Below are 115,343 nucleotides of genomic sequence, written 5' to 3'. Positions count from 1 at the left end.
TTCGCGACGCGAATTATCAATGCTTTTTAGCGGGCAAAAGTCAGGATTATGACGAAGTGCACATAATTGGTAGTGATTTGTAACATTTGCAGAGAGGCGAGCAATGGCGGGGAATTATCAGGTATTTCAGTGGCTAGACGTGGATTATCTTTCCTTTTTTATCACCTTTTTGTTTTTCGTAATGACACAAACTTTTTTTAAAAAAATAAGTAGCACCTCATTGACCTGATATTTTTATCACACCTTTTTAGGCCCTGTCTTAATACCCTGATCGTTAAATAAAAAAACGCCGCATGGTGCGGCGTTTGTCTCTCATTGACCAGACCAGCAATATTATTCGCCGATCTTCGTCCAGGTATCACGCAGACCTACGGTACGGTTGAATACCGGTTTTTCTGCCGTGCTGTAACGGCTGTCCAGGCAGAAGTAACCTTCACGTTCGAACTGGAACGCTTTGCCCGCTTCAGCGGCTTTCAGAGAAGGCTCCGCATAACCCTGCTTGATCACCAGAGATTCCGGGTTGATGGTCGCCAGGAAATCTTCCGCAGCACCTGGGTTAGGCACGCTAAACAGACGATCGTACAGACGGATTTCTACCGGCAGCGCGTGGGAAGCGCTCACCCAGTGAATCACGCCTTTCACCTTGCGGCCATCCGCCGGATCTTTGCTCAGCGTTTCAGCGTCATATGAACAGAAGATGGTGGTGATATTCCCTTCTGCATCTTTCTCTACGCGCTCGGCTTTGATGACGTAGGCGTTACGCAGACGCACTTCTTTACCCAGCACCAGACGCTTGTACTGCTTGTTGGCTTCTTCGCGGAAGTCAGCGCGGTCAATCCAGATGTCACCGCTGAACGGCACGTCACGGCTACCCATTTCCGGTTTGTTCGGATGGTTAGGCATGGAGACCAGCTCGCTTTCACCCTGCGGATAGTTTTCGATAACCAGTTTCACCGGGTCGATAACCGCCATCGCGCGCGGAGCGTTTTCGTTGAGATCTTCGCGAATGCAGGATTCCAGGGAGGCCATCTCGATGGTGTTATCCTGCTTAGTCACGCCGATACGTTTGCAGAACTCACGAATAGAGGCGGCAGTGTAACCACGACGACGCAGACCCGAGATGGTTGGCATACGCGGATCGTCCCAGCCCTCAACGTGCTTGTCGGTCACCAGCAGGTTCAGCTTACGCTTGGACATCACGGTGTATTCCAGATTCAGACGAGAGAACTCGTACTGGCGCGGATGCACAGGAATGGTGATGTTATCCAGAACCCAGTCGTACAGACGACGGTTGTCCTGAAACTCCAGCGTACACAAAGAGTGCGTAATGCCTTCCAGCGCATCGCTGATGCAGTGGGTAAAGTCGTACATCGGGTAGATGCACCACTTGTTGCCGGTCTGGTGGTGTTCCGCAAACTTAATGCGGTACAGCACCGGATCGCGCATCACGATGAACGGAGACGCCATGTCGATTTTGGCACGCAGGCACGCTTTGCCTTCTTCGAAGCCGCCAGCACGCATTTTTTCAAACAGCGCCAGGTTCTCTTCCACGCTGCGATCGCGGAACGGGCTGTTTTTGCCCGGCGCGGTCAGCGTACCGCGATATTCACGGATTTCATCAGCAGACAGTTCGTCAACATACGCCAGACCCTTGTTGATCAGTTCAACCGCGTAGGCGTACAGCTGATCAAAATAGTCAGAGGAGTAGCAGATATCGCCAGACCAGTTGAAGCCCAGCCATTGCACGTCATTCTTGATGGACTCAACGTATTCGATGTCTTCTTTTACTGGGTTGGTGTCATCGAAACGCAGGTTGCACTGTCCCTGGTAGTCTTGCGCAATGCCAAAGTTCAGGCAGATGGACTTCGCATGCCCGATATGCAGGTAGCCGTTCGGCTCCGGCGGGAAGCGGGTATGAACTGTGGTGTGCTTACCACTGGCCAGATCTTCATCGATGATCTGACGAATAAAGTTACTCGGGCGGGCTTCTGCCTCACTCATCGTGGATTCCTCAAAGCGTAAACAACGTATAACGGCATATGATCTTATAAGCCGGACGTAGTGACAACCCTTAAAACGTCTCTGAAGAAAATAATGGGGGCTTTTGCTGCAAAAAAAAGCGGCGGAGGATATCCCCCGCCGCTTAAGGCATGACTCTACTCAGGAGCGATTACTTGCCTTTAATCTCATACAGCGGCGTTTGCCCCGCAACAACCTGACCTTTCGCCTGAATGACCAGGCCACTGAAGTCGTCGATGTTGCTGCAAACGACCGGACTTATCATGGAGCGCGCGTTGGCGTTCAGGAAGTCCAGATCCATTTCCAGAATCGGCTGGCCTGCCACTACTTCTGCACCCTCTTCCACCAGGCGAGTAAAGCCCTGGCCGTTCAGCGCGACGGTATCGATACCCATGTGGACAACGATCTCCGCGCCATTTTCTGTTTCGAGGCAGAACGCGTGGTTGGTGTTGAAGATTTTCACGATGGTACCGGCGGCCGGAGACACAACGGTTTTGTCCGTTGGTTTCACCGCCACACCGTCACCAACCGCTTTGCTGGCGAAGGCTTCATCAGGCACCTGCTCAATCGCAACGACTTCACCGGTTACCGGTGAAACCAGCGCGGCTACCGTTTTCGCGTTCGGTACCGCCTGCGGTTTTGCAGCCGCTGGCGCGGCGGCAGGTGCGGCAGAAGCTTCTGCTGCGGCTACCGGACCGGTGGTTTTCATGGCATTAGCAATTTTCTCTGCCACGAAGCCAACGATAATCTGCACGCTGGTTTTGTTCAGGCGAATAACACCGGAAGCACCAAGACGTTTAGCCAGCGCTTCGTTCACCAGGGAAGAGTCTTTGACGTTCAGACGCAGACGAGTGATACAGGCGTCGATACCGGTCAGGTTGTCAGAACCCCCGACAGCGGCGATGTACTGACGCGCCAGGCCTGAAACGTCCTGATCCTGAGCACCGCTCACGTTCACATCCTGACCATCCGCTTCGCTACCGGCCACGGCCAGTTCACGACCCGGGGTCATCAGGTTGAATTTGGTGATAGTGAAACGGAACACCATGTAGTAGATCGCGAAGAACACCAGACCTTGCGGGATCAGCATCCACCAGTGGGTCGCCAGCGGGTTACGGGACGACAGCACCATATCCACCAGACCGGCGCTGAAGCCGAAACCGGCAATCCAGTGCATGCTGGCAGCGATGAACACGGAGATACCGGTCAGCACGGCGTGGATCACATACAGAACCGGCGCCACGAACATGAAGGAGAACTCCAGCGGCTCGGTGATACCGGTGAAGAAGGCCGCGAACGCCCCCGCCATCATGATACCCAGCACTTTCGCTTTGTTCTCTGGACGCGCGCAGTGGTAGATAGCCAGCGCAGCACCCGGCAGACCAAACATCATGATCGGGAAGAAGCCCGCCTGGTAACGACCGGTGATACCGACAACCGCTTTACCTGCTTCGATGGACTGTGCGCCACCCAGGAAGTTAGGGATATCGTTAATACCGGCAACGTCGAACCAGAATACGGAGTTCAGCGCGTGGTGCAGACCGACCGGGATCAGCAGACGGTTGAAGAACGCGTACACGCCCGCACCGACAGAACCCAGTTTCTGGATGTGCTCACCGAAGTTCACCAGGCCGTCGAAGATCATCGGCCAGACGTACATCATGATGAACGCGACAACGATCATCACAAACGAGGTCAGGATAGGAACCAGGCGGCGACCGCTAAAGAAGGAGAGCGCTTTCGGCAGCTCTACGCTGCTGAAGCGGTTATACAGTTCGGCGGAGATGATACCCACAAGGATACCGACAAACTGGTTGCTGATCTTACCGAACGCCGCCGGAACCTGGTCCGCCGGAATTTTTTGGATCATGGCCACCGCTGCAGGCGAGCAGAGGGTGGTTAACACGAGGAAACCGACAAAACCGGTCAGCGCAGCGGCACCGTCTTTGTCTTTGGACATACCGTAAGCCACACCAATCGCGAACAACACGGACATGTTGTCGATAATGGCGGAACCTGACTTGATAAAGAACGCCGCCAGCGCGCTGGTATTACCCCAGCCGTTGGGGTCGATCCAGTAGCCGACACCCATCAGGATGGCTGCGGCAGGCAGCGTGGCGACCGGCACCATAAGCGCGCGGCCAACCTTTTGTAAATAACCTAGAATACTCACTTTCTTCCCCCTATGAGACCCCGTTTAAGGCATGTTCTCAGCTCTGTTTTTTATTGTGTCACGAACTATAGATACAGTTGATGCTTCACTGGCATTGTGAGTGTGTGAAAAATTAATTCGTATCGCAAATTAAACGCGTACTTTTTGTGATTTTTGTCACCAAATATCGTTATTTACCCTCCCTTATACTGGCTAACAGCGAAAACTTATTTTATCATTCAAAAAATCAAGACGGATTGATCCGGCCTGAAAGTTTCCAGGTTACGCTTAAGTATCAGGTCCCGATAGCCATCCGCCCACTCTTCTACTTAAACTCTTGAGGTGAACAATGAGACTGATTCCCCTGGCAACTGCTGAACAAGTCGGTAAATGGGCCGCTCGCCATATCGTTAACCGTATTAACGCCTTTAAACCGACCGCAGATCGTCCTTTCGTTCTTGGACTTCCGACAGGCGGCACGCCGCTGACCGCCTATAAGGCGCTGGTTGAGATGCATAAAGCAGGCCAGGTTAGCTTCAAACATGTTGTAACCTTCAATATGGATGAATACGTTGGCTTACCGAAAGACCACCCGGAAAGCTACCATAGCTTTATGCATCGCAATTTCTTTGATCACGTTGATATTCCATCTGAAAATATTAACCTGCTGAATGGAAACGCGCCTGATATTGACGCAGAATGCCGTCAGTATGAAGAAAAAATCCGTTCTTACGGTAAGATCCACCTGTTCATGGGTGGCGTAGGCAATGATGGTCATATTGCGTTTAACGAACCGGCGTCATCTCTGGCTTCCCGCACCCGTATTAAAACGCTGACCCATGACACGCGCGTGGCAAACTCCCGCTTCTTTGACGGCGATGTTAACCAGGTTCCAAAATACGCCCTGACCGTAGGCGTAGGCACCCTGCTGGATGCCGAAGAAGTGATGATTCTGGTGCTGGGCGGCGTGAAAGCGCAAGCGCTCCAGGCTGCCGTTGAAGGCAACGTAAACCATATGTGGACCATCAGCTGCCTGCAGCTGCATCCGAAATCAGTCATCGTCTGTGACGAACCGTCCACGATGGAGCTGAAGGTTAAAACGCTGAAATACTTCAACGAGTTAGAAGCTGAGAATATCAAAGGTCTGTAATTGAATAACCGCCTCTTCATCAAGAGGCGGCCGCTTTTTTTTAACCGGGGGTCGTTATGTACGCTTTAACCCACGGTCGGATTTATACCGGCCATGAAATTCTGGATGACCATGCGATTGTTATCGCTGATGGCCTGATTGAACGTGTTTGCCCGCTGGCAGAACTGCCGCCGGAGATTGAACAGCGCTCACTCAATGGAGCAGTAATCTCCCCCGGTTTCATCGACGTACAGCTCAACGGCTGCGGCGGTGTGCAATTCAATGACACCGCGGATGCGGTGACGGTCGAAACGCTGGAGATCATGCAGAAAGCCAACGAGAAATCGGGCTGCACCAGCTATTTGCCAACGCTCATCACCAGCAGTGATGACCTCATGAAGCAGGGTATCCGCGTGATGCGCGAATACCTGGCCAAACACCCTAACCAGGCGCTGGGTCTGCACCTTGAAGGGCCATGGCTGAATATGGTCAAGAAAGGAACGCATAACCCGAATTACGTGCGTAAACCTGATGCGGAACTGGTTGACTACATGTGTGCGAACGCCGATGTGATCGTCAAAGTGACGCTGGCGCCTGAAATGACGGGTACGGATGTCATCAGCAAACTGGCTGGTGCCGGGATTATCGTTTCAGCAGGTCACTCAAACGCGACGCTGAAAGAAGCAAAAGCCGGTTTCCGCGCGGGGATTACCTTCGCAACGCACCTATACAACGCCATGCCGTATATCACAGGCCGTGAACCGGGTCTGGTCGGGGCGATTCTGGATGAGCCAGACGTCTACTGCGGCATTATTGCTGACGGCATGCATGTCGATTACACCAACATCCGCAACGCTAAGCGGCTGAAAGGTGACAAGCTTTGTCTGGTGACGGATGCCACCGCACCGGCAGGTGCAAATATTGAGCAGTTCATTTTTGCCGGTAAAACAATATACTACCGCAATGGACTGTGTGTGGATGAAAACGGTACGCTGAGCGGTTCCTCTTTGACCATGATTGAAGGGGTGCGTAACCTGGTTGAACATTGCGGGATTGCGCTTGATGAAGTCCTGCGTATGGCAACCCTTTATCCGGCTCGCGCAATGGGCGTGGATAAACTGCTTGGCGGAATTGCACCAGGTATGGTTGCAAACCTGACGGCATTCACACACGATTATAAAATTATTAAGACCATCGTTAATGGTAACGAGGTCGTCACTGAGTAAGTAAAAGTATGACACCTGGCGGACAAGCTCAAATCGGTAATGTCGATCTCGTTAAACAACTTAACAGTGCGGCGGTATACCGCCTGATTGACCAGCACGGACCAATCTCGCGAATTCAGATAGCCGAACAAAGCCAGCTTGCTCCCGCCAGCGTGACAAAAATTACCCGCCAGCTCATTGAGCGCGGTCTGATCAAAGAAGTCGATCAGCAGGCCTCCACCGGGGGCCGCCGCGCCATCTCCATTATCACCGAAACCCGCAATTTTCAGGCCATTGGCGTCCGTCTGGGCCGTCATGACACCACGCTTACGCTTTACGATCTGAGCAGTAAAGCCATTGCGGAAGAGCACTACCCTCTTCCGGAGCGTACCCAGGAGACGCTGGAGCATGCGCTGCTGAATACCATCGCGCAGTTTATTGAAAGCTGTCAGCGCAAGATCCGCGAACTCATCGCCATCTCCGTGATTCTGCCCGGCCTGGTCGACCCCGAAAGCGGAGTTATCCGCTATATGCCGCACATTCAGGTTGAAAACTGGGGGCTGGTCGACGCGCTGGAAAAGCGTTTTAAAGTGACCTGCTTTGTGGGCCACGACATTCGCTCGCTGGCGCTGGCAGAGCACTACTTTGGTGCGAGCCAGGACTGCGAAGACTCTATTCTGGTGCGCGTTCACCGCGGAACGGGCGCCGGTATTATCTCTAACGGCCGTATTTTTATTGGCCGCAACGGTAACGTCGGCGAGATTGGCCACATTCAGGTTGAGCCCCTCGGGGAGCGCTGCCACTGCGGCAACTTCGGCTGTCTTGAAACGATTGCCGCCAACACTGCCATTGAGCAGCGCGTTCGCCATCTCCTTGAACAGGGTTACCAAAGCCGCGTCACGCTGGACGATTGCAAAATTGGCACCATCTGCAAAGCCGCCAATAAGGGTGACGCGCTGGCCTGCGAAGTGATCGAGCAGGTAGGCCGTCATCTGGGGAAAACCATCGCCATCGCCATTAACCTGTTTAACCCACAAAAAGTGGTGATCGCCGGTGAAATTGTGGAGGCGGAAAAGGTGCTGCTCCCCGCCATTGAAGGCTGTATTAACACCCAGGCGCTGAAAGCATTCCGCCAGAACCTCCCGGTGGTTCGTTCAAAGCTTGACCATCGCTCGGCGATCGGCGCGTTCGCGCTGGTCAAACGCGCCATGCTCAACGGAATTCTGCTGCAGCATTTGCTGGAAAGTTGATCGGACCTTATAGTAACGCCTTCTTTTTTTGATGTCGGACTGTCCATGACCATTAAGAATGTAATTTGTGATATCGACGGCGTGCTGATGCACGACAACGTTGCCGTGCCGGGTGCTGCGGAGTTTCTACACCGCATCATCGACAAAGGAATGCCTCTGGTTCTGCTCACGAACTACCCTTCCCAAACCGGTCAGGATCTGGCTAACCGCTTTGCCACGGCGGGCGTCGACGTTCCGGACAGCGTGTTTTATACCTCGGCAATGGCCACGGCGGACTTTCTTAAGCGTCAGGAAGGGAAAAAAGCCTACGTGGTGGGTGAAGGTGCACTGATACACGAGCTGTACAAAGCTGGCTTTACCATCACTGACGTGAACCCGGACTTTGTGATTGTCGGCGAAACGCGCTCCTTTAACTGGGAGATGATGCATAAGGCAGCATACTTTGTCGCCAGCGGCGCGCGCTTTATCGCTACCAACCCGGATACGCACGGCCGTGGTTTTTATCCGGCCTGCGGCGCGCTGTGCGCCGGTATCGAAAAAATCTCAGGTCGTCAGCCGTTTGTGGTCGGTAAACCGAGCCCGTGGATCATTCGTGCCGCGCTCAACAAGATGCAGGCCCACTCTGAAGAAACCGTTATTGTCGGCGACAACCTGCGCACCGATATTCTGGCCGGATTTCAGGCGGGTCTGGAGACGATTCTGGTCCTCTCCGGCGTCTCTCAACTTGATGACATTGATTCGATGCCGTTCCGGCCAAGCTGGATTTACCCCTCCGTCGATGAAATCGACATCATCTGATACCGCACCACGCCACAGGGCGTGGTTTTTCATTTATAGCCTACACAAACAGAACACCATCTAACAAAAAACACGTTTTATTGCACAATCATCAATAAAAGAATCCATGACGTACTCTTTTTTCACTATTCCGCAATCACTATTGCACTATTTCCGTTTTCACCCGTAAAACGCTTGCGCGCCCTGCTCCTTTGCGGCATTTTCATAAGCAAGCAACATTACAAAGCAACAGGGTTAACGGAGAAGGTTATGTGTTCAATTTTTGGCGTACTGGATATTAAAACTGACGCGGGCGAACTGCGTAAAAAGGCACTCGAACTGTCCCGCCTGATGCGCCACCGCGGTCCGGACTGGTCAGGCGTTTACGCCAGTGACAAAGCGATTCTGGCTCACGAACGTCTGTCTATTGTTGACGTCAACGCCGGTGCACAGCCGCTGTATAACGAGAAAAAAACGCACGCGCTGGCTGTCAACGGTGAAATCTACAACCACCAGGTGCTGCGCGCCGAATACGGCGACCGCTACGCGTTCCAGACCGGTTCTGACTGTGAAGTGATCCTGGCGCTGTATCAGGAGAAAGGGCCCGAGTTCCTGGACGACCTGCAGGGCATGTTTGCCTTCGCCCTGTACGACAGCGAAAAAGACGCTTACCTCATTGGCCGTGACCATATCGGCATTATCCCGCTGTACATGGGCCACGATGAGCACGGCAACTTCTACGTCGCCTCTGAAATGAAAGCCCTGGTGCCGGTCTGCCGCACCATTAAAGAGTTCCCGGCGGGCAGCTATCTGTGGAGCAAAGACGGCGAAATCCGCTCCTATTACCAGCGCGACTGGTTCGACTATGATGCGGTGAAAGACAACGTCACGGACAAAGCCGAGCTGCGTCAGGCCCTGGAAGATTCCGTGAAAAGCCACCTGATGTCCGACGTGCCGTACGGCGTGCTGCTCTCCGGCGGTCTGGACTCCTCCGTGATCTCCGCGATCACCAAGAAATTCGCGGCCCGTCGCGTGGAAGATCAGGAGCGCTCAGAAGCCTGGTGGCCACAGCTGCACTCTTTTGCCGTTGGCCTGGAAGGGGCACCCGACCTGAAAGCCGCGCAGGAAGTGGCGAACCACCTCGGCACCGTGCACCATGAGATTCACTTCACCGTGCAGGAAGGTCTGGATGCGATCCGCGATGTGATCTATCACATTGAAACCTATGACGTGACCACCATCCGCGCCTCAACGCCGATGTACCTGATGTCGCGTAAGATCAAAGCGATGGGCATCAAGATGGTGCTCTCCGGTGAAGGGTCTGACGAAGTGTTTGGCGGCTACCTGTACTTCCACAAGGCGCCAAACGCCAAAGAGCTGCACGAAGAGACCGTGCGCAAGCTGCAGGCGCTGCACATGTTCGACTGTGCGCGTGCCAACAAAGCGATGTCGGCCTGGGGCGTGGAAGCGCGCGTGCCGTTCCTCGATAAGAAATTCCTCGACGTGGCGATGCGCATCAACCCGCAGGACAAGATGTGCGGCAACGGCAAAATGGAAAAACATATCCTGCGTGAATGTTTTGAATCCTACCTGCCGGCGAGCGTGGCATGGCGTCAGAAAGAGCAGTTCTCTGATGGCGTAGGCTATAGCTGGATCGACACCCTGAAAGAGGTCGCGGCGAAACAGGTTTCTGACCAACAGCTGGAAACCGCGAGCTTCCGCTTCCCGTACAACACGCCGGGCTCGAAAGAGGCCTATCTGTATCGTGAAATTTTTGAAGAGCTGTTCCCGGTACCGAGCGCCGCGGAGTGCGTACCGGGTGGCCCGTCCGTCGCCTGCTCTTCTGCCAAAGCGATTGAATGGGATGAATCTTTCAAATCCATGAACGATCCGTCAGGACGCGCGGTAGGCGTTCATCAGTCAGCCTACAAATAATCACTCAGATCGCAATCGGGCCCCTCAGGGGCCTGATTTTTTTGCCTCACATTTCACCGCCTAAATCTGATTAATAACCAATAATTGCCGAATATTCGGTCACGCTGTTCGCAACCTAACCAAACAGTCACATTCCGGCTATTTTCGTTGAAAAAGGTGTTGACGCTGCAAGGGTCTATACGCATAATGCGCCCCGCAACGCCGATAAGGTAACGCGAAAAAAGATGGCTACGTAGCTCAGTTGGTTAGAGCACATCACTCATAATGATGGGGTCACAGGTTCGAATCCCGTCGTAGCCACCATCTTTTTTGCGGGAGTGGCGAAATTGGTAGACGCACCAGATTTAGGTTCTGGCGCCGCAAGGTGTGCGAGTTCAAGTCTCGCCTCCCGCACCATTCCCGGGTAAGCGTTGCACGGATGGGGTATCGCCAAGCGGTAAGGCACCGGTTTTTGATACCGGCATTCCCTGGTTCGAATCCAGGTACCCCAGCCATATTTCTTCGATTTTGCGGTTCTCCGCGGTATTGGGGTATCGCCAAGCGGTAAGGCACCGGTTTTTGATACCGGCATTCCTTGGTTCGAATCCAGGTACCCCAGCCATCGAAGATTGCAGTACTGGCTACGTAGCTCAGTTGGTTAGAGCACATCACTCATAATGATGGGGTCACAGGTTCGAATCCCGTCGTAGCCACCAAATTAAGATTATCGATTTTTCGGTAATCAAGACAAATTGTTGGGGTATCGCCAAGCGGTAAGGCACCGGATTCTGATTCCGGCATTCCGAGGTTCGAATCCTCGTACCCCAGCCAATTTAAAAAGTCGCTAAGCAGTTTGTTTAACGCAATTGGGGTGTCGCCAAGCGGTAAGGCTCTGGTTTCTGATACCAGCATTCCGGGGTTCGAATCCCTGCACCCCAGCCACTTAAGTAACAAAAAAGCCCGCTCTGCGGGCTTTTTTGTTTTTGTTGTTAGTATTGTGCAGCCTGATGCCCTCACCCTGCCCCTCTCCCACGGGGAGAGGGAATGAAAACTAAAGTCCTAAGGCGTATTTCAGCGCCTGACGCTTCAAACCACCTGCACGCTCCGCTGCCATCAATCCAATATTACGCAGAATGCGCACCGGGGCTAAGTCATTGCTGAACCCGGCATAGAACAGATCCATCCCCGACTGCATAATAAAGTTATCCGCCATGCGTCGCGTCTGGTAACGCTTCAGAATCTGATGGCTGGCCCAGTTTTCCGCGTGCCCGCGGGCGCTGCTCAGCACATCCAGTAACGCATCGACATCACGGTACCCCAGGTTCACGCCCTGCCCGGCCAGCGGATGAATGGTGTGCGCTGCATCGCCCACCAGCGCCAGCCCTTCACGGGCATACTGCAAAGCATGGCGCCGCGTGAGGGGAAACGCCCCGGCAGCCACCGGCGTAACGTTGCCCAGACGGCTCGGAAAATGCAGGCGAATTTCCCGCTGCAATTGTTCCATTGAAAGCCCCTGCAGCTGGCGAATGCGTGCCGGTTTGTCGTACCAGACCAGGGATGCCCAGTTATCAAACAGCGGTAAAAACGCATGCGGGCCATTCGGGGTAAAGTGCTGCCACGTGCTTTCTCCCGGCGCATTCTCGCACTCGGCGGTAATCAGCATGCAGGACTGCTCATACTGCCAGGCATGAACGCCAATTCCCGCCATCTGTCTGACCTGCGAGTTAGCGCCGTCCGCTCCGACGACGAGCTTCACGGCCAGTTCATCGCCGCTGTCGAGCGTCAGCAAATACCCGCTCTCGTGAGGATGCAGAGCCTTAATCGACGCCGGAACGCGCAGCGTCACCTTCGGGTGCGCCTCCAGCGCCTGCCAGAGCGCCTGCTGGAGCACGTTGTTTTCCACCATATAACCCAGGCGCGGCAGCTTCAGCTCAGCGGCATCAAACGCGACGTGGGCATTTTCCCACTCCCAGGTTTCAAGACGGCTGTAAGGATGGGCGCGCATCGCCAGCACCGCCTCCCAGACGCCCAGCCCGCGCAGCAGATCGACGGACGCCGCGCTGATCGCGGAAATGCGCACGTCCGGTTTGCTGGCGGGATCGAAGGCGGGCGGAGCAGCCTGTTCGATTACCGTTACCTCAAATCCCTGCTGCGCCAGCCCCAGCGCCAGCGCGCCGCCGACCATACCGCCGCCGACAACGGCAACTTCGGTGTGTAGGAGTGTCATGGTCAATTTTCCTTATTGGAGAATCCCTTAAGTTTACCGGATTTTTGCGGTCCTGAGACACATAACCTTCATACTGGTCACAACCCCACCAAAGCATTACAATACGCGGCTTGCAATCCTGAGCTGAGCAAGTCGATGACTAAAAAACTCCATATAAAAACCTGGGGCTGTCAGATGAACGAATACGATTCATCCAAGATGGCCGATCTGCTGGATTCAACCCACGGATACCAGCTGACAGAAAATGTGAAAGAAGCGGACGTGCTGCTGCTGAACACCTGTTCGATTCGTGAAAAAGCGCAGGAAAAAGTCTTTCACGTGTTAGGCCGCTGGAAGCTTCTCAAGCGAAAAAATCCGGACCTGATCATCGGCGTGGGTGGCTGCGTCGCGTCGCAGGAAGGTAAGCTGATCCGCCAGAGAGCCCCGTATGTGGATATTGTCTTTGGTCCTCAGACCCTGCACCGCCTGCCGGAGATGATCAATCAGGTTCGCGGCAGCCGCAGCCCGGTCGTTGACGTCAGCTTCCCGGAAATCGAAAAGTTTGACCGTCTGCCGGAGCCGCGCGCCGATGGCCCGACCGCCTTCGTCTCCATCATGGAAGGCTGCAACAAATACTGCACTTACTGCGTGGTGCCTTACACCCGCGGTGAAGAAGTCAGCCGTCCGGCAGACGATATTCTGTTTGAAATTGCGCAGCTTGCCGCACAGGGCGTTCGCGAAGTGAATCTGCTGGGCCAGAACGTAAACGCCTGGCGCGGGGAAAACTACGACGGCACCACCGGCAGCTTTGCCGAGCTGCTGCGTCTGGTGGCCGCGATTGACGGTATAGACCGCATTCGCTTTACCACCAGCCACCCGATGGAGTTTACCGACGACATCATTGACGTGTATCGCGATACGCCAGAGCTGGTGAGCTTCCTGCACCTGCCGATTCAGTGTGGCTCTGACCGCGTGCTGAACCTGATGGGCCGCCCGCATACGGTGCTGGAGTACAAGTCCACCATTCGCAAGCTGCGTGAAGCGCGTCCGGATATCCAGATCAGCTCCGACTTTATCGTCGGCTTCCCTGGCGAAACCGCTGATGACTTCGAGCGCACCATGAAGCTCATCGGTGAAGTGAATTTTGACGTCAGCTACAGCTTCATCTTCTCTGCGCGTCCTGGAACACCTGCGGCCGATATGGTTGACGATGTGCCGGAAGAAGAGAAAAAGCAGCGTCTGTATATTCTGCAGGAGCGTATTAACCAGCAGGCCAACGCGTGGAGCCGCCGTATGCTCGGCACCGTTCAGCGCATTCTGGTGGAAGGCACCTCCCGCAAGAGCATTATGGAACTCTCCGGTCGTACCGAAAACAACCGCGTGGTGAACTTTGAGGGCACCCCGGATATGATCGGTAAATTCGTGGACGTCGAGATTGTTGAAGTGCTGACCAACTCGCTGCGCGCGAAGCTGGTACGCACCGAGGACGAAATGGGCCTGCGTATTGCCGAGTCACCGGAATCCGTGATCTCTCGTACCCGTAAAGAAAACGATTCTGGCGTGGGGATTTACCAGCCTTAATCCTCCTGGCCTGCCTTTCCGGCAGGCCTTGTATTTCCTCTCATCGTCCCCAATATCTTCCGCAACGCTTGCGCCTTTATTCTGCGGCGTGAATAATTTCGGTAATGACCGTTTTATTACGCCCTATCGCAATGGGTCAGTTAAACAATTAAAGAGGAACAGTTTGAATATAGATACGCGTGAAATTAGCCTTGAGCCAGCAGACAACGCTCGCCTGCTGAGCCTGTGCGGGCCGTTTGATGACAACATCAAACAACTGGAGCGACGTCTGGGTATCGAAATCAATCGTCGCGATAATCATTTCAAACTTACCGGACGCCCTATCTGCGTCAACGCCGCTGCGGACATTCTGCGTAGCCTGTATGTTGATACCGCCCCAATGCGCGGCGAAACGCAGGATATAGAGCCGGAACAGATCCACCTCGCCATTAAAGAGGCGCGCGTGCTTGAGCAAAGCGCGGAAAGCGTGCCGGACTACGGTAAGGCAATCAATATCAAGACCAAACGTGGCGTCATTAAGCCGCGTACGCCAAACCAGGCGCAGTACATCGCCAATATCCTCGACCACGACATCACCTTCGGCGTGGGTCCGGCGGGTACGGGTAAAACCTATCTGGCCGTTGCCGCTGCGGTAGATGCGCTGGAACGCCAGGAGATACGTCGCATCCTGCTGACCCGCCCTGCCGTCGAAGCGGGCGAAAAGCTGGGCTTCCTGCCAGGCGATCTGAGTCAAAAGGTCGACCCGTATCTGCGTCCTTTATACGATGCGCTATTCGAGATGCTCGGCTTTGAGAAGGTTGAGAAGCTCATTGAGCGTAACGTTATCGAAGTTGCCCCGCTCGCCTACATGCGCGGTCGCACGCTGAACGATGCGTTCATCATTCTCGATGAGAGCCAGAACACCACCATCGAACAGATGAAGATGTTCCTGACGCGTATCGGCTTTAACTCGAAAGCGGTCATTACCGGAGACGTCACCCAGATCGACCTGCCGCGCAGCACCAAATCAGGACTGCGCCACGCGATTGAGGTGCTGGCCGAGGTCGACGAAATCAGCTTTAACTTCTTCCACAGTGAAGACGTGGTACGCCACCCGGTGGTCGCGCGTATCGTTAACGCCTATGAAGCCTGGGAAGAGGCGGATCAGAAGCGTAAGGCCGAACTGGCCGCAGAACGTAAGCGCGAAGCGCAGGAGCAAGAACAGAAATGAGTCAGGTGATCCTCGATTTACAGCTGGCCTGTGAAGACAATTCCGGCATGCCAGATGAGGCACAGTTTCAGAAATGGCTGGATGCGGTAATCCCCCAGTTTCAGGAAGAATCAGAAGTGACGATTCGCCTGGTGGATGAAGCAGAAAGCCATGAGCTTAACCTGACCTATCGCGGGAAAGATAAGCCGACCAACGTGCTCTCTTTCCCGTTCGAAGCGCCGCCGGGCATTGAGATGCCGCTATTGGGCGATCTGATCATCTGCCGTCAGGTGGTTGAACAGGAAGCGAAAGAGCAGCAAAAGCCGCTTGAGGCCCACTGGGCGCATATGGTGGTACACGGCAGCCTGCATCTGCTCGGCTACGATCACATTGAAGATGACGAAGCGGAAGAGATGGAGTCCCTCGAGACAGAGATAATGCTTGCTCTGGGCTATGAGGATCCGTACATTGCCGAGAAAGAATAGTCCGTCACCTGACGGACTCACATGCCGCCACGAAAGGATATCGCGTGGCGGTAAACGTTGAACCAACAAGAGAACCCTTAACAAACGCCATGAGCGACGACAATTCACACAGTAGCGACACGACAACCAGTAAAAAGGGATTTTTCTCCCTCATTCTGAACCAGCTTTTCCACGGCGAACCTAAAAACCGTGATGAACTGCTGGAGCTGATTCGTGATTCCGGGCAGAACGACCTTATCGACGAAGATACGCGCGAAATGCTCGAAGGGGTCATGGACATCGCCGACCAGCGCGTTCGCGATATCATGATCCCCCGCTCGCAGATGATCACCTTGAAACGTAACCAGACTCTGGACGAGTGCCTCGATGTGATCATCGAATCCGCCCACTCGCGTTTCCCGGTCATCAGCGAAGACAAAGATCACATCGAAGGGATTTTGATGGCGAAAGATCTGCTGCCGTTTATGCGCAGCGATGCCGAAGCCTTCAGCATGGAAAAAGTGTTACGCCAGGCCGTGGTTGTGCCGGAAAGTAAACGTGTGGATCGGATGCTGAAAGAATTTCGCTCTCAGCGTTACCACATGGCGATTGTTATTGATGAGTTTGGTGGCGTTTCCGGTCTGGTCACGATCGAGGATATTCTTGAGCTGATCGTGGGCGAAATCGAAGACGAGTACGACGAAGAAGAAGATATCGACTTCCGTCAGCTTAGCCGCCACACCTGGACCGTGCGCGCGCTGGCCTCCATCGAGGACTTCAACGACGCCTTCGGTACCCACTTCAGCGATGAAGAGGTCGATACCATTGGCGGGCTGGTGATGCAGGCCTTTGGCCACCTCCCGGCGCGCGGTGAGACCGTTGACATCGACGGTTACCAGTTCAAAGTGGCAATGGCCGACAGCCGACGTATTATACAGGTTCACGTCAGAACGCCGGACGACTCACCGGTGCCAAAACTGGAAGATTAATGTAAATGGCATTTGCCCCACTGCTTGAACGCCAGCGCGTCCGTTTGCTGCTGGCGCTGTTACTCGGAGCCAGCGGTACGCTGGCTTTTTCTCCTTACGATATCTGGCCTGCGGCCATTCTCTCCCTGATGGGGCTTCAGGGCCTGACCCTGAATCGTCGTCCGGTACAGGCTGCGGCCATCGGTTACTTCTGGGGACTGGGGCTGTTTGGCTCAGGCATCAACTGGGTTTATGTCAGCATCGCCCAGTTTGGCGGTATGCCTGGCCCGGTAAACGTCTTCCTGGTGGTATTGCTCGCCGCATATCTCTCGCTCTATACCGGTCTGTTCGCCGGCATCCTTTCTCGCCTGTGGCCCAAAACCACCTGGCTGCGCGTCGCCATTGCCGCGCCGGTGGTCTGGCAGATAACCGAGTTCCTGCGCGGCTGGGTGCTGACGGGCTTCCCGTGGCTACAGTTCGGCTACAGCCAGATTGACGGCCCGCTGAAGGGGCTGGCGCCGGTCATGGGCGTTGAGGCCATTAACTTCCTGCTGATGGTGGTGAGCGGCCTGCTGGTATTAGCGCTGGTCACACGCTGCTGGAAGCCGCTGGCTGTGGCGCTGGTGCTGTTTGCCCTGCCCTTCCCGCTGTGCTATATCCAGTGGTTCACGCCCGAGCCAGAGCGCACCCTGCAGGTTTCCATGGTGCAGGGGAACATCCCGCAGTCCATGAAGTGGGACGAGAAAGAGCTGCTGAATACGCTGAAGATCTACGCCAACGCCACCGAAGAGGTGATGGGAAAATCACAGCTGATTATCTGGCCGGAGTCTGCCATTCCCGATCTGGAGCTCAACCAGCAGCCGTTCCTCAACATGATGAACGACCTGCTGCTGGCGCGCGGCAGCACCCTGATCACCGGGATTGTCGATGCGCGTCTGAATCAGCAGAACAGCTACGACACCTACAACAGCATCATTACGCTCGGGAAAGGTAGCGAGTACAGCTACCACTCCACAGACCGGTACAACAAAAATCACCTGGTGCCATTTGGTGAATTTGTCCCGCTGGAGTCGATTCTGCGCCCGCTGGCCCCGTTCTTTGACCTGCCGATGTCCTCTTTCAGCCGCGGCCCGTACGTACAGCCTCAGCTGCACGCGCACGGCCTGGCCCTGACGGCGGCCATCTGCTACGAAATCATTCTCGGCGAGCAGGTACGCGATAACTTCCGCCCGGATACCGACTATCTGCTGACCATCTCCAATGATGCCTGGTTTGGTAAGTCAATCGGGCCGTGGCAGCACTTCCAGATGGCACGTATGCGCTCTCTGGAGCTGGCGCGTCCGCTACTGCGCAGCACCAACAACGGCATCACCGCTGTGATTGGTCCGCAGGGCGAGATTCAGGCGATGATCCCGCAGTTTACACGCGAGGTGCTGACCACTAAAGTCACGCCAACCACGGGGCTGACGCCATATGCGCGCACCGGCAACTGGCCGCTGTGGGTACTGACCGCGCTGTTCGGCTTTGGCGCGGTGCTGATGAGCCTGCGTCAGCGTCGTAAATAACCTTTCCTTCTGTTGCCGGGTGGCGTAGCCGCCACCCGACAATTTTCTCCAGACTCCCATTCTGGCACGCCTATTGCTTTGTTTATTCAGGTAAACGCAGTTTGGCTTAACGTGCAACTTTGTCGCACCAGCGTAGATCATCGGCAGCACCGAAACGGTGCAACGGGAGATATTTGCCTCTGAATGGTGCGGCGCGCTTCGCAAAAATAAACAATAACGCAGCAAAATCTTTACATTAAGCCAGACTAAATGTTAACAAGCTTGCATAACACTGCACTCGCACTGCGCGAGATATAACAACATCACAATGGGTATCAATGCGTCGCTGGCGCTGATAAAAAAGGAGTTGGGTATGCAATTACGTAAACTGGCCACAGCAATGCTGGTTATGGGAATGTCTGCAGGCGTGGTTCACGCTGAAGATGCTCCGGCAGCAGGCAGCACTCTCGACAAGATTGCCAAAAACGGCGTTATCGTGGTCGGCCACCGTGAATCTTCTGTCCCGTTCTCTTACTACGACAACACGCAAAAAGTCGTGGGCTATTCACAGGATTACTCCAACGCCATCGTTGAAGCTGTGAAGAAAAAGCTGAACAAACCTGACCTGCAGGTGAAGCTGATCCCAATCACTTCACAGAACCGTATTCCACTGCTGCAAAACGGCACCTTTGACTTCGAGTGTGGCTCCACCACCAACAACCTCGAGCGTCAGAAACAGGCAGCATTCTCTGACACTATCTTTGTCGTGGGCACCCGTCTGCTGACGAAGAAAGGCGGCGAGATCAAAGACTTCGCTGACCTGAAAGGTAAAGCGGTTGTTGTGACCTCCGGCACCACGTCAGAAGTGCTGCTGCACAAGCTGAACGACGAGAAGAAAATGGATATGCGCATCATCAGCGCGAAAGACCATGGCGACTCCTTCCGTACCCTGGAAAGCGGTCGTGCCGTCGCGTTTATGATGGATGATGCTCTGCTGGCGGGCGAGCGTGCGAAAGCGAAAAAACCAGACAACTGGGATATCGTCGGTACCGCGCAGTCCAAAGAAGCCTACGGCTGTATGCTGCGTAAAGACGATCCGCAGTTCAAAAAGCTGATCGATGACACCATCGCTCAGGTGCAGACCTCCGGCGAAGCGGAGAAATGGTTCGACAAGTGGTTCAAGAACCCGATTCCACCAAAAAACCTGAACATGAATTTTGAACTGTCTGACGACATGAAAGCGCTGTTCAAATCACCAAATGACAAGGCTCTTAACTAATTAGAACTACAGGGGCGGGATCTCCTGCCCTCTCGATTGTCGGGAAGCATGGACAGACTATACGTTGAGTGGTCGTTCCCCACTGAGCGCGAAAAATGAGCTTCTCACCAATCTTCGAGGGTAGCGCTGCTACCCTTTTTTTTCTGGAGTTTATTATGTCAATAGACTGGAACTGGGGCATATTCCTGCAACAAGCCCCGTTCGGCAACACCACCTATCTTGGCTGGCTGTGGAGCGGCTTTCAGGTCACCGTGGCACTATCGATAACGGCGTGGATTATCGCGTTTCTTGTCGGTTCTTTGTTCGGTATTCTGCGCACCGTCCCTAACCGTTTTCTTTCAACGCTTGGCACCCTGTATGTGGAACTGTTCCGTAACGTTCCGCTGATCGTGCAATTCTTTACCTGGTATCTGGTCATCCCGGAACTGCTGCCGGAAAATATTGGCATGTGGTTCAAGTCAGAGCTGGATCCGAACGTGCAGTTCTTTGTCTCCTCCATGATGTGTCTGGGGCTGTTTACCGCTGCGCGCGTTTGCGAGCAGGTGCGTGCCGCCATTCAGTCATTGCCGCGTGGACAAAAAAACGCGGGCCTGGCAATGGGCCTGACGCTGCCCCAAACCTACCGCTACGTGCTGCTGCCTAACGCCTACCGCGTTATCGTTCCGCCGATGACCTCCGAGATGATGAACCTGGTGAAAAACTCGGCCATCGCCTCGACTATCGGCCTGGTCGACATGGCTGCGCAGGCGGGCAAGCTGCTGGATTACTCCGCTCACGCGTGGGAATCCTTCACCGCGATTACGCTCGCGTATGTTCTGATTAACGCTTTCATCATGCTGGTGATGAACCTGGTTGAACGCAAAATCCGCCTACCGGGTAATCTGGGGGGCAAATAATGTACGAATTTGACTGGAGTTCTATCGTTCCATCCATGCCTTACCTGCTTGATGGACTGGTGATTACCTTAAAAATCACCGTTATCGCCATCATCATTGGTATCGTCTGGGGTACCCTGCTGGCCGTCATGCGCCTGTCGAGCTTTAAGCCGCTCGCCTGGTTTGCGACCGCCTACGTTAACGTGTTCCGTTCCATCCCGCTGGTGATGGTGCTGCTGTGGTTTTACCTGATTGTGCCCGGTTTCCTGCAGAACGTGCTGGGGCTTTCGCCGAAAACCGATATCCGTCTGATCTCCGCCATGGTGGCGTTCTCAATGTTCGAGGCCGCTTACTACTCGGAGATTATCCGAGCTGGCATTCAGAGTATCTCCCGCGGGCAATCCAGCGCCGCGCTGGCACTGGGGATGACGCACTGGCAGTCCATGCAGCTCATTATTCTGCCGCAGGCGTTTCGCGCCATGGTTCCGCTCCTGCTGACCCAGGGCATCGTGCTGTTCCAGGATACCTCGCTGGTCTACGTTCTGAGTCTGGCAGACTTCTTCCGTACCGCGTCAACCATCGGTGAACGTGATGGTACGCAGGTCGAAATGGTGCTCTTCGCGGGTGCGGTCTATTTTGTGATTAGTTTAAGCGCGTCGCTGTTGGTCAGCTGGCTGAAGAAAAGGACGGTATAATGATTTCCCTGAAAAATGTTTCTAAATGGTATGGGCACTTTCAGGTGCTGACCGACTGCTCCACCGAAGTCAAAAAAGGCGACGTGGTGGTGGTGTGCGGGCCGTCCGGCTCCGGTAAATCGACGCTGATCAAAACCGTCAACGGACTGGAGCCGGTGCAGCAGGGTGAGATCGTCGTCAACGGCACCAAGGTCAACGACAAGAAAACCAACCTCGCTCAGCTTCGCTCTCACGTTGGCATGGTGTTCCAGCATTTTGAGCTGTTCCCTCACCTCTCCATTATTGAGAACCTGACGCTGGCGCAGGTAAAAGTGCTTAAGCGTGATAAAAAAGCGTCGCGCGAGAAAGGTCTGAAGCTGCTGGAACGCGTTGGGCTTTCGGCGCATGCCGATAAGTTCCCGGCACAGCTTTCTGGCGGCCAACAGCAGCGTGTGGCGATCGCCCGCGCGCTGTGTATGGATCCGGTGGCAATGCTGTTTGATGAGCCAACGTCGGCGCTCGATCCAGAGATGATCAACGAAGTGCTGGACGTAATGGTCGAGCTGGCTCACGAAGGGATGACCATGATGGTGGTGACCCACGAAATGGGCTTCGCCCGTAAAGTGGCCAACCGCGTGATCTTTATGGACGAAGGGAAAATTGTCGAAGACTCACCGAAAGAAGAGTTCTTCGCTAACCCGAAATCCGAGCGTGCGAAAGATTTCCTTGCGAAAATCCTGCACTAACCTTCCCGGTGCGCAATCTGCGGATTGCGCACTGCTTCACGCTTTCACTCAGTCCCTCTCGTCGGCGTCACATTGCAGCGTTAACCTTGTCACAAAATAACGCTACGTATGGAGAACGCTATGGCACAGCCTATTATTCTCGATTGCGATCCGGGTCATGACGACGCGATCGCGCTCGTCCTCGCTCTTGCCTCCCCTGAACTCGAGGTAAAAGCCGTCACCTCGTCCGCCGGAAACCAGACGCCAGACAAAACCCTGCGCAACGTGCTGCGCATGCTCACGCTGCTCAAACGCACCGATATTCCTGTCGCCGGCGGGGCCGTGAAGCCGCTGATGCGCGAGCTGATTATTGCCGACAACGTTCATGGTGAAAGCGGGCTGGATGGTCCGGCACTGCCGGAGCCGGGCTTCACGCCGCAAAACTGTACCGCCGTGGAGCTGATGGCGAAGGTGCTGCGTGAGAGTGCAGAACCGGTAACGCTGGTGGCAACCGGACCGCAAACCAACGTTGCGCTGCTGCTGAACAGCCATCCTGAGCTGCATAATAAAATTGCCCGTATTGTGATTATGGGCGGGGCAATGGGGCTGGGGAACTGGACGCCTGCGGCGGAGTTCAACATCTTTGTCGACCCGGAAGCGGCGGAAATCGTCTTCCAGTCTGGCTTACCGATTGTGATGGCAGGGCTGGACGTGACCCATCGCGCACAGATTATGGCAGACGACATTGAGCGCTTCCGTGCCGTGGGTAATCCGGTCGCGACAACCGTGGCTGAGCTGCTCGACTTCTTTATGGAGTATCACAAAGCCGAGAAGTGGGGCTTCCACGGCGCGCCGCTGCACGATCCGTGCACCATTGCCTGGCTGTTAAAACCGGAGATGTTTACTACTGTTCACAGATGGGTTGGCGTCGAAACGCAGGGGAAATACACCCAGGGCATGACGGTGGTGGACTACTACTCGCTGACGGGAAATAAGCCGAATACTACGGTGATGGTGGATATTGACCGGGAGGCGTTTGTGGATTTGCTGGCGGAGAGGCTGGCTTACTATAGTGCGTAGTGCGGCCTGATGCCCTCACCCCGGCCCTCTCCCACAGGGAGAGGGCGCAAACCTGCGCTTTACTTAGGGCTCAAACGGCCGACGCTGGAACTGATCGTGGCCGCATTTCGGACACAGCGGCAGCACGTCCGGCGTATAGACCGCAATATGATGGTGGCAATTCTCGCACACCAGATTTCCCAAGCCGACCACCTCTCCACTGTGATAAACACCGTGATGGTTCAAATCCTGAAAGACCTCGCGCCACTCCAGCTGCGTTTTATCCGTGATGTCGGCCAGCTCTTGCCACAGGCTCTCTTTAATCACCCGCATAAAAACGCTGTCCGTGACCTCCTCCTGACTCTCCTGGTAGCTGCGCGCGAACTCTTCCAGATCGCGACGCACGGCGCGCGTCACCTCTTCCACTTCGGTTCGCGTTAACTCACCCGTTTTCGTCACGCGGGCACGCGCCTGCTCCACCAGCGCATCGATATCTCGCTCGCCGTTACGCAGCCGTTCCGTCAGTGTCGCCACCAGTTCGCGGTAAAATTGAGCAACCTTGTTCATCATTTTGCCTCCCGGGTAAGTAACTATTTCTAATAATAGACCTTATTTCATCGCCGCTTTGTCAGGTGAAGCACAGACCCGGTAAATTCCTGCAAAGCGCATTTGTGCGAAAGGCTGTTTTGACGCGGGCGTTTGGGCTATGCTATGCGGATCTGAATTACCACATCCATTGGCTACATTTGTAGCTGTATTGAAAACAGGACCACTGGCTGCCATGCAAGAGCAATACCGCCCGGAAGAGATAGAATCAAAAGTCCAGCAACACTGGGACGAGAAGCGCACCTTTGAAGTAACCGAAGACGAGAGCAAAGAGAAGTATTACTGCCTGTCGATGCTTCCCTATCCTTCTGGTCGACTACACATGGGCCATGTGCGTAACTACACCATCGGCGATGTGATTGCACGCTACCAGCGCATGCTGGGTAAAAACGTTCTGCAGCCTATCGGCTGGGATGCGTTCGGTCTGCCTGCGGAAGGCGCGGCGGTCAAAAACAACACCGCTCCGGCGCCGTGGACGTACGACAACATCGCGTACATGAAAAACCAGCTCAAAATGCTGGGCTTTGGCTATGACTGGAGCCGCGAGCTGGCAACCTGTACCCCGGAATACTATCGTTGGGAGCAGAAGTTCTTCACCGAGCTGTACAAAAAAGGCCTGGTGTATAAGAAGACCTCTGCCGTTAACTGGTGTCCAAATGACCAGACCGTTCTCGCGAACGAACAGGTTATCGACGGCTGCTGCTGGCGCTGTGACACCAAAGTTGAGCGTAAAGAGATCCCACAGTGGTTTATCAAAATCACCGCTTACGCTGATGAGCTGCTGAACGATCTGGATAACCTGGATCACTGGCCAGATACCGTTAAGACCATGCAGCGCAACTGGATCGGCCGTTCTGAAGGCGTGGAGATTACCTTCAACGTTGAGAACTACGACCAGACTCTGACTGTCTACACCACCCGTCCGGACACCTTCATGGGCGCGACCTACCTGGCCGTAGCCGCAGGTCATCCGCTGGCGCAGAAAGCGGCGGAAAACAATCCGGAGCTGGCGTCATTCATCGATGAGTGCCGCAACACCAAAGTGGCCGAAGCCGACATGGCGACGATGGAGAAAAAAGGGGTTGATACCGGCTTTAAAGCCATTCACCCACTGACAGGCGAAGCAATCCCTGTCTGGGCCGCCAACTTCGTTCTGATGGAGTACGGCACTGGCGCCGTGATGGCTGTTCCGGGTCACGACCAGCGCGACTACGAATTTGCCACCAAATATGGCCTGACCATCAAGCCTGTCATCCTGGCGGCTGACGGTTCAGAACCAGACCTGTCTGAACACGCCCTGACTGAAAAAGGCACCCTGTTCAACTCCGGTGAATTTAGCGGTCTGAGCTTCGAAGAGGGCTTCAACGCCATCGCCGATAAGCTGGCCTCTCTGGGCGTGGGCGAACGTAAAGTTAACTTCCGTCTGCGCGACTGGGGCGTGTCCCGTCAGCGTTACTGGGGTGCGCCAATCCCGATGGTGACGCTGGAAGATGGCACCGTGATGCCAACGCCAGAAGATCAGCTCCCGGTGATCCTGCCGGAAGACGTGGTCATGGACGGTATCACCAGCCCGATTAAAGCCGATCCTGAGTGGGCAAAAACCACCGTTAACGGACAGCCTGCGCTGCGTGAAACCGACACCTTTGACACCTTTATGGAGTCATCCTGGTACTATGCGCGCTACACCTGCCCGCAGTATCAGGACGGTATGCTCGATTCCGATGCGGCAAACTACTGGCTGCCGGTTGATATCTATATCGGCGGCATCGAACACGCCATCATGCACCTGCTCTACTTCCGCTTCTTCCACAAACTGATGCGCGATGCAGGCATGGTGAACTCTGACGAACCAGCAAAACAGCTGCTGTGTCAGGGCATGGTGCTGGCAGATGCGTTCTATTATGTTGGTGCCAACGGCGAGCGTAACTGGGTTTCACCGGTTGATGCGATCGTCGAGCGTGACGAGAAGGGCCGTATTGTTAAGGCGAAAGACGCCGAAGGTCATGAACTGGTCTACACCGGCATGAGCAAGATGTCCAAGTCGAAAAACAACGGTATCGATCCACAGGTGATGGTTGAGCGTTACGGTGCGGATACCGTGCGTCTGTTCATGATGTTTGCCTCTCCGGCGGACATGACCCTGGAATGGCAGGAGTCCGGCGTGGAAGGGGCGAACCGCTTCCTGAAACGCGTCTGGAAACTGGTTTACGAACACACTGCACTGGGCGATGCCCCGGCGCTGAACGCCGCCGCACTGACTGAAGATCAGCAGGCGCTGCGTCGCGATGTTCATAAAACGATTGCGAAAGTGACCGATGATATTGGTCGTCGTCAGACCTTCAATACCGCAATTGCGGCTATTATGGAACTGATGAACAAGCTGGCGAAGGCTCCGCAGGACGGCGAGCAGGATCGTGCCTTAATGCGTGAAGCGCTGCTTGCTGTTGTTCGCATGCTGAACCCGTTCACTCCGCACGTCAGCTTCACCCTGTGGCAGGAGCTGAAAGGCGAAGGCGATATCGACAACGCGCCGTGGCCGCAGGCTGACGAATCAGCGATGGTAGAAAACACGACGCTGGTTGTGGTCCAGGTAAACGGCAAAGTCCGCGGTAAAATTACCGTGGCGGTCGATGCAACCGAAGAACAGGTTCGCGAGCGCGCGGGCCAGGAACCTCTGGTCGCAAAATATCTTGAGGGCGTTACTGTACGTAAAGTGATCTACGTACCGGGTAAACTGCTCAATCTGGTCGTTGGCTAAGCGCGGGAGGAAACGTGCGACAACTGGCAACAATACTCTTATCACTGGCGGTGCTTGTCACCGCCGGCTGTGGCTGGCACCTGCGCAATACCACGGCGGTGCCTGCTGAGATGAAAACGATGATTTTCGACTCATCCGATCCGAATGGTCCACTCAGCCGGGCAATTCGTAATCAGCTGCGTCTGAACGGCGTTGAGCTTGTTGAGAAACAAACGCTGCGCCAGGACATTCCATCTCTGCGTGTTCTGGGGATGACTCTCGGCAAAGATACGGCATCTATCTTCCAGGATGGTCGTACCGCAGAATACCAGATGGTTATGACGGTCAACGCAGCGGTCCTGATCCCGGGTAAAGACATCTATCCGATCAGCACGAAAGTGTACCGTTCGTTCTTCGATAACCCGCAGACGGCGCTGGCAAAAGATGCCGAACAGCAGATTATCATCAACGAAATGTACGACAAGGCGGCGGAACAGCTGATCCGTAAACTGCCAGGTATTGCAGCGTCTACCAGACAAGGCTCTGACATTGTTGAAAAACCCGTTGCCGGCACGCTTCCTGCTGCTAACTCTCTGGGCAAATGATGATCAGGCTGTATCCTGAACAACTCCGCGCGCAGCTCAAAGAAGGGCTGCGCGCGGCGTATCTGCTTCTTGGAAACGATCCCTTATTACTTCAGGAAAGCCTGGATGCCGTGCGGCATGAGGCCGCCTCTCAGGGCTTCGATGAGCACCACACCGTCCAGCTGGATAACAACACCGACTGGAATGCCCTCTTCTCACTCTGTCAGGCGATGAGCCTTTTTGCGTCGCGCCAGACTATTCAGATCCTGCTGCCGGAAAACGGCCCTAACGCGGCCATCAATGAACAGCTGGCCACGCTGGTCAGCCTGCTTCACAGCGATCTGCTGCTGATTGTGCGCGGCAACAAGCTCACCAAAGCGCAGGAAAATGCGGCGTGGTTCACCCAACTCGCTGCCCACGCGGTGCAGGTGACCTGTCAGACGCCTGAACAGGCGCATCTGCCCAAATGGGTGGCAGCGAGAGCGAAGCAGAACAACCTTCAGCTGGATGATGCGGCGAACCAACTGCTCTGCTACTGCTATGAAGGTAACCTGCTGGCCCTGGCGCAGGCGCTGGACAGACTCTCCCTGCTCTGGCCGGATGGCAAGCTGACCTTGCCGCGCGTCGAGCAGGCCGTTAACGACGCGGCGCACTTCACGCCGTTCCACTGGGTGGACGCGCTGCTGTCGGCGAAAAGCAAACGCGCCCTGCATATTCTGCAACAGCTGCGTCTCGAAGGGAGCGAACCGGTTATTTTGCTGCGTACGCTGCAGCGCGAATTGCTGCTGCTGATTACGCTCAAGCGTCAGTCTGCCCATACGCCGCTGCGTTCGCTGTTTGATAAACACCGCGTGTGGCAAAATCGCCGGGCTTTGACCACCGAGGCCGTCAACCGCCTGAGTCATGAACAGCTTCGTCAGGCTGTGCAGCTTCTGATGCGCGCTGAGCTCACGTTAAAACAAGATTACGGCCAGTCGCTCTGGGCGGAGCTGGAAAGCCTTTCCCTGCTGCTCTGCCACAAGGCGCTGGCAGACGTTTTTATTGATGGATAGCATGCATTCTTTACAGGCCTTATATGGCGGCACCTTCGACCCGGTACATTACGGGCATCTGAAGCCGGTTGAAATTCTGGCGAATCTGATCGGACTTCAGCGCGTCACCATCATGCCCAACAATGTCCCGCCCCATCGTCCACAGCCCGAGGCGACTAGCGAGCAGCGAAAAGAGATGCTTGCCCTTGCCATCGCAGATAAACCGCTCTTCCGACTTGACGAGCGTGAGCTGCGTCGCGACACGCCCTCCTGGACGTCTCAGACGCTTCAGGAGTGGCGCGCCGAACAAGGACCAGACCAGCCGCTTGCCTTTATCATCGGCCAGGATTCTCTGCTGAATTTCCCTACGTGGCATCAGTATGAAACCATCCTGGAGAACAGCCACCTGCTCGTCTGCCGCCGCCCCGGCTATCCGCTGACCATGCGCGAAGCGCAGTACCAGCAGTGGCTGGAAGACCATCTCACCGATAATGTTGAAGATCTTCACAATCAGCCTGCCGGGAAGATCTATCTTGCGGAAACGCCGTGGTTCGATATCTCTGCGACCCTCATTCGTGAGCGTTTACAGCAGGGTTTAGCCTGTGACGATCTGCTCCCCGCACCGGTGTTAGCCTATATCCATGCGCACGGTTTGTATCAGAAAAGCGCAGATGAATAGCCGGAGGGCATAAAAAGGGGCTTATTGTTTATCCTGCCTTGACAGGGTAAGCCATACTGTTATTCTCCGCTGCCAGACTTTCCCGCCGATAATTGCTTTACAGAAATTGTTTTACAAAAATGGCGATGCAATCTCAGGCGGAGGGTGGGATGATACTGGCCTTCTGAAGCCCGACCGAAGACATTTGTCCCGACGCAGGCGTGAGTTCAGGTATACTGTCTGGCTACGAATTCAAAGTTTTACAATCTCATTCACCCCAGGGGGAAAACTTGCAGGGTAAAGCACTCCAGGATTTTGTTATTGACAAAATTGATGACCTGAAAGGTCAGGACATCATCGCTATCGACGTTAAGGGTAAATCCAGTATTACCGACTGCATGATCATCTGCACCGGTACATCGACGCGTCATGTTGTTTCAATTGCCGATCACGTGGTTCAGGAATCGCGTGCAGCAGGGCTGTTGCCGCTGGGCGTTGAAGGTGAAGCGACGGCTGACTGGGTAGTAGTCGACCTCGGCGATGTGATTGTCCACGTCATGCAGGACGAGAGCCGTCGCCTGTATGAGCTGGAAAAACTCTGGGGTTAATGCGTGAAGTTGCAGCTGGTCGCCGTCGGCACCAAAATGCCGGACTGGGTACAAACCGGTTTTACTGAATATCTGCGTCGTTTTCCAAAAGACATGCCGTTCGAGCTGGTGGAAATTCCCGCCGGTAAGCGCGGCAAGAACGCTGATATCAAACGTATTCTCGATAAAGAGGGCGAACTGATGCTGGCTGCCGCAGGCAAGAACCGCATCGTCACCCTCGATATTCCAGGTAAACCCTGGGATACGCCGCAGCTGGCGCAAGAACTGGAGCGCTGGAAGCAGGATGGCCGTGACGTCAGTCTGTTGATTGGCGGGCCAGAAGGGTTATCCCCTGCCTGCAAAGCGGCGGCTGAACAAAGTTGGTCCCTCTCCGCGCTGACGCTTCCCCACCCGCTCGTTCGGGTACTGGTGGCTGAAAGCCTGTATCGCGCGTGGAGCATTACTACCAACCACCCCTATCACCGCGAGTAATGACTGACCAGGGTAGATTAAGCAGCGGATGAAACTACAGAATTCTTTTCGCGACTATACGGCTGAGTCCGCGCTGTTTGTGCGCCGGGCGCTGGTCGCCTTTACCGGGATTTTGCTGCTTACCGGCGTGCTGATCGCCAACCTTTATAATCTGCAAATTGTCCGCTTTACCGACTACCAGACGCGTTCAAACGAAAACCGTATTAAGCTGGTGCCTATCGCACCCAGCCGCGGCATTATTTACGATCGTAACGGCACACCGCTGGCGTTGAACCGCACCATCTATCAAATCGAGATGATGCCGGAAAAAGTCGATAATGTTCAGGATACGCTGGAAGCGCTGAAAAGCGTTGTCGACCTTAACGATGACGATATCGCGGCCTTCAAAAAAGAGCGCGCCCGCTCTCACCGCTTCACCTCGATTCCGGTTAAAACCAATCTTACGGAAGTCCAGGTGGCCCGCTTTGCGGTGAATCAGTACCGTTTCCCCGGCGTGGAAGTGAAGGGATATAAGCGTCGCTACTATCCCTACGGCTCCGCGCTGACGCATGTAATTGGCTACGTTTCCAAGATTAACGACAAAGACGTCGACCGCCTTGATAAAGACGGCAAGCTGGCCAACTACGCCGCAACGCACGATATCGGTAAGCTGGGGATCGAACGTTACTACGAAGACGTTCTGCACGGGCAAACCGGCTATGAAGAGGTTGAGGTTAACAACCGTGGCCGCGTGATCCGCCAGCTGAAAGAAGTGCCGCCTCAGGCGGGGCATGACGTCTATCTGACGCTCGACCTCAAGCTTCAGCAGTATATTGAAACCCTGCTAGCGGGCAGTCGTGCAGCCGTTGTGGTCACCGATCCTCGTACCGGCGGCATCCTGGCGATGGTCTCCATGCCTAGCTATGACCCGAACCTCTTCGTTGACGGCATATCCAGTAAAGACTATTCCGGTCTGCTGAACGATCCGAACACGCCGCTGGTGAACCGTGCAACGCAAGGGGTTTACCCGCCGGCATCAACGGTTAAACCGTACGTCGCGGTTTCTGCGCTGAGTGCCGGCGTCATCAACCGTAATACCAGCCTGTTTGACCCAGGCTGGTGGCAGCTACCTGGCTCAGATAAGCGCTATCGTGACTGGAAAAAATGGGGCCACGGTCATCTGAACGTCACCAAATCGCTGGAGGAGTCTGCGGATACCTTCTTCTATCAGGTGGCGTATGACATGGGGATCGACCGCCTGTCAGAATGGATGAGCAAATTCGGCTACGGACACTATACCGGAGTTGACCTTGCAGAAGAACGCTCCGGCAACATGCCTACGCGCGAATGGAAGCTGAAGCGCTTTAAAAAACCGTGGTATCAGGGCGACACCATTCCGGTGGGTATCGGTCAGGGCTACTGGACGGCAACGCCGCTTCAGATGAACAAAGCCATGATGATCCTCATCAATGACGGCGTGGTGAAAGTGCCGCATCTGCTGCAGAGTACGGTTGAAGACGGCAAAAAAGTGCCGTGGAACCAGCCGCATGAAGCCCCGGTGGGTGACATACATTCAGGCTTCTGGGAAATTGCGAAAGACGGTATGTACGGCGTGGCAAACCGCCCGAACGGTACCGCACACAAGTATTTCGCCGGGACGCCGTACAAAGTGGCGGCGAAGTCCGGTACTGCGCAGGTGTTTGGTCTTAAGGCCAATGAAACCTATAACGCGCACCGCATTGCTGAACGTCTGCGTGACCATAAGCTGATGACGGCGTTTGCCCCTTATGATAACCCGCAGGTCGCGGTGGCGATGATTCTGGAGAACGGCGGTGCCGGGCCAGCAGTAGGGACCATCATGCGCCAGATTCTTGACCACATTATGCTGGGTGATAACAACACCGAACTGCCGGCTGAAAACCCGGCCGCCGCTGCGGCGGAGGACCAATAATCATGACGGATAATCCAAATAAAAAATCGCTGTGGGATAAAATCCACATCGACCCAGCCATGCTGCTGATCCTGCTGGCTCTACTGGTGTACAGCGCCCTGGTTATCTGGAGCGCCAGCGGCCAGGACATCGGCATGATGGAGCGCAAAATCGGCCAGATCGCCATGGGTCTGATCATCATGGTAGTGATGGCGCAAATCCCGCCGCGCGTCTACGAAGGCTGGGCACCCTATCTTTACATCTTTTGTATTATTTTGCTGGTTGCGGTAGATGCGTTTGGCGCCATTTCAAAAGGGGCGCAGCGCTGGCTGGATCTGGGCGTTGTCCGCTTCCAGCCCTCGGAAATTGCCAAAATCGCCGTTCCATTGATGGTGGCACGCTTTATCAACCGCGACGTCTGTCCGCCGTCGCTGAAAAATACCGCCATCGCGCTGGTGCTGATTTTCCTGCCGACGCTGCTGGTTGCGGCACAGCCTGACCTGGGGACCTCAATCCTTATTGCCCTCTCCGGCCTGTTTGTCCTTTTCCTGTCAGGACTGAGCTGGCGCCTGATTGGTATCGCGGTGGTGCTGATTGCGGCTTTCATTCCTATCCTGTGGTTCTTCCTGATGCATGATTACCAGCGCCAGCGCGTCATGATGCTGCTCGATCCGGAAACCGATCCGCTGGGCGCGGGCTATCATATTATTCAGTCCAAGATTGCGATTGGCTCCGGCGGCCTGCGCGGTAAAGGCTGGCTGCACGGCACGCAGTCGCAGCTGGAGTTTTTACCGGAACGCCACACCGACTTTATCTTTGCGGTACTGGCGGAAGAGCTGGGGCTGGTTGGCATCTTAATATTGCTGGCGCTGTACGTCCTGCTGATCATGCGGGGATTGTGGATTGCAGCGCGCGCGCAAACCACCTTTGGTCGCGTCATGGCCGGCGGGTTGATGCTGATTTTATTCGTTTATGTCTTCGTAAATATTGGTATGGTGAGTGGTATTCTGCCGGTGGTAGGCGTACCGCTGCCGCTGGTGAGTTACGGAGGCTCGGCACTGATCGTGTTGATGGCCGGGTTTGGTATCGTGATGTCGATCCATACCCACAGAAAAATGTTGTCAAAAAGCGTATAAAAATAAGGGGATCGGAATGCGTAAGCAGTGGCTGGGGATCTGCATCGCGGCAAGTTTACTTGCGGCCTGCACAAGTGATGATGGTCAGCAACAGGCAACCGTCGCGCCGCCGCAGCCTGCGGTATGTAATGGCCCGATCGTTGAAATCAGCGGTGCCGATCCCGTTTATGAACCGCTGAATGCCAGTGCCAATCAGGATTACGAGCGCGATGGCAAAAGCTATAAAATTGTTCAGGATCCTTCCCGTTTCAGTCAGGCGGGCTTTGCCGCCATTTATGATGCCGAGCCAGGAAGTAACCTGACGGCTTCCGGGGAAGCGTTCGACCCAATGCAGCTGACGGCGGCACACCCGACGCTGCCGATCCCGAGCTACGCCCGTATCACCAACCTGGCGAATGGCCGTATGATCGTCGTGCGGATCAACGACCGTGGACCTTACGGGAATGACCGGGTGATTTCCCTGTCGCGCGCGTCTGCCGATCGCCTGAACACCTCGAACAACACCAAAGTCCGTATTGATCCGATTATCGTCGCACAGGATGGTTCGCTCTCCGGGCCGGGTACCGCGTGTACGACGGTGGCAAAACAGACCTATGCCCTTCCTGACCGCCCAAATCTTGACGGCGGAATGGGAAGCGTCTCGTCTCCGGCAGAGCCAGCTCAGCCGGGGGGAGAAATTCGCCCGATCAGCAATGACACGCTGCAAAGCGAGGATTCTACCGGCGCGCCGGTAAAGAGTAGCGGCTTTCTTGGCGCACCGACGACCTTAGCCTCGGGCGTGCTGGAAGGCAGTGAGCCGACTCCGGCCCCTGCTCCCGTTGCTGCGCCAGCGACCCAGCCGGCTCCCGTAACGGCGCCAGCGGCCACGCAAAGTGCGGCGGTGGCGGCTCCAGCAGCGGCCAGCGGCAACTATGTGGTTCAGGTAGGCGCAGTGAGCGATCAGGCCCGGGCCAAGCAGTACCAACAGCGTCTGAGCCAGCAGTTTGGCGTACCGGGACGCGTTGAGCAGAACGGCGCGGTCTGGCGCATTCAGATGGGGCCGTTTGCCAGCAAATCGCAGGCCGCATCCCTGCAGCAGCGTCTGCAGAATGAAGCTCAACTTCAGTCATTTATCGCTGTTGCGAAATAATTAACCGGCGGTATCCGAATTGTCAGTTAGTGTAAAACACATTCACAAACTCATGCTTAAAGTCGGATGCCTGCCTGAATAGCATTTGCTATAGTAAGGCACTTTTTTTAATTCCATCACGGATGTCGTAGTTCTGACCATGAAGACCACTTTTTCTGCTCGTTTTGTGCAGCGCATGGCGCTGACCACGGCCCTTTGCGCTGCTGCGCTCTCTGCAGCTCACGCCGATGACCTGAATATCAAGACCATGATCCCTGGCGTTCCGCAAATCGACGCGGAATCCTACATCCTGATCGATTACAACTCTGGCAAAGTACTGGCAGAACAGAATGCCGATGCCCGCCGTGACCCGGCCAGCCTGACCAAAATGATGACCAGCTACGTTATCGGCCAGGCGATGAAGGCAGGTAAATTCAAAGAATCGGATCTGGTCACCATCGGTAACGATGCGTGGGCAACCGGGAACCCTGTTTTCAAAGGTTCCTCTCTGATGTTCCTGAAGCCGGGTATGCAGGTTCCTGTTTCCCAGCTGATTCGCGGTATCAACCTGCAGTCTGGTAACGATGCCTGCGTGGCGATGGCCGATTTCGCCGCCGGTAGCCAGGATGCCTTTGTGGGCCTGATGAACAGCTACGTTACCGCGCTGGGTCTGAAAAACAGCCATTTCCAGACCGTACACGGCCTGGACGCAGACGGTCAGTACAGCTCCGCACGTGATATGGCCCTGATTGGTCAGGCGCTGATCCGCGATGTACCTAACGAATACTCTATCTATAAAGAGAAAGAGTTCACCTTCAACGGTATTCGTCAGACCAACCGTAACGGCCTGCTGTGGGATAACAGCCTGAACGTTGACGGCATCAAAACTGGCCACACCGACAAAGCGGGCTACAACCTGGTGGCCTCTGCCACTGAAGGTCAGATGCGTCTGATCTCTGCCGTGATGGGCGGCCGCACCTTTAAAGGTCGTGAAACAGAAAGCAAGAAACTGCTGACCTGGGGCTTCCGCTTCTTCGAAACCGTGAATCCACTGAAAGCAGGCAAAGAGTTTGCGTCTGAACCCGTCTGGTTCGGCGACAACGACCGTGCTTCACTCGGCGTTGATAAAGACCTCTACCTGACCATTCCACGCGGTCGCATGAAGGATCTGAAAGCCAGCTACGTGCTGAACAGCACCGAGCTGCATGCCCCGCTGCAGAAAAACCAGGTTGTGGGCACGATCAACTTCCAGCTGGATGGAAAAACGATCGATCAGCGTCCGCTGGTTGTCCTGCAAGAAATTCCTGAAGGCAATTTCTTCGGCAAAATCATTGATTACATTAAATTGATGTTCCACCACTGGTTTGGTTAAAAATTGAACACTTGAAAGTGTGATTTTGATCCCCATATACTAAGTATCCTGATAACTCCCATCTGACGTGGGAGTTATTATTTTTTGACGTTACGCCGGAGCTGACATGAAAACCAAACTTAACGAACTGCTTGAATTCCCTACCTCATTTACCTACAAAGTAATGGGTCTGGCGAAACCTGAGCTGGTTGATCAGGTGGTTGAAGTGGTACAGCGCCATGCGCCGGGTGACTACTCTCCGTCAGTAAAACCAAGCAGCAAGGGCAACTACCACTCTGTCTCTATTACCATCACTGCGACACACATTGAGCAGGTTGAAACGCTGTACGAAGAGCTCGGCAATATCGAAATTGTTCGTATGGTGCTGTAGTCCCTTTGCGGTTACCCGGTTTGCCGGGTAACCCCTCTCCCCGCTGTGATATACTCCCCCACACCTTTTGTCCCTCGTCTTCGGAGACGCAGTTTTGTATCAGGATAAAATTCTGGTCCGTCACCTCGGCCTGCAACCTTATGAGCCTGTCTCCCAGGCCATGCATGACTTCACCGATTCACGCGATGACAGCACCCCGGATGAGATCTGGCTGGTCGAACACCTGCCGGTATTTACGCAGGGCCAGGCGGGTAAAGCAGAGCATTTGTTAATGACGGGAGATATCCCGGTTATTCAGAGCGATCGCGGCGGTCAGGTCACTTATCATGGGCCCGGACAGCAGGTGATGTACGTCCTGCTCAATCTGAAACGCAGAAAGCTTGGCGTACGTGAACTGGTTACCTTACTGGAACAAACTGTCGTCAACACTCTGGCGGAATATGGTATTGACGCGCATCCACGCGCCGATGCGCCAGGCGTTTACGTTGGGGAAATGAAGATCTGCTCCCTGGGGCTGCGTATTCGTAAAGGCTGCTCATTCCATGGCCTGGCCTTGAATATTAATATGGACCTCGCGCCTTTCCAACGCATTAACCCCTGCGGCTATGCCGGCATGGAAATGACGCAGGTACGCCAGTGGGTTGAAACCGCTACGCCAGAAACTATTCGTCCCGTGCTTTTAAAGCAGATGTTAGCGCTACTTAACAATCCCCCATACGAATATATCCCTGCTTAATACATCATACAACATGGCTCGATAATTTGGCGGGCCACTGTTTATTTACCGTTTTTGCGCTTTACAATAATCCACAGATTCTATATTTTCGAAGCGCCCGAATATTACCGCTACATATTATTTAGCCTCCAGCAAGCACGGCAAACACGGCATAAGTAACGTGAGCAAAAATCACTCAACTGTTTGTTTTTGATAAACAAGTGAAACAAAACCAACACTTTACGAATCTCTACAAGCATAATAAATAAATTCAACTATCATTCATATTGTGAATGTATACGGAGTGAAAGCGTGGAGTATAATAATTTACCAGCCAAACGACTGAATGAACCCGGTGGCGAAGACAAGCCACAAATTTTTCGGACTTTACGTAATATTGATCTCAATTTACTGACTATTTTTGAGGCGGTATATGTCCATAAGGGTATCGTTAACGCTGCGAAAATTCTTAATCTCACGCCATCAGCAATAAGCCAGTCAATCCAAAAGCTTCGCGCTATATTTCCTGACCCATTATTTATCCGCAAGGGCCAGGGGGTAACGCCAACGGCTTACGCCACGCATCTCCATGAGTACATCAGTCAGGGGCTGGAGTCGATTCTGGGCGCGCTGGATTTAACCGGAAGCTATGATAAGCAGCGAACCATCACCATCGGCTGTTCCCCTTCTGTAGGGGTGCTGGTGATGCCGGCGATCTTCCAGGCCGTGAAAGAACATGCTCCGCAGCTCCTGCTTCGTAACGTGCCTCTCAATGAACCAGACATTCAGCTTGCCCAGTTCCAGACGGACCTGATTATTGAAAGCGGCAGCTTCAGTGCCAGAGCGCTGGGGCAAAATGTGCTTTATGCGGATAACCTGGTACTGGTTTGCCGCCAGCAGCATCCTGCTCTTAGCGAGCCGTTAACCATCGAAAACCTGCGCAACTACGATCACTCATCTTTCATGACCGAAGGGCAATCTAATCACGCACTTCGTCAGCGTATTGATGAAATTTTCCCGGAACGTCAGATCAGCTTCAGCAGTTACAATATGTTTACCACCGCATCCCTGATCGGCAGCAGCGACATGCTGTGCGTTATGCCATCACGCCTGTACAGTCTGCTACAAAAATGCTGGCCGCTGGAAAGCATCCCGCTCAGTCAGCTTAATGCGGAATCTATCGAGATTTCACTGCATTATAACAAGCTGAGTTTGCGCGACCCGGTCCTGGAAAACGTCATCCGCATTATCCGTCAGGCCTTCTGACAGGTTTAGCCAGCACAAGTCCCTGCAACCCGCAGGGCAAAAGGCACAAAACAACAACTATTTTACAAATTGGCGATCTGGCAGGCTGCTTTAACGACCGTTTCAATGATATACTGCCTGTCGTTCGTTCAAAAATAGTTGATAAATACAACATTCCCTTGAATTGAAACGCTTTCCTTCGATATTCGCAACTGGAACACGCACGCTATGAGTAAACCCATTGTGATGGAACGCGGTGTTAAATACCGCGATGCCGATAAAATGGCCCTTATCCCGGTTAAAAACGTGGCTACAGAGCGCGAGGCGCTGTTAAGAAAACCGGAATGGATGAAAATCAAACTTCCGGCCGACTCTTCGCGTATCCAGGGGATCAAAGCGGCGATGCGCAAGAATGGCCTTCACTCCGTCTGTGAAGAAGCCTCTTGCCCGAACCTTGCTGAATGTTTCAATCATGGTACCGCGACGTTTATGATTCTGGGTGCTATCTGTACCCGCCGCTGCCCGTTCTGCGATGTTGCTCATGGCCGTCCAGTCGCGCCTGATGCTAACGAACCCCAGAAACTGGCGCAGACCATCGCCGACATGGCGCTGCGTTATGTGGTTATCACGTCCGTTGACCGTGACGACCTGCGTGACGGTGGTGCTCAGCACTTCGCCGACTGCATTACGGCCATTCGAGAGAAAAGCCCTAACATCAAAATCGAGACGCTGGTGCCTGACTTCCGCGGCCGTATGGACCGTGCGCTGGATATCCTGACCGCAACGCCGCCAGATGTGTTTAACCACAACCTGGAGAACGTGCCGCGTCTTTACCGTCAGGTCCGTCCGGGCGCTGACTACAACTGGTCCCTGAAGCTGCTGGAGCGTTTCAAAGAAGCGCATCCGCATATTCCGACCAAGTCTGGTCTGATGGTGGGTCTGGGTGAAACCAATGATGAAATCATCGAGGTGATGCGCGATCTTCGCCGCCACGGTGTGACCATGTTGACCCTCGGACAGTATCTGCAGCCAAGCCGTCACCACCTGCCGGTACAGCGCTACGTGAGCCCGGACGAATTCGATGAAATGAAAGCCGAAGCGATGGCGATGGGCTTCACCCATGCTGCCTGCGGCCCATTCGTTCGCTCCTCATACCATGCCGATATGCAGGCTAAAGGCGAAGAAGTTAAATAATGCTGTAATATTCATTTACAGTAATACAAAAAAACCGGCCTCATGAGCCGGTTTTTTTTCGCAAGCCCTCAGGCGTTGCTGTCACTCTTTGTGAGAAAGCTTGTCTGCCGGGACGGCATCCTCGGCGCTTTTCTTCGCCGCTGCATCATCATCGCTCATCGCTTTCTTGAAGCCTTTGATAGACGCGCCCAGATCACCACCCAGCGTGCGTAACTTCTTGGTACCAAACAGCAGGACGACCAGTGCGGCAACCACCAGCAGTTTGGTAATACTAATCTCACCCATAGATACCTTCTTTACTTAAAACAGGCTGCATTCAGCGCCAAAACCTGACTGTATTAACGGTCATTTAGCGCGTGCACACAATAGCAATCTGTAACAAGGTGAATCAAGCATTGTTGAAAAAAACATCACAATAATTGCGGTGGCGCAAACCGACGATTGCGAAGAACGGGTAATTGCTGACGCGCAAGCGCAATTCTCTCTAAGTTTATCTCCGCCACCAACAAATACGGGGCTTCAGCGGCGGCGGCGATCGTCACCCCCAGCGGATCAACCACCCTGCTTTGCCCGATGTTTTTCGTGCCACATTCTCCTGCGGCAACGACATAGCAGGTTGTATCCAGCGCGCGCGCCGCAAGCAGCGTTGCCCAGTGGTGCTCTTTTAACGGCCCTCTGACCCACGCGGCAGGGAGTACCAGCACGTTCGCCCCCTGCAGCGCCAGATGCAGCGCCAGCTCGGGAAAACGCAGGTCATAGCACGTCATCAGCCCGATCTTAAATCCGTCAATCTCCAGCAGCGGAGGGAGCTCGTCTCCGGGGTCAACGCGACGCGACTCCTGGATGCTGAACGCATCATAGAGATGAAGCTTGGCGTAACGTGCGACGATGGCCCCGTCACGAATCGTCACGAGCGTATTCACCGCGCGACCCGGCTTGGAGGGAACATGGATCGTTAAGATCGTCGTCATCGTATTGCCCGCGCTTTGGGCGAGTAATTGCTGTAAGAATTCGCCATCCAGCGGCTGCGCGGACTTCACGGATAAATCCGGGTCATTATCGTCCCTGGCCAGCAGCGCCTCGGGGAGAACCAACAGCGACGCGCCTTTCTGCCGGGCCTGCATCATCAGTTCGACGCATGTTCTCGCATTCTGATGCCAGTCAGGCGTGACGGCAAACTGCCCTACCGCTACATACATATTTGTCCCCTCATCATAAACGGCGTTAAACTCGCTACTCTTACACATCAAATAGCAGGTATTTAGCGTGTTACAACTACTTTTAGCCGTTTTTATTGGTGGGGGAACGGGTAGCGTTGCGCGATGGTTTCTGAGTATGCGGTTTAACCCCCTGCATCAGGCGATTCCCATGGGGACGCTGGCCGCTAACCTGATTGGTGCCTTTATCATCGGCATGGGGCTGGCCTGGTTTAACCGAATGACGCACATTGACCCAATGTGGAAGGTATTGATTACCACCGGATTCTGCGGCGGTTTGACCACCTTCTCAACCTTTTCTGCGGAAACGGTTTTTCTCTTTCAGGAAGGCCGCATTGGCTGGGCGCTGATGAATATGGCGATCAATATGTTCGGCTCGTTTGCGATGACGGGGATCGCATTTTGGCTATTTTCTTCCGCAAGCGCGCATTAACAGCCGAACCGTTAATGTTGGCTTAATTATTCTCTGTCACTCTAAATGCAATACTGAACGAGGGTGACAGAATGAAACAGAGTCTGATGAGCGCAGGAATGGTGTTGGTGAGCGTGCTGATCGTAGCCAGCTTCCTGAAAATGTATCTGCTTGGCTGATTCAAAACGAAAAAAACCCGCTCAGTGAGCGGGTTTTGAAATTCTTGCTGACGCGTCTGAATTACAGAGCGATTACGTTAGCAGCAGAAGGGCCTTTGGCACCGTTAGTGATTTCGAACTCTACACGCTGACCTTCAGCCAGAGTTTTGAAACCATTAGACTGGATTGCAGAGAAGTGTACGAACACGTCTTTGCTGCCATCTTCAGGAGTAATGAAACCGAATCCTTTGGACTCATTAAACCACTTAACGTTACCTTTAATCTTAGACATCAAAATTACCTTTACATTAAAAAACGACACAAATGCTGTGTCGGTTATCAGTACATCAATTGTGGGACCTTTTGTCCAGCGGATCTTTGATAAAAAGTGACTAAAGTCGCGTTAATTTTCACTGACAGATTTTTATCGCTTATGAATCAACAACTGCGCGTTTTATCACCAGCATGTAACGTTTTGTCAGTTAAAACTGAAAACGCATCCAGGCGAAGTAAACGTTACCGTTGTTGTACGTACCCGGGATGTAGGTCATCTGGAACGTTGCGGGACCATAGCCAATAGAGGCCAAAGGCAGTAGGACCGGGATCGGAATATAGTTCCAGTTGTCACGTGCAGTGACCCCGGCGGTATAGCCCAAACCGACGTGGAAGTTCTCGTCCGCTAGCGGACGCCAGGTTTTCTCCCAACCATATCCCCCAATCGGCTCCCATTTATTAAACGAGTCTTTGAAGGCCATCAGATAGATGCCATGCCAGTTTCCCTTTTCATCCCAGCGCGACTGGCCAAAACCCGCGCCCCACGGACGCTCGTTGTATTTATCGGTTTTCTCTTTGTCATAAGCAAAACGCGCATGCCACGTTATTGCCGGGACATAGAGATCATAATGTTCAGGTGCCGTCCATGTCTGGGAAACATTATCCGTAAAGGTTGAGAACCAGCCTTTATCCGTCGCGTTGCCTTCTGCCTGTGCAACAGAAGAAAACGTTAACTGCCCAAAAATAAACAACAAAATAGAGAAAAATGTATTACGTACGATCACAATGCAATTACCATTCTTAGTATTCGAGGCAAAGTTTACCATAAAATAGTTGAATCAAGGCTTAACGACATCGGCGTTATTCCTAATTATTCGGGCTCTTTCCGGGAATATTCTTAAAGAAAGCAAGGGATACGTGCAAATAAACCCACAAGGGGTGTGACTTCTCACATTACTCTTTGTTAATCAGCAATATGCAAAACCACACAAAAGATTAACAATTTGTTATCATTAATGGGACATGTTGCGCTATTTCTGACGGTCAAGGGCCACATGACATAAATGTACGGGCCATGGCAAAACACGGTTGTTCGGTTCTCTAGTCGTCTGTTTATTGATTTTAATCAGCAAGAACAGGCCAATTATTCGGCACATTTTCATCCTTCTTTTTTTATTGATTTTTTGTGCTCCATAGCAGCAGAGATACAGGGGAAATCATGCTTACGTTATTCGAACTCCTTATTGGAGTCGTCGTCATTGTCGGCGTCGCACGCTACATCATTAAAGGCTACTCGGCCACGGGCGTATTATTTGTCGGCGGTCTAACGCTGCTGATTATCAGCGCAATAATGGGGCACCAGGTGTTACCTGCCAGCGCGACCAGCACCGGTTACACTGCTACAGATATTGTTGAATATATTAAAATATTGCTCATGAGCCGCGGCGGCGATCTGGGTATGATGATCATGATGCTGTGCGGTTTTGCAGCCTACATGACCCACATCGGCGCCAACGACATGGTCGTTAAGCTTGCCTCTAAACCCCTGCAATACATTAACTCGCCGTATCTGCTAATGGTCGCCGCCTATTTCCTCGCCTGCCTCATGTCGCTGGCCGTTTCGTCAGCTACCGGACTTGGCGTACTGCTCATGGCGACGCTGTTCCCGGTCATGGTGAACGTCGGTATCAGCCGTGGCGCGGCCGCGGCAATTTGCGCGTCTCCGGCAGCGATTATTCTCTCCCCGACCTCCGGCGACGTTGTGCTTGCGGCAAAGGCGGCGGAGATGTCACTCATCGACTTCGCCTTTAAAACCACGTTACCGATCTCGATCGTTGCCATCGTGGGCATGGGGATCGCACATTTCTTCTGGCAGCGCTATCTCGATAAGAAAGAAAACATCAACCATGAAATGATGGACGTGAGTGAAATCACCACGACCGCTCCCGCGTTCTATGCCATTCTGCCGTTCACCCCGATCGTCGGAGTGCTGATTTTTGACGGCAAATGGGGTCCACAGCTGCACATCATCACCATTCTGGTCATCTGTATGCTGCTGGCCGCCGTGTTGGAGTTTGTGCGCGGTTTTAACACTCAAAAAGTCTTCTCGGGTCTGGAAGTGGCGTATCGCGGTATGGCGGATGCCTTCGCTGGCGTGGTGATCCTGCTGGTTGCAGCGGGCGTTTTTGCCCAGGGTCTGAGCACGATCGGCTTTATCCAGAGCCTGATTTCTATCGCCACCTCGTTCGGCTCGGCCAGTATTATCCTGATGCTGGTTCTGGTGGTGCTCACCATGCTGGCGGCGATGACCACCGGTTCCGGTAATGCGCCTTTCTACGCTTTCGTTGAGATGATCCCGAAACTGGCTCACTCTTCCGGTATTAACCCAGCCTACCTCTCCATTCCCATGCTGCAGGCGTCAAACCTCGGCCGGACCATTTCGCCGGTGTCAGGTGTGGTCGTCGCCGTTGCCGGGATGGCGAAAATCTCGCCATTCGAAGTCGTCAAACGCACTTCAGTGCCCGTTATAGTTGGTCTGATTATCGTGATTATCGCCACGGAAGTGCTGGTACCCGGCGCGGCCTAAGCTAAATTATGGATATCCAAAAAGCGCCTGCGGGCGCTTTTTGTGCTTTAATAACTTCCAGAAATAAATCGTGCTCATTCGATCAGGAAATCATATGTTCAGGAAGGATATCGTCATCCCGTCTGGCGCAATGGCGCTTTCTCTCTGTCTCTTCTCCGCGCAAGCGGAACCGCTGAAGGCAACACAGTATGGCGATTTCGATCGCTATGTGCTGGCTCTGTCCTGGCAAACCGGGTTTTGCCAGAGCATGGTCGAGCGCAACCGCAATGAACCTGACGAATGTCGCCTGCAAAAAGAGCGCGATAATAAAGCCGATTTTCTGACCGTCCACGGTCTATGGCCTGGCCTGCCAAAATCTATTGCCGCACGCGGCGTGGATGAACGTCGATGGATGCGTTTTGGCTGCGCCACGCGCCCGATTCCGAACATGCCGGAAGTGAAGGCCAGCCGCAAATGCGATGCCGCCGAAACCGGACTCTCGCTTTCTGCTGCCGCTAAGCTCAACGATGTCATGCCGGGTGCGGGCGGTAATTCCTGCCTGGAACGTTATGAATATGCCAAACATGGCGTCTGCTTTGGTTTCGATCCGGATGCCTATTTCGGCACGATGGTGCGGATGAATCAGGAAGTTAAAAACAGCGCGGTCGGTAAATTCCTCGCCGAGAATTATGGGAAAACCATCAATCGCAGCGACTTTGACAGTGCCGTTGCCAAAAGCTGGGGCAAGGAGAACATCAAAGCGATCAAGCTGACCTGCAACGGCAATCCGGCGTATCTGACCGAGATGCAGATTTCGCTTAAGGCGGACACCATTAACAACCCGCTTTCTCCGGCGTCATTTGCACCGCAGCCACATCCGGGTAACTGCGGAAAACAGTTCGTGATTGATAAAGCCGGTTACTGATCCGCGCCCGGGCGCACCATGTCAAACCGGTTTTCGTCACTGATGCCATAGTACGCCGTCGGCCCACCCGCACGCAGGATGGGCTGCGCTTTAGCCGTCTGGTATATCCCCTCTTCCAGCAGCGTTTCGGCAATATGGATACCGACCACCTCCCCCAGCACCAGCCACGTATCGACCGGTGTGCCGTCGGCACCGGTAAGCTGAATGCACTGCGACAGGCGGCACTCAAAGTTAACCGGGCTTTCCGCGACGCGGGGCGCGTTAACCAGCTGGCTCGCCGCCGGCGTGAGTCCGGCAAAGCTAAATTCATCCCGATCGTGAGGAAGCATGGCAGAGGTTTGGTTCATCGCCTGCGCGAGATCGCGCGTCGCCAGGTTCCAGACAAACTCTTTTGTTTCGTTAATATTACGCACGCTGTCCTTCCAGCCGTTGCTGGAAAAGCCGATGATCGGCGGGCGATAGTTAAAGCAGTTAAAGAAGCTGTACGGTGCGAGATTCAGCTGACCGGCCTTATCGCATGACGAGATCCAGCCGATCGGACGTGGACCAATAATGGCGTTCAGCGGATCGTGCGGCAGGCCGTGACCCTGAGACGGTTGGTAGAAGTACATAATTCTCTCTCGTTGGTGGGCTGACGCGAATTGCACTTCGCGCAACGCCCGGGTTCAGGACTCTCAGCGTAACGTATTCCGTCCGGAATGAAGACTGAATAAATTTCAGCGAAAATTCATATGGACCATGAATGTGACCTTCATCACTTCAAACTTGCGCCTTCAGCCAGTATCATCGGGAGAGTTAAACCCTCGCTGCCAGACGGCGAGGGTTTTCTTTTGGATTGGTTTCTGCGTTACACGCAGCATTAACGACATGGAGTAAAAATGTCCAGACCTACAATTATCATCAATGAGCTCGACGCAGAACGTATCGACAGGCTGCTGGAAAAAGCAGAGTTTGCCTCACTTCCCGTGGCCGACGCCCTGAATGAGGAGCTCGACCGGGCGCAGATGTGCACGCCTGAGACGATGCCGCATGACGTGGTCACCATGAACAGCCAGGTAAAATTCCGCAACCTGACCACCGGTGAAGAGCTGACCCGCACGCTGGTTTACCCGGCTCAGATGACCGACAGCAGCGCACAGCTTTCTGTTCTTGCGCCTGTGGGGGCCGCACTGCTGGGCCTGCGCACGGGCGATACCATCCACTGGGAATTGCCGGGCGGCGCCTCTGCCCATCTTGAAGTGCTGGCGTTGCTCTACCAGCCAGAAGCCGCGGGCGATTACCTGCGTTAACCACTTCTGACCAAGCGCCCACCCGCTTTGCACAGAGGATGCAGCCGCATCCTCTTTCCGTAAATTCACCCCATTTTCTTATATCGCGCAAAAAGCCCTTAATCCACGCTTAATCTGTTTTGGTGCCGTGGGGACGGTCATGAGTGAGATACTGGCTATCACACTTATTTTTCTGATTATTGCGGCGATTATCGTCTTGGCCGTGCTTTACCTTGAACGCCACAGCTAGGCGAGTATTCATGCAACCCCACCGGGGAAAGCATTCACCAGGCCCTTAACTTTCTGCTCTGCGGCCTCGGGCGTTTCTGCGCCAGGAACCAGAATCACCTTCCGGCACTCCTCCTCCCGTTTTTCGAACACCTTATAGGCGCGTTCCGCATCAGCAAGGGGAAGATAATGGGTCACGATCTCTTCCGGCGTAAGCAGCCCCTTTTCGATCAGCGGCAGCAGCTCGCCCAGCCAGGCATGGACGTGGGTCTGGCCCATCTTAAACGTCAGCCCCTTATCGAAGGCATCGCCAAACAGGAAGCCATGAATAAACCCGGCGTACACGCCGGGTACGCTGACCACCCCACCGCGTCGAACGGCAGCAATGCACTGCCGCAGCGCTTTGCCGCTGCTACCTTCAATTTTAAGATTGCTGAGGATCGTTTCGGTGGTGCTGCCTTTCGCTTCGAACCCTACCGCATCAATCACGGCGTCAACGCCGCGCTGGCCTGCGGTCTGTTCGATGATTTTTTCCGCTGCGTCGTTATCATCATCAAAGTTGATGGGAATTGCGCCGTAACGCGCCTCGGCAAATCGCAAACGGTACGGGTGGTGATCGATAACAAAGATCTGTTCAGCCCCTAACAGCCGCGCGCAGGCAATAGTCAGTAGCCCCACCGGCCCGGCGCCGAAAACCGCAACGCTTGAGCCTTTTTCAATCTGCGCATTTTTTGCCGCCTGCCAGGCCGTGGGCAAAATATCGGACAGGAACAGCGCCTTATCATCGGAAAGGAGTTGCGGGACCTTAAACGGCCCGACGTTGCCTTTTGGCACGCGGACATATTCCGCCTGTCCCCCCGGCACGCCGCCGTAGAGATGGCTGTAGCCAAACAGCGCGGCCGGCGCGGGAATTTGCTTTTTGTTCAGCGCGGCGCCCTGCCCGACATTGGTATTCTCACAGGCCGCGTATTGCTGCAGACGGCAGAAGAAACAGTCTCCGCAGGCAATGACAAAGGGGATCACCACGCGATCGCCTTTTTGCAAATTCTTTACCTCTGCGCCGCACTCGACGATTTCCCCCATAAACTCATGGCCAAAAATGTCGCCGTGCTGCACCTTCGGGATCTTTCCGCGATAGAGATGCAAATCGGAGCCGCAGATAGCCGTGGCCGTGACGCGCAAAATGATATCGTCGGGCTGCTCGATAATGGGATCGGGGACATTCTCGACGCGAACATGGTGCGGACCGTGATACGTAAGTGCTTTCATGCGACCTCCGAAAGGTTCCAGGTAAGTGTATAAGGGTAGCTACCGCTCAAGGTCTGCCCCGGAATATGGGCCTTTTGAGATTTATCCTGGCGAGATAAGAAAACTGACGGGGCGCTTACAGAAACCATTTATTTTTTATGGTTGAATGAGTTCAGCGTTTATAAACAAGGAGAAACGGGTATGTATCAGAGAATCATTATGCCGGTTGATGTTTTTGAGATGGAGCTGAGCGACAAGGCCGTTCGCCATGCGGAGTTCCTGGCGCAGCAGGACGGTGTTATCCATCTTTTACACGTACTGCCGGGCTCCGCCAGCCTGAGCCTGCACCGCTTTGCCGCCGACGTGCGTCGCTTCGAGGAGCATTTGCAGCATGAAGCGGAAACTCGCCTGCAAACCATGGTCAGCCACTTCAGCATCGACCCTTCGCGCATCAAAACGCACGTCAGATTCGGCAGCGTACGCGATGCGGTAAACGAACTGGCGAACGAGCTGAAAGCAGACGTGGTGGTCATCGGTTCGCGCAACCCTTCCATTACCACGCATCTGCTGGGATCTAACGCCTCCAGCGTGATCCGCCACACCCATATACCGGTGATGGTCGTAAGATAAAAAAAGAGGCCACCTTTCGGTGGCCTCTCGCTATTGCAGGTGTAGCCTTACTTTCTTCTGTTATGCGGTTTTGGTGCGAATCAGGTAGTCAAAGGAACTCAGAGACGCCTTCGCCCCTTCGCCCGTGGCGATAATGATCTGTTTGTACGGCACGGTGGTGCAGTCGCCCGCCGCAAACACGCCTTTCACGCTGGTTTCACATTTCGCATCGATGATGATTTCGCCCATGCGGTTGCGCTCAATCGCGCCTTCCAGCCAGGTGGTATTTGGCAGCAGACCAATCTGCACGAAGATCCCTGACAGCTGAACGCTGTGCACGTCGCCGCTCACGCGGTCGCGATATTCCAGGCCGGTCACTTTGCTGCCGTCGCCCTTCACTTCCGTGGTCTGCGCGTTCAGTACGATGTCGACGTTTTTCAGGCTGCGAACTTTATCCTGCAGTACCTGGTCGGCCTTCATCTCTGGAGCGAACTCCAGAAGGGTAACGTGCTCAACAATCCCCGCCAGGTCGATAGCCGCTTCCACGCCCGAGTTACCGCCGCCGATCACCGCCACGCGTTTACCTTTAAACAGCGGGCCATCACAGTGCGGACAGTAGGTCACGCCTTTGGTACGGTACTGATCTTCGCCCGGAACGTTCATGTTGCGCCATTTCGCGCCGGTGGCAATGATAATGCTGCGCGCTTTCAGCACCGCGCCGGACGCGGTTTCAATCTGGTGTAAACCACCCTCGGCCGCGGCCGGAACCAGCTTGCTGGCGCTCTGGCTGTCGATCACGTCTACGTCATAGTCGCTGACGTGCGCCTTCAGCGCCCCTGCCAGCTTCTGACCTTCGGTCTTCGGCACGGAAATGTAGTTTTCGATGTCCACGGTATCGAGCACCTGGCCGCCAAAGCGTTCACCCATCAGGCCGGTACGAATACCTTTACGCGCGGAGTACACCGCTGCCGCCGCGCCCGCAGGACCGGAACCGACGATCAGCACGTCGTAAGCATCGCGTTTGTTCAGCTCTTCCGCCGCACGTTTTTCAGCACCGGTATCCACTTTGGCTACGATTTCGGTCAGCGTCATACGGCCCTGGCCGAACTCTTTGCCGTTCATGTAGACCGCCGGAACGCCCATCACGTTGCGTTCGGTGATTTCATTCTGGAAGGTACCGCCGTCAATCGCCGTGTGCTTGATGCGCGGGTTCAGGACCGACATCAGGTTCAGCGCCTGCACCACGTCCGGGCAGTTGTGGCAGGAGAGCGAGTAATAGGTTTCAAATTCGAAATCACCGTCGATATCGCGGATCTGCTCCAGCAGCGCCTGCGCTTCTTTTGACGGATGACCACCGGTCCACAGCAGCGCCAGCACCAGTGAGGTAAATTCGTGACCCAGCGGCGAGCCGGCAAAGCGCGGTCCCTGGTCGGAGCCTGGGTTGATAATCAGGAAAGAGGGCTTACGGACCGGCAGCGCGTTGTCTTCTTTGAAGGTCACTTTCGGCGACAGCTCGGCGATTTCCGCCAGCAGTTCCTTGATCTCTGCCGATTTGGCGCTGTCGTCCAGCGTGGCAATCAGCTCAACGGGTTTGGTCAGTTTCTCAAGGTAGGCCTTGAGCTGGGTTTTCATGTTAGTGTCGAGCATTGTTCTTCCCTCTCTTAAGACGTCATCATGCAAGCTGCCTTATACGGGCGGCCTGAATGCAACTTGCATCATGGTGCTGGAATGAAATGGGCGCGGGTGCGCCCATTGATTGCCGGGTGGCACTTCGTTTACCCGGCCTACGATACTGTAGGCCTGTGCAAGCGCAGCGCCGCCAGGCTTTACAGACTTAGATCTTGCCAACCAGGTCCAGGGATGGAGCCAGCGTCGCTTCGCCTTCTTTCCATTTCGCCGGGCATACTTCGCCAGGGTGAGAAGCCACGTACTGAGCAGCTTTCACTTTACGCAGCAGGTCAGAAGCATCACGGCCGATACCTTCAGCGGTAACTTCGATAGCCTGGATAATGCCCTGCGGGTCAACAACGAAGGTGGCGCGGTCAGCCAGGCCTTCATCTTCACGCATGTTGTCGAAGTTACGGGTCAGGGCGCCAGTCGGGTCGCCGATCATCGCGTATTTGATTTTCGCGATGGTTTCAGAGCTGCTGTGCCATGCTTTGTGGGTGAAGTGGGTATCGGTAGAGACAGAGTAAACGTCTACGCCCAGCTTCTGCAGTTCGTCGTAATGGTCTGCCACGTCACCCAGTTCAGTCGGGCAAACGAAGGTAAAGTCAGCCGGATAGAAGAAGAAGACGCTCCAGCGGCCTTCGGTATCTTTCTCGGTAACTTCGATGAACTCACCGTTTTTGAACGCCTGGTTTTTGAAAGGTTTAATTTTGGTGTTAATCAAAGACATCTGTACTTCCTCCGTGTTTTCGTTGAGATGTAAGGTAACCAACTTTATTCATCGGGGCTAATGCGTATGCTTTATCAAATCAATCAGCCAAACCTTACAACGTCGACAAGACAACAAGGTGAACCTTTTACAGGAAAGCCTAAAAGTAAAAAGGCCGCCTCAACGGGCGGCCCTGATACCTGAATTCCCCGCAGGTACATTCAGTGCCAGCCGAAACTGGCGTTGCGTTGCGCTCTACAACCCTTTATATCAAGGCGGTAACAGCCTTTTGATTACACCACCCGCGCAGGGATTGAGCAATCCATAAAAGAGGCATTCCTGCCTATGGCTGTGATAGGTTGCGTCGAACATCATTCCGGAGCGTTATAGATTTATTTTTATTATAAAACTATCGCGATATATAAATGGCAATTGTCATTTAAAATGATCACTCCCTTTTCTACAATAAAGTTATCTCAATCGCCTTCGAAGCACTATTTCAATAATCTGCCACCGTGATATATTAAGATGTTTTTAATTTAAAACTAAGAGAATTAACCGAAAGAATTATAAATAGTTAGCCTCAAACTATTGTTACCAGTTATATGATAACCACAGCAAACGCAGCACCCTCAGGACGAAACATGGCAAACCTCTATGACCTTAAAAAATTCGATCTTAATCTGTTAGTCATTTTCGAGTGCATTTACCAGCACCTTAGTATCAGTAAAGCCGCCGAGACGCTGTATATCACACCCTCTGCCGTGAGCCAGTCACTGCAGCGTCTGAGAGGGCAACTCAACGATCCTCTGTTTATCCGTTCCGGTAAAGGGATCACGCCCACGACCGTCGGCGTCAATCTGCATCATCATCTGGAACAGAACCTGAACCAGCTGGAGCAGACTATCAATATCATGCACAGCAGCGGGTTGAAGAAGAACTTTGTCATTTATTGCCCGCATTTTATGAGTATGAAAGCAACGCTTGACCCTATAAAATTGCTGATGGAAAACCATAACTATTCAATTGAATTACATGATGTTTTTCTTTCGTCTGATTCAGCAGAAGATCTCTTAGCCTACAGAAGAGCCGACCTGATATTTTCATTTTCTTCTTCTAACAATCATTCTGTCGCCTGTAGCCTCTACCATAAACTTCCTTTCGTCCTCGTTTGTCGTGAGGGCCATCCCCGTCTCAGTGAAAATCCCACGCGTGAAGAGATCCTGAATGAAAACTTCACCGCCTACCTGAACGATGAGAACAGCTTCAAAGACTATCAGGAAAAGGCCGAAAGCCTGTTAACCAAAAGAAATATCGTCTATCGTAGCGACTCTTTTATATCCCTTCTGTCGGCGATCGGTTCGTCCGATCTCATAGGATTAGTACCTGCGCCGGCCTTCGAACAATATGGCCCAGCCCTCAACCTGCGAAAAGTGGAAACTGACATTCAATTCCCAAGCATTGATATTTACATGATGTACAACCGTTCCGCGCTCAATAGCTCGGCATTCGCGAGTTTTATTGAAGAGATATCATTACCGTAGCATATCTAATTAAAATTAACTGATATAATCCTCTCATTAGCATTGACGCTACAGTCAGGTATTTATCCCTCAGGATGAGAATAAGCATGTCACTTTATAAATACTCTTTAAATCAGGATGTTCTTACCGCTGCTCGGGAGCGAATAAAATGGACGCTCGAAAACTTTCCCAAAACCTGTGTTTCTTTTTCAGGAGGTAAAGACTCCACCATTATGCTGCATCTGGTTGCCCAACAGGCGCGACTGATGAAAATCAAAATAGATGTGCTCTTTATCGACTGGGAAGCGCAGTTTTCCCATACCATTACCCATGTGGAACATATGCGCGAGTTGTACAGCGATGTCATCGATCATTTCTGGTGGGTCGCGCTTCCCCTGACAACGCAAAATTCACTGTCACAATTCCAGCCGAAATGGCAATGCTGGGAACCCGGCACCCGATGGGTCCGCCAGCCTCCTGACGATGCGATTACCGATCCCGCTTTTTTTTCCTTCTACCAGCCAGGCATGACGTTTGAAACCTTTGTCCGCAGTTTCTCCGACTGGTTCTCCTGCAATCGCCCGGCGGCGATACTGATTGGCATCCGCGCCGATGAGTCTTACAACCGTTTTCTGGCTATCGCGTCGGCGCGTAAACAGCGGTTTGCCGACGATAAACCCTGGACAACCGTCGCACCGGGAGGACATGCCTGGTATATCTACCCTCTCTACGACTGGAAAACCGCCGATATATGGACCTGGTTCGCCAAATCAGGGTGTTGCTATAACCCACTCTATGACCTGATGTTTCAGGCTGGCGTGCCGCTACGCTACATGCGGATTTGTGAACCCTTTGGTCCTGAACAGCGTCAGGGATTATGGCTCTACCACGTTGTTGAGCCCGATCGCTGGGCGGCCATGTGTGAGCGCGTGAGCGGTGCGCGCAGCGGGGGGATGTACGCCGGACACGATAACCATTTTTATGGTCACCGAAAAATTCTGAAACCCGAACACCTGTGCTGGCGCGAATATGCCATGTTGCTCCTCGACAGCATGCCGCAACATACGGCTGAGCATTACCGCAATAAAATCGCCATTTATCTGCACTGGTATTAGAAGAGAGGCATAAAGGATATTCCCGATACGCAGGACGGTGATATCGGAGCCAAAGACATTCCCTCATGGCGCCGTATTTGCAAGGTTCTCCTGAATAACGACTACTGGTGCAGGGCGCTATCGTTCAGCCCAAACAAACCCAAACATTATCAGCGCTACAGCGAAAGAGTGAAGGCGAAACGCAAGGAGTGGGGCATATTATGCAACAAAGACTAATCACCGAGATGGAAACGTACCTTCAGTCACTTTCCGAAGAGGAGCGCATTAACGCCATAAATGCCTTTCGTGAAGCGATCCATAAACACAGTCCATTTCGTGAGCAACCTATAGACTGCGTCCTCTGGATAAGACAGGACGCTATTACCGCTAACGACTACAACCCCAATAACGTTGCGCCACCAGAAAAACGGCTGCTAAGTCAGTCACTGGAGCTCGATGGATTCACCCAACCTATCGTTGTGACTGAAAGCGAACCGCACCACTACGAAATTGTGGATGGTTTTCATCGCCATGAAATTGGTAAAAATCGGGCGGCGCTGAAGCGTCAGCTCAAGGGCTATCTCCCCATCACCTGCCTGCGTCGGGATCGGCAGGATAAACATAACCGTATGGCCGCCACGATTCGTCACAACCGGGCGCGGGGTCGACACCAGATTAACGCCATGTCGGAGATCGTTCGCGAGCTGGTGCAGCTTGGCTGGAATGACGAGAGAATAAGCAGGGAACTGGGTATGGACGGCGATGAAGTCTTGCGCCTCAAGCAAATCAACGGTCTGCTGGAGCTGTTTGCAGACCGTCGTTACTCAGAAGCCTGGACGGTGAAATAATCAGAGCGTGTTCAGACGCTCTGCCGCCGCCAGCAGCGTCGATTCCTGCTTCGCAAAGCAAAGACGGATCAGCTTATGCGGGAAGGGATCGGCGCAAAATACCGACAGCGGAATAGCGGCCACGCCCACCTCTTTCGTCAGCCACTGGCAGAAGCTCACGTCGTCCAGATCCGATATCGCGCTGTAGTCGGCGAGCAGAAAATAGGTCCCTTCTGAGGGCAAAATCTCCAGACGGCTTTTGCTTAGCGCCGCCACAAACAGATCCCGACGTTCACGGTAGAAACGCGGCAGCGCGCGATAATGCCCGGGTTCAGCGCGCAGCATATCCGCCAGCGCCAGCTGAGCCGGCGTGTTCACGGCAAAGGTCAGGTACTGGTGCACCTTGCGCAGCTCGGCGCTAATGGCGGCCGGTGCGACGCAGTAGCCCACTTTCCAGCCGGTCATATGGTAAGTCTTACCGAATGACGAGACAGCGATTGCGCGCTCGCGAAGCTGCGGATGGGCCAGCACGCTGGCGTGTCCCTCTTCTGCAAAGCAGATGTGCTCGTAAACTTCATCGCTGAGCACGTAAATTTCACGTTCTGCAATCGCCTGCCACAGCGCGGCGAAATCGGCTTTCTGCCACACCGTTGCCGACGGGTTGTGCGGGGTATTCAGGATCACCAGGCGGGTTTTGTCGCTCAGCAGCGCGGCAAACGCCTGCCAGTCAGGGCGAAAGTGCGGCGGCTGAAGCGCCACGCGTTTCACTACGCCGCCGGAGAGTTCAACCGCAGGCGCATAGCTGTCGTAGCTCGGGTCAAAGCAGATAACTTCATCGCCCGCACGCACCAGCGCGGTGATGGCCGCATACAGCGCTTCGGTCGCCCCTGCCGTCACCGTAATGTCGGTGTTCGCATCGGGCTTATGGTCGTACAGCTCCGCCGTTTTATCCGCAATGGCTTCCCGCAGCGCCTGCACGCCCGTCATCGGCGCATACTGATTCGCCCCCTGCGCCACGTGGTACGCCAGACGCTCCTGCAAATAGGTAGGGCAATCGAAATCCGGGAAGCCCTGAGAAAGGTTAATGGCGTTGTGCTGCTGCGCCAGAGCGCTCATCTGCGTAAAGATGGTAGTACCGAGATTGGGAAGTTTACTCTGCGGAATCAATGCGTTATTGCTCATCGTGTCGTGCCTGCTTGTAATACTTATGTTGCTGCCACTATAACACGATGTTAGTCTTTGGCAATCAAGACGCTTAGACGTCTAAACCATATAAATATTCCTAGCCGCGAGGGTAAAAGGAAATGACAGAAAACCTGCAACTCACACATCTTGTCGACGCCTGCCGCTGGATTGGCGCCAAAGGCTGGGCGCCAGCCACCGGCGGCAACATGTCGGTGCGTCAGGACGAACACCTCTGCTGGCTCAGCGAATCCGGCAAAGACAAAGGCAGCCTGACAACGGCGGACTTTCTGCAGGTTGAAATTGCCACCAACCGCGCGCCGTCTGGCCGCAGGCCGTCGGCGGAAACCGGTCTTCACACGCTGATTTATCGCCTGTTCCCGGAAGCCAACGCCGTCCTGCACGTTCATACCGTCAACGCCACGGTACTGTCGCGTCTGGTCAAAGAAGCCGAGCTCAACATCAGCGGTTTTGAGATGCAAAAATCCCTCACCGGGCAGACCACGCATCTGGATACGGTGGCTATCCCGGTCTTTGATAACGACCAGGATATCGACGCCCTCGCCTCCCGAATCGCCCATTACGCGCAGGAGCGCCCGCTTAATTATGGTTTTCTTCTGCGCGGTCATGGCTTAACCTGCTGGGGACGCGACGTGGCCGAGGCCCGCCGTCATCTGGAAGGACTAGAATTCCTATTTGAATGCGAAATGCGTTTACGACAACTGGAGAGAGTATGATTCGCGCGATTGTGACGGATATTGAAGGGACCACCAGCGATATTCGTTTTGTCCATGATGTTTTGTTCCCCTACGCGCGTGAGCGGCTGGCGGCCTTCGTGACCGCCCAGCAGTACGCCGATCCGGTCAAATCCATTCTGGACAACCTGCGTGATGAAATCGGTAATCCACACGCCAGCGTCGGCGAACTCATCGACGCGCTGTTTGCCTTTATGGATGAAGACCGCAAATCCACGGCGCTAAAAGCCCTGCAGGGGATCATCTGGCATGACGGCTACGTGAACGGCGACTTCACGGGCCACCTCTACCCGGACGTACTGCCTGCGCTGGAAAAGTGGAAAGCGCAAGGGATTGATCTCTATGTTTATTCCTCTGGCTCCGTCGCCGCGCAGAAACTGTTATTTGGCTACAGCGACGAAGGTGATATTACTCATCTGTTCAGCGGCTATTTTGATACCCACATCGGCGCCAAGCGCGAGGTGCAGTCCTATCAGAACATTGCGACACAAACGGGCATCGCCCCGTCGCAGATCCTGTTCCTGTCCGATATTCATCAGGAGCTGGACGCGGCTGAACAGGCAGGTTTTCGCACCCTGCAGCTGATTCGCGGTGATGATGACGGCGCAAGCCATCACCATCAGGTCCACCAGTTTGACGAGATTAATCCGGAGCAGATCCCTTCATGAGCGCATTGACCATTTATTCCGATAAAGACGCCAGTCAACACCAGTGGTACAGCACCGACGCCACCGAGATAGCCCAGCAGCTCAACGCCAAAGGCGTGCGGTTTGAACGCTGGGCTGCGGATCGCGATTTAGGACACGATCCCGCGCCCGAAGCCGTGATCGCGGCGTATCAGCATGCGATCGACAAGCTGGTGGCGGAGAAAGGCTATCAGAGCTGGGATGTGATTAGCCTCCGCGCCGACAACCCGCAGAAAGAGGCGCTGCGCGCGAAGTTCCTGAACGAACATACCCACGGCGAAGACGAAGTGCGCTTTTTCGTGGAAGGCGCGGGGCTGTTCTGCCTGCACATTGATGATGAGGTGTATCAGGTGCTGTGCGAGAAAAACGACCTGATTTCCGTTCCCGCGGGCACGCCGCACTGGTTTGATATGGGCTCAGAGCCGAATTTTACCGCCATTCGTATTTTCGACAATCCGGAAGGCTGGGTGGCGCAGTTTACGGGCGATGCGATCGCGGATGCGTATCCACGCCTCGCATAGGTAAAAGCAAAACGGCAGCTATAGCTGCCGTTTTTAGCGTTTGCTCCCTCTCCCTGTGGGAGAGGGTCGGAGTGAGGACATCAGGCCGCTCGGGCTTCAACGCTCCAGTCCTTTCACATACCCCACCAGCTGATCCAGCACAATCCCCCACCCTTCGTGGAAGCCCATCTGTTCATGCTGTTCGCGGATTTCTTTCGTCGGATGACGCGCAATCGCCGTGTAGCGGGTCTTGCCCTCACCCACATCCTCCAGCAGCAGGATCGCCGTCATAAACGGCTTCCCGGCCGGTTTCCAGCCTTCGGTATAGCCGTCGGTAAAGACCAGCTTTTGACCGGGATCGATTTCCAGAAAGACGCCCCGGTTATCCATCCGCTGACCGTCAACATCAAACACGGTGTTGAACCGCCCGCCCACGCGGAGATCGAGATCGCATTCGGTCACCTTATGGGGAGCAGGAATGAAGAAGTTTTTGATGTGTTCCGGCGTGGTCCAGCAGAGCCACAGCAGGTCGCGCGGTGCATCCACCACGCGCTCCAGTTTTAAGTCAGTTTCAGGATCGAGCGTCACGATATTGTCCTCTTAAGGGAACCCCTTAAAGGATAGCCGGACTCAGGCGAATTTCCCGTTTGCCACCGCTTCCGGCGTGACCACGCCCGTATCCAGCACCCAGCCGCTGATCAGCGAGGCAGGGGTCACGTCAAACGCCGGGTTGTAAACCTGCGCGTTTTCCGGCGCCCACTGCACCGCGCCAAAGCTTCCGGCGACGCCCGTCACCTCGCTGGCGGCGCGCTGCTCAATCGGGATCGCGTCCCCGTTCGGGCAGTCCGGATCCAGGGTCGTTTGCGGCGCGGCCACGTAGAACGGAATGCCGTGGAATTTCGCCAGCACCGCCAGAGAATAGGTGCCGATCTTGTTCGCCACGTCGCCGTTGGCGGCAATACGATCTGCGCCCACCCACACGGCGTCCACTTCCCCTTTTGCCATCAGGCTGGCGACCATGGAATCGGTAATCAGCTGGTACGGCACGCCCAGCTCGCCTAACTCCCACGCGGTCAATCTGCCGCCCTGCAGCAGCGGGCGGGTTTCATCGACCCAGACGTTGCTCACGTTGCCTTCTTGGTGCGCGCGAGCAATGACCCCAAGCGCCGTACCGACCCCCGCCGTTGCCAGTCCGCCGGTGTTGCAGTGGGTCAGCAGGCGGCTGCCGGGCTTCACCAGCGCGCTGCCCGCTTTCGCAATGGCATCACAGAGTCGTTTATCTTCATCAATCAGGCGCAGCGCCTCCGACACCAGCGCCGGAACATACTCTTCCTGCCACAGCGCAATCTTCATGCGGTCGAGATTGTTCATCAGGTTCACCGCCGTCGGGCGGGACGCGCGCAGGGTTTCCAGCGCAATCGCCAGCTCGTCACGGTTTTTGCCGTTTTCCGCCAGCAGCGCCAGCAGCAGGCTTGCAGAGAGACCAATCAGCGGCGCGCCGCGCACGCGCAGGGCGTGGATATGCCCAACCAGCGCCTCTACGGTCGAGGCATCCAGCCAGCGTTTCTCCTGCGGGAGGGCCTGCTGGTCGAGAATAAAGAGCTGATTATTCGCCACCCGCAGGCTGGTCGTCTGTAATGTCTGCATGTCGTTAATTCCCTGTTGCGTTGTTGTAGCACATTGTGTCAGGATGAAATCCAGATGTATAGACGTCTACATGTCTTAATTTAAAAACTCGTGAGGAGCAGGCCATGTCGCAATACCGTACCTTTACCGCTCAGGATGCCGTGGAGTATGCCAGGCAGTTTGGCGGACTTGACGATCCTTCATCGCTGGTAGAGGCGCAGGAGATTGGCGACGGCAACCTCAATCTGGTCTTTAAAATTTTCGACAGCGCGGGCGTGAGCCGCATCGTCGTTAAGCAGGCGCTACCCTACGTGCGCTGCGTCGGCGAGTCCTGGCCGCTGACGCTGGACCGCGCCCGTCTGGAGGCGCAAACCCTGGTCGAGCACTACCGGCACAGCCCGCAGCACACGGTGAAAATCCACCACTTTGACCCGGAGCTGGCGGTGATGGTGATGGAAGATCTCTCCAGCCATCGCATCTGGCGCGGGGAGCTGATCAACAACATTTACTACCCGCAGGCGGCACAGCAGCTGGGCGAATACCTCGCGCACGCGCTGTTCCACACCAGCGATTTCTACCTGCACCCGCACGAGAAGAAAGCGCAGGTGGCGAAATTCATCAACCCGGAGATGTGCGAGATCACCGAAGATCTGTTCTTCAACGATCCGTACCAGATCCACGAGCGCAACAGCTATCCGGCCGAGCTGGAAAATGACGTCGCGGCCCTGCGCGACGACGCTCAGCTTAAAATTGCCGTGGCCTCCCTGAAGCATCGCTTCTTCTCGCACGCCGAAGCGCTCCTGCACGGCGATATTCACAGCGGCTCGATTTTTGTGGCCGACGGCAGCCTGAAGGCCATCGACGCCGAGTTCGGCTACTTTGGCCCGATTGGCTTTGACGTCGGCACCGCCATCGGCAACCTGCTGCTGAACTTCTGCGGGCTGCCGGGGCATCTGGGCATTCGCGATGCCGCCGCCGCGCGCGAGCAGCGCCTGACCGATATTCAGGAGCTGTGGAACACCTTCGCGGAACGCTTCCAGGCGCTGGCAAACGAGAAAACGCGCGACGCCGCGCTCGGCGCGCCGGGCTATGCCTCCGCGTTCCTGAAAAAGGTCTGGCATGACGCCATCGGCTTCTGCGGCACCGAGCTCATTCGCCGCAGCGTCGGGCTTTCCCACGTGGCGGATATCGACACCATCCAGGACGAGGTGATGCGCCACGAGTGCCTGCGCCACGCGATAACGCTCGGTAAAGCGCTGATTGTCATTGCCGACCGCATCGATAGCGCGGAAGATCTGGTGGCACGAGTGCGGCAGTACAGCTGAGTGCTGGCTTTGTGCCCGGTGGCGCTGCGCTTACCGGGCCTACGATTCTGATTTTCTCCCTCTCCCTGTGGGAGAGGGTCGGGGTGAGGGCATCAAACCGCACTCATCCCAGATACTCAATCACCGACAGCCCGCCGTTATAATCAGTGCTGTAGATAATTCCCTGTGCATCCACAAACACGTCACACGACTGGATCACCTGCGGGCGATTCGGGCGGGTATCCATCATTTTCTCCGGTGCCGCAGGCACCAGCGCCCCCGTTTCCACCGGTCGATACGGATTGGAAATGTCATAAGCCCGCACGCCAGCGTTCTGCCAGGTGGCAAAAATCAGCGTCGAGCTGACAAAGCTCCCCGGGCGGTTCTCGTGCAGGTTGTGCGGGCCGAAATGCGCACCTTTCGCCACATAGTCGGTTTCATCCGGCTGCGGGAAGGTCGAGATGCTGACCGGGTTCGACGGCTCGCGGATATCAAACAGCCAGATCAGCTTTTCGCCGTCCTCCTGGTTATCCAGCACCGCTTCGTCCAGCACCACCAGCAAATCGCGGTCCGGCAGCGGCAGCGCTGTGTGCGTCCCGCCGCCAAACGGCGGGCTCCAGTTGCGGTGGCTAATCAGCTTCGGCCGGGTGCGGTCCTTCACGTCCAGCAGCGTCAGGCCGCCGTCGCGCCAGCTGCCGTAGGCGGTATCGCCCGCGATAATCGCGTGGTGCAGCGCGTAGCGTTTCCCTTCCGGCCAGTTCGGCTTCTCCCCTTCCGCCTGGTTCATCCCCGGCAGCCACCAGCGCCCCGCCACTTCAGGCTTGCGCGGGTCCGCCAGGTCGATGGTCAGAAAGATGTAGTCGGTAAAGCCGTCAATGAGTGCTGAAACGTAGGCCCAGCGTCCGCCGACGTACCAGATGCGGTGAATGCCGATGCCGCTCAGCGACAGAAAGCCGATTTCGCGCGGCCTGTCGGGCTTGGAGATATCAAATACGCGCAGCCCGGCGCTCCAGCCTTTGTCCTGCACGTCGCTAACGGTCTCCCCCACCTGGCGGGTGTAGTAGACCTTCTCGTCGGCAAAGCGGGCATCGGCAAAAAGATCCCGTGCATTGATGACCAGCAGGAGATCGTCATGCGCCTGCAGGTGCACGTTCCAGGTGCCGGGCGGCGCGGGCACGTAGCCCGCCGCTTTCGGGTTCTTCGGGTCGCGCACGTCGACAATCGAAAAGCCCTGCGACACCATATGGCCGATATAGGCGAAACCGCGATGCACCATCAGCTGTACGCCGTCCGGACGACCGCCCTGATCGCTATGGCCAATCAGCCGCATATTGCGGCTGTATTCGGGTGGGGGTAGTTGAGACACCTTGAACTCCTTTCGCCCGTTGGCGCTACGCTTACCGGGCCTACGGGTACTGTTGGTTTTCCCCCTCTCCCTGCGGGAGAGGGCCGGGGTGAGGGCGTCAGGCCGCACCTGACGCCACCCGGCCTGATTTTATTTATTTTTCGCTTCCAGCGTCGCAAACCATGGCGCGATAAAATCTTCCGTCTGGCCCCAGCCCGGAATGATTTTCCCCAGCGACGCCACGTTCACCGGGCCCGGCTGGGCGGTCAGCAGCGCCTGAGGAATGGCCGCCGCTTTGAAATCGTAGGTCGCAGGCGTGGCTTCCCCGGCAATCTTGTTCGCCACCAGACGCACGTTAGTCGCGCCAATCAGCTTCGGATCCACCGCCACGCTCACCTTCCACGCGCTGCCCGGCTCGCGCATCAGCTGCAGATCCTGGTTGGAGATGTCGATGCTGTAGAGCTTGATTTCGGTGCGGCCGTTCTCTTTCAGCGCCTTATACGCGCCCTGGCTGAAGGCGTCCCACGTGCCCCAGATGGCGTCGATTTTGCCTTTCGGATATTTCGCGAGGATCGCACCCACCTTGTTGGCGGTATCGCCCTGCACGTCAGAGGAAACGGCGCCGATAGATTCCAGCTCTTTGATGTCCGGATACTGCTTTTGCAGCTCTTTATAGGCCGCCTGACGACGCTCCATCGGCGGGAAGCCCGCCACCCACAGCTTGACGATATTGGCCTTGCCGTTGAAATCTTTCGCCAGCTGGCCGAAGGAGAGGTTCGTCAGGGAGGCATCGTCCTGCTGGGTGACGGTTACGCCCGGGATCTCGCCGTTAACCGCCGTATCAAAGACTGAAACTTTGATCCCGGCATCCACCGCTTTCTTCACCAGCGCGGTGGAGTACGGATCGCGCCCCTGAGAGAGAATAATCCCGTCATATTTCTGGCTGATGGCCTGGTTCACGAAGTCCTGGAATTTGGCGTCGTCCCCGTTGCTTAAAAAGGTGCTGACCTTAAAGCCGAGCTTTTTCCCTTCCTGAATTGCCCCGGCAATAAACTGCGTGGTGTTGTCGTCTGAGCCGAGGTTACGGATCACCGCGATGCGGATCGGGCCGTCATGGTTCGCAATGGCAGCCGGAAGCGGCGCGGGCGTAGCCGCGAAGCCTGGCAGAGCAGTGAGCAACCCAAGTGCCACCAAAGAGAGTGCAATCTTTTTCATTTTTTTATCCCGTTGTGTTGTCAGCGTTTTTGTATGTAGGTAATCGCCAGCGCTACCGCGAGCACCAGCCCTTTTATAATGTCCATGGCGTAATACGGCACGGATAGCATCACCAGCCCGTTCGACAGCACGCCGAGAATGACCGCTCCGACCAGGGTTCCCAGCGCGTTCGGCTTGCCGGAGCCTGCCAGGGAGAAGCCAATCCACGCCGCCGCCACCGCATCCATCAGGTATCCGCCGCCCGCATTAACCTGCGACGAACCGATGCGCGAAGCCAGCAAAATCCCGCCCAGTCCCGCCAGCAGAGAGGCAATCACGTAGGCCGCCACCTTGTAGCGCGTGGTGCGAATGCCGGAGAGACGCGCGGCTTCGGGGTTGCCGCCGATGGCGTACATCCGGCGCCCGTGCGTGGTCAACGAGAGGCCCAGCTGCGCCAGAACGGTCACCACCAGCATGACGATCACGATGGTCGGCACCTGCCCCAGCAGGCTGAACGCCGCCGGAATGGTCCCTTCCGCCATGTCGCCGCTCGGCAGCACCATGTTCTCGGTAATCGACCCGCCGTAGCTGTAGGTCATCGCCACGCCCTGAATGACGAACAGGCTGGCAAGCGTCGCGAGCATGTCCGGAATACGCAGGATGACGATCAGAAAAGCGTTAAACAGCCCCACCAGGGTGCAGAGCGCGAGGGTGATCAGAATCGACTCGGTGGTACCCAAGCCGTGCCAGACGAAAAGTGAAACCACCAGCGCGTTCGCCAGCGAGGCGGTGGATCCGACGGAGAGATCGAACCCGCCGATGGTCAACGAGATCGACACGCCAATGGCAATCACCGTCACGATGGCAATTGAGCGCAGAATGTTGATGATGTTGTTCGGATCGAGGAAGCTGTCCGACGCCAGGCCAAAGACGGCCACCAGCGCGACGACGGTCAACAGCATGCCCCACCTGTAGAGAAAATCGAAAATCTGCTGGCGGCCAGACGCCGCCGCGTTCACTGAAAGGGCCTTGCTCACGACGCCGTTCCTCCGGTTGAATAATAAAGTAGTGTCTCTTCGCGGGCCTCGGCCCCGGCGATTTCCGCCACGATGCGCCCGTCCCACAGCACGCAGATGCGGTCGCACAGCCCGACCAGTTCGGCAAATTCGCCCGAGGCGTAAATTACCCCTTTGCCCTCGCGCGCCAGGCCGTCAATCAGCTGGAACAGATCGGTTTTGGCCTTCACGTCCACGCCTTTGGTCGGCTCGTCGAAGATCAGCACGCTCGCGTCATTGCGCAGCCACTTGCCGATAGCCACCTTCTGCTGGTTACCGCCGGAGAGACGTCGCAAAACCTGCCCGGGACCGCGGGCGCGAACGCCGACGCGGGCGATCACCTCCTCCGCCCAGCGCCACGCCTGACGATGACCGAACACGCTCCAGCGCGAGAAGCTGTTATCGGCGCACACGGCAAGGTTCATGCTTACCGGCTCGTCGATAAAAATACCCTCTTTGCGCCGCTCTTCCGGCACCAGCGCCAGCCCGCGCAGCACCGAGTCCGCCGGGTCGCGCGGCTGCCAGGGCTGTTGATTCAGCTCACCGCGCGCCACGCGGCTTTTGCTGGCGCCAAACAGCGCCTTACAGAGTTCGGTTTTTCCCGCCCCCGCCAGCCCGGCAATACCAAGAATTTCGCCCTTGCGCAGGTGCAGGGAGATATCTTTCAGCAGCGCGTCGTCGTGCAGACCTTCTACCCGCAGGAGCGTCTCTTCGCCGTGCGGTGGCCGCGCGGGCGGATAGATATCGCTCAGCACGTGGCCGAGCATCTTCTCGACGATCGCTTCTCCGCTAAGATCGGCCATCGGACCGGACTCGATCAGCTTGCCGTCGCGGAGCACCGTCAGGGTGTCGCAGATGGCCTTCAGCTCGTGAATGCGGTGAGAGATAAACACCACGCCGATGCCCTGCTGCTTTAAGCGTCTCACCACCCCAAACAGGCGCTCGCTCTCATGCGCGTCCAGCGGCGCGGTGGGCTCATCAAGAATCAAAAAACGGCAGTGGTGGGACAAGGCGCGTGCCAGCAAAATCTGCTGCTTTTCGGCCAGCGAACAGCCGTCGATGGAACGGCGAACGTCCAGCGTCACGTCGAGCTGCGCCAGCGCCTGTCTCGCCTGCTGGCGGATCGCGCGCCAGCTGAAACGATGCCCCGGCTGCGCCAGCTGGTCGAGCATGATGTTTTCAGCAATGCTTAACCCCGGGATCAGCGCCACGTCCACCTCCTGCTGCACGAGATGGATCCCCAGCCGTTTGGCGTCAAGCGGTTCGCGGATGCTCACCGGCTGGTTGTTGATGCTGATCTCGCCCTCATAGTGGTCGTGCGTGCCGCACAGCACCGCCATCAGCGTCGATTTCCCCGCGCCGTTGGCGCCGGTCAGCGCGTGTACGGATCCGCCGGTTAAGGTAAAGTCCACGCGCGACAGCGCCTGAAAGCCGGAAAAGGCCAGGCTGATACCGCGCATCTCAAGGCGACTGGAAACCATCCGCGTAAATCCTTCATTACTCTTCTGATTTATCGAATTTTTCACAGCTCCGGTTGACTGACAACGACGGAAAAGGCATAAGTTAAAGCGAAATATTATTAGCCATCCGGATGTCCAGACATAACATCGGGTTAGCGCTTCCGCAAAAAGGACACCATCATGAGCAACACCGATATCCGCGTCGTGCCTGGCCCGGCGAACTACTTCTCTCATCCCGGAAGCCTTGCGCGGCTGGATAACTTCTTTACCCCGAAACAGCTTTCCCGCGCGGTGTGGATTTACGGCGAGCGCGCTATCGAAGGCGCGCGCCCTTTCCTGCCCGAGAGCTTTAACGCGCCAGGGGCGAAACGCCTGCTGTTTAAAGGCCACTGCAGCGAGCGCGACGTCACCCATCTGGTGAATGAATCCGGCAGCGACGCCAGCGTGGTGATTGGCGTCGGCGGCGGCGCGGTGATGGATACCGTCAAGGCCGTGGCGCGCCGCTTAGGGGTGCCGTTCGTGGGCATCCCCACCATTGCCGCCACCTGCGCGGCGTGGACCCCGCTCTCCGTCTGGTACAACGATGCCGGTCAGGCGCTGCATTTTGAGATCTTCGACGACGCCAACTTCCTGGTGCTGGTGGAGCCGCAGATCGTCCTTAACGCCCCGGCGGAGTATCTGCTGGCGGGCATCGGCGATACGCTGGCGAAGTGGTACGAAGCGGTGGTATTGGCACCTGAGCCGGAGAACCTGCCGCTGACCGTGCGGCTGGGCATCAACGGCGCGCTGGCGATCCGCGACGTGCTGCTGACGCGCAGCGAAGAGGCGCTGGCCGACCAGCAGCGCGGCGAACAGACGCAGGCGTTTCGGGACGTGGTCGATGCAATCATCGCCGGCGGCGGAATGGTTGGCGGCCTGGGCGAGCGCTACACCCGCGTGGCGGCGGCGCATGCGGTACACAACGGCTTAACCGTGCTGCCGCAGACGGAAAAATACCTGCACGGCACCAAGGTAGCCTACGGGATTCTGGTGCAGAGCGCCCTGCTCGGCCAGGACGACGTGCTGGCGCAGCTGGTCGCGGCGTACCAGCGTTTTAACCTGCCGACCACGCTGCGCGAGCTGGACGTCGACATCAATAACCGCGACGAGCTGGATCGGGTCATAGCCCACACCCTGCGCCCGGTGGAGTCGATTCACTATTTACCTGTTACGTTAACGCCTGACGTTCTGCGCGCCGCGTTTGAGAAAGTGGAATCCTTCAGCCGTTAATCGCCCCGACAGGCTATACCTAATGATGATTCTTACCACTCTCGTAAAGAGGTCATCATGCAGATCGATTTAACAGGTAAAAAGGCGCTGGTTACCGGTGCCAGCCGCGGGCTGGGTCGTGCGATTGCCCTGTCGCTGGCGCGCGCCGGTGCGGATGTGATTATTACGTATGAAAAATCTGCCGATAAAGCCCAGGCGGTCGCCGATGAGATTAAGGCGCTGGGGCGCCACAGCGAAGCCGTGCAGGCCGACAGCGCCAGCGCGCAGGCGATTCAGGATGCCGTCACCCATGCGGCGCGTTCACTTGGCGGGCTGGACATTCTGGTCAACAACGCCGGGATCGCGCGCGGCGGCCCGCTGGAGTCCATGACGCTGGCGGACATTGACGCCCTTATCAACGTCAATATTCGCGGCGTGGTGATCGCCATTCAGGAAGCGCTGGTGCACATGTCCGACGGCGGGCGCATTATCAACATCGGAAGCTGTCTGGCAAACCGCGTGGCGCAGCCGGGCATTGCCGTTTACTCGATGACCAAATCGGCGCTGAATTCCCTCACCCGCGGGCTGGCTCGTGATTTAGGGCCGCGCGGTATTACCGTTAACCTGGTGCACCCCGGCCCCACCAACAGCGATATGAACCCGGAAGACGGGGAACAGGCTGACTCTCAGCGTCAGCTTATTGCTTTGGGTCATTACGGTCAGCCGGAAGACGTCGCGGCGGCGGTCACGTTTCTTGCCAGCCCGGCGGCCGGGCAGATCTCCGGTACCGGCCTGGACGTGGACGGCGGTTTGAACGCCTGATCGCAATCTCCCTGCAAGCCTCTGTCGCCCGGCAGAGGCGTTTCCGAGCGCCCTCGACGGTTCGCGTTTTGCCGCTTTCTCCGGTTATTTCACCGCTCTACAGTATCCCATTAGAAATTCGGAATTTATCTAATAGCCTTATTATTTCCTTATATTTTGTGTGGGCGTACAGTGGAGGTACGGATGAAGATTGTCTGGTCAAATGGTGCAAAAAAGGCATTTTCCAGAATTGACGAGCGATATCAGCGTCGAATTGAGGTAAAGCTCTCCGAGCTGGATGACAGCTCGGCTCCCCGGCCCGATATCAAAAAAATATCGACGACAGAAAATCATTTCCGGCTTCGCGTAGGCGATTACCGCATCGTCTATACGCTTCGGGACGCTCCCGATGACCATTGTTATGTTTTGGCCGTTAAGCGCAGAACTTCAACGACTTACCTGCATGAGGAGAGTGCCAACTATGGCTGTACAGCTAATCAAGGACGATAATGGGAAAACGCAGTACGTCGTTATTCCCTATCACGAATATTTTCGTATGCTCTTACAGATGGCAGAAATTGACGACGAAACCGATGACGATCTGGAGGATATTGAAGTCGAACACGATAATCTGGATGACGTGGAATTGCCGGGAGAAGTATGCAGCATCATGACCTGGCAGAACGTCAGCCTGCAGGCCGCGTGGCGTATCCTGCGCGGCATGTCCCAGCAGGAGGTGGCGGAAAAACTCGGCATCACCCAGTCCGCCGTGTCGCAGCTGGAAGCGCTCGACTCCCGTCCGCAAAAGCGCACCCGTGAAAAGCTGGCGGCGATCTACGGCTGCAAGCAGGAACAGATCAGCCTCTATTTACCGAAAGAGGGTTAACAGCACTTCGCCCCGCCCTTGCCGCCGTAGCGGGCATCCTGGCGGTCGCGGAAAAATTCTTCGTAGGTCATGGGCGTCTGGTCCGGATGGTTAACGCGCATATGCTCGACGTAATTGTCGTAGTCCGGCACGCCAATCATCATTTTGGCGGCCTGGCCCAGGTACTTACCTGCTTTGGAAAGGGTGTCGAACATAATCAGTTTCTCGTTTGTTTCCGGCCCTCTCCCAAAGGGAAAGGCCGGAGAAGAAATGTGTGCCGGGTAAGGCGAAGCCGCCACCCGGCACACAGGTTAGTGCGCCCCTTTCGCCTGGGTCACAATCTCTTCCAGGTTTTCAGGCATCGGCTCGTACGGCGTCTCTTTCGCCGTTGGCTTATCGTTTTTCAACGCCGCCAGCGCGGTTTTCAGAGAATACAACGCCAGCACCACGACCACCACCATAAAGAAGATGGTCAGCCCGGCGTCCAGACGGTTGTTAAACACCAGCTGAGACAGCTGGGACTCGGTGTACTGCGCCGGGATCTTACCGCTGTCGATCATCGCCTGGAACTTGTTGGCGATCGCCAGGAAGCCCACCTTGTTGTCCGGGCTGAAGGCCTTCTGCCAGCCCGCCGTCAGGGTACAGATCAGCAGCCACGCGGTTGGCACCAGTGCCACCCACGCGTAACGCTGGCGCTTCATCTTGAACAGCACTACCGCGCAGAGCATCAGCGCCATACCCGCCAGCATCTGGTTGGCGATACCAAACAGCGGCCACAGGGTGTTAATCCCGCCCAGCGGATCAACCACGCCCTGGTGCAGGAAGTATCCCCACGCCAGCACGCACAGCGCCGTCGCCAGCAGGTTAGCCGGGAGCGAATCGGTACGCTTCAGGTTCGGGGAGATCACCCCCAGCAGGTCCTGCAGCATAAAGCGCGCCGCACGGGTTCCCGCATCCACCGCCGTCAGGATAAACAGCGCCTCGAACAGGATGGCGAAGTGATACCAGAACGACACGTCCATCAGCCCGCCCAGCGCGCCGTGCAGGATGTAGGCCATCCCCACTGCCAGCGTCGGCGCCCCGCCCGCACGGGAGATAATCGACTGCTCGCCCACTTCACTGGCGATGCTCGTCAACGTATCAGGGGTAATCGCAAAGCCCCAGCCGCTCACTACCTGCGCGGCGGACGCCACCACGTCAACGGTACCAGCCGGTGCCAGTACCGCCATCGGGCTGTTCATCGCGAAATACACGCCCGGGTCGATGATGCAGGCAGAGACCAGCGCCATGATGGCGACAAAGGATTCCATCAGCATGCCGCCGTAGCCGATCAGGCAGGCCTGATTTTCATTCGCCAGCATCTTCGGCGTGGTGCCGGAAGCGATCAGCGCGTGGAAGCCCGACACCGCGCCGCAGGCGATGGTGATAAACAGGAACGGGAAGAGGTTGCCGGTCCAGACCGGGCCGGTACCGTCGATGAATTTGGTTAACGCAGGCATGGTCAGGGTCGGGCGCATAATCAGAATGCCGATCGCTAGCCCGACGATGGTGCCGATTTTCAGGAACGTAGAGAGATAGTCACGCGGAGCCAGCAGCAGCCATACCGGCAGCACCGCCGCCACAAAGCCGTAGCCCACCAGCATCCAGGTCAGCTGGACGCCGGTAAAGTCGAAGAACGGCGCCCAGGTCGGGCTTTCCGCCACCCAGCCGCCGGAGATAATGGCGAACACCAGGAATACCAGGCCAATTACCGACACCTCACCAATGCGGCCCGGGCGCAGGTAGCGAATATAGATCCCCATAAACAGCGCCAGCGGAATGGTGAAGGCAACGGTATAGGTCCCCCACGGGCTGTGGGTCAGCGCTTTCACCACGATCATCGCCAGCACCGCGAGGATGATCACCATGATCATAAAGGTCGCCACCAGCGCAATTACCCCGGCGGTTGCCCCCATCTCCTCTTTCACCAGCTCACCCAACGAACGCCCGTCGCGGCGGGTCGAGACGAACAGCACCATAAAGTCCTGCACCGCGCCCGCCAGCACCACGCCCGCGAGGATCCAGATCATCCCCGGCAGGTAGCCCATCTGAGCCGCCAGCACCGGCCCCACCAGCGGACCCGCTCCGGCAATCGCCGCAAAATGGTGACCGAACAGCACTTTTTTGTCGGTCGGCACGTAGTCCAGCCCGTCGTTATGGCGGACGGCAGGCGTCATGCGCGTAGCGTCAACGGCCAGAACGTTCTTGGCGATATAGCGGCCATAAAAACGGTACGCGATCAGATAAATGCAGACGGAGGCGACGACGATCCAGAGCGCATTGATCTGTTCCCCCCGGTTGAGGGCGATATAGCCCAGGGCAAAGGCTCCCACAACGGAGAGCCCTGCCCATATAAGGTATTTCCCTGAGTTGTTCATAGTTGTTGTCCGTTGTTGTGAAACAGTGAGATGTTACATTTTGTTTCTAGAACAACCGGAAAAATTTAACAACTTTGAAACGCAATAATGCGTGGTCAAACCAGAGATTTACACCACAGTGTTAAGCCGATCACTTTGATCTGCCTGGCTTAGCCCAACACCATCGTGCTCAACCGACAGGTGCAGCACCGCCGCCCCTGCTCGTCGAATACCACAATCTCCCAGCTCTGGCTCGAACGCCCCAGATGCAGCGGCTGGCAAACGCCGCGCACTTTGCCGTGAGAGACCGCACGATGGTGCGTGGCGTTAAGCTCCGTCCCCACCACGCTCTGCCCGTCGCGGGTCATCAGAAAACCGGCCATCGACCCCAGCGTTTCCGCCAGCGCCGCCGACGCGCCGCCGTGCAGCAGGCCAAACGGCTGATGGGTGCGCGCATCCACCGGCATCTCCGCTTCCAGCGTGTCGTCACCGATACGGGTATAGACAATGCCGAGATGCGCCACCAGCGTATTCAGGCTGGTTGCGTTCAGCTCCTCGAGCGGTAAATGACGTTTCCAGATCATCTTACGCTCCCAGCGTGGAGCCGCCGTCCACCACGATATCCTGCAGGGTGATATGGCTGGCGGCATCGGATGCAAGGAACAGCACCGTGCTGGCTATCTCCTGCGGACGAGCTATTTTGCCCAGCGGAATGCCAAGCTTGAACTGCTCGCCAAAGCCGCGAATACGCTGCTGCTCCGCGTCGTCGCTTTTCCACAGGGTGCGCTGCATATCGGTGTCCGTTGAGCCCGGCGACACCAGGTTACAGCGCACGCCGCTGCCCGCCAGCTCCAGCCCGACGGTCATAGCCAGGCTTTTCAGCGCCGCCTTCGACGCGCCATAGGCGCTCATGCCGATGCGCGGCGTGTGCGCCGCGTCGGACGCCACGGTGACTATCGCCCCGCCCTGCTGACGGCGGAACTGGCCCATCGTCTGCTGGAACAGGTTGAACGCGCCGCCGACGTTAACCGCGAAGGTCTGCTGCCAGTCCTCCTGCGAAAGCTGGTCCGTCGCCCCCATGCGCAGAATGCCCGCCGCGTTGACCAGCACGTCCAGCCGTTCAAGCGACGCCAGCGCGCGCCCGCACACCTCATGCACCTGCGCGGCATCCGCCACGTCCAGGGTTTCAGTGGCGAACGGATAATCGCCCAGCGGAAACGCCAGATCGAAGCCGGTCACCCGTGCGCCCGCCTCCACAAACGCCAGCGCCGTCGCGTAGCCAATCCCCTTACCCGCGCCCGTCACCCAGACGGTTTTACCGGTGAAATCCAGACCCATCACTTCACCTCGCGGGAGAGCAGCGCCCACCAGGCGTCGATTGTGGGATTTTTTGCCAGCATCACGAAGTCGATATCGCCGTGCACTTTGCGCCAGCGGGCGGCCAGCGCCATCATGCGCATCGAGTCCAGGCCGTAGTCGATCAGGTTTTCGTCATCCATCGGCTCGTCGGACTCGTCCAGCAGCGGCAGGATCAGCTCGCGCAGCGCGGCTTTGGTCGCCGGAACGGAAGGCAGCAGCTCGTTGGTCATCACTACGCGGCCCGAGCGCCCTGCTACGTAGTTCAGCGACATCAGATGCTCGTCGCGGGTGAAATCCGCCAGCGCGTCGGCGATAAAGAACGGCTTGATGTCGCGCATAAAGGCATCGGTGGCGGTGGTCATGCAGCCGATGTGGGCGTAGACGCCGGTAATCAGCAGCTGGTTGCGGCCCGTCTCTTTCAGCATCTGCTCCAGCGGCGAGCGGTGAAACGCGCTGTAGCGCCACTTCACCAGCACCGTGTCCGCTTCGTCCGGGGTCAGTTCACTTACAATGCGCTGCTGCTCCGGTGAGCGGGTCAGGCCTGGCCCCCACATGTCGTTCAGCAGGGCGCGGTCTTCGTCGCTCTGCTCTTTCGGCTGGGCGGTGTAGTAGACGGGAATATTGTGCGCTTTGCAGTAAGCGCGCAGTCTGGCGATATTCGCCACCACCTGCTGCATCATCGCGCTGTTTTCGCCCCAGAAGTTCAGGAAATACTCCTGCATATCGTGGATTAGCAGCGCGGCGCACTCAGGCTCGAACGCCCAGTTCACCTTGTTGGCCGGCAGATCTGCGGCGGTCGGCAGCGCGTAAGCGGTTAATTTTGGAATGGCCATACTCTGTTCCTCAGCCCCGGGCGCGTTCAGCAAGCCACAGGCGCAACTGTTTCTTATCGACTTTACCGACCGGCGTTAGCGGGAGCGCATCCACGCTCTCCACGCGGTCCGGCAGCTTGAATTCGGCAACGCCCTGCTCGCGCAGGAAGCGGCGCACCTCGACCGCGCGCAGGGGCTGTTTCACCACCAGATACGCGCAGCTTTTTTCGCCCAGCAGGCTGTCCTCCATGCTCACCAGCGCGGCGTGGATCACCGACTCGTGGCGCAACAGCAGGTTTTCAATCTCTTCGGCGGCGATCTTCTCGCCGCCGCGGTTGATCTGATCTTTCTCGCGCCCCTGCACGGTGATGTAGCCCTGCTCGTCAATGGCAATCAGATCGCCGGAGCAGTAAAAGCCGTCGGCGTCAAAGGCGCTGGCGTTGTGTTCCGGGCTGTTGAAATAGCCGCGGAAGGTATACGGCCCGCGCGTCATCAGACGCCCAACCTCACCGCGCGGCAGCGGGTTTCCGTTCTCGTCCGCCACCCAAACTTCGTCGTCCGGGCACATCGGGCGGCCCTGGGTGTTGATGATGCGTTCCGGCGCGTCGTCGAGCGCGGTGTAGTTCACCAGCCCTTCCGCCATGCCGAACACCTGTTGAAGCTGGCAGCCGATTTCCGCCGGAATGCGCGCCGCGAGCGTGGCGGAGAGACGTGCGCCCCCCACCTGCAGCAGCCTGAGGGATTTAAGCTGCGCGCTTCCCGCGCCGTCGGCAATCGCCTGCAGCCAGAGGCTCACCGCCGGAGGAACCAGCGAGGTGACGTTAATCTGATGCCGTTCAATCAGCGGGAAGCAGAGCGTGGCGCTCGGATCGTTCGCCAGCACCACGCATCCGCCCGCGGTGAAGACGCCTAACGATCCCGGCGAACTCATGGCGTAGTTATGCGCCGCGGGCAGCGCGTTCAGGTAACGCGTATCGGCGGTGATGCCGCAAATCTCGTTGCTGCGGCGAATGCTGTAGTCGTAATCGTTGTGCGTGCGCGGGATCAGCTTCGGCGTGCCGGTGCTACCGCCTGAGAGCTGGAAAAATGCCACTTCGTCGGCGGGCGTCGGGTTCGGGATGAAGTTGTCCGCCGGACGCGCAATCGCCGCTTCCAGGACATGTTCACCCTTATCGCCGCGCAGGAGCACGACGCGAACCGAGCGGTGCACATCCACAAAGGTGTTGAGAAAATCGTCACCCGCAAACAGCGCGTGCTCGCGATCGGCAATCAGCACGGTGGGTTTGATCTGCTCCGCGTAGGCGTTCAGCTCGCTGCGCTGATGGCTAAAGAGCGCGTTCACCGGCGCGACGCCAATTTGCAGCAGCGCGAAGAAGGTGATGTAGAACTCGGCCACGTTGCCGAGCTGTACCAGCGCGGTCTCACCGCGGTGAAGTCCCTGTGCCTGAAGAGCGGACGCCAGGTTATTCACCGCCTGATTAAACGCGCGGTAGGTGATGTGCCGCTTGCCGTCGATGATCGCCACGGCATCGCTGTCCGCGCGATCCGTCAGGATGTGGGTCAGCGGCAGATCCTGCCAGTAGCCTTTTTCACGGTAGCGGCGGGCGAATTCCTCAGGCCAGCGGGTAAAGGGAATAGTCATGAGCGTTCCTTAGTGCAGGCCAAACACGTTAAGCATGGTGGAGAGCTTCACGCCCGTCTCGCGCCACTCGCCCACCGGCGAGGAGGCCGGCACAATGCCCGCGCCGGCAAACAGGCGAACGGTGTTTTTATGCAGACGCGCGCAGCGGATGGTCACCACCCACTCGCCGTTGCCTTCGCTGTCGCACCAGCCGACGATGCCGCCGAACAGCTCGCGGTCGAACGGCTCCAGCTCGGCAATCAGCTCTTTTGCCGCCTGATGCGGGAAGCCGCTCAGGGCCGGGGTCGGGTGCAGCAGGCAGGCCAGCGTCAGGGCGTTTTCGTTGTCACGCGCGTCACCTTCAACCGGCGTCGCCAAATGCCACAGCGTCGGCGTGGTGATGAGCTGCGGGGAAGACGGCATGCTCAGGTGGTGGCTGCGCGGTGCCAGAATGGCCTTCATCGCCTGGGTTACGAGATCGTGCTCGTGACGGTCTTTTTCGGAGGCGAGCAGCTTATTGCCCGCTTCGCGATCCAATACGTCGTCCGGCTGGCGGCGCGCGGAGCCTGCCAGCGGCAGCGAGCTAAAGTGCGCGCCCTCTTTACGCAGCAGCAGTTCCGGGCTGGCTCCGAGCAGCACGCCGCCGTCCTCCAGCGGAACGTGGAAGTTAAAGCTCGCCGGGTTCTGGGCGATCAGCCGCTCCATCAGCGCACCGCTATCCATGTTTTTATCGGTGGCGATATCAATCAGGCGCGACAGCACTACCTTATTCACCTGCGGCGTGGCGGTGAGCGACGCGGCGCGCGCGACCATCTCTTCGAACACGGGCTGAGCGGGGATCTCGGTGCGCTGTTCCACCTTCAGCGCCTGCGCGCCGGAGAAATAGCGTGCGGACTGCTGACGTGCCGGACGGGAAAAGGTCTGCCAGCGCTGAGGAATAAACAGAGAAGATGGCTTGCGGGTATCGAACGGAATAGCCCCTACCATCACCGGATGAGCGATGCCGTTAGCTTTCGCATTCCGGAAGGCCTGGGCTAATTTTTGCTGGAAGTGCCCCGCCGGATCGTCGCCGCCGACGGCGGGTTCAGAGAAGCGGGCAAAACAGCCTGAGGTAGTAAAACTGCGGTAAGGCGACATAAAGAAAAAGCTGTCTGATTGCAGCGTGGTCGCGGTGTGCTGAACTTCCTCAGCCAGGGACGTGTCCATATCATCCTCCTTAAAATGATAAAAGAAGCAATAATGATTATCATTTATATTTTCGTCGGCTGACCTAATCCCACATCGCTTCGCTGTCAACCGTCGGACAAATAACTTATGCGACAAAAGCTTGCATCCCTTCGCGGCAACCATGAAAATGAGAAGCATTATCTTCAACAAAAACAGGATGTCGCGCTGTGAAATTCCCTGCCCTATTCCGTAATACCCTGCTTTTATCTGGACTTTTTGTTTTAGGACTTGCCTCAGCCGCTGCCGCCGACTGGCCGCGTCAGGTGACCGACAGCCGAGGCGTTCACACGCTTGAGAGCAAACCGACGCGCATTGTCTCCACCAGCGTGACCTTAACCGGCTCCCTGCTGGCGATTGACGCCCCGGTCGTCGCCAGCGGCGCCACCACGCCGAACAATCGCGTGGCGGATGCGCAGGGCTTTTTGCGCCAGTGGGGTGATATTGCGAAACAGCGCAAGGTTGCACGGCTGTACATCGGCGAGCCGAGCGCCGAAGCGGTCGCCGCCCAGATGCCGGACCTGATTTTGATCAGCGCTACCGGCGGGGATTCCGCACTGGCGCTGTACGATCAGCTCTCAGCTATCGCGCCGACGCTTATCATCAACTACGACGACAAAAGCTGGCAGGCACTGCTGACCCTACTGGGCACCATTACCGGGCAGGAAAAACAGGCCGTAGAGCGCATTGCCGCCTTTGATAAACAGCTCGCGCAGGTGAAAGAGCAGATGAAGCTGCCGCCGCAGCCTGTCAACGCCATCGTCTATACCGCCGCCGCGCACAGCGCCAACCTGTGGACTGCGGAATCGGCGCAGGGCAAGCTGCTGCACCAGCTGGGCTTTACGCTGGCGGAGCTGCCCGCCGGACTGCACACCTCAAAAAGCCAGGGCAAACGCCACGACATCATTCAGTTGGGAGGGGAAAACCTGGCGACGGGGCTGAACGGCGAAGGGCTGTTTGTGTTTGCCGGCGACCAGAAAGACGTGGATGCGATTTACGCCAACCCGCTGCTGGCGCATTTGCCGTCGGTGAAAAACAAACGGGTCTGGGCATTGGGAACGGAGACGTTCCGCCTGGATTATTACAGCGCGATGTTGGTGTTAGACCGATTGAATGCATTGTTTAAGTAGGCATTTCCCCTCCCTCTCCCTGTGGGAGAGGGCCAGGGTGAGGGCATCAGGCCGCCCCGTCGTTCAACACAACCTCCTGCCTGAACCGCCGCAACTCCACCAGCGCCACTAACAAAATCCCGCCAACCATCGCTAACGCAAACCCGCCGCAGCTCGCCGAGGCCACCGGGGTCATCATCGCGCCCAGCCCGCCGAGGATCGCCGCGCCAATCGCATCACCCGTCACGTTCTGCGCCGTCCACAGGCCGTTAATGCGCCCGAGCATCCCTTCCGGCGTCTGGGTCTGGATCAGGGTGTACTGCAGCAGCGAGCTGATGGCGCTCAGCCAGCCGAAAATCACCAGACACAGCACCCCGAGAGCCCACACCGGCATCAGGCTGAAGAAGCCGATGGCGATAAACGAGGCCAGCGTGGCAAGCAGCATAATCAACCCCGGACGCGCGCTCTGCGCCAGGTTGCCGCTGGTCAGCGCCCCGCACGCCGCGCCGAGCGGAATGGCGGCGTACAGTAGACCAATCTCCGAGGCGCTCATCTGCCACGCTCCCGCTAATGCCGGGTAGAGCACGCGCACGGCGCTCGCCATGGTCAGCAGGCCGCCGAGCAGCGCAATCCCGCCAATCAGCGGGTTGCTGAACAGGAAACGAATCGCGACCATCAGCGATTTCAGCGGATGCTCGCGCGGCTGCGGCGGAGGCGGCAGCAGCGGCAGACGCAGCAGCGTCAGCGTGGTGATAAAGGTTCCCGCCGCCGCCAGCCCGTAGTTCCACGCCACGTTGCCGGTCGCCAGCAGCAGGCCGCCCACCATCGGCGAAATCACCGAGCCCAGACGCACGGTGAGCATGGTAATCGCCCCCGCCTGCATCAGGTTCTCGCGCCCGACCAGCGCGGGCGTTGCCGCAAGAAGCGCCGTCACGCCCAGCGAGGCGAAGAAACCGTCCCACAGCCCCAGCGCGTAAATCGCAATCAGCGACGGCTCCGGCAGCATCGCGTTCAGACACAGCCCGATAAAGCCCACGCCGCAGGTGCCGCGCGCCAGCAGGATCAGCTTTTTACGCTCGTAGCGGTCCGCCAGCACGCCGCCGACCATCAGGCCGATGAACATCGCCCCGCCGGCTAAGGTGACGGATAACCCCACCAGCCAGCTGGAGTGCGTCAGGGTCTGGATCTGTACCGGCACGGCGACGCCGAGCAGCCCGAGGGACAAAATGGAGATAAAGCGAGCGATAAAAACGGCGCGATACGCCGGGTGCGTTTTCAGCAGGCTGAGGTTGAGCAGCCAGGATTTTTGATTCATGACAAAGCCTTGAGTCTATTTCTACCCTTTCCATGGGCGCACATGCTAACATAGCCAAATAAGATAGATAACGATAATCACTATCATTATCAAATCATGGATGTTGCTATGTCGTTTTCCTCTTCTGCGGTGCGCGCCGTTGCCGTGCCCGTTTTACTGCTGCTCCTGAGCCTTGCGGCTGCACTCAGCCTGCTGGTCGGCGCGAAGCCGCTGCCCGCGTCCGTTATCGTTGATGCGCTCTCCGGCACCTGCCAGAGCGCCGACTGCGTCATCGTGCTCGACGCCCGACTGCCCCGCACGCTTGCCGGACTGCTGGCCGGTGGCGCGCTGGGCCTTGCCGGTGCCCTGATGCAAACCCTCACCCGTAACCCGCTGGCGGACCCCGGCATTCTCGGCGTTAACTCCGGCGCCAGCTTTGCCATCGTGCTCGGCGCGGCGCTGTTCGGGTTGACCTCACCCTCTGAACAGCTGGTGATGGCCTTCTGCGGCGCGCTGGCCGCCTCGCTGGTCGTCGCCTTTACCGGCAGCCAGGGCGGCGGGCAGCTGAGTCCGGTCCGCCTGACGCTTGCGGGCGTGGCGCTCGCGGCGGTGCTGGAGGGCTTGTCTAACGGCATCGCCCTGCTCAACCCGGACGTCTACGACCAGCTGCGCTTCTGGCAGGCCGGCTCGCTGGATATCCGCACCCTTGAAACCCTAAAAGTGGTGGCGATCCCGGTCATTATCGCTGCCGCCGTGGCGCTGTTTTTAAGCCGGTCGCTCAACAGCCTGAGCCTTGGCAGCGACACCGCGACCGCTCTCGGCAACCGCGTCGCGCGCACGCAGCTGATTGGTCTGTTCGCCATCACCGTACTGTGCGGCAGCGCGACCGCCGTGGTCGGCCCGATCGCCTTTATCGGCCTGATGATGCCGCACATGGCGCGCTGGCTGGTGGGGGCGGATCACCGCTGGTCGCTGCCGGTGACGCTGCTGGCGACCCCTGTCCTGCTGCTGTTTGCCGACGTGCTGGGCCGCCTGCTGGTGCCCGGCGAGCTGCGCGTCTCGGTGGTTAGCGCCTTTATCGGCGCGCCGGTGCTGATCTTCCTGGTTCGCCGTAAACGCGGAGGTGGCGCATGATGGCCCCGTCCCGTCGTTTACTGACCAGCGTCTCGCTGCTGCTTATCGCCATTCTGCTGCTGGCGGTCTGGAGCCTGCGCAGCGGCGCGGTGACGCTCGACTTTACTCAGGTCTTCAACGCCCTGCTCGGCATCGCGCCGCGTAACATCACCATGGTGGTGACGGAGTGGCGACTGCCGCGCGTGGCGATGGCGATTCTGGTCGGTGCGGCGCTCGGCGTGAGCGGCGCAATATTCCAGTCGCTGATGCGCAACCCGCTGGGCAGCCCGGACGTGATGGGCCTCAACACCGGCGCCTGGAGCGGCGTGCTGGTGGCGATGGTGCTGTTCGGGCAACATCTGACGGCCATTACCTTTACGGCGATGGCGGGCGGCATTCTGACCTCGCTGCTTATCTGGGCCCTGGCCTGGCGCAACGGCATTGACACCTTCCGGCTGATCATTATCGGGATCGGCATCCGCGCGATGCTGATGGCGTTTAACACCTGGCTTTTGTTGCAGGCTTCTCTGGAAACCGCACTCTCCGCCGGGCTGTGGTATGCAGGCTCCCTCAACGGCCTGACGTGGGGCAAAATCTGGCCCGCCGCGCCGCTGATTTTGCTGATGTTTATCGGCGCGCTGCTGCTGGTGCGCCGTATGCGTCTGCTGGAGATGGGCGACGATAGCGCCTGCGCGCTGGGCGTGGGCGTCGAACGCTCGCGCCTGATGCTGATGCTGGTCGCCGTACTGCTGACCGCCGCCTCCACCGCGATTGCCGGGCCAATCTCGTTTATCGCCCTCGTAGCGCCGCACATCGCCCGGCGACTTAGCGGCACGGCGCGCTGGGGATTAACCCAGGCGGCGCTGTGCGGCGCGCTGCTGCTACTGGCCGCCGATCTCTGCGCCCAGCGGCTGTTTATGCCTTATCAACTGCCGGTGGGCGTGGTGACCGTCAGTCTCGGCGGAATTTACCTCATCGTCTTGCTCGTTCAGGAGTCACGCAGGAAATGACAGACACAACCACCCGCTTGCGCGGCGAAAACCTCACCCTCGGCTACGGCAAAAAAATCATTGCCCGTGACTTATCCGTTGCCATTCCGGACGGCCACTTCACGGCCATTATCGGCCCGAACGGCTGCGGAAAATCGACCCTGCTGCGCACGCTGAGCCGCCTGATGACGCCGGCTGAAGGCAGCGTGTTTCTTGACGGGGAGCAGATCCAGCGCTTCGCCAGCAAGGAGGTGGCCAGACGCATCGGTCTGCTGGCGCAAAACGCCACCACGCCGGGCGACATCACGGTGCAGGAGCTGGTCTCGCGCGGACGCTATCCGCACCAGCCGCTATTTACCCGCTGGCGTAAAGAGGATGACGAGGCGGTGAACCGCGCGATGCAGGCGACGGGTATTACCGGGCTCGCCCAGCAGAGCGTGGACACCCTCTCCGGCGGACAGCGTCAGCGCGCGTGGATCGCGATGGTGCTGGCGCAGGAAACGTCGATCATGCTGCTGGACGAGCCGACGACCTGGCTCGACATCAGCCATCAGATTGACCTGCTGGAGCTGCTGAGCGAGCTGAACCGCACGCAGGGGTATACCCTGGCGGCGGTGCTGCACGACTTAAACCAGGCGTGCCGCTACGCCACGCATTTGATTGCGCTTCGCGACGGTGAGATCGTGGCGCAGGGCGCGCCGAAAGAGATTGTGACGCCGGAGCTGATCGAGCGGATCTACGGCATGCGCTGCATGATTATTGACGATCCGGTGGCGGGTACACCGCTGGTGGTGCCGCTTGGAAAGCGTGCGGTCTGATGCCCTCACCCCGGCCCTCTCCCACAGGGAGAGGGAGCAAAGCATCCCCTCGCCCCGTTGGGGAGAGGGTTAGGGTGAGGGGAAATCACTACCCCAATATCTCCCTCAACACCGGCCCTATCTTCTCAAACGCCTGCGGTGAAATGATGTCCACGTGGGCGCAGTCCTGGCTGTACACCTCAAGCTCCGCCACCCACGGCGCCCAGGCGACCTGCGGATCCATCGTTCGCGTCCGCTCGGCGACGAACAGCGTCGCTTTGCCATCAAAGCGCGCGCTGTGCGCCGTGGTGAGCAGCCGCACCGCGTCGGCGTAGTTGCCCTCTATAGCGTTAAACAGCTCGCTGGAGCCCTGTCCCTGCTGGGCAGCAATAAACGCCTGACGCTCGCGCTCGATCTCCGCCAGCACTTCCGGGTCAAGGCCGTTGGCCTCTTTCTCCGACCAGTTCTGGGTTTCCGGCGGCCAGGTGTCCAGCAGGCCGAGGAAGGCCACCGCTTCTCCCTGCTCGCGCAGACGGGAGGCAATACCCTGCGCCAGCGTGCCGCCGAGGGAATAGCCGAACAGATAATATGGCCCCCGCAGCTGCTGCTTACGCAACGTATTAAGATGATGCTCAATGACCCCATCCAGATCAGCGCACTGCTGCATCGGACCGTCCGGACGCGGCGACTGAATGCCGACAATGGACCAGCGCGGGCTGAGGTAGCGCGCCAGGACGCTAAACTGCCAGGCAAAGCCGGACGCCGGGTGGAAGCAGAACAGCGTCGGCCCGTCGCTTTCGCGCAGCGGCAGAAGGGTTTCATACCCCAGACGCTGCGCCTGCTCGTCGTTCATCTGCGAGTCCAGCAGCGCGCTGAGCTTGCTCACCGAGGAGGCGACCATAATCTGCCCCGGCGTAACCTTGCGCTCGAACGCGCGGCTAAGCTGCGCCGCCAGGCGCATCGCCAGCAGCGAGTGTCCGCCGAGGGCAAAGAAGTCGGTCTCAATGTCGTTGACCTCGCAGCCCAGCAGCGCGGAAAATGCCTGCGCGACGGCGATTTCGGATTCGCTTTCCGGCACGCGGCCAGAGGTTTTACTCGTCAACTCCGGCAGCGGCAGCGCCTTGCGATCCAGCTTGCCGTTCGCGCTGAGCGGCAGCGCGCTGATTTGCAGCAGCACCACCGGCACCATGTGCGGCGGCAGCTGGGCTTTGAGCGACGCCAGCAGCGCGTCGCGGTCCAGCGGTAAGCCGGATTCGGAGACGACGTATCCCACCAGCTGGCGGGCATCCCCGCCGGTGGCCGCCGCCTGGTTGAACACGCAGGCGTGGGCGACGGCCTGGGCCACGTCCGGCAGCGACAGCATCGCCCGGTCGATTTCGCCCAGCTCGATGCGCTGGCCGCGAATTTTTAACTGGTCATCGCTGCGGCCGAGATATTCCACCGCGCCGTTGTCCAGCCAGCGGGCAACGTCGCCGGTGCGGTACATCCGCTCGCCGGGGGCAAACGGGTCGGCAATAAAGCGGCTGGCGGTGAGGTCCGGACGTCCCAGATACCCCTGCGCCAGCTGAATGCCGGTGAGATACAGATCGCCCGCCACGCCGAACGGCACCGGGCGCATCATCGCGTCCAGAATGCGCAGTCCCGTATTCCACACCGGGAAGCCGATCGGCACGCTGTTGCCCTCAACCGCCGCCAGCTCGGGGCCATACGCCGGATACCAGCTGACGTCCACCGCCGCTTCGGTTGGGCCATACAGGTTGTGCAGCGGCGCATGGGTGAGCTGCTCCCACTCGCGGCACAGCTCGGTCGGCAGCGCTTCGCCGCTGCAGAACACCTGCTTAAGCGTTCTGCAGCAGTCGACGTTTTCCGGCGTCAGCGAGGCGACAAACGCCGCCAGCATCGACGGCACGAAGTGGGTGGTGGTCACGCCGTGCCGTGCGAAGAAGCTCTGCATCGCCTGCGGATCTCGGTGCGCGTCCGGCTCTGCCATCACCAGCTTCGCCCCGGCGATAAAGGGCCACCAGAACTCCCATACCGACACGTCAAAGCTGCACGGCGTTTTCTGCGCCACCACGTCCGTCGCGTCCAGCGGGTAGTGGTCCTGCATCCACTTCAGGCGGTTAACGATGGCGGTATGGCCGACCATGACCCCTTTTGGACGCCCGGTCGAGCCGGAGGTAAAGATGATGTAGGCCGTCTGCTCCGGCTTGGCCAGCCGCAGCGGTTCAGCACCCGCGGCCGGTAACAGTGTGTTGTAACTAAACGTCTCGACGGACAGATCGCTAAATCGCGGAAGCTGTTCGTCAGTGGTAATAAGCAGGGACGGCTTCGCGTCCTCGAGCATCATCCGCAGACGATCGTCCGGGTAGCCGGTATCCAGTGGCAGCCACGCGGCACCAGCCTCGACGATGCCGTGCAGCGCCAGCGTCAGGAACACCGAGCGCGGCAGAGCCACCGCCACGCTGTCGCCCGGCTTCACGCCGCGCTCGCGCAGCAGGTTTGCCAGCGCGATGACCTGCTCGCGCATCTGGCGATAGTTCAGCTCAACGCGCGCATCCGCCAGCGCCGGGGCGTCCGGCGTTTTGCTCGCCTGCTCCGCCACCAGATCCGCCAGCGTGGTGGCCGGCAGCGCCAGCCCGGTATCGTTGATGCGCGCAAGCATCTGGTATTCCTGCTCTGAAACGGTTTCCACCTCGCCGCAGCGCAGGTCCGGGTTGGCCGCAAACTGCATCAGCATCGCGTTCAGGCGCGCAACGTGACGCGTCAGCGTCGCCTCGTCGTAGCGCTGCTTACTGGCGAGGATCTCAATGCTCAGCCCACCCTGCTCGTCCGGGAACAGCGCCAGCTCGAGATCGTTTACCGGGCCGGTCGCCAGCGTGTGGGTGATGGCCTCCACGCCGTCGATATCCAGCTGATAATCAAACACCTTCACGTTCAGCACCGGGCCAAACAGGGCTTCGTCGCCTGCGGCACGCCCGCTGTCGCGCACGATCTGCTCGGCGTCGTAGCGCTGGTGGCGGCGCATTTTTTTCAGCTGGTTGGCCAGGCGCAGCGCCAGCTCCGGCAGGCTCTCCTGCGGGTTGATATTCACCGCCAGCGGCAGGACGTTGAGCACCGGCCCGGTCGCGGTCAGCGCGGCGGAGCACATTCGTCGCATAAAGATAAACCCGGCGGCGTAGTCCAGCCGTCCGGTCAGGCGCCCCAGCCACAGCGCCACCAGCGCAAGGGCCAGATCGGTACGCTGCGCCTGTCCTGCCGCCTGCGCAAGCTGGCTGAAGGCGCGACCGTCGGCAGCGATTTTCAGGCGCAGGATATCGGTAGTAGCGGCGCGTCCCGGCAGCGGTGCGGAAGAGAGCGAGACCGGAGAAGGAAGCTGCCTGCGCTGCTCGGCCCAGAAAGCGCCGTCGCGCTGATACGCCTCGCTGTCGCGATAGTGCTGATACTCCTCCACCACTTCGGCAAATGGCGTAAACGGGGAGTCAGGAGTCGGTTCATCCTTTTTCCACGCGGCGTAAATCGCGGCGATCTGGCGGGTAATGGCCGGGAAGCTGAAGCCATCCACCACCAGATGGTGATAGCGCTGATACCAGTACCAGTGGCTTTCCCCCACCTGAATCAGCTGGTGAAACGCCAGCGGCTGACCGCTGTCGACGCGCAGGTTCTGGCGGAGATCGGCCTCCATCAGCGCCACGGCAGCGTCGTGAGAGGTAACGCGAACGATGGACGGCTCCGGCAGAATGAGGGTGTCATCCACCCACTGCCACACCTCGCCGTTATCCTCGGCAAAACGCATTCGCAGGGTATCGGCCTGCATCATGCCCTCAGCGATGGCTTTTGCCAGCAATGGCGCGTCGATATCGCCTTTCAGCTCGGTGTAGTGCGCCACGCTCCAGGCGTTTGGCAGGTAGGACAGCTGTTCCGCCATCCAGATACCCGGCTGGGCGGCGACGAGAGGAAGCCGTTTCATGCGCTCCCCTCCGCAAAATGGGACGGTTCAAGCGTGCGCCAGTTCCCGGCGAGCCACTGCTGGCACGCCTCCTGAGACTGGGCCTCGCACACCACGCGCCACCCCGCCGGCAGTTCGCACTGCTGCGGCCACAGGCTGTACTGCCCACGGTCGTTTTGCAAAATGGCGAACTGTCCCTGCGGATTATCGAAAGGATTGCTGAATTCCATACAGACTCCGTTATTGAATAAGCGGCTGCCAGAGGGTCATTAGCCCCTGCGTCAGCCCACCGCGCCAGCAAAGCGCGTCGTGTCCGCCGTCAACCTGACGCCAGTAAACCTGCTGCGCGCGGAGTTCGGCGTAAATCGCCTGGTTCGCGCGGAAGATAAGCGGCTCGTTACGCCCGGCCTCAAGGATGATGCGCAGCCCGCGTGCGGTTTTTTCACCCGCTTTAAGCTGTTCGATGAGCAGCCCGTCCTGCTGCCCGCCGCGGTGCGGCCACCAGTAGGATCCGGACTGGCTGAGGATGCAGCCAAAGCGCTGCGGCCAGTTGAGGCCAGCATAAAGCGAAGAGAGGCCGCCAAAGCTCTGGCCCGCGACCACGGTACGGTCGGCGCGGTCGCTGAAGGACGCGAGCTGTTTTACATGAGGGAGAAGTTCTTCCTGCACCGCCAGCCAGAAATCGCGGTTACAGGGCAATTCGCGGCTGCGATGTTCCATGTCGATCGCGTCAATTAATACGTAGACCGCAGGGGGCAGTTGGCGCCCGGTGGTGAGCGACGCCAGCGCAGGCCAGACGGGCATACTTTCGGCCCAGAACTGCCCGTCGAGCAGCACCGCCAGCGGGCGCTCGGGGCCGTCATCCCCGGTGGTGAAAATCCAGACGCGACGGCGGTTTTTCAGGCGCGCGCTTTCCCATTCAATGCAGATCGGCGCCTTGAAGGGCGTTTTGGGCTGATTCCAGCCGGGCTGAACGGGCGCGTCCGGCATCTCAAGCGCCGAGACGGCATGACCGCGCCCGCCGCGCCAGCTCTGCGGATTCAGCGGGTCGGAAACCGCGTGCGGCAGCAGCCTGCGCCAGCCTTCTCGCAGCGCCATGCGGTTCGGCTGCTGGCCTTCAAACACGGTATCGGCAAAATCGTTTTCATTTACGGAGGGGATAAAACAGTAGCTGCCGCGCCATTCCGGGCTGAACTCGCCCTGCCACTGCCAGACGTCGGTATCCGGAATGCGTTCAAGAGATTGCGGGTGGGCATTCTGATGATGGTCGGTCACGCCGGTAACGTAGAGCCAGACGCGTTTGACCGATGAGGTTTTCTGCGTGCCTGCCGGATCCCGCCACCAGAAGGTGACGCGACAGTTCTCCTTCAGACGTTCCCATTCAGGTCCGTTTTTCGACTGCCACCACGCTTCACTTCCGGTTGTTAACGTCGTCACCCTTATAACCCCATGTTTAACAGACTTTTTTGTTTTAGAGCAAATTTTATTGATAATATTATTGATAACTATTTGCATTTGCAATAGCGTAATGCCCGCGCTGTGGGAAGCGCGCTCATTAAATAACCATAAAAGCGGGACGTACAATGAATAAGAAGATTCACTCTCTGGCCTTGCTGGTCAATTTAGGGATTTATGGTGTCGCGCTGCCCGCCGTGGCAGACGACAACACCGCCTCTGCGCAGCACGAAGACACTATGGTGATCACCGCCGCCGAGCAGAATTTACAGGCGCCGGGCGTGTCGACCATCACCGCCGACGAGATCCGCAAAAACCCGCCCGCGCGCGACGTGGCGGAAATCATCCGCACCATGCCGGGCGTTAACCTCACCGGGAACTCCACCAGCGGCCAGCGTGGAAACAACCGTCAGATTGACATTCGCGGCATGGGGCCGGAAAACACCCTGATCCTGATCGACGGCAAGCCGGTCACCAGCCGCAACTCTATTCGTCTGGGCTGGCGCGGCGAGCGTGACACCCGCGGCGATACCGGCTGGGTGCCGCCGGAGATGATCGAGCGCATCGAAGTGATCCGCGGTCCGGCCGCCGCGCGCTACGGCAACGGCGCGGCAGGCGGCGTGGTGAACATCATCACCAAAAAATTCGACGACCAGTGGCACGGCTCCTGGAACACCTACCTGAACGCGCCAGAGCACAAGGACGAAGGTTCCACCAAACGCACCAACTTCAGCCTGAGCGGCCCGCTGGGCGGCGATTTCAGCTTCCGCATGTTCGGTAACCTGGACAAAACCCAGGCCGACGCGTGGGACATCAACCAGGGTCACCAGTCTGACCGAACCGGTGCCTACGCCGACACGCTGCCCGCGGGCCGTGAAGGGGTGGAAAATAAAGACATCAACGGCGTGGTGCGCTGGGACTTTGCGCCGATGCAGTCTCTGGAATTTGAGGCGGGCTACAGCCGCCAGAACAACCTCTACGCCGGTGATACCCAGAATACCAACAACGACAACAGCTCCAGCGGTCTGGTGAAAAAGAACTACGGCAAAGAGACCAACCGTATCTATCGCCAGAACTTCGCGGTAACCTGGAACGGCGGCTGGGATAACGGCATTACCACCAGCAACTGGGCGCAGTACGAGCACACCCGCAACTCCCGCCTGGGCGAAGGTCTGGCGGGCGGTACGGAAGGCTTGTTCAACAGCAATAAATTCACCGACACCGACCTGGCCGACGTGATGCTGCACAGCGAGATCAACCTGCCGATTGATTTCCTCGTCAACCAGAACCTGACGCTGGGCACCGAGTGGAACCAGCAGCGCATGAAGGACTCCACCTCCTTCACGCAAACCCTGCAGGGTGGCACCATTCCGGGCATGACAAACGACCGCAGCCCGTACACCTCGGCGGAGATTTTCTCCCTGTTCGCTGAAAACAACATGGAGCTGACCGATAGCACCATGCTGACCCCTGCCCTGCGCTTCGATCACCACACCATCGTCGGCAATAACTGGAGCCCGTCCCTGAACCTGTCGCAAGGTCTGGGGGATGACTTCACGCTGAAGATGGGGATCGCGCGCGCCTATAAAGCGCCGAGCCTGTACCAGACCAACCCGAACTACCTGCTCTACAGCAAAGGCCAGGGCTGCTACGCCAGCTCGGACGGCGTGGGCTGCTACATGATGGGCAACGATGACCTGAAAGCCGAAACCAGCATCAACAAAGAGATTGGTCTGGAGTGGAAGCGCGACGGCTGGCTGGCGGGCGTGACCTGGTTCCGCAACGACTATCGCGACAAGATTGAAGCGGGCTACGCGCCGATCGGTCATACCTCTTCCGGCAAAGTGCAGACGGATATCTACCAGTGGGAAAACGTACCGAAGGCGGTGGTCGAGGGGCTGGAAGGCTCCCTGAACGTACCGGTCAGCGACACCATTAACTGGACCAACAATATTACATACATGCTGCAGAGCAAGAACAAGGAGACCGGCGATCGTCTGTCGATTATTCCGGAGTACACGCTGAACTCGACCCTGAGCTGGCAGGTTCATCAGGACGTGTCGCTCCAGTCGACCTTTACCTGGTACGGCAAGCAGCAGCCGAAGAAGTACAACTACAAAGGTCAGCCGGTGACCGGGTCTGAGAAAGACGAAGTCAGCCCGTACAGCATCGTTGGCCTGAGCGCGACCTGGGATATGACTAAAAACGTTAGCCTGACCGGCGGCGTGGATAACGTCTTTGACAAGCGCCAGTGGCGCGCAGGTAATGCCCAGACGACCGGAAATGCCACCACCGGTGCGTATATGTACGGTGCGGGAGCGTATACGTATAATGAGCCGGGCCGTACCTGGTACATGAGCGTGAATACGCGCTTCTAAGATAAAAACAAAACGGCAACCCAGTTGCCGTTTTTAGTGTTTGCCCCCTCTCCCCATGGGAGAGGGCCGGGGTGAGGGCATCAGGCCGCACAATTCTGAAGGGAAAAACATGCACACAACCCACACCACGTTCATTCTTGCCGGCCACACCGTCCACCACGTCACCTTCGCCCCCACCACCTTCACCGATGCCGATCTCCTCTGGCTCCCCCACCACGCAGAGCTTTCAAACGCCGGAAGCAAACGCAAAGCTGAGCATCTGGCAGGCCGCATCGCCGCCGCGCATGCGCTCGGTGCGATACATGAACGCGCGATCCCCGGCATCGGCCCCAGCGGCGAACCGCTCTGGCCGAAAGGGGTTTCGGGGAGCATTACCCACAGCGGCACGCAGGCGATGGCGGTTGTCGTCCCTCATCCAGATGCGCTCGTAGGTATTGATTGCGAAGCCATTCTTCCAGACCACGAAGCCCGCGAAATCCAGGACGGCATCATTGATGCGCAGGAGGCGATATGCCTGACGCACTCGTGCTACCCCTTTGCGCTGGCGCTGACGCTCGCTTTTAGCGCCAAAGAGAGTTTGTTTAAAGCCCTCTTCCCGAAGGTAAATACTTACATGGGGTTTGAGTGGGCGAGAGTCACTGAGTTATCGGAAAAAACAATCACGCTGGCGCATTCGCACCCTGCTGGAGACTATCCTGAAGGTAAACGCTTCAACCTCGTCTGGCAGCATAATGATGGGAACGTGTGGACGCTGCTAAAAGTCTGATGGCGCTGCGCTTATCAGGCCTACGGTAAACCGATTTTGTAGGCCGGGTAAGGCATCGCCGCCACCCGGCTTGAGGGCGACGGCGATGCGTTTATAGGTTATTCAGCTCAAATCTCAAACATCCGGGAACATCACGCTATTCCCCGGCGCTTCCCTGTGCAGATGGATAAAGTTCAGGTGCCGTTCATACTGGTCCAGAATGTCCGTAATCACCTGCTCCTTGCTGTAGTCCATCAAATCATTCCCCTGGCTCCCTTCCAGCAGGAAGGTCTCAAGCCGGTAGTAGGTCGATTTCCCGCTGCGCGCCCGGTAGGTAAACCCGGGTACTGAATACTGCTGCGGCCAGATCTGATAAACAAAGTTCTGCTCGTCGCCCATGTGCACCAGCAGATCCAGGTGCCCCAGGGTCTCTCCCTCCTCCGGCGGCAGGTTTTTCAGCTCCACGTAGGCGCCACGCAGCTTCAGCTCCTGCGCAACCTCTTCCATTGCCGGGAAGCAGACCGTCTCCATCATCTGTTTGGTGTAGCGCGTGCCCGGATAGTTCATCAGGCGCGAGAGGCGTTTCTTCCAGCTCAGCCTGTCCTGCGCGCCCATCGGACGCGGCGCGGTGTCGCGACTCGCGCTGACGCGGCGGTAGTCTTCCACCTTGAGCGATTTATACAGCCCGGCCATCACGAAGAAGATGACGAAGCTGAACGGCAGGCCCATGATCACCGTGGTGTTCTGCAACGCCGAAATGCCGTTGGTCATCAGCATGCCGAGCGTCAGCAGGCCGATGGCGACGGACCAGAAGATGCGCAGCCAGTTCGGCGCGTCGCTGTTGATGTCCTTCAGCTTCGAGGTGAAGTTGCCCAGCACCAGCGCGCCGGAATCTGCCGAGGTGACGTAGAACAGCAGGCCGGTGATGGTCGCCACGGAGGCGCTAAAGGTAAACGCCGGGTACTGCGCCAGCAGGCTGTAGAAGCCGCGCTCCGGGTGCGCCATCGCTTCCTGCGCGAAGGTTGCATTGCCGTGGATGATCTCATGCAGCGCGCTGTTGCCGAAAATCGACAGCCACAGCAGGGTAAAGGTGAACGGGATAATCAGCGTGCCCATCACGAACTGGCGGATGGTGCGGCCACGCGAAATACGCGCCAGAAACAGGCCGACAAACGGCGACCACGCCACCCACCACGCCCAGAAGAACAGCGTCCAGTTGTTCATCCACTCTACCGGGCGGTCGAAGGCGAAGCTGTTCAGCGTCATGCCCATAAAGCGGTTTACGTAGTCGCCCACGTTGAGCACTAAGGCATTGAGCAGGAACGAGGTATCGCCCATAAACAGCACGAACAGGATCAGGCCCAGCGCCAGCGCCACGTTCAGCTCGGAGAGCACGCGGATGCCTTTATCGACGCCCGACGTCACCGAGATGGTGGCGATAATGACGGAGAGCGCAATCAGCGCCGCTTTGGCCGCCATCGAATCCGGGATATCAAACAGCACGCTCAGCCCGTAGTTGAGCTGCACCACGCCAATCCCGAGGGTCGTCGCGATACCAAAGATGGTGCCGATCACCGCCGCAATATCGACGCTGTGGCCAATCGGGCCGTTAATCTTTTTACCGAAGATCGGGTACAGCGCGGAGCGGATGGTGAGAGGTAAATTATAACGATAGCTAAAGTATCCGAGCGCCATGCCCATCAGGGCGTACATCGACCAGCCCGTCAGGCCGTAGTGGAACAGCGTCCAGACCATCGCCTGGCGCGCGGCCTCCATCGTCTGCCCTGCCCCTTCCGGCGGCTGCATATACTGCGTAACCGGTTCCGCCACGGAGAAGAACATCAGGTCGATGCCGATGCCCGCGGCAAACAGCATCGCGGCCCAGCTCAGCAGGCTGAACTCGGGCTTGGACTGCTCAGGCCCGAGCTTCACCGAGCCGAAGCGCGAGCAGGCAATGCAGACCACGAAGACGATATAGAGCGTCGCGGCCAGCAGATAGTACCAGCCGAAGGTCTTCGACACCCAGTTCAGGGTGCGCCCAATCCACTCGGCCGAAAAATCACGAAAGAAGATCGTCGTCAGGGAAAACAACAAAATCAGCCCGGCGGAAGTATAAAAAACGACCGGGTTGATTTTGTCTTTTTCTCTGTCCTGTGAAAGGTCTGTCATCCAGTATCCCCACTGTTTTTGTAACTATTAAAAACCAAATCCGCAACAATTAAGACACATTTTATATTGAACGTCCAATCAAAAACCGCTTTAATGTATAACCAACGCTGATGAATGGAGTGGCAACAATGCCCAAAGTGGGGATGCAGCCGATCCGGCGCAGGCAGCTGATCGACGCCACGCTGGAAGCAATAAATGAAGTGGGAATGCATGACGCGACGATCGCGCAGATCGCCCGTCGGGCGGGCGTTTCCACGGGGATCATCAGTCACTACTTCAAAGACAAAAACGGTCTGCTGGAAGCGACCATGCGCGACATCACCGGCCAGCTGCGCGACGCGGTTTTGAGCCGCTTACGCGCCCTGCCGGACGGCAGCGCGGAGCAGCGCCTGCAGGCAATTGTCGGCGGCAATTTTGATGAAACCCAGACCAGCGGCGCGGCAATGAAGGCCTGGCTGGCCTTCTGGGCGAGCAGCATGCACCAGCCGATGCTCTACCGCCTGCAGCAGGTGAGCAGCCGTCGTTTGTTGTCAAACCTGGTGTACGAGTTCCGCCGTGAGCTGCCGCGCGAGCAGGCCGAAGAGGCGGGCTACGGCCTGGCGGCGCTGATCGACGGGCTGTGGCTACGCGCCGCGCTGAGCGGCAAGCCGCTGGATAAGACCCTGGCGCAGTCGCTCACCAGCCACTTCATCAGCCAGCATTTACCGACCGAATAACCGAGGAGAATTTATGTCCCGAATGGCAGAACAGCAGCTTTATATCAATGGTGGTTATACCTCCGCCACCAGCGGTCGCACCTTCGAGACCATCAACCCGGCCAACGGTGAAGTTCTGGCGAGCATACAGGCCGCCGGGAGAGAAGACGTCGCTCGCGCCGTGGAAAGCGCAAAACGCGGGCAAAAAATCTGGGCGGCGATGACCGCCATGGAGCGCTCGCGCGTTCTGCGTCGCGCCGTCGATATCCTGCGCGAGCGCAACGATGAGCTGGCGAAGCTGGAAACCCTCGATACCGGTAAAGCGTTTTCTGAAACCTCAACCGTCGATATCGTCACCGGCGCGGACGTGCTGGAGTACTACGCGGGGCTGATCCCGGCGCTGGAAGGCAGCCAGATCCCGCTGCGTGAGACCTCGTTCGTCTACACCCGCCGCGAGCCGCTGGGCGTGGTGGCGGGTATCGGCGCGTGGAACTACCCGATCCAGATCGCCCTGTGGAAATCCGCCCCGGCGCTGGCGGCGGGCAACGCAATGATCTTCAAGCCGAGCGAAGTGACGCCGCTCACCGCCCTGAAGCTCGCAGAAATCTACACCGAAGCGGGCCTGCCGGACGGCGTGTTTAACGTCCTGCCGGGCGTGGGCGCGGAGACCGGCCAGTACCTGACCGAGCATCCGGACATCGCGAAAGTCTCCTTCACCGGCGGCGTCGCCAGCGGCAAAAAGGTGATGGCCAACTCGGCGGCCTCGTCCCTGAAAGAGGTGACGATGGAGCTGGGCGGTAAATCCCCGCTGATTATTTTCGACGACGCCGATCTGGATCTCGCGGCAGACATCGCCATGATGGCGAACTTCTTCAGCTCCGGCCAGGTGTGCACCAACGGCACCCGCGTGTTCGTGCCCGCGAAATTCAAGGCCGCGTTTGAGCAGAAAATCGTCGAGCGCGTGGGCCGCATCCGCGCGGGCGATCTGTTCGACGAACGCACCAACTTCGGCCCGATGGTCAGCTTCCCGCACCGCGACAGCGTGCTGCGCTACATCGCCAAAGGCAAAGAGGAAGGCGCGCGCGTGCTGTGCGGCGGCGACGTGCTGAAGGGCGAAGGCTTCGACAACGGCGCGTGGGTTGCCCCGACCGTGTTCACCGACTGCACCGACGAGATGACCATCGTGCGCGAAGAGATATTCGGCCCGGTGATGTCCATCCTCACCTATGAAAGTGAAGAAGAAGCGCTCCGCCGCGCCAACGACACCGACTACGGTCTGGCGGCGGGCATCGTCACTGCCGACCTGAACCGCGCGCACGGCGCCATTCATCAGCTCGAAGCGGGCATCTGCTGGATCAACACCTGGGGTGAATCCGCCGCAGAAATGCCGGTCGGCGGCTACAAACATTCCGGCATTGGCCGCGAGAACGGCGTGATGACGCTGCAGAGCTACACCCAGGTGAAGTCCATCCAGGTTGAGATGGGTAAATTCCAGTCCATATTTTAACCGGGAGGTTTATTTGCAATTTGACTACATCATTATCGGGGCCGGCTCTGCCGGCAACGTGCTGGCAACGCGACTGACTGAAGATCCGAACACCACCGTCCTGCTGCTTGAGGCGGGCGGGCCGGACTACCGCTTTGACTTCCGCACCCAAATGCCCGCCGCGCTGGCGTTTCCGCTGCAGGGCAAGCGCTACAACTGGGCGTATGAAACCGAGCCAGAGCCTTACATGAACAACCGCCGCATGGAGTGCGGACGCGGCAAAGGGCTGGGCGGCTCGTCGCTGATCAACGGCATGTGCTACATCCGCGGTAACGCGATGGATCTCGACAACTGGGCCAAAGAATCTGGCCTTGAGCACTGGAGCTACCTCAACTGCCTGCCCTACTACCGCAAGGCAGAGACGCGCGACGTGGGGCCGAACGACTATCACGGCGGCGACGGTCCGGTGAGCGTTACTACCTCGAAACCGGGCGTGAACCCGCTGTTTGAGGCGATGGTGGAGGCGGGCGTGCAGGCGGGCTATCCGCGCACCGACGATCTCAACGGCTACCAGCAGGAAGGCTTCGGCCCGATGGACCGCACGGTCACGCCGCAGGGCCGACGCGCCAGCACCGCGCGCGGCTATCTGGACCAGGCTAAAAAGCGCCCGAACCTGACCATCCGCACCCACGCCATGACCGATCATATTATTTTTGACGGCAAGCGCGCGGTGGGCGTCGAGTGGCTGGAGGGCGAAAGCACTATCCCGTCCAGAGCGACGGCGAATAAAGAGGTGCAGCTGTGTGCAGGCGCGATTGCCTCCCCGCAGATCCTGCAGCGCTCCGGCGTGGGCAGCGCGGAGCTGCTGAAGCAATTCGATATTCCGCTGGTGCACGACCTGCCCGGCGTGGGCGAAAACCTGCAGGATCACCTGGAGATGTACCTCCAGTACGAATGCAAAGAGCCGGTCTCCCTCTACCCTGCCCTGCAGTGGTGGAACCAGCCGAAGATTGGCGCCGAGTGGCTGTTTAGCGGCACGGGCGTGGGCGCGAGCAACCACTTCGAAGCGGGCGGTTTTATCCGCAGCCGCGAAGAGTTCGAATGGCCGAACATTCAGTACCACTTCCTGCCGGTAGCGATTAACTACAACGGCTCGAACGCGGTTAAAGAGCACGGCTTCCAGTGCCACGTTGGCTCCATGCGCTCCCCGAGCCGCGGCCACGTGCGCATCAAGTCCCGCGATCCGCACCAGCATCCGGCGATCCTGTTCAACTATATGTCACACGAGCAGGACTGGCAGGAGTTCCGCGACGCTATCCGCATCACCCGCGAGATCATGCACCAGCCCGCGCTGGACAAATATCGCGGTCGCGAAATCAGCCCGGGTATCGAATGCCAGACCGACGAACAGCTGGACGAGTTCGTGCGCAACCACGCCGAAACCGCCTTCCACCCGTGCGGCACCTGCAAGATGGGTTACGACGAGATGGCGGTGGTCGACGGCGAAGGCCGCGTTCACGGGCTGGAAGGGCTGCGCGTGGTGGATGCGTCGATCATGCCGCAGATCATCACCGGCAACCTGAACGCCACCACTATTATGATTGGCGAGAAAATTGCCGACGCGATCCGCGGGCGCGAGCCGCTGGCGAAGAGCACGGCGGCGTATTATGTGGCGAACGGGGCGCCGGTTCGTCAGGCACGACAGAAAGTCTAAAATCCTGCCCTCTCCTTAAAAGGAGAGGGTTTTCAATACTTCCCTTCATTACGATAATATTTTTTCGCCAGCTATAAGAAATAAATATTAGCCTGCAATTATTTTGTTTATTTAAAAGTCGATTGACACTGTTCCCGCAACTCAACTATGTTTAATCGAATGTCGCTCCACCTGAAATATACAATATATTCAAACCTGAAATTAAAGATATTCTTATTATTCTTTAATTTGTCCCTGCCTTTATTTTTGCATCACACAACAGTGAGATAAGATCATGAATAATAGTGCAAACAAAGTTGTTGTTATCACCGGTGCCAGCAGCGGTATTGGTGAGGCCATTGCCCTTCATCTGGCAAATAAACCTTTTTCTCTGGTGCTGGTTGCCCGTCGTCTGGAGAGAATTAACGCCCTGGTGGATCGCATTATTCAGCAGGGCGGCCAGGCGATTGCCGTGAAGGCAGACGTGACCCGACAGGAGGAGGTTCAGCGCGCGATTGACGCTGCCGTTGCCGCATACCAGCGCGTCGACGTGCTGATCAACAACGCGGGCTTTATGGCGATTGCCCCCCTCAGCGAGCTGAAAACCGACGAGTGGGACCGGATGATCGATACCAATGTCAAAGGCGTGCTGTACGGTATCGCAGCGGCATTCCCGGTATTCCAGCGACAGGGGAGCGGACACTTTATTAACGTAGCCTCCGTGGCGGGTATCAAGGTCCTTGCCCCCGGCGGCGTGGTGTACAGCGCCACGAAATTCGCCGTCCGCGCCCTGAGTGAAGGCTTACGTCAGGAAGCGGGGAAAACCGTTCGGACGACCCTTATTTCCCCCGGCGCCGTTGAAAGCGAGCTGCAGTTTGGCAGCTCTGATGCCCCGAGCAAACAGTTCCTGCATGAATTTTATAAGCAGGCTATTCCGGCAGAGTCGATTGCCAGAGCCGTATTATTTGCTATCGAACAGCCTGGCGACGTTGATGTAAATGAAATAATTGTCCGTCCTACGCAGGAAGAATTTTAGCATGAGTTAAATAACGCTGAATGAGGTGTCATTATGATTAAATCATTAACGTCCATATCAGATTTAAATATGCGATCGGGTGCCGATATTCTCCTTGAAGTGCTGGAGAGTGAAGGTGTGGAATATATTTTTGGCAACCCCGGCACCACCGAACTCCCGCTCATTGATGCCCTTCTTCGCCATGAAAATATTCACTATATTCTGGCACTCCAGGAGAGCAGCGTGGTCGCCATTGCCGACGGCTACGCGAAAGCCTCCGGCAAGACCGGTTTTATCAATTTGCATACCGCCAGCGGCCTCGGGCACGGGATGGGAAACTTAATCAACTCGCGGATTATGAAAACGCCGCTGGTTGTCACCGTCGGGCAGCAGGATACCCGGCACTACGTGCGCGACCCGCTCCTGTACGATGACATTGTCTCCATTGGCTCGCCGGTGGTGAAATGGGCGCAGGAGGTCACCAGCGCCGATCAGCTCCCGGTTCTTGTGCGCCGGGCCTTTCATGCCGCCAGCTACCCCCCCGCGGGTCCGGTGCTGCTATCCCTGCCAATGAACGTGATGGAAGAGCTCAGCGACGCCGGGATACAAACGGCCTCTAAAGTGAACTACCACACCGTGGCGGGCTCGCTGGACGAACTGGCCGAAGAGTTGAGCCAGGTTACGCCCGGCAGGATCATGATTGTGGCGGGGGATGAAGTTCACTCCAGCGGCTCGACGCAGGAGATTGTCCAGCTTGCTGAAGCGCTAGGCGCCCACGTCTACGGCTCCTCCTGGCCGTTGAATTTGCCCTTCCCCACGCAGCACGCGCTCTGGCGAGGCAATATGCCCACCACCGCAAATGAAATCGCCAGCGTCGTTAATGCCTACGATGCGGTGTTTATCATCGGCGGCAGAAGCCTGATTACCATTTTGTATAGCGAGGGCGAGGCCATTCCGGAAACCTGCGCGGTGTATCAGCTCTCGGCGGATATGAACGAACTTGGCCGCACCTACGCCACCCGCCTCTCGGTGATGGGGGATATAAAACTCTCCCTGAAGGAACTGCTGCCGAAGCTTGAGCAGCGCCGGGTGGCAAGCAAATTGACGCATCAGCGGCTGCTCAAAGCGGCACGCGCTGAACGTGAAAAAGAGTGGCAACTGCAGGAAGAGCGTCTGGCAGCCGAGCGGCTGCGCCCGGCGATTTCGCCGATGGTCGCGGCCTACGAGGTGATAAAGTCCGTTCCGCCGGGCACCACGATTGTCGACGAGGCGATTGCAACGGCCAGACACGTTCGCCGGTTTATCTCCGACCAGCAGCACCCGCGCTACTACTTTATGCGCGGCGGCGGTCTGGGCTGGGGGATGCCTGCAGCAGTAGGTCACTCGCTGGGGCGTGGGCGCGAGCCGGTAGTGTGTCTGGTTGGCGACGGCGCCTCCCTGTACTCGCCGCAGGCGCTCTGGACGGCGGCGCACGAAAATCTGCCCGTCACCTTTATCGTGATGAATAACCTGGAGTACAACATCCTGAAAAACTTCATGAAAGGACAGACGGGCTACAGTTCGACAAAGCTGGGTCGCTTTATCGGGATGGATCTGATTAACCCGCGAATTGATTTCCAGTCGCTGGGCGCCGCGATGGGTATCCGCTGCTGCCGGGTGACCCAGGCCGCGGATATCGCCACGGCGGTGACGCAGGGGCTACAGTCCGGAAAAACCAATTTGATCGAAATTGCCATTTCCGCAGATTGATCGACCGTTTCAGATGTACCCTACATTAAACACTTATAACCGAAACGCCTCAAGCCGCTTAATCTGCCGCCCTTCCCCGTCAAAATTCTCCGCCGCCAGCCAAGCGCGCAGCTCGGCGTCTCTTTGCGGCCACTCGCCGTCAATAATAGAAAGCATATCGCTGTCGCGGTTGCGCCCTTTGCGCACCAGCTTCTGGCGCAGGCGTCCTTCCCAGACAAACCCCAGCCGCTCCGCCGCGCTGCGCGACGCAATGTTCATGGAATCGCACTTCCACTCGACGCGCCGGTAGCCGTGCTCAAACGCATTTTTCAGCAGCAGCCACACCGTTTCGGTGCCCATCCGGGTTCCTTTCATCCTGCGCGACCAGGTCACGTGACCAATTTCCACCGACCCCAGCAGCCGCTCGTTAGCCATATAGCTCACCAGCCCCACCGAGCGTTCGGTGCGTAAATCAATGACGGCAAACGGCACCAGCTCATCGTCCATCACCTTAGCCACGATCCAGTGGGCGGTGGCTTCCACGCTCGCTGGCTGCGTGCTGGCAAGCCACGTCCAGTCGCTGTCGTCGCCCAGCGCGTAGGCCTCATAGAGATCGGCCGCGTGGCGATCGGCATCCAGCGGCTCCAGGCGGCAATACTGGCCGAACAGCGGCGTGCGGGTTAATACGCGCGCGCCTCTCCAGTCCGGAACGATATCGTTAACGGTTTGACCATGTTGATTGATTTCGGGCACGGCGGTGACTCCCTGAAAGGTAAGGAGTTTGTTATAGCAGGTTAAAAAGCGGGCGAAAAGCAGCGTATTTTAATAGCCCGAGCGCATGCGATATTCCCGCAAGATATAAGCAAAGCTGAATTTCGACTTTGCGGAATGTCAGAGTCGACCTAACGTAGCGGAGCATAAAACAATCACAATATATTCTTCTCAGGGATCGCTATGACGAAAAAACTGTTGCCGTTACTGGTGCTGGCTGCGCTCTCAGGCGTTGTCCACGCCGCTACTCCGCCCAACACGCTGGTTGTTGCCCAGGGGCTGGATGACATCGTGAGCCTCGACCCGGCCGAAGCCAACGAGCTTTCCAGCATCCAGACCGTGCCGAGTCTGTATCAGCGTCTGGTACAGCCGGACCGCGATAACCCGGAAAAAATCACCCCGATTCTGGCAGAAAGCTGGGAAGCGGACGCGGCAGCAAAAACGCTGACGATCAAACTTAAGCCCGATGCCAGATTCGCCTCCGGCAACCCGCTGCGCCCGGAAGACGTGATTTTCTCTTACACCCGCGCCGTGACGCTGAACAAATCCCCGGCCTTTATTCTGAACGTGCTGGGCTGGGACGCGAGCAACATCGCCAGCCAGCTGAAAAAGGTGGACGATCATACCCTCCAGCTTCACTGGACGGCGGACGTTAGCCCGTCGGTGGCGCTGAATATTCTCTCCACGCCGATTGCCTCCATCGTCGATGAAAAGCAGGTTGCGGCAAACGTGAAGGATAAAGACTTCGGCAACGCGTGGCTGAAAATGCACTCCGCGGGCAGCGGCGCGTTCAAAATGCGCGTCTATCAGCCGCATCAGGCCATCGTGCTGGAAGCTAACGAATCGGCACCCGGCGGCGCGCCGAATCTCAAAAGCATCATCATTAAAAACGTCCCCGATCCGGCCTCACGCCGCCTGCTGATCCAGCAGGGTGATGCGGACGTGGCGCGCGATCTCGGAGCAGATCAGATAAGCGCCCTGGACGGCAAGCCGGGCGTTAAGGTGCTGAGCATTCCGTCCGCCGAGCAAAATTACCTGGTGTTTAACACCGGCAACAGCGCCAACCCGCTGCTGAACAACCCGGCGTTCTGGGAAGCCTCGCGCTGGCTGGTCGATTATGAAGGCATCACCAAAAATCTGCTGAAAGGCCAGTACTTTGTTCATCAGAGCTTCCTGCCGGTCGGCCTGCCGGGCGCGCTGGAAGACAACCCGTTTAAGTTTGACCCGGCAAAAGCGAAAGCCATTCTCGCCAAAGCGGGCATTAAAGACGCGCACTTCACGCTGGACGTGGAGAACAAGCCGCCGTTTATCACCATCGCCCAGTCGATGCAGGCGAGCTTTGCTCAGGGTGGCGTGAAGGTCGATTTGCTGCCTGCCGCCGGGAGCCAGGTCTATGCCCGCGTGCGCGCAAAGCAGCATCAGGCGGCGATTCGTCTGTGGATCCCGGACTACTTCGACGCGCACTCTAACGCCAGCGCCTTCGCGTGGAACGAGGGTAAATCCAGCACCGTGGCCGGGCTGAACGGCTGGAAAATCCCGGAGCTGAACAAAGCCACGCTGGCGGCGGTAGCCGAGCCGGATCCGGCGAAGCGTCTGGATCTTTACAAGAAGATGCAGGAGCAGCTGCAGCAGAATTCACCGTACGTATTTGTCGATCAGGGTAAAACCCAGATCGTGGTGCGCGATAACGTGAAGGGGTATCAGCAGGGGCTGAACGCGGATATGGTCTGGTACGACCGCGTCACGAAGTAGCCCTTCTCCTTCTCCCGTGGGATAGGGTTGGGGTGAGGGCAACATCGCGCAACAGAGCCGCCTGTTTCCCCTCACCCCGCCCTCTCCCAAGGGAGAGGGGGCCGTCCGTGCTTATTTTCAGTTTTTGTAGGCCGGGTAAGGCGAAGCCGCCACCCGGCATGAAGAGATTTCCCATGCCACGTCTTTCCACCCGCGTGCTTCAGGGTCTGCTGACCCTGCTGCTCACGCTCTTCGGGCTGCTGCTCGTCACGTTTGCGCTCTCGGCATTTTCGCCTGTCGATCGCGTGCTGCAGATCGTCGGCGATCACGCCAGCCAGTCAACCTACGATCAGGTTCGCCACCAGCTTGGGCTGGATCGTCCCCTGCCCGTGCAGTTCTGGCACTACCTGCAAAACCTTGCCCACGGTGATTTAGGCACCGCCAGCGCCACCGGGCAGCCGGTGCTGCAGGACCTGCTGCACGCCTTCCCCGCCACGCTGGAGCTGGCGACGCTGGCGTTAATCATCGGCGCCGTGCTCGGCGTGATTGCCGGAGTGCTGTGCGCCCGCTACGCCGGTTCGCCGCTCGATCTCGCCATCAGAACGCTAACCCTGCTCGGCAACTCGGTACCGATTTTCTGGCTCGGCCTGCTGATGCTGGCCCTGTTCTACGCGAAGCTGCAGTGGAGCGCGGGTCCCGGCAGGCTGGACGATATCTGGCAGTTCACCGTCGAGCCGCGCACCGGCTTTGCGCTGGTGGATACCTGGCTTTCCGGCGATCGCGAGGCGTTCCGCAATGCCCTCAGCCACCTGGTGCTGCCGGTGCTGCTGCTGGCCTATTACTCGCTGGCGAGCATCACGCGCCTGACGCGATCCGCCTGCCTGAGCGAAATGAACAAAGAGTACATCCTGCTTGCCCGCGCCAAGGGCGCCGGGGAGATGACCATTCTGCTGCGCCACGTGCTGCCGAACATTCGCGGTACCCTGCTGACGGTAATCGCCCTCGCCTACACCAGCATGCTGGAAGGCGCGGTATTAACCGAAACCGTCTTCTCCTGGCCGGGGATCGGGCGCTACCTCACCACCGCCCTGTTCGCCGGAGACACCACCGCCGTCATGGGCGGCACGCTGCTGATTGGCGTCTGCTTTGTACTCATTAATAACCTTACCGACCTGCTCGTGCGGGCGACAGATCCCAGGGTGCGCTGATGCCGTTTTATCTTTTCTTACGCCGCCTGCGCCGCTCCCCTGCTGCGTTTTGCGGGCTGGCTACCATCACGCTGCTGGTGGTTATCGCCCTGTTCGCGCCGTGGCTGGCACCGCTTGACCCGAACTGGCAGGACGCCGCCTCGCGCCTGCAGGCACCGAACAGCCAGCACTGGCTGGGCACCGACAGCTACGGGCGCGACCTGCTTTCGCGTCTGATTTACGGCACCCGTCCGGCGCTCGGGCTGGTGGCATTAGTTACCGTAATCACCCTGCCCGCCGGGCTGCTGGTGGGGATTTTGTCCGGCTACTACGGCGGCTGGCTGGAGCGCATCCTGATGCGTTTTACCGACGTGGTAATGTCGATGCCGCGTCTGCTCCTCGCCTTCGCGTTTGTGGCGATGCTTGGCCCGGGGCTGGTCAACGGCGCGCTGGCGCTGGCCTTAACCACCTGGCCCGCCTACGCGCGGCAGGCGCGGAGCGAGATCCAGCGTCTGCGCCACAGCGACTACCTCGCCGCCGCCGAGATGATGGGCATTCGCGGCCCGCGCCTGCTGGTCGGCCATATTCTGCCCCTGTGCCTGCCGTCCGCGATTGTGCGGCTGGCGCTGGATCTTGCGGGGATTATTCTGGCGGCCGCCGGGCTGGGCTTCCTCGGTCTTGGCGCGCGTCCGCCGATGGCTGAATGGGGCGCGATGATTGCCGACGGTATGCAGGTGATTTTCGACCAGTGGTGGATAGCCGCCATTCCGGGCGGGGCGATTCTGTTTGCCAGCCTGGCCTTTAACCTGCTGGGCGACCGCCTGCGCGACGTACTGGAGCCGCAGCATGACTGAACAACGCGTCATCGTCGATGCGCTGAATATCGACTACCCCGCCGCGCGCGTGGTCAACAACCTCAGCTTCACGCTGGGCAACGAGCGGCTGGCGCTGGTGGGGGAATCCGGCTCGGGCAAATCAATGTCCGCCCGCGCCCTGATGGGGCTGGTGCGTAAGCCCGGCATCGTGAGCGCGAACCGGCTTAACGTGCTCGGCAACGACCTGCTGACCCTGAGCACCCGCCGCTGGCAGGCGCTGCGCGGCAACGGGATTGCGATGGTCCTGCAGGACCCGCGCTACGCGCTGAATCCGGCGCAAAACGTCGCCGCTCAGCTCGATGAAGCGCTGAACCTACACCAGCGCCTGCCCCGCGCCGAGCGCAGGGCGCGCATTCACGACGTCATCCGCGCCGTTGGGCTCAACGAACATGTCCTCACGCGCTACCCCGGCGAACTCTCCGGGGGCATGGGCCAGCGGGTGATGATTGCCATTGCGCTGATCAACAACCCGCAGGTGCTGATTGCCGACGAACCCACCTCCGCGCTGGACGCCCGCCTGCGCAATCAGATCCTCGAGCTGCTGGTGCAGCAGAGCGAAGAGCGCCAGATGGCGATGCTGCTCATCAGCCACGATCTGCCGCTGGTGGCGGAACACTGCGACCGCGTGCTGGTGATGTATCAGGGCGAAAAGGTCGATGAGATGGCGGCGAATCGGCTTCCGCAGGCGACGCCCCCGTATACGCGCACCCTGTGGACCTGCCGTCCGAACGCCAACACCTTCGGCCAGATGCTGCCGACGCTGGACCGCACGCAGCCGTGGAAGGAGGCCGATAATGGCGCTCGTTGAGGTTAACGATCTCCAGGTGAGATTCGGGGAGAAAACGGCGGTGTCCGCCGCCAGCTTTGGCATCGAGAAAGGTGAAACCTTCAGCCTGATCGGCGAATCCGGCTGCGGGAAATCGACTATTCTGCGCGTGCTGGCGGGATTGCAGCGCGAGTGGAACGGGCGCATTTCGATCCAGGGAGACGCGCTACGGCCAGGACGGCGTTTTGAAGGCGAGCTTCGCCGCAACGTGCAGATGGTGTTTCAGGATCCGTGGGCGTCGCTGCACCCAAACCACACCGTTGCGCGCACCCTGTCGGAGCCGTTAAACATCCACGGCGAAACGCAGGTTGCGGAGAAAGTGGCGGATGCGCTGCAGCAGGTCGGGCTTTCCGCCGATGCGGGCAGGCGTTACCCGCATCAGCTTTCCGGCGGGCAGCGTCAGCGCGTTGCCATAGCCCGCGCGCTGCTGCTGCGCCCGCAGCTTCTGCTGCTGGACGAGCCGACTTCGGCGCTGGATATGTCGGTGCAGGCGGAGATCCTGAACCTGCTCAACCGCCTGAAGGCCGAGCACGGCATGACCTACCTGCTGGTGAGCCACGATGCGGACGTGATTGCCCACATGTCCGACCGGGCGGCGTTTATGGCGCACGGGGAGATCCAGAGGGTATTTGACCGCGAGGCGATGTTGCGGGGCGAGCACCGGATGGGGTAAACCGCGTGGCGGCGAGCGCCGCGCGGGTTTTGCAAGCCGGGTAAGCGTAGCCGCCACCCGGTAAAACGTTACTTAAGCAGCTTCACCGTGGCGTCAATGTCGATCTCATCTTCGGTGAAGATCAGCGTCGTGTTCTGGAAGGTGGTGATCGCCAGCTTCTTCACCGTGCGCATTTCGCCCGGCTTTTTCTCGGATTTCGGCTTGATGCTGTTCATCAGCAGCCCCACCGACAGCACCGCGTTCTCTTTGTCGATTTTGGTATCAGCCGGCTCTTCTTCGTTAAACACCACGAAGGATTTGATCGAGGAGAGCTTCACGCGCTCGCCAGCAATAAAGAGATGTTTGCTTTCCGGGATCACCTTCACCGCGTAAGCGGAAAGGCCTTTGTTGTTGGTGGTCGGCTCGAAGGTCACCGCGGCATCTTTCTTAATCAGATCGGGGTTCGCGACCTTAATCACATGAAAATAGCGGTTGTCGCCGTTTTCATCTTTGATAAATCCAAAGCCTTTATCTTTAAACCACGTTGTGATTGTACCGTTCATCGCTGTTACCGCCTGTCAGATCGTAATGACTAAAGTTTTGCAGCGCGCAGTGTAATGCACAATGAGGGAGGAGACAAAAAAAAGCCCCTGCACGGGTGCAGGGGAAAACTCATGTCAGAGCTTATTAGAATTTAATTAAACACCATCCCACCATCGATGAGCAGAGACTGGCCGGTCATGTAGTCGGAGTCCGGTCCTGCCAGGTATGAAACGCAGGCGGCAACATCTTCCGGCTCGGACAGGCGGCCAAGCGTAATGCGTTTGGCAAAGGTTTCGGTCCCGTAGCCGAGCGGTTTACCCGCCGCCTCGGAGACCTGACGGTCGATTTCCGCCCACATCGGCGTTTTGACGATGCCCGGGCAGTAGGCGTTAACGGTGATCCCCAGCGGCGCGAGATCCCGTGCCGCGGTCTGGGTTAGGCCGCGCACCGCGAATTTACTGGAACTGTAGACCGCCAGTTCCGGGTTGCCGGTGTGGCCCGCCTGGGAGCAGGCGTTGATGATCTTGCCGCCGTGCCCCTCTTTGCGGAAGGCGTCAATCGCGGCCTGGATCCCCCAGATCACCCCTTTCACGTTGATGTTGTAAACCTTGTCGACAATCTCCGGCGTGATGGATTCGATGGGGGTAGACGGCGCAATCCCGGCGTTATTCACGATCACGTTAAAGCCGCCCAGCGCGGTGCGCGCTTTCTCCACCGCCGCAAATACCTGTTCGCGGTCAGAGACATCGACCTTCACGGCGACGGCGTTACCGCCGTTACGGATGATTTCATCGGCGACGGCTCTTGCCGTCTCAACGTTATAGTCGGCGATGGCGACGGCAAAACCGTCTTTCACCAGGCGAAGCGCGATCGCTTTACCAATCCCCTGGCCTGAGCCTGTTACGAGAGCAACTTTTTGCATTTCTCTGTCCTTATCGTGAGTCACAAAATCTGGCTGAGATGGAGCTGGCCCATCAGCAGCGGGTTATCGCTGTAGTCAACGGGAATGGCCACCACGGCCGGGCCATCCACATCCATCGCCGCACGCAGCGTGGGTTCGAGCGCGTCGGCGCTCTCCACGGCAAAGCCTTTCGCGCCAAAGGCGTCGGCATAGACTTTGAAATCGACCGGGCCGAACTCGACGCCGGAAAGACGCTGGTATTTTTTCTCTTCCTGAATGGCAACCATGTTGTAGCCGTTATCCACCCAGATGATGTGCAGCACGTTAGCGTTGAGGCGCACCGCGGTTTCCAGCTCCATGCTTGACTGCAGGAAGCCGCCGTCACCGGAGACCGACACCACCTTGCGGCCCGGGTTGACCAGCCACGCGCCAATGGCCCACGGCAGCGCGACGCCCATGGTCTGCTGGCCGTTGGAGATCATCACCTGACGCGCCCGGAAGCTGTAGAGGTAGCGGGCGATCCAGATGTGGAAGCTGCCCATGTCGACGGTCAGGGTCACGTCGTTATTCACGATGTCCTGCATGGCCCGCACGATGCGCAGCGGATGCAGGGCGAACTGATTAAGCGAGGCGCCGCGACGATCGAGCAGATCGCGCTGATGCTGGCGGTCGACCAGAATTTCGGAGGCCCGCTGGCTCAGCTCAAGCTTATGGTCGATCCGGTTCGCGAGCTGATTCAGCGTTTCGGCGATGTCCCCCACCAGCTCCAGATCCGGCACGTAGTTACGTTCTTCATAGGCAGGCAGCACGTCGATGTGCACCAGCGTGGCGTCGCCGCTGTTCCACATGGACGGCTCGTACTCCACCGGGCTGTAGCCGATGCAGATAATCAGGTCCGCCAGATGGAGCAGCCTGTCGCCCGCCTGGTTATTGAACAGACCGACGCGTCCGGCGAAGCGGGTGAAGTGCTCCTGATTCACCGCCCCGGCGGCCTGATAGGTGCTGGTGACCGGAATACGGCTTTTCTCCAGCAGCGTGCGCAGCGCCGCGCTGTTGGCGGGCTGGCTCGCCATCAGCCCCAGCAGGATGACCGGGTTTTTGGCCTTTTCGATAAGCTTCGCCACATCGTTGATAGCGGATTCCGGCGCCGGGCCCATCAGCGCGGGACCGCTAGCAGGCAAAATTGCTCCCGTGGCGGGCTGGTCGACGATATCCTGCGGCAGGCTGACGAACGCGCCCCCCGGCCTGCCGTGCTCGGCGGCGCGAAACGCGTTGGAAACCACCTCGGCAATCGCGTCCGGCGCACTCACCTCCACGGCGTATTTGGTGACCGGGCTGAACATGGCGACGGTGTCCATGCTCTGATGCACCAGCTTGGCTTTATCCGCCCGCTTCACCGCCCCGCCCAGCGCCACCACCGGGTCGCCTTCGCTGTTGGCGGTAGCAATGCCGGTGATCAGGTTCGAGCAGCCCGGCCCGGAAGTGACCAGCGCCACCCCGGCCTTGCCGGTCAACCGCCCTACCGCCGCCGCCATAAACGCCGCGTTCGCCTCGTGACGCACCGGGATGATCTCGATGGAGGAGTCCAGCAGAGAGTCAAAGACCTTGTCGATTTTTGCGCCCGGGATCCCGAACACCTGCTTCACGCCCTGCGCTTCCAGCTGGCCGACAACCAAATCGGCGCCGTGCGCCCACTGACGTGACTGTTTCTCACTGTTCACGGTAGTTCTCCTGTTAGTTTTCGACGGCACGGATAGCCGCATCCAGATTGCTGGGGTGAAGGTTGGCCTGTAAAAAGGCGCTGTCGGCGGGCAGGTCAATCATCAGCTTGTGAATTTCACCGAAGGTGAGCACGCCGCTCTCCAGCTGGTAGTCAAGCAGATGGCCCCCGCCCTGACGGTCGTCGGTAATGAAGTGTTCGTGGTAGCCCGCCACGTTGATCCCCTGCATATGCTGCGGCGTGCGGAACCCGACCAGCACCCCTTCGCGCTGGTTAAAGCGGAACACCGGCTGGTCGTCCAGCACGTCGGTCATCGCGCGGTACGGCGGCTTCTGGCGCGGTACGGTGCGGGTGTGGGCATGGCGGAAGTTGCCGTCAATGCGCAGCGCGCAGAACAGGTTATCGGAGGGGATCTGCTGGTCGATGACGTCGTGGATCTGCTGACGGCTGACCGGCGCGTCGAAGGTTTTACGGTACTGCGGCTGGAACCAGGTCATCACCGCGAACGGCGTTTTCTGCTCCGGCTTCGCCGCCCGGGCGCTGCCGTCGGCGCGCAGCTGGTACACCTGGCTGCTGAAGGCAATCATTTCGCCGTCCAGCTCGTTAAAGGTGCCCAGACCAAAATCACCGTGTGCCAGCAGATCGGCGATGGTGGTCTCTCCTTCATACACGCCGCTTAACAGGGCGCTCATTAGCGATGTCTGATAGATCACACTGTCAGGATGCTGGGCGGAGAACCCGCGCAGGGTCTCGCACAAGCTGGCTTCACAGTCGCAGGCAGATGAATGCACCATCATGCTCGTCCTCTTCAACTTTATTTAGAAAGGTTAAATAAATGTTGACCCGATTCAGCAGAGAGTTCCAATATAGAAACCATGCTGGTTTGAGACGTTTTAGATATGGAACTTCGTTATCTGCGGTATTTTGTCGCGGTAGCACGCGAGCGACACTTCACCAGGGCGGCCGAAGCGCTGGGTATTTCACAGCCTCCTCTGAGTCAGCAGATCAAACGGCTCGAAGAGGAAGTGGGCACGCCGCTGTTCAGACGCCTGACGCGGGGCGTGGAGCTGACCGAAGCGGGAGAAGCCTTCTACGAGGACGCCTGCAAGATCCTGGCGCTGAGCGACGCCGCGCTGGAGAAAGCCCGCGGCATCGCGCGCGGGCTGAACGGTAACCTGTCGATTGGCATCACCAGCTCCGATGCTTTTCATCCCAAAATTTTCGCGCTGATTCGCCAGTTTCAGGTGCAGAACATGGCGGTGCAGGTTCACCAGGTGGAAGCCAATATGTCGTCGCTGACGACGATGCTGGCGGAGGGTGAGCTGGATATCGCCTTCGTGCGCCTGCCGTGCGAGAGCAGCAAGGCGTTCGAGTTAACCATCCTCGACCGGGAGCCGATGGTGGTGGCGCTGCATCGCGACCATCCGCTGGCGACGTGCGATTCGCTGGCGTTAGAGCAGCTTCGGGATACGCCGGTGGTGTTGTTCCCGCAGGAGGTCGCGCCCGGCCTGTACGACCGGGTTCACGGCTGCTGCGAACGGGCCGGGATCGACGTGCAGCACGCGCTGCAGTCGTCACAGCTTTCGTCCTCCCTGAGCATGGTTTCCGCCGGCGGCGGGTTTGCGCTGGTGCCGAAATCCATGGCGGCCATTTCTCCGCCGAATGTCACCTACCACGCGCTGAGCTCGCCGGAGCTTTACACCGATATCGCGCTCTGCTGGCGGCGCTTTGAACGCTCGCGGACGGTGAAACGGTTTCTGGCGATGATGAGCGAGGGGTAGCGGCCGGTTTGGTTGGTGTTTTTTGTAAGCCGGGTAAGGCGTAGCCGCCACCCGGCAATGTCGTTCTGGAAGCCGCCTCGCAAACCTGCAAGCAACCTTATGTAATTCAGGGGCATCCCTTTTCATCCTTTCTTCACGGTCGTAAAGTGCCTGCGTTGCGGCACATCCGTAACCGGGCGTAGGAACCCGTTAGCATAACATGACGTTTTTTTGCACAACGAGGATGCTAAATGGCTACTGTCCCTGAGTTTTCTTATGCGCTCTCTGAAGAAAGCGCTGTTCATCACCTCATCAATCTTCAACTTTGCGATTCCGCAGATCTCTTCGAACTGGCTGACACCTGCGCCGCGTATGTCAGCGTACTGGTGGAAACTGACGACGCGGTGACGTTTACCATACTTTGCGAGCGCTTGCTGGAACTGCTTAAACGCCTGCGTGAACATTGCGATACGGAACTTCCCCCGCATCTGGTTGAACGGCTCATCGCGGGGGAGAAGATCGTTTCCTGCGTGCCGGACTGCTGGCAGGAAACAGCGTTGCAGGTGGATTATGCTGTGGCATTAACGCTGGCGGTGATGGGCGGGACACTGCCTGCGAGCGTGGCGAAAGAACTCACTGGGCTACTGCATGATATGGTCTGGTTGCTGGCGGAGTTTGTGAAGGAGCCGTATATCGCGGCGCACTGAGGCGGGTGATGGGTGGCCGGGATTCTGCTGCTGCGGACGGGCGAGGATTTCGGCCACATACCCCTCTCTTTTCCTGGTAATTGTCTATATCAAAGCATCTGTTACTCTGGCTGGGCTCAAAGGATGACAAGGATGAGAGATGCTGAATCCAGGATTCGTTACCCGCAAAGCACTTACTCACTGGCGGGACGTTCCCGCTTTTCTACCCCGGTTTCAATTCCATGAGAAACATCGAACGGTCATTCATACTGCTCACCCTGAAACTATTCTGCCATAGATTGCTAACTTTGACGTCCGGCAAGACCCCGTGATTCGGCGGCTAATGTCATTACGTCAAATACCGCAGAAATTTCTGCGCAACCGGCAGTCTAACGCGATCGGCGACTTTGGTTTGCACAGCTTTACCCGTTTGAAATGCTCAGCATCTGAGCTGTGCTATGGCTTAATTGGGCAATTCTGGCGAACTGATTTCGGTCTGGAAGACGTGCCGGATGCCAGTGCTTTTCAGACGGCAGCCGCACCGGGCAGTGCGAAACTGTTACTTCGCTATCGGATAACGGAACTGGCGCCAGGGCAACATGAACTCTGCACGGAAACGTTCGTCTATTGTCCGGACAGAAGCACTCGGCTAAGGATGACAGCTTACTGGCTGGTAATCCGGGCGGGCAGCGGCTGGATCCGTAAAAGGACGCTGAAGGCGGTCAGAGCGAATATTGAAAGTCAGACGTGAGATGTACCTGTGAAATGTTCCGAAAGGGAAACTCGCGGGAATATTTTCCTGAACGTTTATGGTTTGAACAATGGAGGTTTTGATGAATAAGCGTACTATTGCCTGTTTGCTCTTACTCAGTGCATTCGCTGTAAATGCAGCTAATGGCGGTAAGGGTGGTGATGGAGGAAATGGCTCTGATGGCGGAAACGGTTCTGATGGGACCGCCTCATCTAATGGCCGGGCGGGTTGTCCGGGCGGAACAAGTCCGGATCCATCGGGGCATTTTTATCTTCCCGGTACAAAAAAGCAATGCAACCCGGGGAAGCAGGATGCAATGAAGAGCGCCAGGCAATGAGATAAAGCGTCACAATACGCTAGCTCATCCTGATTCTGTTTCCTTACCTGCCTCCAGCTCCCGGAAAAATGTTTAGCAAGGTAAAAGATAGGCATCACGACGACACCGACAGATAAGCGTTTATGGAAAGCTTCTCCATGAAAAAAAGAACCACCTGAGCGCTTATCACGAAAAAAATCGATTTTGACCACTTTGGGCAGCACGAGATTGAAAAGAGCTATCGATCCAGCGTGATTTTGACAATAATATCGACCTTATGTGGGATCGGTAAATTCATCCTTTAGTTAAGCGTCTATTCACTATGTCATTAACATAATGTTCAATCGAAATATTGTGCTCACGATTAATCTTAGAAATGAATGCGTTAAGATGCTCTTGCGATGCATGAAGGGTAGTGGCAATAAGGTTATCAAAATCGTTCTGAGTAAAATGTTTATGTCCCTTTAACGTCGAGCGCTGGAGCAAAGTGTGTGCGGACACTTCCAGGACGGCCCGCCGGTAATGATCGGACAGCAGGACGTCAAGATCGGTCTGAAGAATATCAAACTCAAAATGAAAACTGACAAATCCCGATTCAACAGGTAATGAATAAATCAGTTTGTCACCTAATTTCTCAACGTAAGGTTCATATCCTTCTCCCATTACTCGCGTAGTTTGCATACAATCCCTTTCCTTTTCATGCATCATGATTAATTCCACTTAAATAAATACATAGCATTACTATTTTAAAGATCGAGAAAATCATTCCGGTATGTATCAGCCATTTAAAACACAGTATACTCTTTACCCGATTCTGCAAGGCCGTACAAAGACTCAAGCGTATCGTTTCCTTGCTCATCAGACCATGGAGATGGTTGTAACACTTTGAAAACAATATTTATATTAAAAAGAATAGAAGCGCCAAAATGAAGTAAATAGGCACGATAACTTTCAGGGATTAGCCCTATTGATGTTTCTAATGTATTTAAACTCTTTTTCAGTTCATCTAATGGTAATGGTGTCGATTTCGCTCCAAAGCGCTCTAATTTATTCAACAATGTTCTTTCCTCCATATATCTTATTCGTAGCCAATATGGGGCACGTTGGCATGAAGATCTCTCAGCAGAAGAATTAGGGTATTCGCAATCAGATAATGTGGAGTGTGCATCTTTTCCCTTAACAAATTCTGAGCCCTTCCTGTGTAAGGTCTTTTTTCTATGCAATGGCATTATTACCAATGGTAAAATACAAGCATACCTGACATTCTTTTTATTAATATTTATCTATTTACTAACATCCAAATGTAAAAAAACAAGCCATGATCATATTCTGATTATAGCTTATTTGTGAAATATCATAAATCAACAGTTAAATTCATTCCTGCATCAGGATATGCCTCACAAATTTCCTTGTAAAATTCAGTAAAGCTATTTGTAATTTTATAGATATTGCCGCACCCATTTTGCTCAGGGGTTTCAAACAGTTGGATATCATCCTCTGCATGTAGATGTGTTCTGTCCCAATAATATACACCTTGGCTTTCACTGCCATTTAATATAAGGTAAAAGTTACCTCCAGGATCATCACCAATAATTAACTTAGCATCAATGAAATCAAGTTCATTTAAAAAATTTTCATTTTGACGAAAAATGTCGTGGTTTGGATTTTTCATATTTATTCCAAAAAGGGCATAAAAAGCGATAACCCCGTCATCGACACCTTCATACTCCAACTCACAAAAATCCGGAGATTTTACAACAAAGCCATTTTTCAACCTGAGAAATTCTTTATAATCTTCAGGTAAACTGATTTTGAATTTTCTCTCCAAAACCTTAATTTCATCTTTATTTGCAGGTTTACCATATGAAATAGGCATAAGCTCTCCTTGCTAAGGTCATGACCTAGTGATCTTAGATACTCCACCTCTATTATGGAAAAATCGATGGTAGTAATTAAAGCCGGAACTTAATGGTTTCCGGCATATTCCATTCATTTATCTAAATAAAAAAACATGTGCCCTAGCCATAAAAATAATCATAGAATGCATTAAAACTTTCATTACCGATAAGAGGCACAATTCTTTTCCGCAACTCATCAATAAAGTCATCTTTCACTTCGTCATTATCATCTGCTATATCAAAGATATCGTATTGACCATATACCAAATCAATAAGCTCAGCTAATGAAAATATAAATCCAGAGAGACTGCCAGCTATTTTAAATGGTTCAATTACATCATAACTAGCATAGACAGAGGTATTCCCTTCATCGATAACCGCAATTATAGGTTTACCTCCACCTAAATCATCACCAAAAACAAGATAATTGTTTGGTAAGTATTCATAACCACTTTGAGCCTTCGAGAGCTCACTGACAGAATGAATTTTAATTGGCGTGAAGCCTGTTTCAATCTTTAACTTTTCAGGATTATAATTTTTATATAAGTAATCAACATCTGTTGAACGAGGTAAGCTGGACGGGAAAGCATTATCCAAGTCATTGATTGTATTAAAATTCCCTGACAGCGAAAATTTTTTGCAAACAGCAACAAGTTTTTTTAAAGACTCTTCAATTTCACTCATAACAATACCTCACATTCAGCATATTCATTGATATTATTGACAGCTCTTCAAATTCTTACGGGTAAGATTACGGTCTATCAATCGTCCTTTACCTGGAGTCTCATAGCTGCCACGGTGACCTTGTAGACCATGTAAATGCTCATCATAGCCGCTTGGATGATTAGCATTCTGGAGAAATACAATATTCCTTGGATCACCTTGCCATTTCCCTCCCAGAACACCATTACCTTTCACACTATTGATATGATGGCCTGTATAACCCATTTCGGACATAACCGACGATAATTGGCGATTATTTTTTGTGCTTAATATTACTTCGCGTTCAGCGGCCGTCCAGTCTCGGCTTCCACCACCAGCCGCAACTAGTTCCCTTTCTTCTCCCCATGCTCGGCTTATTGCTGTCGCCCTAGCTCCCGGTTGCGCGCTAAGGGTGGGATCTGGTTTATAACGAACTAAACCTTGCGCAGAGAGTCCCCACGGATCAATCCACCCCAACGGATTTGGCGCATACTGATAAAGGTTCCACCCACCATTCAACCCAATCGGGTCCTGCACAATAAACCGCCCGACCTGCGGGTCGTAGTAGCGGAACAGGTTATAGTGCAATCCCGTTTCACCGTCAGCGTACTGCCCGGCATAGCGAAGCGGCTGGTGTGGCATCGCCGTACGGTTCACAACCCGTGAGAACCCTTCGCTCTGGTGGCGTACCTCGCCAAAGCTGTCGAACTGGCCGCTCCAGCGCACCGCGCCGCGCTCGTCTGTGACCTCCAGCGGCGCGCCGTTCAGGTCGGTGTTGAACCAGTAAATCTCACCGCTGCTCTGGTCTCGAAGGTGATCCACCCGCGCCAGCGGGCTCCAGGCCTCATTCGGATCGTAAACATAGGTGCTGCACAGCCCGCTCTCCTGCAGCTCCTGCAGCAGGCGGTAGCCCTGCCACAGGAAGCGCGTTTCTGTGGTGCCGTGCGTCGTAGTGACGATTTTGCGCGTACGGCGGCCCAGAGCGTCGTAGTGATAGCGCGCCTCAAACCGCCCTTCCGGCCCGGTTCCCCGGGCGGACACCAGACGGTTCTCGGCGTCATACGCATAATGCTGTTCATACAGCCCGTTCCGGCGGCTGACCAGGTTGCCCCAGGAGTCGTATTTCATAAACAGCGCCTGCCAGTGCTGCAGGCGGTTATCCGTGACCGGTTCCGCATCGTCATTGGCGGCGAGGTTATCCGCGGCGTCATAGCTGAACTGCGCGCGGCTGTGCCCCTGGCGGGCCTCGTAGTGCTTTAGCAGACGCCCTTCGGCGTCGTAGCCGTAGTCCACCTCACCGCGCAGGGTGTCGCTGACGCCGGAAAGCTCGCCGCGCGCGGTGTAGCGGTAAAGGCGTTCCAGTATCGCCTGCTCCGGCAGGGTAACGTCCGTGCTCAATTCGCTGCGCTGCAGGGTGCGTCTGCCGAGACTGTCATACTGGCGAATCTGCTCGCGCGCGCCCTGGGTGCGGCGCACCTCGCGGTGCAGGCGGTCGCGGGTGAACTCGGTCACCAGCTGCTTCCCGAAGCGGATGGCGCTGACGTGGCCGGAGCCGTAGTGCAGCCAGGCCAGCTTTTGCTCACCGGGCAGTGTCAGGCCGGTCAGGTTGCTCAGGGCATCCCATTCGTAACCCACCGCGCCGTTAATGCCGGACTCGCTCAGCATGCGCCCGGCGGCGTCGTGGCGGTAAGCGATCTCATCGCTTTCGATACCCAGGGCAACGCCTTCCGCCGTCGGCGTACGGCGGATGCGGGTAATCTGGCCGCTCAGGTCGCGGAAGTAGCGGTACTCCGCGTGGCGCTGAGTGCGCCCGATCAGCAGCCCGCTGTCGTCATAGCTGAACTGCTGGACGCGACGGGCGATGCCGCCGTCGGCGGCAGGTCGGCCGTTTTCTTCGAGCGCGCAGAGGAACCCTCGCGCATCCCATTCCATATGGCGCACGGTCTCGTCCGGGCGCGTTTCGCTGAGCGGGCGGCCCACGGCGTCGTAGGTGAAGCGGTATTCCGCCCCGTTGCCGTTATCAAGCCGCAGCAGGTTACCGCGCGGGTCGTAGCGCCACTGGCGCACGCGGCCAATACGGTCGGTGAGGCTGACCGGGAGGCCGAGCGCGTTATAGGCCCAGGTCACTTCGCTTTCCAGCGGGTCGCGCCAGCCCGTGAGCTGGCCGCGTTCGTTCCACACCAGCGACTCTCGGCTGCCGTCCGGATGGATCACGGCGCTCAGCAGCCCGGCGTTGTTCCACTCCCGGCGCGTGATATTCCCTTCCGCATCCTTGCTGGCAACCAGCTGCCCGAATCGGTCGTAGGTAAAGCGGGTCACGCTGCCGGAGCAGTCGGTGCGCTGCGTCAGCAGCCCCTGGTGGTTCCAGACCAGGCGCACCACGCCGCCGATGGCGTCGGTGATGCTCTCCGGCAGGTTTTCTTCATCATCGGGATAGCGATACGCGGTGGTGCTACCGGCCGGGTCGGTTTCCGACAGCAGGCGACCGCGAAGGTCGTAC

The 115,343-nt window shown here is 57.0% G+C and carries 105 protein-coding genes, 7 tRNA genes and 2 pseudogenes (1 of these 114 cut by a window edge); 73 read left to right on the top strand and 41 right to left on the bottom strand.

The window, feature by feature from the left end; translation table 11 throughout:
- Positions 1-333: 333 nt before the first annotated feature.
- Positions 334-2,001 (bottom strand): glutamine--tRNA ligase, encoded by a 1,668-nt coding sequence (gene glnS / locus ACMWLG_RS07035; protein WP_029740147.1) that lies wholly within the window; start codon positions 1,999-2,001, stop codon positions 334-336.
- Between the two features lie 169 nt (positions 2,002-2,170).
- Entirely contained in the window at positions 2,171-4,192 is a 2,022-nt protein-coding gene (gene nagE, locus ACMWLG_RS07030) for an N-acetylglucosamine-specific PTS transporter subunit IIBC (RefSeq protein WP_047633829.1), read from the bottom strand.
- A 328-nt stretch (positions 4,193-4,520) separates the two neighbouring features.
- Here nagE and nagB point away from each other — a divergent pair, with 328 nt between their 5' ends.
- From nagB to ACMWLG_RS06970, 12 genes are all read left to right on the top strand, one after another.
- On the top strand, positions 4,521-5,321 hold the full coding sequence (nagB, locus tag ACMWLG_RS07025; RefSeq protein WP_023310765.1) for a glucosamine-6-phosphate deaminase: 801 nt from the start codon (positions 4,521-4,523) through the stop codon (positions 5,319-5,321).
- Between the two features lie 56 nt (positions 5,322-5,377).
- On the top strand, positions 5,378-6,526 hold the full coding sequence (gene nagA, locus ACMWLG_RS07020; RefSeq protein WP_045402169.1) for an N-acetylglucosamine-6-phosphate deacetylase: 1,149 nt from the start codon (positions 5,378-5,380) through the stop codon (positions 6,524-6,526).
- A gap of 8 nt (positions 6,527-6,534) precedes the next feature.
- Positions 6,535-7,755 (top strand): DNA-binding transcriptional regulator NagC, encoded by a 1,221-nt coding sequence (gene nagC, locus ACMWLG_RS07015; protein ID WP_021242995.1) that lies wholly within the window; start codon positions 6,535-6,537, stop codon positions 7,753-7,755.
- A gap of 45 nt (positions 7,756-7,800) precedes the next feature.
- Positions 7,801-8,553, top strand: coding sequence for a ribonucleotide monophosphatase NagD (nagD, locus tag ACMWLG_RS07010; protein WP_023310763.1), 753 nt, complete (start codon positions 7,801-7,803; stop codon positions 8,551-8,553).
- Positions 8,554-8,802: 249 nt separating this feature from the next.
- Complete coding sequence (asnB, locus tag ACMWLG_RS07005; protein WP_045402165.1) at positions 8,803-10,467, top strand: asparagine synthase B; 1,665 nt, start codon at positions 8,803-8,805, stop codon at positions 10,465-10,467.
- 226 nt (positions 10,468-10,693) lie between these two features.
- A tRNA-Met gene (locus ACMWLG_RS07000) sits at positions 10,694-10,770 on the top strand.
- A gap of 8 nt (positions 10,771-10,778) precedes the next feature.
- Positions 10,779-10,863 (top strand) — tRNA-Leu (locus ACMWLG_RS06995).
- A gap of 23 nt (positions 10,864-10,886) precedes the next feature.
- Positions 10,887-10,961: transfer RNA gene (locus ACMWLG_RS06990), tRNA-Gln, on the top strand.
- 32 nt (positions 10,962-10,993) lie between these two features.
- A tRNA-Gln gene (locus tag ACMWLG_RS06985) sits at positions 10,994-11,068 on the top strand.
- A gap of 17 nt (positions 11,069-11,085) precedes the next feature.
- A tRNA-Met gene (locus ACMWLG_RS06980) sits at positions 11,086-11,162 on the top strand.
- Positions 11,163-11,202: 40 nt separating this feature from the next.
- Positions 11,203-11,277: transfer RNA gene (locus tag ACMWLG_RS06975), tRNA-Gln, on the top strand.
- Positions 11,278-11,313: 36 nt separating this feature from the next.
- Positions 11,314-11,388: transfer RNA gene (locus ACMWLG_RS06970), tRNA-Gln, on the top strand.
- Positions 11,389-11,497: 109 nt separating this feature from the next.
- Here ACMWLG_RS06970 and ubiF read toward each other — a convergent pair.
- Positions 11,498-12,673 (bottom strand): 3-demethoxyubiquinol 3-hydroxylase, encoded by a 1,176-nt coding sequence (gene ubiF, locus ACMWLG_RS06965; protein WP_045402162.1) that lies wholly within the window; start codon positions 12,671-12,673, stop codon positions 11,498-11,500.
- Between the two features lie 135 nt (positions 12,674-12,808).
- Between ubiF and miaB the strand changes: the two genes are divergently transcribed.
- From miaB to rihA, 10 genes are all read left to right on the top strand, one after another.
- Complete coding sequence (gene miaB, locus ACMWLG_RS06960) at positions 12,809-14,233, top strand: tRNA (N6-isopentenyl adenosine(37)-C2)-methylthiotransferase MiaB (protein WP_023310760.1); 1,425 nt, start codon at positions 12,809-12,811, stop codon at positions 14,231-14,233.
- Positions 14,234-14,396: 163 nt separating this feature from the next.
- Positions 14,397-15,443 (top strand): PhoH family protein, encoded by a 1,047-nt coding sequence (locus ACMWLG_RS06955; RefSeq protein ID WP_023310759.1) that lies wholly within the window; start codon positions 14,397-14,399, stop codon positions 15,441-15,443.
- On the top strand, positions 15,440-15,907 hold the full coding sequence (gene ybeY, locus ACMWLG_RS06950) for an rRNA maturation RNase YbeY (RefSeq protein ID WP_008501052.1): 468 nt from the start codon (positions 15,440-15,442) through the stop codon (positions 15,905-15,907). Before ACMWLG_RS06955 ends, ybeY begins: the two co-directional genes overlap by 4 nt.
- Positions 15,908-15,996: 89 nt before the next feature.
- Complete coding sequence (corC, locus tag ACMWLG_RS06945; protein WP_021242574.1) at positions 15,997-16,875, top strand: CNNM family magnesium/cobalt transport protein CorC; 879 nt, start codon at positions 15,997-15,999, stop codon at positions 16,873-16,875.
- A 5-nt stretch (positions 16,876-16,880) separates the two neighbouring features.
- Positions 16,881-18,419 carry an apolipoprotein N-acyltransferase gene (lnt, locus tag ACMWLG_RS06940; RefSeq protein WP_045402159.1) on the top strand — a complete coding sequence of 513 codons (1,539 nt, stop codon included), beginning with the start codon at positions 16,881-16,883 and terminating at the stop codon, positions 18,417-18,419.
- A gap of 352 nt (positions 18,420-18,771) precedes the next feature.
- The gene (locus ACMWLG_RS06935; RefSeq protein ID WP_008501049.1) at positions 18,772-19,677 is read left to right on the top strand and encodes an amino acid ABC transporter substrate-binding protein; all 906 of its coding nucleotides are present in this window, start codon (positions 18,772-18,774) and stop codon (positions 19,675-19,677) included.
- 155 nt (positions 19,678-19,832) lie between these two features.
- Positions 19,833-20,573: an amino acid ABC transporter permease gene (locus tag ACMWLG_RS06930; protein ID WP_023310756.1), complete on the top strand. Its 741-nt coding sequence runs from the start codon at positions 19,833-19,835 to the stop codon at positions 20,571-20,573.
- Complete coding sequence (gltK, locus tag ACMWLG_RS06925; RefSeq protein WP_014883002.1) at positions 20,573-21,247, top strand: glutamate/aspartate ABC transporter permease GltK; 675 nt, start codon at positions 20,573-20,575, stop codon at positions 21,245-21,247. Before ACMWLG_RS06930 ends, gltK begins: the two co-directional genes overlap by 1 nt.
- A complete protein-coding gene (locus ACMWLG_RS06920; protein ID WP_014883001.1) occupies positions 21,247-21,972 on the top strand; it encodes an amino acid ABC transporter ATP-binding protein in 726 nt (241 codons plus the stop codon). Before gltK ends, ACMWLG_RS06920 begins: the two co-directional genes overlap by 1 nt.
- 120 nt (positions 21,973-22,092) lie before the next feature.
- Positions 22,093-23,031, top strand: coding sequence for a pyrimidine-specific ribonucleoside hydrolase RihA (gene rihA, locus ACMWLG_RS06915; RefSeq protein WP_045402155.1), 939 nt, complete (start codon positions 22,093-22,095; stop codon positions 23,029-23,031).
- A 63-nt stretch (positions 23,032-23,094) separates the two neighbouring features.
- On the opposite strand, the gene ACMWLG_RS06910 is transcribed toward rihA, so the two are convergent.
- Positions 23,095-23,577, bottom strand: coding sequence for a zinc ribbon-containing protein (locus ACMWLG_RS06910; RefSeq protein WP_045402228.1), 483 nt, complete (start codon positions 23,575-23,577; stop codon positions 23,095-23,097).
- 214 nt (positions 23,578-23,791) lie between these two features.
- Here ACMWLG_RS06910 and leuS point away from each other — a divergent pair, with 214 nt between their 5' ends.
- The 14 genes from leuS to lipA all read left to right on the top strand — a co-directional run bounded on the left by leuS (position 23,792) and on the right by lipA (position 38,754).
- Complete coding sequence (leuS, locus tag ACMWLG_RS06905; RefSeq protein ID WP_045402152.1) at positions 23,792-26,374, top strand: leucine--tRNA ligase; 2,583 nt, start codon at positions 23,792-23,794, stop codon at positions 26,372-26,374.
- Positions 26,375-26,388: 14 nt separating this feature from the next.
- On the top strand, positions 26,389-26,958 hold the full coding sequence (gene lptE, locus ACMWLG_RS06900; RefSeq protein WP_045356587.1) for an LPS assembly lipoprotein LptE: 570 nt from the start codon (positions 26,389-26,391) through the stop codon (positions 26,956-26,958).
- Positions 26,958-27,989 (top strand): DNA polymerase III subunit delta, encoded by a 1,032-nt coding sequence (gene holA / locus ACMWLG_RS06895; protein WP_045402150.1) that lies wholly within the window; start codon positions 26,958-26,960, stop codon positions 27,987-27,989. Before lptE ends, holA begins: the two co-directional genes overlap by 1 nt.
- On the top strand, positions 27,982-28,647 hold the full coding sequence (gene nadD / locus ACMWLG_RS06890; protein ID WP_045402141.1) for a nicotinate-nucleotide adenylyltransferase: 666 nt from the start codon (positions 27,982-27,984) through the stop codon (positions 28,645-28,647). Before holA ends, nadD begins: the two co-directional genes overlap by 8 nt.
- 269 nt (positions 28,648-28,916) lie before the next feature.
- On the top strand, positions 28,917-29,234 hold the full coding sequence (gene rsfS / locus ACMWLG_RS06885; RefSeq protein ID WP_023334893.1) for a ribosome silencing factor: 318 nt from the start codon (positions 28,917-28,919) through the stop codon (positions 29,232-29,234).
- Positions 29,235-29,237: 3 nt separating this feature from the next.
- On the top strand, positions 29,238-29,705 hold the full coding sequence (rlmH, locus tag ACMWLG_RS06880; RefSeq protein WP_023310748.1) for a 23S rRNA (pseudouridine(1915)-N(3))-methyltransferase RlmH: 468 nt from the start codon (positions 29,238-29,240) through the stop codon (positions 29,703-29,705).
- A gap of 28 nt (positions 29,706-29,733) precedes the next feature.
- A complete protein-coding gene (mrdA, locus tag ACMWLG_RS06875; RefSeq protein WP_008501038.1) occupies positions 29,734-31,635 on the top strand; it encodes a peptidoglycan DD-transpeptidase MrdA in 1,902 nt (633 codons plus the stop codon).
- A 2-nt stretch (positions 31,636-31,637) separates the two neighbouring features.
- Positions 31,638-32,750 (top strand): peptidoglycan glycosyltransferase MrdB, encoded by a 1,113-nt coding sequence (gene mrdB / locus ACMWLG_RS06870; RefSeq protein WP_023310746.1) that lies wholly within the window; start codon positions 31,638-31,640, stop codon positions 32,748-32,750.
- A gap of 16 nt (positions 32,751-32,766) precedes the next feature.
- Positions 32,767-33,879 (top strand): endolytic peptidoglycan transglycosylase RlpA, encoded by a 1,113-nt coding sequence (rlpA, locus tag ACMWLG_RS06865; RefSeq protein WP_045402139.1) that lies wholly within the window; start codon positions 32,767-32,769, stop codon positions 33,877-33,879.
- A gap of 139 nt (positions 33,880-34,018) precedes the next feature.
- Positions 34,019-35,230, top strand: a complete 1,212-nt coding sequence (gene dacA / locus ACMWLG_RS06860) for a D-alanyl-D-alanine carboxypeptidase DacA (RefSeq protein WP_014069323.1) — start codon at positions 34,019-34,021, stop codon at positions 35,228-35,230.
- Positions 35,231-35,336: 106 nt separating this feature from the next.
- A complete protein-coding gene (ybeD, locus tag ACMWLG_RS06855; protein ID WP_006177135.1) occupies positions 35,337-35,600 on the top strand; it encodes a DUF493 family protein YbeD in 264 nt (87 codons plus the stop codon).
- A gap of 94 nt (positions 35,601-35,694) precedes the next feature.
- On the top strand, positions 35,695-36,336 hold the full coding sequence (lipB, locus tag ACMWLG_RS06850) for a lipoyl(octanoyl) transferase LipB (RefSeq protein ID WP_045402138.1): 642 nt from the start codon (positions 35,695-35,697) through the stop codon (positions 36,334-36,336).
- 291 nt (positions 36,337-36,627) lie between these two features.
- Entirely contained in the window at positions 36,628-37,581 is a 954-nt protein-coding gene (locus ACMWLG_RS06845; RefSeq protein ID WP_032665064.1) for a YbeF family transcriptional regulator, read from the top strand.
- A 207-nt stretch (positions 37,582-37,788) separates the two neighbouring features.
- On the top strand, positions 37,789-38,754 hold the full coding sequence (lipA, locus tag ACMWLG_RS06840; protein ID WP_013097595.1) for a lipoyl synthase: 966 nt from the start codon (positions 37,789-37,791) through the stop codon (positions 38,752-38,754).
- Between the two features lie 81 nt (positions 38,755-38,835).
- Here the strand turns inward: lipA and tatE are convergent, their stop codons facing one another.
- Positions 38,836-39,039, bottom strand: coding sequence for a twin-arginine translocase subunit TatE (tatE, locus tag ACMWLG_RS06835; protein ID WP_414762967.1), 204 nt, complete (start codon positions 39,037-39,039; stop codon positions 38,836-38,838).
- A 125-nt stretch (positions 39,040-39,164) separates the two neighbouring features.
- The gene (locus tag ACMWLG_RS06830) at positions 39,165-39,953 is read right to left on the bottom strand and encodes a deaminated glutathione amidase (RefSeq protein ID WP_045402132.1); all 789 of its coding nucleotides are present in this window, start codon (positions 39,951-39,953) and stop codon (positions 39,165-39,167) included.
- Positions 39,954-40,020: 67 nt separating this feature from the next.
- Here ACMWLG_RS06830 and crcB point away from each other — a divergent pair, with 67 nt between their 5' ends.
- Positions 40,021-40,404 carry a fluoride efflux transporter CrcB gene (gene crcB, locus ACMWLG_RS06825; RefSeq protein ID WP_023310740.1) on the top strand — a complete coding sequence of 128 codons (384 nt, stop codon included), beginning with the start codon at positions 40,021-40,023 and terminating at the stop codon, positions 40,402-40,404.
- 219 nt (positions 40,405-40,623) lie between these two features.
- On the opposite strand, the gene cspE is transcribed toward crcB, so the two are convergent.
- Both cspE and pagP read right to left on the bottom strand, forming a co-directional pair.
- The gene (cspE, locus tag ACMWLG_RS06820; protein ID WP_002439184.1) at positions 40,624-40,833 is read right to left on the bottom strand and encodes a transcription antiterminator/RNA stability regulator CspE; all 210 of its coding nucleotides are present in this window, start codon (positions 40,831-40,833) and stop codon (positions 40,624-40,626) included.
- Between the two features lie 190 nt (positions 40,834-41,023).
- Positions 41,024-41,641 (bottom strand): lipid IV(A) palmitoyltransferase PagP, encoded by a 618-nt coding sequence (gene pagP / locus ACMWLG_RS06815; RefSeq protein ID WP_080298633.1) that lies wholly within the window; start codon positions 41,639-41,641, stop codon positions 41,024-41,026.
- 392 nt (positions 41,642-42,033) lie between these two features.
- Between pagP and dcuC the strand changes: the two genes are divergently transcribed.
- Together dcuC and rna are read left to right on the top strand one after the other, a co-directional pair.
- Positions 42,034-43,401, top strand: coding sequence for an anaerobic C4-dicarboxylate transporter DcuC (gene dcuC, locus ACMWLG_RS06810; RefSeq protein ID WP_045402125.1), 1,368 nt, complete (start codon positions 42,034-42,036; stop codon positions 43,399-43,401).
- Between the two features lie 94 nt (positions 43,402-43,495).
- Entirely contained in the window at positions 43,496-44,305 is an 810-nt protein-coding gene (gene rna, locus ACMWLG_RS06805) for a ribonuclease I (protein ID WP_045402122.1), read from the top strand.
- Here the strand turns inward: rna and ACMWLG_RS06800 are convergent.
- The gene (locus ACMWLG_RS06800; RefSeq protein WP_045402120.1) at positions 44,299-44,916 is read right to left on the bottom strand and encodes a flavin reductase family protein; all 618 of its coding nucleotides are present in this window, start codon (positions 44,914-44,916) and stop codon (positions 44,299-44,301) included. The genes rna and ACMWLG_RS06800 overlap by 7 nt on opposite strands.
- A 267-nt stretch (positions 44,917-45,183) precedes the next feature.
- Between ACMWLG_RS06800 and rnk the strand changes: the two genes are divergently transcribed.
- The gene (gene rnk, locus ACMWLG_RS06795; protein ID WP_023310734.1) at positions 45,184-45,594 is read left to right on the top strand and encodes a nucleoside diphosphate kinase regulator; all 411 of its coding nucleotides are present in this window, start codon (positions 45,184-45,186) and stop codon (positions 45,592-45,594) included.
- 139 nt (positions 45,595-45,733) lie between these two features.
- Complete coding sequence (yldA, locus tag ACMWLG_RS06790; protein ID WP_023310733.1) at positions 45,734-45,823, top strand: small membrane protein YldA; 90 nt, start codon at positions 45,734-45,736, stop codon at positions 45,821-45,823.
- 8 nt (positions 45,824-45,831) lie between these two features.
- Here yldA and ACMWLG_RS06785 read toward each other — a convergent pair whose 3' ends face one another.
- Positions 45,832-47,070, bottom strand: a complete 1,239-nt coding sequence (locus ACMWLG_RS06785; protein ID WP_023310732.1) for a zinc-dependent alcohol dehydrogenase — start codon at positions 47,068-47,070, stop codon at positions 45,832-45,834.
- A gap of 180 nt (positions 47,071-47,250) precedes the next feature.
- Here ACMWLG_RS06785 and uspG point away from each other — a divergent pair, with 180 nt between their 5' ends.
- Complete coding sequence (uspG, locus tag ACMWLG_RS06780) at positions 47,251-47,679, top strand: universal stress protein UspG (RefSeq protein WP_023310731.1); 429 nt, start codon at positions 47,251-47,253, stop codon at positions 47,677-47,679.
- A gap of 60 nt (positions 47,680-47,739) precedes the next feature.
- Here uspG and ahpF read toward each other — a convergent pair whose 3' ends face one another.
- Together ahpF and ahpC are read right to left on the bottom strand one after the other, a co-directional pair.
- On the bottom strand, positions 47,740-49,305 hold the full coding sequence (gene ahpF, locus ACMWLG_RS06775) for an alkyl hydroperoxide reductase subunit F (protein WP_045402118.1): 1,566 nt from the start codon (positions 49,303-49,305) through the stop codon (positions 47,740-47,742).
- A 187-nt stretch (positions 49,306-49,492) separates the two neighbouring features.
- Entirely contained in the window at positions 49,493-50,056 is a 564-nt protein-coding gene (ahpC, locus tag ACMWLG_RS06770) for an alkyl hydroperoxide reductase subunit C (protein WP_008501015.1), read from the bottom strand.
- Positions 50,057-50,679: 623 nt separating this feature from the next.
- On the opposite strand from ahpC, the gene citR reads away from it, so the two are divergent.
- The 3 genes and pseudogenes from citR (at position 50,680) to ACMWLG_RS06755 (ending at position 53,500) form a co-directional block, all read left to right on the top strand.
- Positions 50,680-51,579, top strand: a complete 900-nt coding sequence (citR, locus tag ACMWLG_RS06765) for a DNA-binding transcriptional repressor CitR (protein ID WP_045402116.1) — start codon at positions 50,680-50,682, stop codon at positions 51,577-51,579.
- Positions 51,580-51,665: 86 nt separating this feature from the next.
- Positions 51,666-52,889: pseudogene (locus ACMWLG_RS06760) on the top strand (phosphoadenosine phosphosulfate reductase).
- Positions 52,874-53,500: an IbrB-like domain-containing protein gene (locus ACMWLG_RS06755; protein WP_045402112.1), complete on the top strand. Its 627-nt coding sequence runs from the start codon at positions 52,874-52,876 to the stop codon at positions 53,498-53,500. The pseudogene ACMWLG_RS06760 and the gene ACMWLG_RS06755 overlap by 16 nt, the downstream one beginning before the upstream one ends.
- On the opposite strand, the gene ACMWLG_RS06750 is transcribed toward ACMWLG_RS06755, so the two are convergent.
- Entirely contained in the window at positions 53,501-54,661 is a 1,161-nt protein-coding gene (locus ACMWLG_RS06750; protein ID WP_045402108.1) for a pyridoxal phosphate-dependent aminotransferase, read from the bottom strand.
- A 122-nt stretch (positions 54,662-54,783) separates the two neighbouring features.
- On the opposite strand from ACMWLG_RS06750, the gene ACMWLG_RS06745 reads away from it, so the two are divergent.
- The 3 genes from ACMWLG_RS06745 to ACMWLG_RS06735 are packed head-to-tail and all read left to right on the top strand — an operon-like array spanning position 54,784 to position 56,623.
- Positions 54,784-55,398: a methylthioribulose 1-phosphate dehydratase gene (locus ACMWLG_RS06745; protein ID WP_045402104.1), complete on the top strand. Its 615-nt coding sequence runs from the start codon at positions 54,784-54,786 to the stop codon at positions 55,396-55,398.
- Positions 55,395-56,084: an acireductone synthase gene (gene mtnC, locus ACMWLG_RS06740; RefSeq protein WP_045402099.1), complete on the top strand. Its 690-nt coding sequence runs from the start codon at positions 55,395-55,397 to the stop codon at positions 56,082-56,084. The genes ACMWLG_RS06745 and mtnC overlap by 4 nt, the downstream gene beginning before the upstream one ends.
- A complete protein-coding gene (locus tag ACMWLG_RS06735; RefSeq protein WP_045402096.1) occupies positions 56,081-56,623 on the top strand; it encodes a 1,2-dihydroxy-3-keto-5-methylthiopentene dioxygenase in 543 nt (180 codons plus the stop codon). Before mtnC ends, ACMWLG_RS06735 begins: the two co-directional genes overlap by 4 nt.
- Before the next feature lie 96 nt (positions 56,624-56,719).
- Here ACMWLG_RS06735 and ACMWLG_RS06730 read toward each other — a convergent pair whose 3' ends face one another.
- Complete coding sequence (locus ACMWLG_RS06730; RefSeq protein ID WP_045402093.1) at positions 56,720-57,190, bottom strand: SRPBCC family protein; 471 nt, start codon at positions 57,188-57,190, stop codon at positions 56,720-56,722.
- Positions 57,191-57,232: 42 nt separating this feature from the next.
- Positions 57,233-58,249: an S-methyl-5-thioribose-1-phosphate isomerase gene (gene mtnA, locus ACMWLG_RS06725; RefSeq protein ID WP_045402089.1), complete on the bottom strand. Its 1,017-nt coding sequence runs from the start codon at positions 58,247-58,249 to the stop codon at positions 57,233-57,235.
- 104 nt (positions 58,250-58,353) lie between these two features.
- Between mtnA and mtnK the strand changes: the two genes are divergently transcribed.
- The gene (gene mtnK / locus ACMWLG_RS06720; RefSeq protein WP_045402086.1) at positions 58,354-59,553 is read left to right on the top strand and encodes an S-methyl-5-thioribose kinase; all 1,200 of its coding nucleotides are present in this window, start codon (positions 58,354-58,356) and stop codon (positions 59,551-59,553) included.
- Positions 59,554-59,656: 103 nt separating this feature from the next.
- On the opposite strand, the gene ACMWLG_RS06715 is transcribed toward mtnK, so the two are convergent.
- The 4 genes from ACMWLG_RS06715 to ACMWLG_RS06700 form a co-directional block, all read right to left on the bottom strand.
- Positions 59,657-60,898 carry an LVIVD repeat-containing protein gene (locus ACMWLG_RS06715; protein WP_047633846.1) on the bottom strand — a complete coding sequence of 414 codons (1,242 nt, stop codon included), beginning with the start codon at positions 60,896-60,898 and terminating at the stop codon, positions 59,657-59,659.
- Between the two features lie 129 nt (positions 60,899-61,027).
- Entirely contained in the window at positions 61,028-62,092 is a 1,065-nt protein-coding gene (locus ACMWLG_RS06710) for a sugar ABC transporter substrate-binding protein (RefSeq protein ID WP_023310718.1), read from the bottom strand.
- A 20-nt stretch (positions 62,093-62,112) separates the two neighbouring features.
- Complete coding sequence (locus tag ACMWLG_RS06705) at positions 62,113-63,108, bottom strand: ABC transporter permease (RefSeq protein WP_045402078.1); 996 nt, start codon at positions 63,106-63,108, stop codon at positions 62,113-62,115.
- Positions 63,105-64,607 (bottom strand): sugar ABC transporter ATP-binding protein, encoded by a 1,503-nt coding sequence (locus ACMWLG_RS06700; protein ID WP_045402075.1) that lies wholly within the window; start codon positions 64,605-64,607, stop codon positions 63,105-63,107. The genes ACMWLG_RS06705 and ACMWLG_RS06700 overlap by 4 nt, the downstream gene beginning before the upstream one ends.
- Before the next feature lie 159 nt (positions 64,608-64,766).
- Between ACMWLG_RS06700 and ACMWLG_RS06695 the strand changes: the two genes are divergently transcribed.
- The 4 genes from ACMWLG_RS06695 (at position 64,767) to ACMWLG_RS06680 (ending at position 67,521) form a co-directional block, all read left to right on the top strand.
- Positions 64,767-65,855 carry an oxidoreductase gene (locus ACMWLG_RS06695; RefSeq protein WP_045619762.1) on the top strand — a complete coding sequence of 363 codons (1,089 nt, stop codon included), beginning with the start codon at positions 64,767-64,769 and terminating at the stop codon, positions 65,853-65,855.
- A 57-nt stretch (positions 65,856-65,912) separates the two neighbouring features.
- Positions 65,913-66,656 carry an SDR family NAD(P)-dependent oxidoreductase gene (locus ACMWLG_RS06690; protein WP_032661029.1) on the top strand — a complete coding sequence of 248 codons (744 nt, stop codon included), beginning with the start codon at positions 65,913-65,915 and terminating at the stop codon, positions 66,654-66,656.
- Between the two features lie 183 nt (positions 66,657-66,839).
- Positions 66,840-67,145: a type II toxin-antitoxin system RelE family toxin gene (locus ACMWLG_RS06685; RefSeq protein WP_023310713.1), complete on the top strand. Its 306-nt coding sequence runs from the start codon at positions 66,840-66,842 to the stop codon at positions 67,143-67,145.
- A complete protein-coding gene (locus ACMWLG_RS06680) occupies positions 67,117-67,521 on the top strand; it encodes a helix-turn-helix domain-containing protein (protein WP_023310712.1) in 405 nt (134 codons plus the stop codon). Before ACMWLG_RS06685 ends, ACMWLG_RS06680 begins: the two co-directional genes overlap by 29 nt.
- Here ACMWLG_RS06680 and ACMWLG_RS06675 read toward each other — a convergent pair.
- From ACMWLG_RS06675 to entC, 7 genes are all read right to left on the bottom strand, one after another.
- On the bottom strand, positions 67,518-67,715 hold the full coding sequence (locus ACMWLG_RS06675) for a YbdD/YjiX family protein (RefSeq protein WP_006809671.1): 198 nt from the start codon (positions 67,713-67,715) through the stop codon (positions 67,518-67,520). The genes ACMWLG_RS06680 and ACMWLG_RS06675 overlap by 4 nt on opposite strands.
- A gap of 96 nt (positions 67,716-67,811) precedes the next feature.
- Positions 67,812-69,917, bottom strand: coding sequence for a pyruvate/proton symporter CstA (gene cstA, locus ACMWLG_RS06670; protein WP_023310711.1), 2,106 nt, complete (start codon positions 69,915-69,917; stop codon positions 67,812-67,814).
- A gap of 149 nt (positions 69,918-70,066) precedes the next feature.
- Positions 70,067-70,480, bottom strand: coding sequence for a proofreading thioesterase EntH (gene entH, locus ACMWLG_RS06665; protein WP_029740111.1), 414 nt, complete (start codon positions 70,478-70,480; stop codon positions 70,067-70,069).
- Position 70,481: 1 nt separating this feature from the next.
- A complete protein-coding gene (gene entA, locus ACMWLG_RS06660) occupies positions 70,482-71,237 on the bottom strand; it encodes a 2,3-dihydro-2,3-dihydroxybenzoate dehydrogenase EntA (protein WP_032668097.1) in 756 nt (251 codons plus the stop codon).
- Positions 71,234-72,088 (bottom strand): isochorismatase, encoded by an 855-nt coding sequence (locus ACMWLG_RS06655; RefSeq protein ID WP_045402068.1) that lies wholly within the window; start codon positions 72,086-72,088, stop codon positions 71,234-71,236. The genes entA and ACMWLG_RS06655 overlap by 4 nt, the downstream gene beginning before the upstream one ends.
- 10 nt (positions 72,089-72,098) lie before the next feature.
- A complete protein-coding gene (gene entE / locus ACMWLG_RS06650; protein WP_045402065.1) occupies positions 72,099-73,709 on the bottom strand; it encodes a (2,3-dihydroxybenzoyl)adenylate synthase EntE in 1,611 nt (536 codons plus the stop codon).
- Between the two features lie 9 nt (positions 73,710-73,718).
- Complete coding sequence (gene entC / locus ACMWLG_RS06645) at positions 73,719-74,894, bottom strand: isochorismate synthase EntC (protein WP_045402061.1); 1,176 nt, start codon at positions 74,892-74,894, stop codon at positions 73,719-73,721.
- Between the two features lie 188 nt (positions 74,895-75,082).
- Here entC and fepB point away from each other — a divergent pair, with 188 nt between their 5' ends.
- A complete protein-coding gene (fepB, locus tag ACMWLG_RS06640) occupies positions 75,083-76,042 on the top strand; it encodes a Fe2+-enterobactin ABC transporter substrate-binding protein (RefSeq protein ID WP_023310705.1) in 960 nt (319 codons plus the stop codon).
- A gap of 46 nt (positions 76,043-76,088) precedes the next feature.
- Here the strand turns inward: fepB and entS are convergent, their stop codons facing one another.
- Positions 76,089-77,336: an enterobactin transporter EntS gene (gene entS / locus ACMWLG_RS06635; protein WP_414762966.1), complete on the bottom strand. Its 1,248-nt coding sequence runs from the start codon at positions 77,334-77,336 to the stop codon at positions 76,089-76,091.
- 108 nt (positions 77,337-77,444) lie between these two features.
- Here entS and fepD point away from each other — a divergent pair, with 108 nt between their 5' ends.
- The 3 genes from fepD to fepC are packed head-to-tail and all read left to right on the top strand — an operon-like array spanning position 77,445 to position 80,235.
- Entirely contained in the window at positions 77,445-78,449 is a 1,005-nt protein-coding gene (gene fepD / locus ACMWLG_RS06630; RefSeq protein WP_045402053.1) for a Fe(3+)-siderophore ABC transporter permease, read from the top strand.
- The gene (gene fepG, locus ACMWLG_RS06625; RefSeq protein WP_072254642.1) at positions 78,449-79,438 is read left to right on the top strand and encodes an iron-enterobactin ABC transporter permease; all 990 of its coding nucleotides are present in this window, start codon (positions 78,449-78,451) and stop codon (positions 79,436-79,438) included. The genes fepD and fepG overlap by 1 nt, the downstream gene beginning before the upstream one ends.
- On the top strand, positions 79,435-80,235 hold the full coding sequence (fepC, locus tag ACMWLG_RS06620; RefSeq protein ID WP_045356527.1) for an iron-enterobactin ABC transporter ATP-binding protein: 801 nt from the start codon (positions 79,435-79,437) through the stop codon (positions 80,233-80,235). The genes fepG and fepC overlap by 4 nt, the downstream gene beginning before the upstream one ends.
- 88 nt (positions 80,236-80,323) lie before the next feature.
- On the opposite strand, the gene entF is transcribed toward fepC, so the two are convergent.
- Genes entF through fes form a run of 3 tightly spaced genes read right to left on the bottom strand, consistent with a single transcriptional unit; the run spans position 80,324 to position 85,597 of the window.
- Positions 80,324-84,181 carry an enterobactin non-ribosomal peptide synthetase EntF gene (entF, locus tag ACMWLG_RS06615; RefSeq protein ID WP_045402046.1) on the bottom strand — a complete coding sequence of 1,286 codons (3,858 nt, stop codon included), beginning with the start codon at positions 84,179-84,181 and terminating at the stop codon, positions 80,324-80,326.
- Positions 84,178-84,390: an MbtH family protein gene (locus ACMWLG_RS06610; RefSeq protein ID WP_045402044.1), complete on the bottom strand. Its 213-nt coding sequence runs from the start codon at positions 84,388-84,390 to the stop codon at positions 84,178-84,180. The genes entF and ACMWLG_RS06610 overlap by 4 nt, the downstream gene beginning before the upstream one ends.
- A gap of 10 nt (positions 84,391-84,400) precedes the next feature.
- Positions 84,401-85,597, bottom strand: a complete 1,197-nt coding sequence (gene fes / locus ACMWLG_RS06605) for an enterochelin esterase (protein ID WP_414762965.1) — start codon at positions 85,595-85,597, stop codon at positions 84,401-84,403.
- 146 nt (positions 85,598-85,743) lie between these two features.
- Here fes and ACMWLG_RS06600 point away from each other — a divergent pair, with 146 nt between their 5' ends.
- Entirely contained in the window at positions 85,744-87,993 is a 2,250-nt protein-coding gene (locus ACMWLG_RS06600; protein WP_045402039.1) for a TonB-dependent siderophore receptor, read from the top strand.
- Between the two features lie 109 nt (positions 87,994-88,102).
- Positions 88,103-88,759: an enterobactin synthase subunit EntD gene (entD, locus tag ACMWLG_RS06595; protein WP_045402035.1), complete on the top strand. Its 657-nt coding sequence runs from the start codon at positions 88,103-88,105 to the stop codon at positions 88,757-88,759.
- A gap of 114 nt (positions 88,760-88,873) precedes the next feature.
- On the opposite strand, the gene betT is transcribed toward entD, so the two are convergent.
- Positions 88,874-90,907, bottom strand: coding sequence for a choline BCCT transporter BetT (gene betT / locus ACMWLG_RS06590; RefSeq protein WP_029741651.1), 2,034 nt, complete (start codon positions 90,905-90,907; stop codon positions 88,874-88,876).
- A gap of 128 nt (positions 90,908-91,035) precedes the next feature.
- On the opposite strand from betT, the gene betI reads away from it, so the two are divergent.
- The 5 genes from betI to ACMWLG_RS06565 all read left to right on the top strand — a co-directional run bounded on the left by betI (position 91,036) and on the right by ACMWLG_RS06565 (position 97,545).
- Entirely contained in the window at positions 91,036-91,623 is a 588-nt protein-coding gene (betI, locus tag ACMWLG_RS06585) for a transcriptional regulator BetI (RefSeq protein ID WP_032662864.1), read from the top strand.
- A 13-nt stretch (positions 91,624-91,636) separates the two neighbouring features.
- Positions 91,637-93,109 carry a betaine-aldehyde dehydrogenase gene (gene betB / locus ACMWLG_RS06580; protein WP_045402033.1) on the top strand — a complete coding sequence of 491 codons (1,473 nt, stop codon included), beginning with the start codon at positions 91,637-91,639 and terminating at the stop codon, positions 93,107-93,109.
- Between the two features lie 13 nt (positions 93,110-93,122).
- Positions 93,123-94,802 carry a choline dehydrogenase gene (gene betA / locus ACMWLG_RS06575; RefSeq protein WP_045402032.1) on the top strand — a complete coding sequence of 560 codons (1,680 nt, stop codon included), beginning with the start codon at positions 93,123-93,125 and terminating at the stop codon, positions 94,800-94,802.
- Positions 94,803-95,076: 274 nt separating this feature from the next.
- Positions 95,077-95,817, top strand: a complete 741-nt coding sequence (locus tag ACMWLG_RS06570) for an SDR family oxidoreductase (protein WP_045356510.1) — start codon at positions 95,077-95,079, stop codon at positions 95,815-95,817.
- 33 nt (positions 95,818-95,850) lie between these two features.
- A complete protein-coding gene (locus tag ACMWLG_RS06565) occupies positions 95,851-97,545 on the top strand; it encodes a thiamine pyrophosphate-binding protein (protein ID WP_045402030.1) in 1,695 nt (564 codons plus the stop codon).
- A gap of 33 nt (positions 97,546-97,578) precedes the next feature.
- Here the strand turns inward: ACMWLG_RS06565 and ACMWLG_RS06560 are convergent, their stop codons facing one another.
- Complete coding sequence (locus ACMWLG_RS06560; protein WP_045402028.1) at positions 97,579-98,277, bottom strand: GNAT family N-acetyltransferase; 699 nt, start codon at positions 98,275-98,277, stop codon at positions 97,579-97,581.
- Positions 98,278-98,478: 201 nt separating this feature from the next.
- Between ACMWLG_RS06560 and ACMWLG_RS06555 the strand changes: the two genes are divergently transcribed.
- From ACMWLG_RS06555 to ACMWLG_RS06535, 5 genes are all read left to right on the top strand, one after another.
- Positions 98,479-100,047: an ABC transporter substrate-binding protein gene (locus tag ACMWLG_RS06555; protein ID WP_414762964.1), complete on the top strand. Its 1,569-nt coding sequence runs from the start codon at positions 98,479-98,481 to the stop codon at positions 100,045-100,047.
- A gap of 173 nt (positions 100,048-100,220) precedes the next feature.
- The gene (locus ACMWLG_RS06550; protein ID WP_045402019.1) at positions 100,221-101,234 is read left to right on the top strand and encodes an ABC transporter permease; all 1,014 of its coding nucleotides are present in this window, start codon (positions 100,221-100,223) and stop codon (positions 101,232-101,234) included.
- Positions 101,234-102,067 carry an ABC transporter permease gene (locus tag ACMWLG_RS06545; RefSeq protein ID WP_045402014.1) on the top strand — a complete coding sequence of 278 codons (834 nt, stop codon included), beginning with the start codon at positions 101,234-101,236 and terminating at the stop codon, positions 102,065-102,067. The genes ACMWLG_RS06550 and ACMWLG_RS06545 overlap by 1 nt, the downstream gene beginning before the upstream one ends.
- Positions 102,060-102,896 (top strand): ABC transporter ATP-binding protein, encoded by an 837-nt coding sequence (locus ACMWLG_RS06540; RefSeq protein WP_045619768.1) that lies wholly within the window; start codon positions 102,060-102,062, stop codon positions 102,894-102,896. Before ACMWLG_RS06545 ends, ACMWLG_RS06540 begins: the two co-directional genes overlap by 8 nt.
- Positions 102,883-103,587 carry an ABC transporter ATP-binding protein gene (locus ACMWLG_RS06535; protein ID WP_045402005.1) on the top strand — a complete coding sequence of 235 codons (705 nt, stop codon included), beginning with the start codon at positions 102,883-102,885 and terminating at the stop codon, positions 103,585-103,587. The genes ACMWLG_RS06540 and ACMWLG_RS06535 overlap by 14 nt, the downstream gene beginning before the upstream one ends.
- A gap of 68 nt (positions 103,588-103,655) precedes the next feature.
- Here ACMWLG_RS06535 and ACMWLG_RS06530 read toward each other — a convergent pair whose 3' ends face one another.
- The 4 genes from ACMWLG_RS06530 to budA form a co-directional block, all read right to left on the bottom strand.
- Positions 103,656-104,129 (bottom strand): cold-shock protein, encoded by a 474-nt coding sequence (locus tag ACMWLG_RS06530; protein ID WP_023310683.1) that lies wholly within the window; start codon positions 104,127-104,129, stop codon positions 103,656-103,658.
- Between the two features lie 131 nt (positions 104,130-104,260).
- The gene (locus ACMWLG_RS06525; RefSeq protein WP_045402003.1) at positions 104,261-105,031 is read right to left on the bottom strand and encodes a (S)-acetoin forming diacetyl reductase; all 771 of its coding nucleotides are present in this window, start codon (positions 105,029-105,031) and stop codon (positions 104,261-104,263) included.
- A gap of 20 nt (positions 105,032-105,051) precedes the next feature.
- A complete protein-coding gene (gene alsS, locus ACMWLG_RS06520) occupies positions 105,052-106,773 on the bottom strand; it encodes an acetolactate synthase AlsS (RefSeq protein ID WP_191091709.1) in 1,722 nt (573 codons plus the stop codon).
- A complete protein-coding gene (gene budA, locus ACMWLG_RS06515) occupies positions 106,745-107,524 on the bottom strand; it encodes an acetolactate decarboxylase (protein WP_028015981.1) in 780 nt (259 codons plus the stop codon). Before budA ends, alsS begins: the two co-directional genes overlap by 29 nt.
- A gap of 105 nt (positions 107,525-107,629) precedes the next feature.
- Between budA and ACMWLG_RS06510 the strand changes: the two genes are divergently transcribed.
- The 4 genes and pseudogenes from ACMWLG_RS06510 to ACMWLG_RS06495 all read left to right on the top strand — a co-directional run bounded on the left by ACMWLG_RS06510 (position 107,630) and on the right by ACMWLG_RS06495 (position 110,264).
- Complete coding sequence (locus tag ACMWLG_RS06510) at positions 107,630-108,511, top strand: LysR family transcriptional regulator (RefSeq protein ID WP_045401999.1); 882 nt, start codon at positions 107,630-107,632, stop codon at positions 108,509-108,511.
- A gap of 230 nt (positions 108,512-108,741) precedes the next feature.
- A complete protein-coding gene (locus ACMWLG_RS06505) occupies positions 108,742-109,197 on the top strand; it encodes a hypothetical protein (RefSeq protein ID WP_045401997.1) in 456 nt (151 codons plus the stop codon).
- 139 nt (positions 109,198-109,336) lie between these two features.
- Positions 109,337-109,927, top strand: a pseudogene (locus ACMWLG_RS06500) (hypothetical protein).
- 82 nt (positions 109,928-110,009) lie between these two features.
- The gene (locus tag ACMWLG_RS06495; RefSeq protein WP_071957344.1) at positions 110,010-110,264 is read left to right on the top strand and encodes a hypothetical protein; all 255 of its coding nucleotides are present in this window, start codon (positions 110,010-110,012) and stop codon (positions 110,262-110,264) included.
- A 273-nt stretch (positions 110,265-110,537) separates the two neighbouring features.
- On the opposite strand, the gene ACMWLG_RS06490 is transcribed toward ACMWLG_RS06495, so the two are convergent.
- The 5 genes from ACMWLG_RS06490 to ACMWLG_RS06470 form a co-directional block, all read right to left on the bottom strand.
- Positions 110,538-110,924, bottom strand: a complete 387-nt coding sequence (locus ACMWLG_RS06490; RefSeq protein ID WP_045402226.1) for a hypothetical protein — start codon at positions 110,922-110,924, stop codon at positions 110,538-110,540.
- Between the two features lie 104 nt (positions 110,925-111,028).
- Positions 111,029-111,301 (bottom strand): hypothetical protein, encoded by a 273-nt coding sequence (locus tag ACMWLG_RS06485; protein WP_127348414.1) that lies wholly within the window; start codon positions 111,299-111,301, stop codon positions 111,029-111,031.
- Between the two features lie 296 nt (positions 111,302-111,597).
- A complete protein-coding gene (locus ACMWLG_RS06480; RefSeq protein WP_045401994.1) occupies positions 111,598-112,119 on the bottom strand; it encodes an SMI1/KNR4 family protein in 522 nt (173 codons plus the stop codon).
- 142 nt (positions 112,120-112,261) lie between these two features.
- Complete coding sequence (locus ACMWLG_RS06475; RefSeq protein ID WP_045401990.1) at positions 112,262-112,825, bottom strand: hypothetical protein; 564 nt, start codon at positions 112,823-112,825, stop codon at positions 112,262-112,264.
- 33 nt (positions 112,826-112,858) lie between these two features.
- Positions 112,859-115,343 carry the 3' portion of an RHS repeat-associated core domain-containing protein gene (locus ACMWLG_RS06470; RefSeq protein ID WP_045401986.1) on the bottom strand. It continues 1,772 nt past the right edge of the window, so only the last 2,485 of its 4,257 coding nucleotides appear in the window; the start codon falls outside the window, past its right edge — the gene reads right to left on this strand; it ends in the stop codon at positions 112,859-112,861.

The sequence above is a fragment of the Enterobacter sp. 01-M-02-SI-ECC genome, assembly GCF_047530595.1.
GTDB classification, from domain to species: Bacteria; Pseudomonadota; Gammaproteobacteria; order Enterobacterales; family Enterobacteriaceae; genus Enterobacter; species Enterobacter cloacae_M.
Note: the sequence above shows the minus strand (reverse complement) of the source record. Positions and strands in the feature narration are given on the sequence as shown.

Coding starts and splice junctions, on each gene's coding strand:
- corC (WP_021242574.1), top strand. CDS start 15,997: ATGAGCGACGACAATTCACACAGTAGCGACACGACAACCAGTAAAAAG.
- ACMWLG_RS06655 (WP_045402068.1), bottom strand. CDS start 72,088: ATGGCCATTCCAAAATTAACCGCTTACGCGCTGCCGACCGCCGCAGAT.
- ACMWLG_RS06750 (WP_045402108.1), bottom strand. CDS start 54,661: ATGAGCAATAACGCATTGATTCCGCAGAGTAAACTTCCCAATCTCGGT.
- glnS (WP_029740147.1), bottom strand. CDS start 2,001: ATGAGTGAGGCAGAAGCCCGCCCGAGTAACTTTATTCGTCAGATCATC.
- betI (WP_032662864.1), top strand. CDS start 91,036: ATGCCCAAAGTGGGGATGCAGCCGATCCGGCGCAGGCAGCTGATCGAC.
- rna (WP_045402122.1), top strand. CDS start 43,496: ATGTTCAGGAAGGATATCGTCATCCCGTCTGGCGCAATGGCGCTTTCT.
- cstA (WP_023310711.1), bottom strand. CDS start 69,917: ATGAACAACTCAGGGAAATACCTTATATGGGCAGGGCTCTCCGTTGTG.
- ACMWLG_RS06495 (WP_071957344.1), top strand. CDS start 110,010: ATGAATAAGCGTACTATTGCCTGTTTGCTCTTACTCAGTGCATTCGCT.
- ACMWLG_RS06920 (WP_014883001.1), top strand. CDS start 21,247: ATGATTTCCCTGAAAAATGTTTCTAAATGGTATGGGCACTTTCAGGTG.
- nagB (WP_023310765.1), top strand. CDS start 4,521: ATGAGACTGATTCCCCTGGCAACTGCTGAACAAGTCGGTAAATGGGCC.
- ACMWLG_RS06910 (WP_045402228.1), bottom strand. CDS start 23,577: ATGAACAAGGTTGCTCAATTTTACCGCGAACTGGTGGCGACACTGACG.
- nagD (WP_023310763.1), top strand. CDS start 7,801: ATGACCATTAAGAATGTAATTTGTGATATCGACGGCGTGCTGATGCAC.
- entE (WP_045402065.1), bottom strand. CDS start 73,709: ATGACTATTCCCTTTACCCGCTGGCCTGAGGAATTCGCCCGCCGCTAC.
- ACMWLG_RS06700 (WP_045402075.1), bottom strand. CDS start 64,607: ATGGTTTCCAGTCGCCTTGAGATGCGCGGTATCAGCCTGGCCTTTTCC.
- ACMWLG_RS06695 (WP_045619762.1), top strand. CDS start 64,767: ATGAGCAACACCGATATCCGCGTCGTGCCTGGCCCGGCGAACTACTTC.
- ACMWLG_RS06545 (WP_045402014.1), top strand. CDS start 101,234: ATGCCGTTTTATCTTTTCTTACGCCGCCTGCGCCGCTCCCCTGCTGCG.
- leuS (WP_045402152.1), top strand. CDS start 23,792: ATGCAAGAGCAATACCGCCCGGAAGAGATAGAATCAAAAGTCCAGCAA.
- ACMWLG_RS06690 (WP_032661029.1), top strand. CDS start 65,913: ATGCAGATCGATTTAACAGGTAAAAAGGCGCTGGTTACCGGTGCCAGC.
- ACMWLG_RS06735 (WP_045402096.1), top strand. CDS start 56,081: ATGAGCGCATTGACCATTTATTCCGATAAAGACGCCAGTCAACACCAG.
- holA (WP_045402150.1), top strand. CDS start 26,958: ATGATCAGGCTGTATCCTGAACAACTCCGCGCGCAGCTCAAAGAAGGG.
- ACMWLG_RS06475 (WP_045401990.1), bottom strand. CDS start 112,825: ATGAGTGAAATTGAAGAGTCTTTAAAAAAACTTGTTGCTGTTTGCAAA.
- ACMWLG_RS06570 (WP_045356510.1), top strand. CDS start 95,077: ATGAATAATAGTGCAAACAAAGTTGTTGTTATCACCGGTGCCAGCAGC.
- rihA (WP_045402155.1), top strand. CDS start 22,093: ATGGCACAGCCTATTATTCTCGATTGCGATCCGGGTCATGACGACGCG.
- ACMWLG_RS06505 (WP_045401997.1), top strand. CDS start 108,742: ATGGCTACTGTCCCTGAGTTTTCTTATGCGCTCTCTGAAGAAAGCGCT.
- entC (WP_045402061.1), bottom strand. CDS start 74,894: ATGGACACGTCCCTGGCTGAGGAAGTTCAGCACACCGCGACCACGCTG.
- ACMWLG_RS06550 (WP_045402019.1), top strand. CDS start 100,221: ATGCCACGTCTTTCCACCCGCGTGCTTCAGGGTCTGCTGACCCTGCTG.
- ACMWLG_RS06685 (WP_023310713.1), top strand. CDS start 66,840: ATGAAGATTGTCTGGTCAAATGGTGCAAAAAAGGCATTTTCCAGAATT.
- rlpA (WP_045402139.1), top strand. CDS start 32,767: ATGCGTAAGCAGTGGCTGGGGATCTGCATCGCGGCAAGTTTACTTGCG.
- ACMWLG_RS06600 (WP_045402039.1), top strand. CDS start 85,744: ATGAATAAGAAGATTCACTCTCTGGCCTTGCTGGTCAATTTAGGGATT.
- ACMWLG_RS06530 (WP_023310683.1), bottom strand. CDS start 104,129: ATGAACGGTACAATCACAACGTGGTTTAAAGATAAAGGCTTTGGATTT.
- miaB (WP_023310760.1), top strand. CDS start 12,809: ATGACTAAAAAACTCCATATAAAAACCTGGGGCTGTCAGATGAACGAA.
- mrdB (WP_023310746.1), top strand. CDS start 31,638: ATGACGGATAATCCAAATAAAAAATCGCTGTGGGATAAAATCCACATC.
- fepG (WP_072254642.1), top strand. CDS start 78,449: ATGGCCCCGTCCCGTCGTTTACTGACCAGCGTCTCGCTGCTGCTTATC.
- ybeY (WP_008501052.1), top strand. CDS start 15,440: ATGAGTCAGGTGATCCTCGATTTACAGCTGGCCTGTGAAGACAATTCC.
- cspE (WP_002439184.1), bottom strand. CDS start 40,833: ATGTCTAAGATTAAAGGTAACGTTAAGTGGTTTAATGAGTCCAAAGGA.
- ACMWLG_RS06510 (WP_045401999.1), top strand. CDS start 107,630: ATGGAACTTCGTTATCTGCGGTATTTTGTCGCGGTAGCACGCGAGCGA.
- ACMWLG_RS06935 (WP_008501049.1), top strand. CDS start 18,772: ATGCAATTACGTAAACTGGCCACAGCAATGCTGGTTATGGGAATGTCT.
- ACMWLG_RS06565 (WP_045402030.1), top strand. CDS start 95,851: ATGATTAAATCATTAACGTCCATATCAGATTTAAATATGCGATCGGGT.
- ACMWLG_RS06540 (WP_045619768.1), top strand. CDS start 102,060: ATGACTGAACAACGCGTCATCGTCGATGCGCTGAATATCGACTACCCC.
- entF (WP_045402046.1), bottom strand. CDS start 84,181: ATGAAACGGCTTCCTCTCGTCGCCGCCCAGCCGGGTATCTGGATGGCG.
- ACMWLG_RS06535 (WP_045402005.1), top strand. CDS start 102,883: ATGGCGCTCGTTGAGGTTAACGATCTCCAGGTGAGATTCGGGGAGAAA.
- lnt (WP_045402159.1), top strand. CDS start 16,881: ATGGCATTTGCCCCACTGCTTGAACGCCAGCGCGTCCGTTTGCTGCTG.
- ybeD (WP_006177135.1), top strand. CDS start 35,337: ATGAAAACCAAACTTAACGAACTGCTTGAATTCCCTACCTCATTTACC.
- ahpF (WP_045402118.1), bottom strand. CDS start 49,305: ATGCTCGACACTAACATGAAAACCCAGCTCAAGGCCTACCTTGAGAAA.
- ACMWLG_RS06555 (WP_414762964.1), top strand. CDS start 98,479: ATGACGAAAAAACTGTTGCCGTTACTGGTGCTGGCTGCGCTCTCAGGC.
- uspG (WP_023310731.1), top strand. CDS start 47,251: ATGTATCAGAGAATCATTATGCCGGTTGATGTTTTTGAGATGGAGCTG.
- yldA (WP_023310733.1), top strand. CDS start 45,734: ATGAGTGAGATACTGGCTATCACACTTATTTTTCTGATTATTGCGGCG.
- ahpC (WP_008501015.1), bottom strand. CDS start 50,056: ATGTCTTTGATTAACACCAAAATTAAACCTTTCAAAAACCAGGCGTTC.
- nagA (WP_045402169.1), top strand. CDS start 5,378: ATGTACGCTTTAACCCACGGTCGGATTTATACCGGCCATGAAATTCTG.
- alsS (WP_191091709.1), bottom strand. CDS start 106,773: ATGCGGCTATCCGTGCCGTCGAAAACTAACAGGAGAACTACCGTGAAC.
- entS (WP_414762966.1), bottom strand. CDS start 77,336: ATGAATCAAAAATCCTGGCTGCTCAACCTCAGCCTGCTGAAAACGCAC.
- ACMWLG_RS06680 (WP_023310712.1), top strand. CDS start 67,117: ATGGCTGTACAGCTAATCAAGGACGATAATGGGAAAACGCAGTACGTC.
- ACMWLG_RS06830 (WP_045402132.1), bottom strand. CDS start 39,953: ATGTATGTAGCGGTAGGGCAGTTTGCCGTCACGCCTGACTGGCATCAG.
- ACMWLG_RS06745 (WP_045402104.1), top strand. CDS start 54,784: ATGACAGAAAACCTGCAACTCACACATCTTGTCGACGCCTGCCGCTGG.
- ACMWLG_RS06480 (WP_045401994.1), bottom strand. CDS start 112,119: ATGCCTATTTCATATGGTAAACCTGCAAATAAAGATGAAATTAAGGTT.
- rnk (WP_023310734.1), top strand. CDS start 45,184: ATGTCCAGACCTACAATTATCATCAATGAGCTCGACGCAGAACGTATC.
- dacA (WP_014069323.1), top strand. CDS start 34,019: ATGAAGACCACTTTTTCTGCTCGTTTTGTGCAGCGCATGGCGCTGACC.
- pagP (WP_080298633.1), bottom strand. CDS start 41,641: ATGGTAAACTTTGCCTCGAATACTAAGAATGGTAATTGCATTGTGATC.
- ubiF (WP_045402162.1), bottom strand. CDS start 12,673: ATGACACTCCTACACACCGAAGTTGCCGTTGTCGGCGGCGGTATGGTC.
- dcuC (WP_045402125.1), top strand. CDS start 42,034: ATGCTTACGTTATTCGAACTCCTTATTGGAGTCGTCGTCATTGTCGGC.
- ACMWLG_RS06755 (WP_045402112.1), top strand. CDS start 52,874: ATGCAACAAAGACTAATCACCGAGATGGAAACGTACCTTCAGTCACTT.
- budA (WP_028015981.1), bottom strand. CDS start 107,524: ATGGTGCATTCATCTGCCTGCGACTGTGAAGCCAGCTTGTGCGAGACC.
- nagC (WP_021242995.1), top strand. CDS start 6,535: ATGACACCTGGCGGACAAGCTCAAATCGGTAATGTCGATCTCGTTAAA.
- betT (WP_029741651.1), bottom strand. CDS start 90,907: ATGACAGACCTTTCACAGGACAGAGAAAAAGACAAAATCAACCCGGTC.
- ACMWLG_RS06525 (WP_045402003.1), bottom strand. CDS start 105,031: ATGCAAAAAGTTGCTCTCGTAACAGGCTCAGGCCAGGGGATTGGTAAA.
- mtnC (WP_045402099.1), top strand. CDS start 55,395: ATGATTCGCGCGATTGTGACGGATATTGAAGGGACCACCAGCGATATT.
- entD (WP_045402035.1), top strand. CDS start 88,103: ATGCACACAACCCACACCACGTTCATTCTTGCCGGCCACACCGTCCAC.
- ACMWLG_RS06710 (WP_023310718.1), bottom strand. CDS start 62,092: ATGAAAAAGATTGCACTCTCTTTGGTGGCACTTGGGTTGCTCACTGCT.
- gltK (WP_014883002.1), top strand. CDS start 20,573: ATGTACGAATTTGACTGGAGTTCTATCGTTCCATCCATGCCTTACCTG.
- mtnK (WP_045402086.1), top strand. CDS start 58,354: ATGTCGCAATACCGTACCTTTACCGCTCAGGATGCCGTGGAGTATGCC.
- fepD (WP_045402053.1), top strand. CDS start 77,445: ATGTCGTTTTCCTCTTCTGCGGTGCGCGCCGTTGCCGTGCCCGTTTTA.
- ACMWLG_RS06490 (WP_045402226.1), bottom strand. CDS start 110,924: ATGCAAACTACGCGAGTAATGGGAGAAGGATATGAACCTTACGTTGAG.
- citR (WP_045402116.1), top strand. CDS start 50,680: ATGGCAAACCTCTATGACCTTAAAAAATTCGATCTTAATCTGTTAGTC.
- fepC (WP_045356527.1), top strand. CDS start 79,435: ATGACAGACACAACCACCCGCTTGCGCGGCGAAAACCTCACCCTCGGC.
- lipA (WP_013097595.1), top strand. CDS start 37,789: ATGAGTAAACCCATTGTGATGGAACGCGGTGTTAAATACCGCGATGCC.
- mtnA (WP_045402089.1), bottom strand. CDS start 58,249: ATGCAGACATTACAGACGACCAGCCTGCGGGTGGCGAATAATCAGCTC.
- ACMWLG_RS06800 (WP_045402120.1), bottom strand. CDS start 44,916: ATGTACTTCTACCAACCGTCTCAGGGTCACGGCCTGCCGCACGATCCG.
- ACMWLG_RS06930 (WP_023310756.1), top strand. CDS start 19,833: ATGTCAATAGACTGGAACTGGGGCATATTCCTGCAACAAGCCCCGTTC.
- betB (WP_045402033.1), top strand. CDS start 91,637: ATGTCCCGAATGGCAGAACAGCAGCTTTATATCAATGGTGGTTATACC.
- asnB (WP_045402165.1), top strand. CDS start 8,803: ATGTGTTCAATTTTTGGCGTACTGGATATTAAAACTGACGCGGGCGAA.
- nadD (WP_045402141.1), top strand. CDS start 27,982: ATGGATAGCATGCATTCTTTACAGGCCTTATATGGCGGCACCTTCGAC.
- tatE (WP_414762967.1), bottom strand. CDS start 39,039: ATGGGTGAGATTAGTATTACCAAACTGCTGGTGGTTGCCGCACTGGTC.
- ACMWLG_RS06675 (WP_006809671.1), bottom strand. CDS start 67,715: ATGTTCGACACCCTTTCCAAAGCAGGTAAGTACCTGGGCCAGGCCGCC.
- entH (WP_029740111.1), bottom strand. CDS start 70,480: ATGATCTGGAAACGTCATTTACCGCTCGAGGAGCTGAACGCAACCAGC.
- mrdA (WP_008501038.1), top strand. CDS start 29,734: ATGAAACTACAGAATTCTTTTCGCGACTATACGGCTGAGTCCGCGCTG.
- ACMWLG_RS06785 (WP_023310732.1), bottom strand. CDS start 47,070: ATGAAAGCACTTACGTATCACGGTCCGCACCATGTTCGCGTCGAGAAT.
- ACMWLG_RS06610 (WP_045402044.1), bottom strand. CDS start 84,390: ATGGAATTCAGCAATCCTTTCGATAATCCGCAGGGACAGTTCGCCATT.